The organism is Anaerococcus provencensis (assembly GCF_000312365.2).
Taxonomy (GTDB): domain Bacteria; phylum Bacillota; class Clostridia; order Tissierellales; family Peptoniphilaceae; genus Anaerococcus; species Anaerococcus provencensis.
This window is the reverse complement of the sequence record NZ_HG003686.1, coordinates 816,209-931,551: the sequence shown is the minus strand read 5'-3', so window position 1 is coordinate 931,551 and position 115,343 is coordinate 816,209. Positions and strand designations below refer to the sequence as shown.

120 protein-coding genes, 1 tRNA gene and 2 pseudogenes (2 of these 123 running past the window's edge) are annotated in these 115,343 nt (G+C 31.6%); 81 read left to right on the top strand and 42 right to left on the bottom strand.

What is annotated here, in order from left to right; translation table 11 throughout:
• The 47 genes and pseudogenes from BN38_RS07165 to BN38_RS06945 form a co-directional block, all read left to right on the top strand.
• A protein-coding gene (locus BN38_RS07165; protein ID WP_044566274.1) for a PTS fructose transporter subunit IIABC crosses the window boundary here: on the top strand, positions 1-1,606 show its 3' portion. 272 nt of this gene lie to the left of the window's left edge; 1,606 of the gene's 1,878 nt are visible here — the last part of the coding sequence; the start codon falls outside the window, past its left edge; the stop codon is at positions 1,604-1,606.
• A 333-nt stretch (positions 1,607-1,939) separates the two neighbouring features.
• Entirely contained in the window at positions 1,940-2,620 is a 681-nt protein-coding gene (locus tag BN38_RS07160) for a YtxH domain-containing protein (protein ID WP_044566273.1), read from the top strand.
• Positions 2,621-2,630: 10 nt separating this feature from the next.
• The gene (locus tag BN38_RS07155; RefSeq protein ID WP_044566271.1) at positions 2,631-3,074 is read left to right on the top strand and encodes a hypothetical protein; all 444 of its coding nucleotides are present in this window, start codon (positions 2,631-2,633) and stop codon (positions 3,072-3,074) included.
• A 51-nt stretch (positions 3,075-3,125) separates the two neighbouring features.
• Positions 3,126-4,136, top strand: coding sequence for a LacI family DNA-binding transcriptional regulator (locus BN38_RS07150; protein WP_044566270.1), 1,011 nt, complete (start codon positions 3,126-3,128; stop codon positions 4,134-4,136).
• A 60-nt stretch (positions 4,137-4,196) separates the two neighbouring features.
• A complete protein-coding gene (locus BN38_RS07145) occupies positions 4,197-4,457 on the top strand; it encodes an HPr family phosphocarrier protein (protein ID WP_044566269.1) in 261 nt (86 codons plus the stop codon).
• Positions 4,458-4,521: 64 nt separating this feature from the next.
• Positions 4,522-6,225, top strand: a complete 1,704-nt coding sequence (gene ptsP, locus BN38_RS07140; protein ID WP_044566268.1) for a phosphoenolpyruvate--protein phosphotransferase — start codon at positions 4,522-4,524, stop codon at positions 6,223-6,225.
• Between the two features lies 1 nt (position 6,226).
• Positions 6,227-7,090: a hypothetical protein gene (locus BN38_RS07135; protein ID WP_049944465.1), complete on the top strand. Its 864-nt coding sequence runs from the start codon at positions 6,227-6,229 to the stop codon at positions 7,088-7,090.
• Between the two features lie 86 nt (positions 7,091-7,176).
• The gene (locus BN38_RS07130) at positions 7,177-8,013 is read left to right on the top strand and encodes a YitT family protein (RefSeq protein ID WP_044566267.1); all 837 of its coding nucleotides are present in this window, start codon (positions 7,177-7,179) and stop codon (positions 8,011-8,013) included.
• 9 nt (positions 8,014-8,022) lie between these two features.
• Positions 8,023-8,124 (top strand): annotated as a pseudogene (locus BN38_RS11525) (RNA-binding protein); the annotation flags it as partial.
• Between the two features lie 162 nt (positions 8,125-8,286).
• On the top strand, positions 8,287-8,832 hold the full coding sequence (locus BN38_RS07125) for a S1 RNA-binding domain-containing protein (protein ID WP_044566422.1): 546 nt from the start codon (positions 8,287-8,289) through the stop codon (positions 8,830-8,832).
• Positions 8,832-9,572 (top strand): peptidylprolyl isomerase, encoded by a 741-nt coding sequence (locus BN38_RS07120; protein WP_044566266.1) that lies wholly within the window; start codon positions 8,832-8,834, stop codon positions 9,570-9,572. Before BN38_RS07125 ends, BN38_RS07120 begins: the two co-directional genes overlap by 1 nt.
• Positions 9,573-9,581: 9 nt before the next feature.
• Positions 9,582-10,949 carry a zinc-binding metallopeptidase family protein gene (locus tag BN38_RS07115; RefSeq protein ID WP_044566265.1) on the top strand — a complete coding sequence of 456 codons (1,368 nt, stop codon included), beginning with the start codon at positions 9,582-9,584 and terminating at the stop codon, positions 10,947-10,949.
• 10 nt (positions 10,950-10,959) lie between these two features.
• Positions 10,960-11,352 (top strand): DUF1292 domain-containing protein, encoded by a 393-nt coding sequence (locus BN38_RS07110; protein ID WP_044566264.1) that lies wholly within the window; start codon positions 10,960-10,962, stop codon positions 11,350-11,352.
• Entirely contained in the window at positions 11,345-12,292 is a 948-nt protein-coding gene (locus BN38_RS07105) for a TIGR01212 family radical SAM protein (RefSeq protein ID WP_044566263.1), read from the top strand. The genes BN38_RS07110 and BN38_RS07105 overlap by 8 nt, the downstream gene beginning before the upstream one ends.
• Positions 12,293-12,715 carry a hypothetical protein gene (locus BN38_RS07100; RefSeq protein WP_044566262.1) on the top strand — a complete coding sequence of 141 codons (423 nt, stop codon included), beginning with the start codon at positions 12,293-12,295 and terminating at the stop codon, positions 12,713-12,715.
• A 43-nt stretch (positions 12,716-12,758) separates the two neighbouring features.
• The gene (locus BN38_RS07095) at positions 12,759-13,301 is read left to right on the top strand and encodes a DUF6648 family protein (RefSeq protein WP_326544528.1); all 543 of its coding nucleotides are present in this window, start codon (positions 12,759-12,761) and stop codon (positions 13,299-13,301) included.
• Between the two features lies 1 nt (position 13,302).
• Entirely contained in the window at positions 13,303-14,259 is a 957-nt protein-coding gene (locus tag BN38_RS07090; RefSeq protein WP_044566261.1) for an RluA family pseudouridine synthase, read from the top strand.
• Positions 14,260-14,268: 9 nt separating this feature from the next.
• Complete coding sequence (locus BN38_RS07085) at positions 14,269-15,171, top strand: ROK family protein (RefSeq protein ID WP_044566260.1); 903 nt, start codon at positions 14,269-14,271, stop codon at positions 15,169-15,171.
• Positions 15,161-15,859, top strand: a complete 699-nt coding sequence (locus BN38_RS07080; RefSeq protein WP_044566259.1) for a response regulator — start codon at positions 15,161-15,163, stop codon at positions 15,857-15,859. Before BN38_RS07085 ends, BN38_RS07080 begins: the two co-directional genes overlap by 11 nt.
• A complete protein-coding gene (locus tag BN38_RS11580) occupies positions 15,850-16,413 on the top strand; it encodes a hypothetical protein (protein WP_326544527.1) in 564 nt (187 codons plus the stop codon). The genes BN38_RS07080 and BN38_RS11580 overlap by 10 nt, the downstream gene beginning before the upstream one ends.
• A gap of 38 nt (positions 16,414-16,451) precedes the next feature.
• The gene (locus BN38_RS11575; RefSeq protein WP_326544526.1) at positions 16,452-17,291 is read left to right on the top strand and encodes a HAMP domain-containing sensor histidine kinase; all 840 of its coding nucleotides are present in this window, start codon (positions 16,452-16,454) and stop codon (positions 17,289-17,291) included.
• A complete protein-coding gene (locus tag BN38_RS07070; protein WP_044566418.1) occupies positions 17,275-18,756 on the top strand; it encodes a hypothetical protein in 1,482 nt (493 codons plus the stop codon). The genes BN38_RS11575 and BN38_RS07070 overlap by 17 nt, the downstream gene beginning before the upstream one ends.
• A gap of 47 nt (positions 18,757-18,803) precedes the next feature.
• The gene (gene rdgB, locus BN38_RS07065; protein WP_044566258.1) at positions 18,804-19,379 is read left to right on the top strand and encodes an RdgB/HAM1 family non-canonical purine NTP pyrophosphatase; all 576 of its coding nucleotides are present in this window, start codon (positions 18,804-18,806) and stop codon (positions 19,377-19,379) included.
• A complete protein-coding gene (locus BN38_RS07060; RefSeq protein ID WP_044566257.1) occupies positions 19,376-19,846 on the top strand; it encodes a YfcE family phosphodiesterase in 471 nt (156 codons plus the stop codon). Before rdgB ends, BN38_RS07060 begins: the two co-directional genes overlap by 4 nt.
• A 10-nt stretch (positions 19,847-19,856) precedes the next feature.
• Positions 19,857-20,405, top strand: a complete 549-nt coding sequence (locus BN38_RS10765; protein WP_049944463.1) for a hypothetical protein — start codon at positions 19,857-19,859, stop codon at positions 20,403-20,405.
• A gap of 11 nt (positions 20,406-20,416) precedes the next feature.
• Entirely contained in the window at positions 20,417-21,160 is a 744-nt protein-coding gene (locus BN38_RS07050; RefSeq protein ID WP_044566256.1) for an HAD family hydrolase, read from the top strand.
• Between the two features lie 181 nt (positions 21,161-21,341).
• The gene (locus BN38_RS07045) at positions 21,342-22,061 is read left to right on the top strand and encodes a hypothetical protein (RefSeq protein WP_230197739.1); all 720 of its coding nucleotides are present in this window, start codon (positions 21,342-21,344) and stop codon (positions 22,059-22,061) included.
• Positions 22,062-22,095: 34 nt separating this feature from the next.
• The gene (gene ruvC, locus BN38_RS07040; RefSeq protein ID WP_044566255.1) at positions 22,096-22,590 is read left to right on the top strand and encodes a crossover junction endodeoxyribonuclease RuvC; all 495 of its coding nucleotides are present in this window, start codon (positions 22,096-22,098) and stop codon (positions 22,588-22,590) included.
• Positions 22,590-23,180: a Holliday junction branch migration protein RuvA gene (ruvA, locus tag BN38_RS07035; protein ID WP_044566254.1), complete on the top strand. Its 591-nt coding sequence runs from the start codon at positions 22,590-22,592 to the stop codon at positions 23,178-23,180. Before ruvC ends, ruvA begins: the two co-directional genes overlap by 1 nt.
• A 9-nt stretch (positions 23,181-23,189) precedes the next feature.
• A complete protein-coding gene (gene ruvB, locus BN38_RS07030) occupies positions 23,190-24,197 on the top strand; it encodes a Holliday junction branch migration DNA helicase RuvB (RefSeq protein ID WP_044566253.1) in 1,008 nt (335 codons plus the stop codon).
• The gene (gene queA, locus BN38_RS07025) at positions 24,198-25,220 is read left to right on the top strand and encodes a tRNA preQ1(34) S-adenosylmethionine ribosyltransferase-isomerase QueA (RefSeq protein WP_044566252.1); all 1,023 of its coding nucleotides are present in this window, start codon (positions 24,198-24,200) and stop codon (positions 25,218-25,220) included.
• Positions 25,221-25,228: 8 nt separating this feature from the next.
• Positions 25,229-26,350 carry a tRNA guanosine(34) transglycosylase Tgt gene (gene tgt, locus BN38_RS07020; protein WP_044566251.1) on the top strand — a complete coding sequence of 374 codons (1,122 nt, stop codon included), beginning with the start codon at positions 25,229-25,231 and terminating at the stop codon, positions 26,348-26,350.
• The gene (locus tag BN38_RS07015) at positions 26,347-26,607 is read left to right on the top strand and encodes a preprotein translocase subunit YajC (protein WP_049944462.1); all 261 of its coding nucleotides are present in this window, start codon (positions 26,347-26,349) and stop codon (positions 26,605-26,607) included. The genes tgt and BN38_RS07015 overlap by 4 nt, the downstream gene beginning before the upstream one ends.
• 73 nt (positions 26,608-26,680) lie before the next feature.
• Positions 26,681-28,411, top strand: a complete 1,731-nt coding sequence (gene recJ, locus BN38_RS07010) for a single-stranded-DNA-specific exonuclease RecJ (RefSeq protein WP_044566249.1) — start codon at positions 26,681-26,683, stop codon at positions 28,409-28,411.
• Positions 28,412-28,417: 6 nt separating this feature from the next.
• Positions 28,418-30,607, top strand: a complete 2,190-nt coding sequence (locus tag BN38_RS07005; protein WP_044566248.1) for a RelA/SpoT family protein — start codon at positions 28,418-28,420, stop codon at positions 30,605-30,607.
• Positions 30,607-31,056 carry a D-aminoacyl-tRNA deacylase gene (gene dtd / locus BN38_RS07000; RefSeq protein WP_044566247.1) on the top strand — a complete coding sequence of 150 codons (450 nt, stop codon included), beginning with the start codon at positions 30,607-30,609 and terminating at the stop codon, positions 31,054-31,056. The genes BN38_RS07005 and dtd overlap by 1 nt, the downstream gene beginning before the upstream one ends.
• Positions 31,057-31,659, top strand: a complete 603-nt coding sequence (locus BN38_RS06995) for an MBL fold metallo-hydrolase (protein WP_044566246.1) — start codon at positions 31,057-31,059, stop codon at positions 31,657-31,659.
• Between the two features lie 9 nt (positions 31,660-31,668).
• A complete protein-coding gene (aspS, locus tag BN38_RS06990) occupies positions 31,669-33,441 on the top strand; it encodes an aspartate--tRNA ligase (protein ID WP_044566245.1) in 1,773 nt (590 codons plus the stop codon).
• On the top strand, positions 33,425-33,841 hold the full coding sequence (locus BN38_RS06985) for a SoxR reducing system RseC family protein (RefSeq protein ID WP_044566244.1): 417 nt from the start codon (positions 33,425-33,427) through the stop codon (positions 33,839-33,841). Before aspS ends, BN38_RS06985 begins: the two co-directional genes overlap by 17 nt.
• Positions 33,841-35,076 carry a serine hydroxymethyltransferase gene (gene glyA / locus BN38_RS06980; protein ID WP_044566243.1) on the top strand — a complete coding sequence of 412 codons (1,236 nt, stop codon included), beginning with the start codon at positions 33,841-33,843 and terminating at the stop codon, positions 35,074-35,076. The genes BN38_RS06985 and glyA overlap by 1 nt, the downstream gene beginning before the upstream one ends.
• A gap of 2 nt (positions 35,077-35,078) precedes the next feature.
• Entirely contained in the window at positions 35,079-36,398 is a 1,320-nt protein-coding gene (gene der, locus BN38_RS06975; RefSeq protein WP_044566242.1) for a ribosome biogenesis GTPase Der, read from the top strand.
• A complete protein-coding gene (gene plsY / locus BN38_RS06970) occupies positions 36,395-36,970 on the top strand; it encodes a glycerol-3-phosphate 1-O-acyltransferase PlsY (RefSeq protein ID WP_044566241.1) in 576 nt (191 codons plus the stop codon). The genes der and plsY overlap by 4 nt, the downstream gene beginning before the upstream one ends.
• A 3-nt stretch (positions 36,971-36,973) precedes the next feature.
• The gene (locus BN38_RS06965) at positions 36,974-37,963 is read left to right on the top strand and encodes an NAD(P)H-dependent glycerol-3-phosphate dehydrogenase (protein ID WP_044566240.1); all 990 of its coding nucleotides are present in this window, start codon (positions 36,974-36,976) and stop codon (positions 37,961-37,963) included.
• A 66-nt stretch (positions 37,964-38,029) separates the two neighbouring features.
• The gene (locus tag BN38_RS06960) at positions 38,030-38,650 is read left to right on the top strand and encodes a cell division protein SepF (RefSeq protein WP_044566238.1); all 621 of its coding nucleotides are present in this window, start codon (positions 38,030-38,032) and stop codon (positions 38,648-38,650) included.
• Positions 38,651-38,697: 47 nt separating this feature from the next.
• A complete protein-coding gene (locus BN38_RS06955) occupies positions 38,698-39,465 on the top strand; it encodes a YlmH/Sll1252 family protein (RefSeq protein ID WP_044566237.1) in 768 nt (255 codons plus the stop codon).
• Positions 39,462-39,905 (top strand): signal peptidase II, encoded by a 444-nt coding sequence (gene lspA / locus BN38_RS06950; RefSeq protein ID WP_044566236.1) that lies wholly within the window; start codon positions 39,462-39,464, stop codon positions 39,903-39,905. The genes BN38_RS06955 and lspA overlap by 4 nt, the downstream gene beginning before the upstream one ends.
• A 1-nt stretch (position 39,906) precedes the next feature.
• On the top strand, positions 39,907-40,584 hold the full coding sequence (locus tag BN38_RS06945; protein WP_044566235.1) for a uracil-DNA glycosylase: 678 nt from the start codon (positions 39,907-39,909) through the stop codon (positions 40,582-40,584).
• On the opposite strand, the gene BN38_RS11570 is transcribed toward BN38_RS06945, so the two are convergent.
• Entirely contained in the window at positions 40,579-40,998 is a 420-nt protein-coding gene (locus BN38_RS11570) for a hypothetical protein (RefSeq protein WP_326544525.1), read from the bottom strand. The two genes, BN38_RS06945 and BN38_RS11570, sit on opposite strands and share 6 nt — an antisense overlap.
• Positions 40,999-41,084: 86 nt before the next feature.
• Positions 41,085-41,483 (bottom strand): ribonuclease H-like domain-containing protein, encoded by a 399-nt coding sequence (locus BN38_RS11565; protein ID WP_326544524.1) that lies wholly within the window; start codon positions 41,481-41,483, stop codon positions 41,085-41,087.
• A gap of 67 nt (positions 41,484-41,550) precedes the next feature.
• Between BN38_RS11565 and BN38_RS06935 the strand changes: the two genes are divergently transcribed.
• The 21 genes from BN38_RS06935 (at position 41,551) to BN38_RS06835 (ending at position 56,871) form a co-directional block, all read left to right on the top strand.
• Positions 41,551-42,669, top strand: a complete 1,119-nt coding sequence (locus tag BN38_RS06935) for a cysteine desulfurase family protein (RefSeq protein ID WP_044566234.1) — start codon at positions 41,551-41,553, stop codon at positions 42,667-42,669.
• A complete protein-coding gene (gene thiI, locus BN38_RS06930) occupies positions 42,666-43,826 on the top strand; it encodes a tRNA uracil 4-sulfurtransferase ThiI (protein WP_044566233.1) in 1,161 nt (386 codons plus the stop codon). Before BN38_RS06935 ends, thiI begins: the two co-directional genes overlap by 4 nt.
• Before the next feature lie 112 nt (positions 43,827-43,938).
• On the top strand, positions 43,939-44,250 hold the full coding sequence (gene rplU / locus BN38_RS06925; RefSeq protein WP_044566232.1) for a 50S ribosomal protein L21: 312 nt from the start codon (positions 43,939-43,941) through the stop codon (positions 44,248-44,250).
• A gap of 3 nt (positions 44,251-44,253) precedes the next feature.
• Positions 44,254-44,565: a ribosomal-processing cysteine protease Prp gene (locus BN38_RS06920; protein WP_044566231.1), complete on the top strand. Its 312-nt coding sequence runs from the start codon at positions 44,254-44,256 to the stop codon at positions 44,563-44,565.
• 1 nt (position 44,566) lies between these two features.
• Positions 44,567-44,860 (top strand): 50S ribosomal protein L27, encoded by a 294-nt coding sequence (gene rpmA, locus BN38_RS06915; protein WP_044566230.1) that lies wholly within the window; start codon positions 44,567-44,569, stop codon positions 44,858-44,860.
• Between the two features lie 54 nt (positions 44,861-44,914).
• Positions 44,915-46,195 (top strand): GTPase ObgE, encoded by a 1,281-nt coding sequence (gene obgE, locus BN38_RS06910; RefSeq protein WP_044566229.1) that lies wholly within the window; start codon positions 44,915-44,917, stop codon positions 46,193-46,195.
• A gap of 8 nt (positions 46,196-46,203) precedes the next feature.
• Positions 46,204-46,488 carry a ribosome assembly RNA-binding protein YhbY gene (gene yhbY / locus BN38_RS06905; protein ID WP_044566228.1) on the top strand — a complete coding sequence of 95 codons (285 nt, stop codon included), beginning with the start codon at positions 46,204-46,206 and terminating at the stop codon, positions 46,486-46,488.
• A 12-nt stretch (positions 46,489-46,500) separates the two neighbouring features.
• Positions 46,501-47,097 carry a nicotinate (nicotinamide) nucleotide adenylyltransferase gene (gene nadD / locus BN38_RS06900; protein ID WP_044566227.1) on the top strand — a complete coding sequence of 199 codons (597 nt, stop codon included), beginning with the start codon at positions 46,501-46,503 and terminating at the stop codon, positions 47,095-47,097.
• Positions 47,090-47,644 (top strand): bis(5'-nucleosyl)-tetraphosphatase (symmetrical) YqeK, encoded by a 555-nt coding sequence (yqeK, locus tag BN38_RS06895; protein WP_044566226.1) that lies wholly within the window; start codon positions 47,090-47,092, stop codon positions 47,642-47,644. Before nadD ends, yqeK begins: the two co-directional genes overlap by 8 nt.
• Entirely contained in the window at positions 47,637-47,945 is a 309-nt protein-coding gene (gene rsfS, locus BN38_RS06890) for a ribosome silencing factor (protein WP_044566225.1), read from the top strand. The genes yqeK and rsfS overlap by 8 nt, the downstream gene beginning before the upstream one ends.
• A gap of 28 nt (positions 47,946-47,973) precedes the next feature.
• Positions 47,974-48,594 (top strand): helix-hairpin-helix domain-containing protein, encoded by a 621-nt coding sequence (locus BN38_RS06885; protein WP_044566224.1) that lies wholly within the window; start codon positions 47,974-47,976, stop codon positions 48,592-48,594.
• An 8-nt stretch (positions 48,595-48,602) separates the two neighbouring features.
• On the top strand, positions 48,603-49,031 hold the full coding sequence (locus BN38_RS06880; RefSeq protein ID WP_044566223.1) for an RrF2 family transcriptional regulator: 429 nt from the start codon (positions 48,603-48,605) through the stop codon (positions 49,029-49,031).
• Positions 49,012-51,627: an alanine--tRNA ligase gene (gene alaS / locus BN38_RS06875; RefSeq protein WP_044566222.1), complete on the top strand. Its 2,616-nt coding sequence runs from the start codon at positions 49,012-49,014 to the stop codon at positions 51,625-51,627. Before BN38_RS06880 ends, alaS begins: the two co-directional genes overlap by 20 nt.
• 12 nt (positions 51,628-51,639) lie before the next feature.
• A complete protein-coding gene (locus tag BN38_RS06870; RefSeq protein WP_044566221.1) occupies positions 51,640-51,900 on the top strand; it encodes an IreB family regulatory phosphoprotein in 261 nt (86 codons plus the stop codon).
• Positions 51,893-52,312, top strand: coding sequence for a Holliday junction resolvase RuvX (gene ruvX, locus BN38_RS06865; protein WP_044566220.1), 420 nt, complete (start codon positions 51,893-51,895; stop codon positions 52,310-52,312). The genes BN38_RS06870 and ruvX overlap by 8 nt, the downstream gene beginning before the upstream one ends.
• The gene (locus BN38_RS06860; protein WP_044566219.1) at positions 52,305-52,547 is read left to right on the top strand and encodes a DUF1292 domain-containing protein; all 243 of its coding nucleotides are present in this window, start codon (positions 52,305-52,307) and stop codon (positions 52,545-52,547) included. The genes ruvX and BN38_RS06860 overlap by 8 nt, the downstream gene beginning before the upstream one ends.
• Complete coding sequence (locus tag BN38_RS06855; RefSeq protein ID WP_044566218.1) at positions 52,537-52,980, top strand: Fur family transcriptional regulator; 444 nt, start codon at positions 52,537-52,539, stop codon at positions 52,978-52,980. Before BN38_RS06860 ends, BN38_RS06855 begins: the two co-directional genes overlap by 11 nt.
• Positions 52,977-54,656: a ribonuclease J gene (locus BN38_RS06850; RefSeq protein WP_044566217.1), complete on the top strand. Its 1,680-nt coding sequence runs from the start codon at positions 52,977-52,979 to the stop codon at positions 54,654-54,656. Before BN38_RS06855 ends, BN38_RS06850 begins: the two co-directional genes overlap by 4 nt.
• Positions 54,643-55,275: an O-methyltransferase gene (locus tag BN38_RS06845; RefSeq protein WP_044566216.1), complete on the top strand. Its 633-nt coding sequence runs from the start codon at positions 54,643-54,645 to the stop codon at positions 55,273-55,275. The genes BN38_RS06850 and BN38_RS06845 overlap by 14 nt, the downstream gene beginning before the upstream one ends.
• A complete protein-coding gene (locus tag BN38_RS06840; protein ID WP_044566215.1) occupies positions 55,272-56,513 on the top strand; it encodes a peptidase U32 family protein in 1,242 nt (413 codons plus the stop codon). Before BN38_RS06845 ends, BN38_RS06840 begins: the two co-directional genes overlap by 4 nt.
• Before the next feature lie 79 nt (positions 56,514-56,592).
• Positions 56,593-56,871 carry a hypothetical protein gene (locus BN38_RS06835; protein ID WP_044566214.1) on the top strand — a complete coding sequence of 93 codons (279 nt, stop codon included), beginning with the start codon at positions 56,593-56,595 and terminating at the stop codon, positions 56,869-56,871.
• A gap of 115 nt (positions 56,872-56,986) precedes the next feature.
• Here BN38_RS06835 and BN38_RS06830 read toward each other — a convergent pair whose 3' ends face one another.
• Entirely contained in the window at positions 56,987-57,256 is a 270-nt protein-coding gene (locus BN38_RS06830; protein ID WP_044566213.1) for a hypothetical protein, read from the bottom strand.
• Between the two features lie 210 nt (positions 57,257-57,466).
• Between BN38_RS06830 and dut the strand changes: the two genes are divergently transcribed.
• The 6 genes from dut to BN38_RS06800 all read left to right on the top strand — a co-directional run bounded on the left by dut (position 57,467) and on the right by BN38_RS06800 (position 65,106).
• Positions 57,467-57,898: a dUTP diphosphatase gene (gene dut / locus BN38_RS06825; RefSeq protein ID WP_044566212.1), complete on the top strand. Its 432-nt coding sequence runs from the start codon at positions 57,467-57,469 to the stop codon at positions 57,896-57,898.
• The gene (locus BN38_RS06820; RefSeq protein WP_044566211.1) at positions 57,898-58,431 is read left to right on the top strand and encodes a hypothetical protein; all 534 of its coding nucleotides are present in this window, start codon (positions 57,898-57,900) and stop codon (positions 58,429-58,431) included. Before dut ends, BN38_RS06820 begins: the two co-directional genes overlap by 1 nt.
• Before the next feature lie 65 nt (positions 58,432-58,496).
• The gene (gene mutS / locus BN38_RS06815) at positions 58,497-61,109 is read left to right on the top strand and encodes a DNA mismatch repair protein MutS (RefSeq protein ID WP_044566210.1); all 2,613 of its coding nucleotides are present in this window, start codon (positions 58,497-58,499) and stop codon (positions 61,107-61,109) included.
• Positions 61,109-62,902 (top strand): DNA mismatch repair endonuclease MutL, encoded by a 1,794-nt coding sequence (mutL, locus tag BN38_RS06810; protein ID WP_044566209.1) that lies wholly within the window; start codon positions 61,109-61,111, stop codon positions 62,900-62,902. Before mutS ends, mutL begins: the two co-directional genes overlap by 1 nt.
• A complete protein-coding gene (gene miaA / locus BN38_RS06805; protein ID WP_044566208.1) occupies positions 62,892-63,839 on the top strand; it encodes a tRNA (adenosine(37)-N6)-dimethylallyltransferase MiaA in 948 nt (315 codons plus the stop codon). Before mutL ends, miaA begins: the two co-directional genes overlap by 11 nt.
• On the top strand, positions 63,829-65,106 hold the full coding sequence (locus tag BN38_RS06800) for a methionine gamma-lyase family protein (protein WP_044566207.1): 1,278 nt from the start codon (positions 63,829-63,831) through the stop codon (positions 65,104-65,106). The genes miaA and BN38_RS06800 overlap by 11 nt, the downstream gene beginning before the upstream one ends.
• Positions 65,107-65,124: 18 nt before the next feature.
• Here BN38_RS06800 and BN38_RS06795 read toward each other — a convergent pair whose 3' ends face one another.
• The 11 genes from BN38_RS06795 to gmk all read right to left on the bottom strand — a co-directional run bounded on the left by BN38_RS06795 (position 65,125) and on the right by gmk (position 78,776).
• A complete protein-coding gene (locus BN38_RS06795) occupies positions 65,125-66,105 on the bottom strand; it encodes a tyrosine recombinase XerC (RefSeq protein WP_044566206.1) in 981 nt (326 codons plus the stop codon).
• A 194-nt stretch (positions 66,106-66,299) separates the two neighbouring features.
• Positions 66,300-67,841 (bottom strand): ribonuclease Y, encoded by a 1,542-nt coding sequence (gene rny, locus BN38_RS06790; protein ID WP_044566205.1) that lies wholly within the window; start codon positions 67,839-67,841, stop codon positions 66,300-66,302.
• A gap of 100 nt (positions 67,842-67,941) precedes the next feature.
• Positions 67,942-69,690, bottom strand: coding sequence for an ABC transporter ATP-binding protein (locus BN38_RS06785; RefSeq protein WP_044566204.1), 1,749 nt, complete (start codon positions 69,688-69,690; stop codon positions 67,942-67,944).
• Positions 69,683-71,416, bottom strand: coding sequence for an ABC transporter ATP-binding protein (locus tag BN38_RS06780; RefSeq protein ID WP_044566203.1), 1,734 nt, complete (start codon positions 71,414-71,416; stop codon positions 69,683-69,685). The genes BN38_RS06785 and BN38_RS06780 overlap by 8 nt, the downstream gene beginning before the upstream one ends.
• Positions 71,417-71,497: 81 nt before the next feature.
• Positions 71,498-72,166 (bottom strand): translation elongation factor Ts, encoded by a 669-nt coding sequence (gene tsf / locus BN38_RS06775; protein ID WP_044566202.1) that lies wholly within the window; start codon positions 72,164-72,166, stop codon positions 71,498-71,500.
• Positions 72,167-72,176: 10 nt separating this feature from the next.
• Positions 72,177-72,980 carry a 30S ribosomal protein S2 gene (rpsB, locus tag BN38_RS06770; RefSeq protein ID WP_044566201.1) on the bottom strand — a complete coding sequence of 268 codons (804 nt, stop codon included), beginning with the start codon at positions 72,978-72,980 and terminating at the stop codon, positions 72,177-72,179.
• 140 nt (positions 72,981-73,120) lie between these two features.
• The gene (ftsY, locus tag BN38_RS06765) at positions 73,121-74,437 is read right to left on the bottom strand and encodes a signal recognition particle-docking protein FtsY (RefSeq protein ID WP_044566200.1); all 1,317 of its coding nucleotides are present in this window, start codon (positions 74,435-74,437) and stop codon (positions 73,121-73,123) included.
• Between the two features lie 9 nt (positions 74,438-74,446).
• Positions 74,447-76,801, bottom strand: a complete 2,355-nt coding sequence (gene priA / locus BN38_RS06760) for a primosomal protein N' (protein ID WP_326544532.1) — start codon at positions 76,799-76,801, stop codon at positions 74,447-74,449.
• A gap of 19 nt (positions 76,802-76,820) precedes the next feature.
• On the bottom strand, positions 76,821-77,993 hold the full coding sequence (gene coaBC, locus BN38_RS06755; protein WP_044566198.1) for a bifunctional phosphopantothenoylcysteine decarboxylase/phosphopantothenate--cysteine ligase CoaBC: 1,173 nt from the start codon (positions 77,991-77,993) through the stop codon (positions 76,821-76,823).
• Complete coding sequence (gene rpoZ / locus BN38_RS06750; protein WP_044566197.1) at positions 77,990-78,175, bottom strand: DNA-directed RNA polymerase subunit omega; 186 nt, start codon at positions 78,173-78,175, stop codon at positions 77,990-77,992. The genes coaBC and rpoZ overlap by 4 nt, the downstream gene beginning before the upstream one ends.
• Positions 78,168-78,776, bottom strand: coding sequence for a guanylate kinase (gene gmk, locus BN38_RS06745; protein WP_044566196.1), 609 nt, complete (start codon positions 78,774-78,776; stop codon positions 78,168-78,170). The genes rpoZ and gmk overlap by 8 nt, the downstream gene beginning before the upstream one ends.
• 85 nt (positions 78,777-78,861) lie before the next feature.
• Here gmk and BN38_RS06740 point away from each other — a divergent pair, with 85 nt between their 5' ends.
• Both BN38_RS06740 and BN38_RS11380 read left to right on the top strand, forming a co-directional pair.
• Entirely contained in the window at positions 78,862-80,274 is a 1,413-nt protein-coding gene (locus BN38_RS06740) for an Rqc2 family fibronectin-binding protein (RefSeq protein ID WP_230197738.1), read from the top strand.
• Positions 80,184-80,597, top strand: coding sequence for an NFACT RNA binding domain-containing protein (locus tag BN38_RS11380; protein ID WP_326544531.1), 414 nt, complete (start codon positions 80,184-80,186; stop codon positions 80,595-80,597). Before BN38_RS06740 ends, BN38_RS11380 begins: the two co-directional genes overlap by 91 nt.
• A gap of 44 nt (positions 80,598-80,641) precedes the next feature.
• Here BN38_RS11380 and BN38_RS06735 read toward each other — a convergent pair whose 3' ends face one another.
• The 9 genes from BN38_RS06735 to rpiB form a co-directional block, all read right to left on the bottom strand.
• Complete coding sequence (locus BN38_RS06735; protein ID WP_044566195.1) at positions 80,642-80,917, bottom strand: HU family DNA-binding protein; 276 nt, start codon at positions 80,915-80,917, stop codon at positions 80,642-80,644.
• A gap of 85 nt (positions 80,918-81,002) precedes the next feature.
• Entirely contained in the window at positions 81,003-81,920 is a 918-nt protein-coding gene (locus BN38_RS06730; protein ID WP_044566193.1) for a SurA N-terminal domain-containing protein, read from the bottom strand.
• Positions 81,883-82,968, bottom strand: a complete 1,086-nt coding sequence (locus BN38_RS06725) for a peptidylprolyl isomerase (RefSeq protein WP_044566192.1) — start codon at positions 82,966-82,968, stop codon at positions 81,883-81,885. The genes BN38_RS06730 and BN38_RS06725 overlap by 38 nt, the downstream gene beginning before the upstream one ends.
• Positions 82,952-86,440: a transcription-repair coupling factor gene (mfd, locus tag BN38_RS06720; RefSeq protein ID WP_044566191.1), complete on the bottom strand. Its 3,489-nt coding sequence runs from the start codon at positions 86,438-86,440 to the stop codon at positions 82,952-82,954. The genes BN38_RS06725 and mfd overlap by 17 nt, the downstream gene beginning before the upstream one ends.
• The gene (pth, locus tag BN38_RS06715) at positions 86,440-87,021 is read right to left on the bottom strand and encodes an aminoacyl-tRNA hydrolase (RefSeq protein WP_044566190.1); all 582 of its coding nucleotides are present in this window, start codon (positions 87,019-87,021) and stop codon (positions 86,440-86,442) included. The genes mfd and pth overlap by 1 nt, the downstream gene beginning before the upstream one ends.
• The gene (locus tag BN38_RS06710; protein WP_044566189.1) at positions 87,022-88,008 is read right to left on the bottom strand and encodes a ribose-phosphate diphosphokinase; all 987 of its coding nucleotides are present in this window, start codon (positions 88,006-88,008) and stop codon (positions 87,022-87,024) included.
• A complete protein-coding gene (gene glmU, locus BN38_RS06705) occupies positions 88,008-89,399 on the bottom strand; it encodes a bifunctional UDP-N-acetylglucosamine diphosphorylase/glucosamine-1-phosphate N-acetyltransferase GlmU (protein WP_044566188.1) in 1,392 nt (463 codons plus the stop codon). Before glmU ends, BN38_RS06710 begins: the two co-directional genes overlap by 1 nt.
• 7 nt (positions 89,400-89,406) lie before the next feature.
• Complete coding sequence (deoD, locus tag BN38_RS06700; protein ID WP_044566187.1) at positions 89,407-90,120, bottom strand: purine-nucleoside phosphorylase; 714 nt, start codon at positions 90,118-90,120, stop codon at positions 89,407-89,409.
• Positions 90,121-90,187: 67 nt separating this feature from the next.
• Positions 90,188-90,631 carry a ribose 5-phosphate isomerase B gene (rpiB, locus tag BN38_RS06695; RefSeq protein WP_044566186.1) on the bottom strand — a complete coding sequence of 148 codons (444 nt, stop codon included), beginning with the start codon at positions 90,629-90,631 and terminating at the stop codon, positions 90,188-90,190.
• Positions 90,632-90,752: 121 nt separating this feature from the next.
• On the opposite strand from rpiB, the gene murC reads away from it, so the two are divergent.
• The gene (gene murC / locus BN38_RS06690) at positions 90,753-92,156 is read left to right on the top strand and encodes a UDP-N-acetylmuramate--L-alanine ligase (RefSeq protein WP_044566185.1); all 1,404 of its coding nucleotides are present in this window, start codon (positions 90,753-90,755) and stop codon (positions 92,154-92,156) included.
• A gap of 46 nt (positions 92,157-92,202) precedes the next feature.
• On the opposite strand, the gene BN38_RS06685 is transcribed toward murC, so the two are convergent.
• From BN38_RS06685 to BN38_RS06625, 13 genes are all read right to left on the bottom strand, one after another.
• The gene (locus BN38_RS06685; RefSeq protein ID WP_044566184.1) at positions 92,203-92,556 is read right to left on the bottom strand and encodes a type II toxin-antitoxin system PemK/MazF family toxin; all 354 of its coding nucleotides are present in this window, start codon (positions 92,554-92,556) and stop codon (positions 92,203-92,205) included.
• The gene (alr, locus tag BN38_RS06680; RefSeq protein ID WP_044566183.1) at positions 92,546-93,658 is read right to left on the bottom strand and encodes an alanine racemase; all 1,113 of its coding nucleotides are present in this window, start codon (positions 93,656-93,658) and stop codon (positions 92,546-92,548) included. The genes BN38_RS06685 and alr overlap by 11 nt, the downstream gene beginning before the upstream one ends.
• A 1-nt stretch (position 93,659) precedes the next feature.
• Positions 93,660-94,838 (bottom strand): NAD(P)H-hydrate dehydratase, encoded by a 1,179-nt coding sequence (locus tag BN38_RS06675; RefSeq protein ID WP_044566182.1) that lies wholly within the window; start codon positions 94,836-94,838, stop codon positions 93,660-93,662.
• Complete coding sequence (locus BN38_RS06670; RefSeq protein ID WP_044566181.1) at positions 94,835-96,097, bottom strand: amidohydrolase; 1,263 nt, start codon at positions 96,095-96,097, stop codon at positions 94,835-94,837. The genes BN38_RS06675 and BN38_RS06670 overlap by 4 nt, the downstream gene beginning before the upstream one ends.
• 27 nt (positions 96,098-96,124) lie before the next feature.
• Positions 96,125-97,543 (bottom strand): Asp-tRNA(Asn)/Glu-tRNA(Gln) amidotransferase subunit GatB, encoded by a 1,419-nt coding sequence (gatB, locus tag BN38_RS06665; protein WP_044566180.1) that lies wholly within the window; start codon positions 97,541-97,543, stop codon positions 96,125-96,127.
• Complete coding sequence (locus BN38_RS06660; RefSeq protein WP_044566412.1) at positions 97,543-98,946, bottom strand: amidase family protein; 1,404 nt, start codon at positions 98,944-98,946, stop codon at positions 97,543-97,545. The genes gatB and BN38_RS06660 overlap by 1 nt, the downstream gene beginning before the upstream one ends.
• Before the next feature lie 8 nt (positions 98,947-98,954).
• The gene (gatC, locus tag BN38_RS06655; RefSeq protein ID WP_044566179.1) at positions 98,955-99,233 is read right to left on the bottom strand and encodes an Asp-tRNA(Asn)/Glu-tRNA(Gln) amidotransferase subunit GatC; all 279 of its coding nucleotides are present in this window, start codon (positions 99,231-99,233) and stop codon (positions 98,955-98,957) included.
• Between the two features lies 1 nt (position 99,234).
• A complete protein-coding gene (gene ligA / locus BN38_RS06650; RefSeq protein ID WP_044566178.1) occupies positions 99,235-101,235 on the bottom strand; it encodes an NAD-dependent DNA ligase LigA in 2,001 nt (666 codons plus the stop codon).
• 2 nt (positions 101,236-101,237) lie between these two features.
• Complete coding sequence (locus tag BN38_RS06645) at positions 101,238-103,433, bottom strand: ATP-dependent helicase (protein ID WP_044566177.1); 2,196 nt, start codon at positions 103,431-103,433, stop codon at positions 101,238-101,240.
• An 89-nt stretch (positions 103,434-103,522) separates the two neighbouring features.
• Complete coding sequence (locus tag BN38_RS06640; protein WP_044566176.1) at positions 103,523-103,846, bottom strand: YerC/YecD family TrpR-related protein; 324 nt, start codon at positions 103,844-103,846, stop codon at positions 103,523-103,525.
• A 117-nt stretch (positions 103,847-103,963) separates the two neighbouring features.
• On the bottom strand, positions 103,964-104,626 hold the full coding sequence (locus BN38_RS06635; RefSeq protein ID WP_044566175.1) for a type 1 glutamine amidotransferase: 663 nt from the start codon (positions 104,624-104,626) through the stop codon (positions 103,964-103,966).
• A complete protein-coding gene (locus tag BN38_RS06630) occupies positions 104,623-105,951 on the bottom strand; it encodes a MurT ligase domain-containing protein (RefSeq protein WP_044566174.1) in 1,329 nt (442 codons plus the stop codon). The genes BN38_RS06635 and BN38_RS06630 overlap by 4 nt, the downstream gene beginning before the upstream one ends.
• A 37-nt stretch (positions 105,952-105,988) precedes the next feature.
• Positions 105,989-106,258: an acylphosphatase gene (locus BN38_RS06625; protein ID WP_044566173.1), complete on the bottom strand. Its 270-nt coding sequence runs from the start codon at positions 106,256-106,258 to the stop codon at positions 105,989-105,991.
• A 95-nt stretch (positions 106,259-106,353) separates the two neighbouring features.
• On the opposite strand from BN38_RS06625, the gene BN38_RS06620 reads away from it, so the two are divergent.
• Both BN38_RS06620 and BN38_RS06615 read left to right on the top strand, forming a co-directional pair.
• Positions 106,354-108,915, top strand: coding sequence for a heavy metal translocating P-type ATPase (locus tag BN38_RS06620; protein ID WP_044566172.1), 2,562 nt, complete (start codon positions 106,354-106,356; stop codon positions 108,913-108,915).
• A complete protein-coding gene (locus BN38_RS06615; protein WP_044566171.1) occupies positions 108,915-109,190 on the top strand; it encodes a metal-sensing transcriptional repressor in 276 nt (91 codons plus the stop codon). Before BN38_RS06620 ends, BN38_RS06615 begins: the two co-directional genes overlap by 1 nt.
• A 24-nt stretch (positions 109,191-109,214) precedes the next feature.
• Here BN38_RS06615 and BN38_RS06610 read toward each other — a convergent pair whose 3' ends face one another.
• On the bottom strand, positions 109,215-109,709 hold the full coding sequence (locus tag BN38_RS06610) for a QueT transporter family protein (protein WP_044566170.1): 495 nt from the start codon (positions 109,707-109,709) through the stop codon (positions 109,215-109,217).
• A gap of 119 nt (positions 109,710-109,828) precedes the next feature.
• Between BN38_RS06610 and BN38_RS06605 the strand changes: the two genes are divergently transcribed.
• On the top strand, positions 109,829-110,722 hold the full coding sequence (locus BN38_RS06605; RefSeq protein WP_049944461.1) for a C39 family peptidase: 894 nt from the start codon (positions 109,829-109,831) through the stop codon (positions 110,720-110,722).
• A 46-nt stretch (positions 110,723-110,768) separates the two neighbouring features.
• Positions 110,769-110,844 (top strand) — tRNA-Lys (locus BN38_RS06600).
• 46 nt (positions 110,845-110,890) lie between these two features.
• Here BN38_RS06600 and BN38_RS06595 read toward each other — a convergent pair.
• The 5 genes and pseudogenes from BN38_RS06595 to BN38_RS06580 all read right to left on the bottom strand — a co-directional run.
• The gene (locus tag BN38_RS06595) at positions 110,891-111,193 is read right to left on the bottom strand and encodes a DUF4298 domain-containing protein (RefSeq protein WP_044566169.1); all 303 of its coding nucleotides are present in this window, start codon (positions 111,191-111,193) and stop codon (positions 110,891-110,893) included.
• Positions 111,194-111,195: 2 nt separating this feature from the next.
• Positions 111,196-112,131 carry a serine hydrolase domain-containing protein gene (locus tag BN38_RS06590; protein ID WP_044566168.1) on the bottom strand — a complete coding sequence of 312 codons (936 nt, stop codon included), beginning with the start codon at positions 112,129-112,131 and terminating at the stop codon, positions 111,196-111,198.
• A gap of 4 nt (positions 112,132-112,135) precedes the next feature.
• On the bottom strand, positions 112,136-113,308 hold the full coding sequence (locus BN38_RS06585) for an iron-containing alcohol dehydrogenase (protein ID WP_044566167.1): 1,173 nt from the start codon (positions 113,306-113,308) through the stop codon (positions 112,136-112,138).
• Between the two features lie 316 nt (positions 113,309-113,624).
• Positions 113,625-113,868, bottom strand: a pseudogene (locus tag BN38_RS10930) (hypothetical protein).
• 13 nt (positions 113,869-113,881) lie between these two features.
• Positions 113,882-115,343: the 3' portion of an ABC transporter permease gene (locus BN38_RS06580; RefSeq protein ID WP_044566166.1), read on the bottom strand. 1,040 nt of this gene lie beyond the right edge of the window; only the last 1,462 of its 2,502 coding nucleotides appear in the window; its start codon lies off the right edge, out of view; the stop codon is at positions 113,882-113,884.

Here is a 115,343-nt window from a genome sequence, read left to right as displayed (position 1 = left end):
CCTGGATGGAGAGGCAACTAAGTTATTTTTCTTAATATCAGTTCCAGAAAAATCTTCTGATGAGCATATAGTCCTCTTACAAAGACTATCTACTATGCTTATGGATGAAGGATTTAGAAATGACCTACTAAATGCAAAATCAAGTGGTGAATTCTTGGATATAATATCTAATAAAGAAAAAGAAAAATTTCCAGAAGATTTTGCTACAAAGGAAGTTAATAATGAAACTTATGATTTATTAGCTGTTACAGGTTGTCCTACTGGCATAGCCCATACTTTTATGGCTGCAGAAGCCCTAAAAGAAAAGGCTAAAGAAATGGGTTACACTATGAAAGTCGAAACTCATGGGTCAACTGGTATAGAAAACGCCCTAACAGAAGAAGAAATAGCAAACGCCAAAGGAATAATTATTGCTTGTGATGTAGGTGTTGAAAAAACTAGATTTTCAGGCAAGAGAGTTGTAGACACAAAAGTATCAAATGGAATAAGCAAGCCTAAAGAATTGATAGATAAAGTCTTAGATACTAATACAAGGATTTATACAGCAGAAAAAGTTTCATCTTCTGATAGCAATGTTGACGAAAAACCATCTATCGGACAAACAATTTATAAGCACTTGATGAATGGCGTATCCCATATGCTTCCATTTGTCGTTGGTGGCGGTATACTAATAGCCCTAGCTTTCCTATTAGATGACTATACAATTGATCCTGCAAACTTCGGTTCAAATACACCTGTCGCAGCTCTTTTTAAAGAAATTGGTGGGGCGGCATTTGGATTTATGCTTCCAGTACTTGCTGGTTTCATAGGAATGTCCATTGCTGATAGGCCGGGATTAACTGTTGGTTTTGTTGGAGGATATCTTGCAAATGCTGGCGGTGCTGGATTCTTGGGTGCTCTTGTAGCTGGTTTTCTTTCAGGTTATATAATCATCTTCTTAAGAAAAATTACTAAAGGTTTGCCAAAATCCATGGACGGTGTAAAGCCTATGCTAATCTTTCCATTATTTGGAATCTTATCCATTGGTGTTATCATGCTACTTTTATTAAATCCTCCTCTAGCCGCTCTTAATGAATCAATCACAAATTGGTTAGAGACAATGGGCAATGGCTCAAAGATTGCTCTAGGATTTTTACTTGGTGGCATGATGTCTGTAGATATGGGTGGACCAGTAAATAAGGCTGCATACTTATTTGGCACAGCTTCCCTTGCATCTGGTTCTTCAATGGTAATGGCTGCTGTCATGGCAGGAGGAATGGTACCACCACTAGCTCTTGCAATTTCAATGATGATTTTCAAAAATAGATACACAGAAAAAGATAAGCAAACTATTCCAACAAATATAATAATGGGTCTATCATTTATATCAGAAGGAGCAATTCCTTTTGCTGCAGCAGATCCAATTAGAGTAATACCAGCTTCTATTGTGGGTAGCGGTATAGCTGGTATGCTTTCAATGATATTTAATTGCTCTCTAAGAGCGCCACACGGTGGAATTTGGGTTATAGGAGTAGTAGAAAATCCTATCCAATACTTGCTAGCAATAGTTATTGGATCACTAGTTACAGCGATTATATTAGGTCTAATAAAAAAGAAAGTTGACTAATATTTATTGATAATTTTAAGTTTAAATACCTATTAGGAGTTTTATAAAATAAATAATTTATTGAAAAACTTTTTCCTATATATTATAATTAAGACATCCTAAGGAAGACAGGTCCGAATTTAAACCTACAACTATTATAAGGGATTGCTTTGTTCTAGTTTGGATGGAATGCCTCCAAAGAGTGGACTTCAGAAATGCTAGACGGCTTGCCCACCTTCACAGAAGCGAAGGTTATAATATAGGGCCACCTTAGGATTTTTTATGATTATTTGTTATATACTTTTGTTTGTGGGTATATATTAAATATCAAAACTTAAAAGGAGAGATTATTATATGTCAATATCAGATTATATTGAAGACAAAGCACGCGCTAAACAGAGAGAAATAAAATACGAGATTTGGAAAGCTAAAAACCACGACAGTAGAATGAGAACCCAAGGTGCTCTACTTGGAGCATTAGTTGGTGTTACAGCTGGTATATTATTAGCACCAAAATCTGGTAAAGAAACTAGAGAAGATATCAGTGATGCATTTGACGAAACAGTTAAAACTGTAAAAGAAACTACAAATGATTTGGTAGATAGTGCAGCTGATATGGTTGATAATGCTAAAGATTCTTATGAAGATATGAAATATAGAGCATATACAGACCTTGAACCAGTTAGAGAAGGTTTTGACCATGGCAAAGAAATTGCTAGACAAACTGGTAAACAATTAGCTGAAACAGCTGAAAATGTTAAAGACAATGTTGCAGAAGGAGCAGAAGAAGTAGGAAAGATTATTTCTAATACTGCTACAGATGTAGCTAGCGATGTTAAAGAAGGCGCTAAAGAAGCATCAGAAGTAACAAGCGAAAAACACGAAGAAAATGTCAAAGAAGCTAACAAAGCAAAAGAAGAAGTAAAAGATAGCGCTGATAAAACAGCAGAACTTGCAAAAGATAAGGCAGAAGAAGCTAAAAACGCTGATAAAAAAGTAAAAGTTGAGATAGACAAGAAAAATAAAAAGAACTAGGGAGTTTTAAATGGTAACTATTAATTTTAATCTTCTTGGAAATATAATACTGACTATAGTAGGTATAGTTGCGCTAGTGTTTTTGATTAAAACTTTAGCAAGTGTAAACAAGTTAGTTGGCTCAGTCCAAGAAGTTTTAGATAAGAATGCAGACAATCTTGATGATGTTATTGAAAAACTTCCTGGAGTAGTTGATCAAGCAAATTCGTTAGTAGCAAATGTTAACACAGTTGTTCAAGATCCAAATCTAAGAATGGCTATAGCAAAGGCTAACGATACTATGACAAATGTCAATAGTATAACTGATGACATCAGAGACACTGTAAACTATGTCGGAGAAACAGCTGTAGATAGTATTGATACTGTAGGAGCTGGAATTGCATCTGTTGGTGATTATTCATCATTGATTATGGATGTAATAGATATAGTAAGAAATGTAATATCTGGTAGATAATGAGTCAAGAGTCATCAAAACGATGGCTCTTTTTCTTAGGAAGGTGAAAATATGGGTCAACCAACAATAAAAGATGTAGCAAAATTGGCTGGAGTATCTATATCTACAGTATCTAGGGTAATGAATAATTCAAAACCAGTAAGTCCTGAAGCCAAACAAAAAGTACTTGATGCTATCAATAAGCTTGATTTTAAACCAAATGAACTTGCAAGATCCCTTGTAATGAGAAAATCAAATCTAATTGGTGTTATAGTTCAAGATATTGGAATAGAATACATGGCACAGCTTATAAGAGGTATTGAAGAAATAGGTAGACTCTATAAGTATGATATGCTACTAACTTCTTCTTACGGACAAGAAGAGCAAATAAATAATTCTATCGATTTTTTAGCTACTAAGCAAGTAGAAGGCTTAGTAATCATAGCAGAAGACGTAAGTGATGAGACACTTCTAAAACTTAGAGAAACAAGAATTCCATTTATACTATTAGATAAGTACCATTCATTTAAAACGCTACATACAGTAAGAATTGACTACGAAACAGAACAATATAGGCTAGTTAAACATCTATTCGAGTCAGGTCATAAAAATGTTTTGTTTTTAAACGATAGTGCTGATAACATATTAAATCATGCCAAAAAATCTGGATATGAGAAAGCTTGTAGTGAGCTTGGCAAAGATATCTACTATCTAGAGTGTAATGGCAAGACAAGTAATGATGGATACGAGATTGGCAAAGAGGCTATTGCTCTTTGCAAAGAAAATGATATCAGTGCAGTGGCTTGTTACTCTGATCAGCTAGCCATAGGTTTTATTGATTACTGTACCGACAATGCAATTCATGTACCAAATGATTTGTCTGTAGCAGGTTTTGGTGATGGATCAATAGCAAGTATATATAGGCCAAACCTAACAACTATGGCTATTCCATACTATGATATTGGTGCTATAGCTATAAGAGCATTGATAAAGAGAATTCGTCAAGAAGATGACATCTTAACTGACGATTGGATAATAGATGCAAACCTTAAATTAAGAGAATCAACCAAGTCTTTAAGTTGAAAATATAAACAATTTCAATTATAATATAAACATAGAAAAAGAATATAGGAGGCTATTATTATGGCAGAAAGAAAAGTCGTTGTAACAAACGAAACAGGTTTACACGCTAGACCAGCAGCAAGTTTAGTTCAATTTGTTAAAAACTATCCTGGTGAAGTTAAAATTATAAAAGACGGTAAAGAAGCTAATGCAAAATCAATCTTCAACGTTATGAGCCTTGGAATTGCAAAAGGTACAGAAATTACCCTAATTGCAGAAGGTGAAGACGAAGAAAAATTTGTTGACGAATTAGTAGATTTTATAGAAAACTTATCAGAATAATTTAACTAGTAAGAGGATACTGATTAAGTATCCTTTTTTTATACTTTGTTTAGAAGGGATGAATATGAATACCAAATACGAAGGAATCAAGGCTTCTAGTGGACTTGCTATAGGTACAATCTACCTTTTTAATAGGCAAGAAGTAGCTATCGACAAATCCAAGATAAGTGAGAATATGGTCGAGGAAGAAAAAACTAGAATTCAAAACGCATTAGGCTCTTATCTAGAAGAACTTAGTGATACAAATGGAGCAAATGAAGCTCAAGTTAATATTGCTAATGCACACAAAGAATTATTGCAAGACCCATATTTCTCAGATACAATTGAAAGTAAAATTGCCAATGAATTAAAGAATTCTGAGCTTGCTCTAAATGAAACCATTAATGAAATGGTAGAAATAATGAGTCAAATAGACGATGAATACCTAAAAGAGAGAGCAAGCGATTACAAAGATATAGGATATCAATTGATGTATAAATTAAAGGGTATCAAGCCAAAAGATTTATCTTTAATTGAGCCAAATTCTATAGTGATTTCCAAAGAATTAACTCCATCTGATACTTCAAATATGAATAAGGATAATGTAGTTGGATTTGCTACAGATCTAGGTGGAAAAACAAGCCATACATCAATCATAGCCCAAACTTTAGATATGCCAGCCTTGGTTGGTATGAAAGATATTTCAACAAAGATTAAAGGTGGAGAAAAGGCCATAATAGATGGAAATGAAGGTTTTATAATAATTGATCCATCTGATGAATTAATCGCCGAATACGAGTCTAAGATCAAAGAGCAAAAAGAAAAGAAAGAAAGACTTTCTTTGATAAAAGATAAGGAAGCAGTAACAAAAGATAATCGTCATGTAGAAGTATCTGCAAATATTGGCAATATTGAAGATCTTAAAATTGCCATTGATAATGGCTGTGATGGGGTAGGATTATTTAGAACAGAGTTCTTATATATGGAAAATGATCACTTCCCAACAGAAGAAGAACAATTTGCTGTATACAAAGAAGCTACAGAGATGCTAGGTGACAAACCTCTTATAATCAGAACCCTAGATATAGGCGGAGATAAAGGTTTAGATTACTTTGAATTCCCAGTAGAAGACAATCCATTCCTAGGCTACAGAGCAATAAGACTATGCTTAGATAGGGAAGATATATTTATAACCCAATTAAAGGCACTAGTTCGCGCATCTGCCTATGGTAATCTAAAAATAATGATTCCAATGGTTATTAGTGTGGCTGAAATAAAGAGAAGTTTGGAATTAATAGAGCAAATCAAAGAAGAATTTGACAAAGAGGGCATTGCCTATAACAAAGACCTTGATGTTGGAATAATGGTTGAAACACCAGCTTCTGTATTTATGGCAGATAAGCTAATAAAATATGTAGACTTCTTCTCAATAGGAACAAATGACCTATCTCAATACACCCTAGCAGTAGACAGGGGCAACGAATTTATTTCTGAGCTATATTCTAACTATAACCCAGCTGTATTAAGAGCTATTAAACATGTTATAGATACATCTCACAAGGCCGGCAAATGGACAGGCATGTGTGGACAGTTTGCATCAGATACATTTGCAACAGAGCTACTACTAGGCTTAGGCTTAGACGAATTCTCATCTGCGTCTGCAAAAGTAGCAGAGATTAAGGATATTATTATCAACTCATCTTTCAAAGAATGTGAAGACTTTGCAAATGGCCTTTTAGATTTAGAAGGTCCAGAAGAAGTGGAAGAAGAAATTAATAAATATAAATAAGATGGATAAAAGAATAATAGATACACTTAAAAAAATTGAATTTTTAGCTGATGATTTATCTGACCAAGATTTCACCTATATTTCTAAGAATACCTATGAAATAAGAGCTGATAATAGGTCTTATTTGCTAAAATTTTATGATAATTCACATAAAAATGAGAGTGAATCTATAAACAAATTTGAGAAATTTTCAAAAGCTATTAAACAAGGTTATTTGAAAGAAGTAAATCAATACTACCAAATTTATGATATTAACAATTCCATGTCATTAGGAGAATACTTAGAAAAGGCTAATGAAGAGGATCAATATGAAATGGGATCTAAATTTGGCAAAATTTTAAAAGAATTTCATAGCCTACCAGCAAGTGTAGATATTGACTGGTATAAGCTATGTAAGACAAGAGCCAACTATCTTTTTTATATGCATGGTTTAAGCGATAATATCGAAGATAATGATTATATATTGGTTGATTATATTAGCCATAATAAGCACCTAACAAAATCTGTTAATACAAGCTACTTACTTAGTGGCATTAGCCTTGATGATATTATGATTGACGATAAATTTAATTTCTTAGCTTTGGACTTTAAAGAAGTTGGTGATCCTATATTTGATTTTACAAATATAAATAGAATTGCTATAAATAATCCCGAATTTTCTAGAGGAGTTATATGTACCTATTTTGATGGGAAAAAAGCCCCCATCAAATTTTTCAGACTTCTTGCACTTTACCAAGCTTATTTAATCTTGGAAAATATGGTAAATGCTAGATCATCAAAGCCTTGCTTATTTAGTAAGGAAGAGGAAAAATTATTACTTTTAATGTATGATAATTATAATCAAGAAATTCCTCAGTGGATATGAGAGAGTCTTTGGCTCTCTTTTTTATTTTAATTTACGAAATTAAAATTTTATGATAAGCTTTTATTATAAGATAGTGGAGGTATTGGATGAAAAAGAATATATCGATTTTTGTAGGATCTTTACTCCTAGGTGTAGGCCTATATTTTTTCTTGTTAATACATGATATTTCAGCTGGTGGAGTATCTGGTCTATCACTTGTATTTTCAAACCTGTTCAATGTTGACCTAGGTATAATAAACTTTATATTAAACGCCCTTGTATTGGTTTTGGGTGGTATATTTGTAAGCGTAGATTTTGCAAAAAAATCTCTTCTATCTGCTGTAACTGTATCAATAGAGATAATTTTATTTGAAAGATTTCTACCAGATTTTAGCCTTTCTGGTGATGCACTATTAAATACCTTGTGTGGACCTATAGTTCTTGCGGCTGGTCTTGGACTTATTTTTTACAATGGAGGTTCATCAGGTGGAACAGATGTTATAGCAACTATTATTAATAAATATACAAGTATTCCTATACATATTTCTTTGTTTTTTGCTGATTTTACAGTAGTAATATTATCAGCATTTGTAATAGGCATAGAAAAATCAATGTATGCTACACTTGCAATAATTATCCAATCCATTGCCCTAGATAATGCTATACAAGGTCTTGGGAGGAAGATTGCCATTTATGTAATTAGTGATAAGTATGAAGAAATAAACGAAATACTTATTAAAAAGCACAATAGGGGAGTGACCCTACTCCATGCCGAAGGTGGTTATACAGGAAGAGAAAAGAAGCTTATCCTAACAGTTTCTACCTTTAGAAGATATCCACTAATCAAAGAAGACATATTAAAGGTTGATGACAGGGCCTTCATATTCACAAATACTATATCTGAAGTGCTTGGTGAAGGATTTACCTTAAAACAATTAAATTAGGAGTTTGTTATTAAAGAATATAAGATTAAAAGATTTACAAAAAATAAGGCATATTTACAAACGAAATTTGGAGATGCCGCAATAGATAAAAAAGAAGTAAGAGACCTACATCAAGGGGAAAAAGTTGAAGCTTATTTATATAGAGACTACGATAATATAATAAGAGCGACTAGAGATTTTCCCTATGAAGTAGATAAGATTTATGATTTGAAAGCTGTAAAAGTTGATAAGAAGGGTGTCTACTTTGAAATAGAAGGAGGAAACCATGTTTTTATGCCTTTTACAGAAAGAACTTATAGAGTTATCATGCATATGACCTATCCTGTTGCTTTTAAGTTAGATAGTAATGGTTTTATATATCTAACTAGCAAAATCCGTGATCTTCTAACAACTGATCACGGATTTCAAGAAAATGATGAAGTAACTGGCAGAATTTATTCTATAAATAAGGCAATAGGTGCTTTTGTTGCAATAGATAATAAGTACGATTCCTTGCTAAGAATGGATGAGCTAAGAGGAGTTCACGTTGAAGGCGAACTAATCGAAGCCAGGGTAAAAGAAGTCAAAGATGATGGAAAGATTGAACTTTCCCTAAGACAAAGAGCCTATCTAGAAATTAATAACGACAGTGATATGATTTTGGATTATTTGATAGATCACGATGGTGTGGTTCATCTATCAGACAAGTCAAGTCCAGATAAGATCAATGCTATATTTGGCATAAGCAAATCATCTTTCAAAAGAGCCATAGGCAGACTTTATAAAAACAACGATATTAAGATATATGATAACAAAATTGAACTAGTAAAGAGGAACTAATGAGCGAAAATAAATTATTAGCAGAAGTAAATGGTAAAAAAATATACGAAGATGATGTATTTCATCTTTTAGCTGGCATAGAAGATAAGCAAAGATTTAATTCCAAAGAAGGATTTAATATATTGACTGATGAACTTGTTAACCAAGAACTTATACTTCAAAACGCCAAAGAAAATAATTTTGACCAAGAAGACGAATTTAGGCAAAGACTCGAAGAAGTCAAAAATGATATGCTAAAAAATTATGCTATGCATAAGATTTTTAATGAAGTGACTATAAATGACGATGAAGTCCTTGATTATTACAATAAAAATAAGGATACCTTATTTAGTCCAACAACTTACACAGCTTCTCATATTTTAGTAGAAGATGAAAATAAAGCTAATAAAATACTAGAAGAGATAGAAAATGGTTTAGACTTTGCAGAGGCTGCAAAAAAACATTCCCTAGACCCATCAAAGGATAACGGTGGATCCTTAGGAACATTTCCAAAAGGAGTTATGGTTCCTGAATTCCAAGAGGGACTTGATAAACTATCAATAGGAGAAGTATCTAAACCAGTCAAATCTCAATTTGGCTACCATCTTATAAAACTTGATGATAAAAAAGTAAATGAACAAAACTTTGAAGACATTAAAGACAATGTTAGATCAACCTATGAGATGATAAAAAGACAGGAAAAATATTTAGAACTAGTAAATGATCTTTATAAAAAATCTGAGGTCAAAAAATACTATTAGGCAAAAGTTATGGATTATGCAAATACGATAAGTAATCTTCAAGAAAATTTAAGACAATTTGAATCGATAGATGCTTTAACCAGTGAAAAATCATATATAGAAGAATTTATTATTCATTCATCAAAATACGATATATCATACTTTGATGATTCCATCTATATCAAAAAAGCAGATAATCCAAAAGCTGTATTACACTTAAATATTGATTCAAATATAAAAAATTCAAAAATATCACTAAGCGAAGATGGTCTTTATCTGTATTCTAGCAATGATTTAAACTATATTAATTCTTTGTTAGCAATAAATGAGCTTTTACAAAGATCTTCTAATGACTTTGATGTTTTGATTACCAACAATAATTTTCAAAATGAGAATAGAGACTATAAGGCCTTATATTTTCTACTAAGAAATAAGAATATAATTAATCTTAATCTTAGACAATCAAGGTGTCTTGCAAATGAATTTTCTGCTTTGATTTTGTCAAAAATAAATATTCCAGTGGAAAGATTTTATCCAGACTATGACTATAAGGTATTTAGAATTAACCTTTCAAATCTTATAGGTGGTCATAGCGGATCTGACCTTGATAAGGTTAGGATAAATTCTATAAAATCTTTAGTAACTTTTATTAGAAAAATTAAGGCAAAGGTAGACCTTGATATTATAAACCTTCAAGCAGGGGATAGGTACGACAGAATACCTAGCTTTGGGCATATAGATTTTATAATCAAATCTGACTATGAAAGTGCTCTAAAGGATATTTTCAATCTAGTGAAAAATGAATATATGGAAAAAAACTTAAAACATGAGCCAAATATGGATTTTTCTATAGAAGAAATCAATTTAAGCGACTATAATCCTATAACTCAAGTATCATTTGAACACTTGGCTTCCTTTGTAGAGCTTGTTCCATCTGGCGCCTATGCTGTTGATAATTTGAACAATGAACTTATATCATCTATCAACTTGTCCATATCAAGAACTAGTGAAGAATTTTTCAATTTCATCATAGTTTATAGGTCTTTAACTAGTGAATCAATGAAAGAAATGTTAAAGACAACTAAAATGGCTGCAAAGATAAGCTCCGCTAATATAAAAAGTGGTTTAATAATACCGAGGTGGAAAAACAGTAAAGATAACTTAACTGAGGTCTTTAAACAAGCTTTCAATGATTTAACTGGAGAAGAATTTGATGTGGTAAAAACACAATATTCACTAGATTCAAGTATAATTTTTAACAATTTAGATGTTAACTTGATTTCATTAGGGGTAGAATATAAACAAGGGGAGAACGGCAAATATTTTTCTCCACTAGAAGATATAGCAGATATTGTAAAATTAGTGGACACTGCCCTAACCCATTTAGCAAAACTATAAGGAGTAGCTTATGACAGAAAAATTAGAATTGCACGGTCATGAAGTAGAATTTTTAAAAAACGAAGGCAAGGCTATCATTGAAATCGATTTAGGTGAAGCTAGCGATGAGTGTTATCTACTGGATATATTTTCAGTTGATGGAACAGATTATGTAGCTTTGATTTCTAGTGAAAGTTATGAAATTTATTTATTCTACTATGAGGATTCTTTCGAAGAAGATGAAATCGACCTAAGATTAATAGATGATGAGGAAGAATTAGAAGAAGTTTTCCATCTATTCACCCACTATTGGGATGATGAAGCCATAGATCAAGTAGTGGAAGACTATAATTCAGATTTAGAAGTTGAACTAGAAGGAATAGATGATATAGAAGAGGAAGATGTAGAAGATATTGATGAATAATCCATATTATTCTATCAGCCAGTACTACAAAGACACCTATGGTGAAAAGGTCTATAAACTTCCTGTAAAGCTATCATTGACCTGTCCAAATAGAGACGGGGCCAAATGTTATGGTGGATGTATATTTTGCGGTGAGACTGGTGGTTCTTTTGAAAATTTGCCATCATACTTAAGTGTAGATGCCCAGCTTAGCCAAAATAAAGACTACATTGGCAAAAGATACAAGGCAAATAAGTTTATTGCTTATTTTCAAAACTTTACCAATACTTATATGACTTTGGAAGAATTCAAGGAAATAATAAGAGCTTGTGAAAAAGACTATATAGTTGGTGTATCTATATCTACTAGGTCTGATTCTATTACTGAAGATAAGCTAATATTTCTTAATAATTGGAGCAAAGAGTTTGATAAGGATATTATCTTTGAGCTAGGCTTACAAACTGCAAATTATAGGACCCTGGATATACTAAATAGGGGTGAAACATTAGCTGACTTTATCGAGGCCTGTAATCTTATTAATAAATACGGTTTTCGTATTTGTACTCATGTTATCTTATCCCTACCTTGGGATGATATAAGAGATGTCAGAGAAACAGCTAGTATAATCAATGCTTTAAATGTTAAAGAAATCAAAATACATTCGCTATTTGTTATAAAGGGTACAAAATTATATGAAATGTATCAAAATAACGAATTTATAATGCCTACAAAGGAAGAATATATAGAAAATGTTATCGAGTTTCTAAGAGTCATAAAAGCTGATGTTGCAGTTCAAAGGCTAGTAGGAAGAGCTCCAGAAGAAGAAACAGCCTTTTGTAATTGGGATACATCATGGCGGTTGATTAGGGATGAGGTAATAGAAAAAATGAATAGAAACGGATTTGTCCAAGGGGACAAGTCTCAAAAAGTAGTGTTTAATAAAATTAAGGGGGATATGTAAATGCTTTATTACGTAATTGGAGAAGAAGGAACAGGAAAGACACAATATCTAGTTGATGAGGCTAACAAAGAAAAAGAAAACAATATCAACAATATAGTTTTCATAACAACAGATAAAGATAGAACTAGAATATCTGATCACAAAGTTAGAGTCATCAACGCAAGAAGTTACAATATCAACTGCCATTGTGCACTAAAAGGATTCATTGCAGGAATCTTGGCTCGTGACTATGATATTGGAAAAGTATATGTAGATGGAATTTACGATATTATAGATTTTGATAAAGAAAAACTTGAAAAACTTACAGACAGTTTAAGTGAACTATCAGAATATGCAAAAGCAGATATCTACCTTAGTCTAGACTGGTCAAAAGAAGATATTCCTGAGTCAGATAAAGCTACAATAATTGAACTTAATCAATAATATTAGCAAATGACCGTCTCTAATGAGGCGGTTTTTTATTATTATGAATGAGAAAGAAAAGCTAAAGTCATTTGAGACATTTAGAAAGGAAAGCATAGATTTATTAGAAGAATCAAAACTTGATAAAGAGTCTTTCTTAAATACAAACTTAAATTACATAAATAAACTAGATTTGAAACCTTTTTCTACAATTACTTCTATTAGCCAAGCCTTGTACAATTACCAATACTACAATCTTTTGGCAAAAAAAGTAAATATAGAGGCAAACAAAATAAGTCATTTAGACAAAAAGAAGAAGAATTATATTAGGTTAATAAATCAAAGAGAAAACTATTATTATCTCAAAGATATAGCTACAATGAGATTATTAGAAATGATTAATTATGAGAATGTAGAAAGCTATTTTATTGACTTAAAATCTAGGAGACTAAGAGGTGTAATTTTTGAGATAAATATAAAATCTATAGATAAGGTTATACTACATTCTAAATCCAAAGTTTTACTTAAAAAACTTAGAGAAAACCATGTCTTTGATGAGTCTTTAAGACCGTCACTTATTGATTCTTATGTGAATAAATCTTACTAGTATGATTGAAATAACATTAAATAAAAATCAGGGAAACCAAAGATTTGATCGTTTCTTAAGGAAATACTTTGAAAATGCTCCCTTATCTGTTATTCAAAAGAATATCAGAAAGAAAAACTTTAAAATAAATGATAAGAGGGCCAAAGCAGATGATTACGTCTACGAAAACGATAATATAAAGATGTATATATCTGATGAAAACTATAATAAATGGCTTACTAAGACTGATTTTAAGGCAAGTGATTTTAATCTAGATATAGTGTATGAAGATAAGAACATTATAATTATGGATAAAGAGCCTGGATTATTGACTCATTCTTCTACAAAGGAAGATTATGGTCATAATTTGGTAGATTATATGTTGTCATATTTGTATAAGACAAATCAAGTTGACAAGACTGACAGGACCTTTAATCCAGCAGTAGTAAATAGGCTTGATAGAAATACAGCAGGGCTTATCATTGGTGCAAAAAATGCAGATGCTTTAAGAAGTCTAAATAAAGCCATTAGAGAAAATAAAATTTCAAAATATTATCTAACCATAGTAAAAGGTGAAGTCAAAGAAGCTTTTACCATAGACACAAGAATATCAAAAAATGAAAGTAAAAATAAGATTAAATCAGCCAAAGATGGATCAAGGATAATAACAAATTTTAGACCTCTTGAAACAAATCATAAGTATACATTGCTAGAGTGTGAGCTAATCACAGGTAAAACCCATCAGATTAGATATTCTCTAAGGAAAAATGGAACTCCAATCATTGGCGATAGGAAATATGGGGATAGGAAGACTAATGAACTTCTAAGCGAGAAATTTGATATAAATAATCAAGTTTTACTAGCTTACAAAGTTAGATTTGACCATATCGACGAACTAGATTACCTTAGAGATAAAACTTTCAGGTCAAAAAGAATAGATAATATAGAAAATTTGAAGAGTACACTATTTAAAATGTAGGAGAATTTAATGGACAAAGTAATAGGAATAGACTTAGGTGGTACTAAGATTAATGCATGTCTTATAGATCAAGACGGCAATATCGTTGAGAGAAATAGCATAGAAACAGAAGCTAAAAAAGGTAGAGATGTTGTTTTATCAAATATCAGAAAGGCAATCTATGGTCTTGATTTTAAACAAGCTCAAGCTATTGGCATTGGAACTCCTGGTTTTATAGATTCAGAAAATGGAATCGTAACATTTGCTGGCAACATTGACGGCTGGACTGGACTTAACCTAAAAGAAGCAGTAGAAGCATTTGTAGATATACCAGTATTTGTAGAAAATGATGCAAATATTGCCTTAGTTGCAGAAAAGTGGATTGGAGCAGCTAAAAATGCCAAAGATATAGTAATGATTACACTTGGTACAGGTCTAGGTGGTGCAGTATATAACGAAAAAGGTGGACTATTGTCAGGTTCCCACTTCCAAGGTGCAGAGCTTGGACATATGATACTATATCCAGGCGGAGATTATTGTACATGTGGTCAACATGGATGTGCTGAGGCATATTGTGCAGGAACAGCCCTAGGAAAAACTTACAAAAAACTTACTGGAAAAGATTTGACTGGTGAAGAAATTTTATCTAGAGTTAATGAAGATCCAAAGGCTATGGAAGTTCTTGAAACTTATCAGGCTAACTTAGCTTATTATTTGACAAGTCTAAGAAATATCTTTGATCCTGAAGTTATTGTAATAGGTGGTGGAGTTATTAATTCCAAAGAAGTTTGGTGGGATGGAATGATTGAAAAATTCAATGATTTTTGTAATAACACTCTAAATATAAGTGTTATACCAGCCAAATTCTTAAATGATGCAGGAGTAATAGGAGCAGGGAAAATTGCCTTTGAAAGGATGAACAATGGAAAATAATAAGGTTTTAATCCTTGATGATGAAAGTTCAATAAGACAATTTATGAAGATAAATTTGGAGTATCAAGGATACCAAACTTGTGAGGCTGCTACAGGAGAAGAAGCTATAAAGGTTTTTGAGGAGGAAAATCCAGCTGTAGCCATACTTGATGTAATGCTTCCGGGAATATCAGGTTATGAAGTTTGCCAGGCTATAAGAGAAAAATCTCCAAAGGTTGGTATAATCATGGTTTCTGCCAAGAGTCAAGATATAGATAAAATTTTAGGGCTTGAAAGAGGAGCAGATGATTATATCATCAAACCATTTAATCCACAGGAGTTAATACTCAGGGTTAGATCTTTGATGAGAAGGGTCAACTTAACAGAAGTAGTCGAGGATAAAAAAGAACGAAACTCTATTTCTGATGGGCCTTTTACCCTAGATATATATGCAAAAACTTTCTATAAGAATGACAAAGAAATAGATGTGACACCAACAGAGTTTGCTATCCTTAAGAACTTCATAGAATCCAAAGGCAAGGCTATGACTCGTGATGAGATTATGGCTCAAACTTGGGGTGAGAATTATAGCAATGATACAAAAATAGTTGATGTAAACATAAGAAGAATAAGATCAAAAATAGAAGAAGACCCAGCAAAACCTCAATATATAGAAACCGTCTGGGGAACAGGTTATAGATGGAAATAAAAAATAATTATAATATAAATATTAATAATTCATACAGGTCAACAATTATTAGATTTATAATGTTTTTTGTACTTACTGTTGTAATTGGCTTTGAAATATTTGCCTACAATAGTATCCAAAATTACTACAAGCAAAACCTTATAGGCTCAATGCTAAACCAGGCAAAGATTAATCAACTTATATTTGACAATTACACAAATAAGTATGACTTGTCAGATATTATAATTGGAGACAAAAACGCCTTTTACAGAGGAAATGTAAGCCAAGTTCAAATACTAGACAATTCTGGCATAGTTTTGTTTGATTCTCAAGCATCTGATGAAGTAGGATCCCAGTTAATGAAAGCTGATGTCCTTTCCTCAAAAGAGGGTAAACAGGGTATTTATAAGTCCTACAATGAGAAAACTAAAGAAGAAGTACTATCTATTAGCTATCCCTTAATGGTAAATGATCAACAAGCTGGAATTCTAAGACTAACTTCATCATTAAACAAGGTAAAGAAAAAAGTTAAAGCTGATATGTTTTTTATTTTTTATTTGGAATTTTTGTCCTAATAGGAGCTTACTTCCTATCCCTTGTTGCTTCCAAAAAGTTGGTTGAACCTATATTAAAGTTAATTGATGTATCAGAAAAGTTAGCCCAGGGTGATTTTGATGCCAAGGCAGAAGTTACTGGCAAAGATGAGCTTTCGAAGTTAGGTCGAACCCTTAATTTTATGAGCGAAAATATAGTTAGAAGAGAAGATATGAAAAATGAATTTATATCTTCAGTATCTCATGAACTTAGAACTCCACTTACATCCATTAAGGGATGGGCTATCACTCTCCAATCAAAAGAAATTCAAAACGATAGCGATATGCTCAACCAAGGGCTGAGCATAATCGAAAGTGAAGGCGATAGACTTTCTATGATGGTGGAAGACTTGCTAGACTTCTCAAGACTTCAATCAAGCAAATTTAAGTATGATAAGAAAAATATAGATATAGTAGAACTTGTCAAAGAAGTACACACCCAGCTAAGTCCTAGGGCCAATAATGAGGATATAAATTTTACCTTCACCACTGTTTATAAGACACTTATGGTATATGCAGATAAAAATAGAATGAAAGAAGTCTTTATAAATATAATCGACAATGCCATCAAATTTACCGACAAGGGTGGCAACATTGATATATTAATTGAAGTTAATCAAGACAAAATATCTATTAGCATTACTGATGATGGTGAAGGAATAAAAGAAGACGAAATAGCATATGTCGCTAGTAAGTTCTATAAAGGCTCTTCTTCCAAATCCCAAACCGGTCTTGGTCTTTCTATATGTGAAGAGATTATTAAGGCACATGATGGTAATATGATTATTAAAAGCAAGTATGGATCTGGTACATCAGTTATTGTAGAAATTCCGAGGTTAAATGATGAAAAAGACAATTAAAATATTTTGTTTGTTCGTTATTGGAATAATTATATCGGCCTGCAATAAGAATTCACCAGAAGAGCTAAATGATTTGATAGTAACACCTGAACTTACGTCGCCAATTCTTGAAGGAACATGGCAAGTTACCAAAGTCGAAGAAATTACTGGTGTAAGTAATACTAAGCCTCCAGAAATTGGAGATAGGCTTTATATCAACAAAGACCTTGTTGCTATAAACAAGGAATATGCTTATCCACCATCCTTTAGCTCAAAATATGTAAACCTTAATAAGTACCTAGAAAACAAGGGGTATTCATTTGATAATATTGATATTAATGAGAATGTCGTAGTGGTAAATGCATCAGAAGGTCAGTTCTTTTCAAGGGATTTTGTCAAAAGAAGTGATGAAGAAATATTTTATATAGCTGATAATAATTTAGTTTATCTAACCAAGGTTTCTGATGATGTAAGCAATGATATAATAAATTCTTACGAAAAAATCGCCAAAGATGATAGAGAACGTGAAAGTCACGATTCAGCTGTCAAGGAGGATACCTCTTTACTCCTTGGAGTAAGGGAGAGGACAGACCTATCAAACAAGCAAGTGGAGTACAACTACTATACTTATCTTATTAAAATACCAAAGGATAAAGATATCAAATACCTAAAAGCTAATGATATATTTTTGCGTGGTCAAGATGAATTTTGGAAAGTTAGAAGCAAGAAAAGTACTCTAAGTGGTCTATATGATAATATCGAGGCCTTTCCAGTAAGATTAGAAGAAAAGATGGATGATCAGACTAATCTTGATAGATATTCTTTTAAAGACTTTGATATGAATATAAGACTAAACTTTGTAGACAAAAACTATATATCATTCTCTTATCAAAGGCAGTTGTTTGACAACACCATTAACAAATACGGTTTTGTAGCTACAAATGAGTTGGAAGATAATAGGCTTATCACTATAGATGAGTTTACTGGTGATAAGGATGCCTATGAGCAGTTTGAATATATGGTAATAAACGAAGCCACCAACCTTGATTCTAAGATAGAGCCATCTGATATTAAAATTGATAGCACAAACTTTGGCTTGGTAAGAGATTCGGGATCTTGGGTTAGCCAAACATCTATATATACTGAAAATAGCTTGCTAAAAGCAGCTACCCAGATTCCAATGAGAAATTATGTAGAAGAAGATACACAAAACAATACTAATATTACCAGGGACCAAGTAAGAAACATAAACAATCAATTTATAGATTATCATATATTAAACAATGGTAATTATATAGTAATTCAAAGTGCAGATGAGATATTAATCCATAAGATTGATAATGGAAATATAGAAAAGGAACCACTTTTCTATATACCAACACCAAATTCAACCGCGTTTATTTCAATAGATCAACAAAGTGGACAAAATGCCGATACCTTAAATCAAGCATTTGTAAACAACAACAAAATTATAGAAAGTAATTAGATTCATTGAAAGAGATAAGCTAAAATGTTATTATAAAAGGAGCAAATATGACCCTATTATTCGCAACGGGAAACATAGATAAATTAAAACAAGTAGAACTAATGATTGATAATTTGAAGTCACCAAAAGACTTTGATTTAGATGATATAGAAGTAGTGGAAGATGGGAAAAGCCTAAAAGAGAATGCCTATAAAAAAGCAAAAACTTATTTTGATTTAGCTAAGGTACCGACTATATCTGACGACACAGGACTATTTGTAGAAGCCTTGGATAATAGACCTGGCATATATGCTCATAGGTATGCAGGAGAAAATGCGACCTATAAGGATAATAGGGATAAACTTCTTTCAGAACTTAAAGATAAAGACAATAGAAATGCATATTTCAAGACCCTTGTTTGCTATATTGATGAAAATGGCAAAGATTATTACTTTGAGGGCATACTTGAAGGTACAATAACTAAGGAAGAAATAGGTCAATTTGAATTTGGCTACGATCAGATATTCTTACCAAAGGGGTCTGATAGAACCTTAGGTCAGATGACAGAAAAAGAGATTAACCAAATATCTCATAGATCAAAAGCTATTGAAAGCTTTGTTAAGTTTTATAAAGAGCACATATGAAAGTATTAGTTACGTCAGATACCCACGGAAACTATGGGCTAATTAGCGATTATATTTTGGAAAATGGAGATATTGATCTTTTAATACATGCCGGAGATGGTGTAGAAGATGTCGAGAATATCCACTATGAAACCGACATATCCTATTATGTAGTAAAAGGGAATAATGATTTTTTCTCAAATGAATCTTATGATAAAATAATTGATATAGAAAATCAGAGGATTTTTTTAAGCCATGGTCACAAGTATGGCGTTGATTATACTTATGATAAGCTTATAGAAAAAGCAAAAGAAAATAAGTGTAACATTATAATCCATGGCCATACCCATGTATATGTTAATAAGTATATAGATCATATACTAATACTAAACCCAGGAACAATCTTTTTGCCGAGAGATAATAATCCTGGATTCTTGATAATGAATATAGTAGATGACAATATAGATATAAAAAGAATAAGTGTATAAAGGAGAGTCAATGTCAGGCATAATCAATTTAATAAGTCAACACTCATCAAAACTAAATATTTTACCAATAATAGTAGTGATGAATATAATAATTACAATCCTTATACATTTTCTAAATAAGAAAAAAATTATCAAGTATATACCATCCCTGTGCTTGGGAGTAGTATCTTTAATCATACTTTTTAGTGGTTTAAGACAATTTACTTCTGCGAGGGGTTTAGATTTATCATGGATAGCTGTATTTTTGGGAACATCAGCCCTAGTAGGACTTTTTACATGCTTCATAATTGATTTGGTAATATCCATAAGAAAACAAACATCTGAGATGGAAATATCAAATCAAAAGGATAAAAAATCATCCAAAGAAGTTAAGCCAATTAGGACTAACAAAACTAACAAAACTAGAGTTGCCAAGAAAAAGAGGCCAAAAGTAAAAGGCAAAGAGCATGAAAGTAAGTATGTTACAAAAAAGATAAATACAAAAAATAATGTAAAAGCTAAAAGAATAGACAATTCCTCAAAAAGTGGAAAACAAACTTTTGAGGCTAAAGATAAATAAGAGGAGCTATTGTGAAGAGAGATAAGGCTGCGTTTTTTGATATTGATGGAACTTTGTTTAGAAATAGTTTGTTGATAGAACATTTTTTGTTATTAACAGCTGATGGTATTATTCCAGAATCTGCTTGGAGCCAAGAAATAGGTCCACTTTTTGAAAAATATCAAAATAGGCTAGGAGCCTATGAAGATTACCTTGATAAGGCGAGCTTGGTCTACCAACAAAAATTAGTTGGCATAGATAAAGATACTATCAACAAATATTCCGATATAGTTATAGAAAAGAATAAAAACAAAGTATATATGACAACAAGAAAGGCAGTGGACTTTCACAAAAACAATGGTTATAAGATTTTCTTTATATCTGGATCACCAGAATTTCTTGTAAACCAATTTGCTCATATCTATGGAGCAGATGAATCTATAGCAACCAAGTATGAATTTGATCCTGATAATAGGTTTACAGGCAAGGTTAGCCCTATGTGGGATGGCCGTAGTAAGCTTGGTGCTGTGATGAATCTAACCAAAAGATATAATTTGGACTTGGATAGTTCTTATGCTTATGGAGATACAAATGGAGATATTACAATGTTTCAATTAGTTGGCAATCCCCACGCTATAAATCCATCTTATGAACTTATTGATAAACTCTATATGGATGATGATTTAAGATCCAAGACAGTCATAGATATAGAAAGAAAAGATGTTAACTATAGTTTTCATCTTTCTGATTTGAATGTAATCTTCAAAAAGTTTTAAATTTTATAATGAATAAAATTTTATTTTAAAAATCTTATAGGCTAAATCATAAGTATTATATGCAAAAATTAGATTTTAACGTATATTATTACTAATAATTTAGCTTTATTTATTTCCGCCATAAATATATCTAAATAAATATAAGCTCATCTGTGATAAAATAGTATAACGAGGTAAAAAAATGATGAAGGCACAGTTTAGTGAACAATATCCTATAATTGAAAAACTTGAATACAATTTTTTGATAAATGAAGATGTATATTCATTAAACACTCTTATGTCTTTATTATATGATAAAAATTTCGTAAAATTTTCCAAAAATGATTACTATGTTAAAGACTATGTTATGAAAAATCTCAAAAAATACTTTTGGGATCTATCAAACATTGATCAAATCATAGACTATCTTGAAGCTTCTATCACGGCTGATATTAATAGATATGAATATCTTATATCCATCAAGGCTCAATACAGGGCCTTTAGAGATAAAAAGATGGTAGACAATTTGGAATATGAACTTATCGAATGTTTTGGTGTATCCTATATGATGCGCAATTTCTCCTACTATTCTAGCAAAAATGATCCAAAAGTTAGAGAAATTGGAGAAAACTTTAAGGACAATATCTACACTGACAAAAGACTAGTTTCAAATCTAAAGGCCAATATGGGTAAATTTTGCGATTTAAAAATTAGGTCAAGTATATTAAATATTGACCAAAGCACTCACAAGCAGTTAAGGTTCGATACAAGTAATTTTATATATACTGAAGATATTACCTTAAATCAGACGAGAAAGATTTACGATAAGTCCCTATCATATTTGTATAAATCAATAGTAGACGTTTATGCAGAGTATTATTTTAGGGGACTTATTAGAGAAGTATTAGAAAGATATCAATAGAGCTTATATAAGCTCTTTTTTACTTATTAGAATTATGAAAATATTAGGTATAGATCCAGGGATTGCAATCATGGGTTATGGCGTGGTTGAATTTGATGGAAATAAGGTTAAAGTAATAGAAAATGGTGTAGTTACAACATCTAGCAAAACAAAAACTCCAGAAAGGCTTAGTATTTTGTATAACAATTTAAATGAAATTATACTAGAGCATAAGCCAGATGAGTTTGCAATTGAAGAATTATTCTTCAACCAAAATGTAAAGACTGCCATAACAGTTGGTCACGCTAGAGGTATACAAATATTATGTGCTCAGGAAAATAGTCTTCCTATTTTTGAGTACACACCGCTGCAAATCAAACAAGCCATAACGGGCTATGGAAGGGCCAGCAAAATGCAAATGCAAAAGACAGTAACTACTCTCTTAAATTTGAAAGAAATACCGAAGCCAGACGATGCAGCAGATGCCCTATCTGTTGCTCTTTGTCATGCTTTAAGCCAGAGATTTAAAGAAAACTTTAGGATGAACTGATGATAGCATATATAATTGGAGATGTGAGAAGTATAAGCGAAGAAGATTTTGTTTTAGAAAATAATCAAATGGGTTATCTTATCAAATCTTCCTTATCAACACTTGCACTACTAGAATTAAATAATGAATATAAGATATATACGTCATTACAAGTAAGAGAAGATGATATGAGTTTGTATGGTTTTTATTCCAAGGATGAACTAGAAATGTTTTTACTATTAACATCAGTTTCTTCAATAGGACCGAAAAATGCTATTGGCATCCTCTCATCTATGGGAGTAAATGACATTAAGTTAGCCATAGTAAATAGCGATATAGATAAGCTTACCATAGCCAAAGGTATAGGTAAGAAAACAGCCAGTAGGATAATACTAGAGCTTATGGATAAGGTTAAAAAGATGCCTATTGAAGATAATACAAATCCATCAAAAGTAATAACTTACACTAATGAAGACTTTGATGTCGCTAAAGAAGCTTTAGTAAACCTAGGATATGCACAAAATGACATCAATAATGTACTGTTAGAACTTAAGGATATGGATTTATCATTGGAAGAACTTGTAAAAGAGAGTCTAAAAAGACTTATATAGGGGAATTTAATGTACGATGAAAACGAAAGAATAGTTGGATCAAACGAGCTAAAGGAAGATCTAACTAACGAAAACTCTATCAGACCAAAATGGCTAAGTGAATACATAGGTCAAGATAAAGCCAAGGAAAAACTAGAAATTTTCATAGAGTCGTCCTTATCAAGGAAGGAACCACTTGACCACGTTCTTTTGCAAGGACCACCAGGTTTGGGAAAAACTACACTTTCAACCATTATAGCTAATGAATTAGGTGTAAATATAAGGGTAACAAGTGGACCAGCTATAGAAAGACCATCAGATCTTGCAAGTATACTTACCAACCTATCCTATGGTGATGTCTTATTCATAGATGAAATTCATAGGATCAATAGGTCTGTTGAAGAAATCTTATATTCCGCTATGGAAGATTTTGTACTAGATATTATTGTAGGCAAGGGTCCAAATGCCCAATCTATTAGAATTGACTTGGAAAAATTTACACTAATAGGAGCGACTACTAGATCTGGTATGCTTTCTGCACCACTTAGAGATAGATTTGGGGTAATGCTCTCATTAAATCTTTACACAGCTGAAGATCTTACAACGATTATTAAAAGGTCGGCAAATATTTTAGATATAGAAATAGATGATGAGGGAGCTTATGAGATTGCAAAAAGGTCTAGGGGCACGCCTAGAATTGCAAATAGATTATTAAAAAGAGTAAGAGACTACGCTATTGTTAAAAAGGATCACATAATTGACCATGAAACCAGTATGGAAGGATTGAAACTTCTTGAGATAGATGAAATGGGATTAGACCCTATGGATAAGAAGATAGTTCTTATCATGTATAGCAATTTTAATGGTGGTCCCGTTGGTATAGATACAATAGCAGCCTCAACAGGAATAGAAAATGTTACTATAGAAGATGTTTACGAACCATATTTGCTTCAAATTGGATTTTTAACTAGGACTCCAAGAGGAAGAGTCTTAACTAGAAAAGCTTATGAACATTATGGACTAAGATACGAGGAATAGATGAAAACAGACGATTTTGATTACTACTTACCAGAAGAACTAATAGCCCAACACCCAGCAGAAAAAAGAGACCACGCAAGACTTCTGGTTTTGGATAGAGAAACTGGAGAGATTGAAGATAAGTACTTCTATGATATTATTGATTATTTAAACCCAGGTGACGTTCTAGTAATGAATGATACTAGGGTTATACCTGCTAGGCTTTTTGGTCATAGAAAAGACAAAGAAGAGTCTATAGAGGTGTTTTTACTCCGTAATACAGAGGGTAAAACTTGGGAATGCCTGGTTCGTCCTGGTAAGAAAATGAAGATTAGTACAAAAATTATATTTTCAGAAGATTTATCTGGTCAGGTCAAAGATATAAAAGAAGACGGTAATAGGATTATTGAGTTCTCTTACGAAGGAATCTTTAATGAAATCTTGGATAAACTTGGAAATGTTCCTTTGCCTCCATACATTAAAGAGGAGTTAAAAGAACCTGAAGAATATCAAACTGTATATTCAAAAAATCCTGGTTCTGTAGCAGCCCCAACAGCTGGTCTTCACTTTACAAAGGATTTATTAAAGCAGATTGAAGAAAAAGGCATCAAGCTTGCCTATCTTACACTTGATGTAGGACTGGGAACTTTTAGACCAGTAAGTGTAGAAGATGTAAGTGAACATAAAATGCACAGCGAATTTTACACTTTATCTAAAGAAACTGCAGATATTATAAATGAGGCACGCGAATCTGGTCACAGAGTTATAGCAACTGGAACAACAAGTATTAGAACCCTAGAATCAGTTTATAAAAAATGTGGCAAGATTACTGAAGATTCTGGCTGGACAGATATATTTATCTATCCAGGCTTTGAATATAAGGTGGTAGATGCTTTTATTACTAATTTTCACTTGCCAAAATCAACCCTAGTTATGCTAGTGGCTGCATTTACATCAAGAGAAATGATTTTGGATACCTATAAATACGCTGTGGATCATGAGTACAGATTCTTTAGCTTTGGCGATGCGATGTTTATTCACTAAGGAGTAATATGGCTTTAAAATATGAATTAATAAAAAAAGACAAATATTCCAATGCGAGAGTAGGAGTTATCCACACTGAACATGGAGACATACCTACTCCAATCTTTATGCCGGTAGGAACTCTTGGCACAGTGAAGACTATGACTGTGGAAGAATTAAAGGAAATGGATGCAAAAATCATCCTTGGCAATACCTATCACCTTTATCTAAAACCTGGCATGGAAATTATGAGACAAGCTGGTGGCCTACATAAGTTTATGAACTGGGATAGGCCAATACTTACAGATTCTGGTGGATTTCAAGTTTTCTCACTATCTGACATGAGAAAGATAAATGAAAATGGAGTGGAATTTAGGAGTCATATTGATGGGTCCAAGCACTTTTTTACCCCGGAAAAGTCTATAGAAATACAAAATGACATTCATTCTGATATTATGATGAGTTTTGATGAATGTGTAGATGCAAGGGCAGATTATGACTATGTTAAGCAATCTATGGAAAGAACCATAAGGTGGGCTAAGAGAGGCTTAGATTATCATAAAGAACATTCTCACAAAGACCAATCTCTTTTTGGCATAGTCCAAGGTGGTTTGTTTAAGGATCTAAGAGAAAAATCTGTAATTGAAACTACAGCTATGGATTTTGATGGATTTTCAATAGGTGGCCTATCAGTAGGTGAAACAAAGGAAGAAATGATAGATATCCTAAACTTTACTACACCACTTTTACCAGAAGATAAGCCTAGATACAATATGGGAGTAGGAACTCCAGACTATCTCTTTGAATCCTACCAAGCAGGAATAGATATGGCCGATTGTGTTCTTCCTACAAGGATGGCAAGACATGGTACAGCTCTAACATCAGAAGGCAGATTAGTTGTGAAAAATGCATCTTTCAAGGATGACTTCACACCACTTGACCATGAGTGTGATTGCTATACTTGCAAAAACTACAGCAGGGCTTATCTAAGACATTTGGTTAATGTAAATGAAATTCTAGGAGCAAGGCTACTAAGCTATCATAACTTATATTTCTTATTAAAACTTTGCGAAAATATTAGACAAGCAATAATGGAAGATAGGTTTTTGGAATACAAAGAAGAGTTTTACAAAAAATACGGATACCTATGAGATTAGAATACTTAATACTTGCCATCCTTGCTTTGGGATTTTATGAGACAAGTATAAAATCTTACATTAAAGAAAAGAAAAATAGAGAATTTATAGAAAATAATCTAGAAATAGGTTCAAAAGTAACTACAGATAAAGGTATAGTTGGAGAAGTTGTCAAAATAGATGGTGAAGATGTGATTTTAATTTCAGGATCAGTTGATAATCATTCATATATAAAGCTTCTAAAAAAAGAAATATCAAATATTATAAGCTAAGGCCATTATGGCCTTATTTCTTTATATATCTAAGCAAAAAGGTATAGTTTTTATAGTACGGAAGGGTGATGCAATGGCAAATTGGTTTATTTATAACAAAAAAGCAAATTATTTAGAAAATTTAAAAAATAAGGATATTACAAAACTACAAGCCTTAATTTTAGCTAATAGAGATATTACAAACAAAGAAACGGTAGAAATGTTTGTAGATCCCAATTTAGAAAAATTGCACGACCCATTTTTACTGGCCGATATGGATAAGGCAGTAGAGCTTATTATAGAAACAATGAAAAATGGTGGAGAGATTCGTATATTTGGTGACTACGACCAAGATGGGATTGCATCCGTGATGACATTGTTAGATGGATTTTTATATTTTTATGATAATTTATCATACGACATTCCTCATAGGGTAGCTGATGGATATGGTATGAGCGACGGTATGGTTGATAAAGCTGTATCTGATGGTGTTTCTTTGATAATCACTTGTGATAATGGCATAACAGGCTTTGATCAGGTTGATAGTCTCAAAAAAGCAGGAATTAACGTTATAGTTACTGACCACCACGAGATAGAAACATCTACAGATGGGGAATGGCAAGCCCAAAAACTTCCAGAAGCTGATGCAGTTATAAATCCTAAGAGAATTGATAGCTCCTATCCCTTTAAGGACTTATGTGGAGCTGGTGTATGCTTTAAGCTAATTCAGGCCCTGTACCAAAAAATCGGCGGTGATTTTGAATATCTGGCAAGCATACTAGAATATGTCGCAATGGGAACTGTCTGCGATATTGTTTCTCTTACTGATGAAAATCGTATATTTGTCATAGAGGGACTAAAGAGATTAAATTACACCGAAAAAATTGGCATAAAGGCTATATTAGATGAGATGAATTGGCATAAGCCAATTGATGAATACACCCTTGGATTTATAATAGGGCCGACTATGAATGCTACAGGGAGACTTGCTTCAGCTAAACTTGCTATAGAATTATTGATGGAAGAAGATATAGACAGGATATATGAAATAGCAAAAGAGCTAATTTCTTTAAATGTCGAGAGAAAAAAATTAACTGAAGAAGGCCTTGATAAATGTATTGAGATTATAGAAAAAAATAACTATAAAGATAATGACATAATAGTAGTATATGAACCATCTATTAACGAATCCATATGTGGCATTGTTGCAGGCAGGATTAAGGAAAAATATTATAGGCCTACTATTGTACTAACAAATTCACTTAAAGAAAATATAGCAAAAGGATCTGGTAGGTCAATTGAAAGCTTTGATATTCACGAAGCTTGCTACCAATATAAGGATAATTTAGAGTCTTTTGGAGGACACAAGATGGCTTGCGGACTATCAATTGAAGTTTCTAGAATTGATGATTTTAGAAAATTTCTAAATGATAATTCCAAAATGACCCAAAAAGATAAAGAAAAAGTTATTAATATTGACACTGCCATTTCTATAGATAAGCTATCATTAGAATTTGCAGAATCTTTAAATAATTTAAAACCCTTTGGCAAAGATTTTGAGAAACCTATATTTGCCGACAAGGCTGTTATTATTGAAAGTATTGCCATGATTGGTAAAAATAAAAATACATTGAAATTATCCTTAAGGAAAAATGATATTATAATAAATGCTATTAAGTTTAATGCTATAGATACAGCAAATTACTTAGTTAATAAATTTGGAAAGAATATTACTGGCAACAAGATTGATATAGTTTACTACCCTGATATTAATGAATTTAGGGGCAACAGAACTCTACAACTTAGACTTGTTGATATTAGGTGAGCTGATATGACAACTGATTTTGATAAAGAATATGAAATTTTTGAAAAATTAATACTAGAAAATAATCCCAATGCTGATATAGCTTTGATAAAAAAAGCCTATTATTTTGGTGAAGTAAATCATAGGGGACAAAAGAGAAATTCTGGTGAAGATTATTTTATCCATCCAATTGCCGTAGCTAAGACTATTTCTAATATGAAACTTGATGACCAGACTATATGCGCTGGGCTAATGCACGATGTCTTAGAAGATACTCCTATAACCTATGATCAGATGAAAGAAGAATTTGGTGAAGAGATTACTTTCTTAGTAGAAGGTGTTACCAAACTTAAAAATCTAAATTATTCATCAAGGGAAGAAAAACAAGCAGAAAACATTAGGAAAATGGTAATGGCCATGAGTAATGATGTTAGGGTTGTACTCATAAAACTAGCAGATAGACTTCACAATATGAGAACTTTGGAATATAAGACTCGTGAAAAACAAATTCAAACTGCTACAGAGACTATTGAAATATATGTTCCACTTGCTCATAGACTTGGTATTTATTCTATCAAATGGGAATTAGAAGATTTATGTTTCAGATACCAAGAACCAGAGAAATATTATGAACTTGCAGAGATGGTAGCAAGTAAGAGAAGAGAGAGGGAAGCCTACATAAATGAAATAATCGAAACTCTTACCGATAGTCTCAAAGATAGTAAGATTAATTATGAAATATCTGGTAGACCTAAATCTCTTTACTCCATTTATAAAAAAATGAAGCGCAATAACATAGTTTTTGAGGAGATATACGATCTTACCGCAGTAAGAGTTTTAGTTGATACAATTGCTGAATGTTATGAGGTTTTAGGTAAGGTTCATTCACTATGGAGGCCTATTCCTAATAGGATAAAGGATTATATTGGTCAACCTAAGCCAAATGGTTATAGGTCCTTACACACTACAGTTTTTGGAGAAGATTCCAAACCATTTGAAGTCCAAATTAGAACCCGTCAAATGCACAAAGAATGTGAATACGGGGTAGCTGCTCACTGGAGATATAAGGAAAATAACAAAAAAGAAACTGAGTTTGACTCTGCTATGGAATTTCTAAGAAGAATCATGGAGTGGCAAAGAGAAGGAGCAGCAGATATTGACAGCCAGCAATTTATGGAAACCCTCAAAACAGACTTTTTCTCTAGGGAAATTTATGTTTATTCACCAGCTGGAGAAATATATTCTCTACCATTAGGATCTTGTACCATAGACTTTGCCTATAAGGTTCATACAGAAGTTGGGAATAAATGTATAGGTGCTAAGGTAAATGGTTCCATTGTACCAGTAGCTCATAAACTTAAAACTGGTGATGTTGTCGAGATATTAACATCTAAAAACTCAGCTGGACCAAGTAGAGACTGGCTAAATATTGTTAAAAGTTCCCAAGCCAAAAGCAAAATCAAACAATTCTTCAAAAGAAATGATAAAGAAGAAAACATTGAAACTGGCAGAAACCAAATAATAAGAGATATCAAAAAGAATAGAAGTGGATATAAGTCATTATTAAAAGATGAGTGGATAGATGAAATCTCAAGTGAATTAGGTTTTCCTGGCGAAGATGAAATGTATGCAGCAGTTGGTTATGGTAGAATTACTAGTGAACAGGTAATTCAAAAACTTATTAAAAAGGAAAAAGAAAGTGAAAAGAAAGAAACTAATTTAAACGAATCCTTAAATATTAACAAAGGTGCAAATCCTAGCAAAACATTTAAGGGTGAAGTTAAAGTTTCTGACTTAGAAGATGATATTGAAGTCAAGTTTGCAAAATGTTGTACTCCAGTTCCTGGGGATCCAATCATTGGTTTTATAACTATGGGAAATGGCATATCTGTCCATACAAAATCATGTCCAAATATCATAAACAATCGTCATCCAGAAAGATTGATTGATGTGTATTGGCAAAATGATGAAACAGATAAGTTCCCAGTAAAAATCCAACTTATATCAAATAATTCTCCTTCGGTGATTTTTGATGTAAGTAAGATTTTGTCAGCATTAAATGTCAATATTGTTGGCATGAATGCTAGAGTAAACGACAATAACGAAGGAGTTATTGACTTGTCAGTAGAAGTAAATAGCATTGACCAACTTGATGAAGTAATGGGTAAACTAAAGTCGATTTCGGCTTTGTATAGTGTATACAGGGTGAATAATTAATGAGAGCAGTAATTCAAAAAGTTAAAAATTCAAATGTGACAGTTGATAATGAATTAATAGGAGAGATTAAAGAAGGATATTTAGTATTTTTAGCAGTAAAAGATACTGATAATAATGATGATTTAGCCTATATTAAGAGAAAAATTGAAAATTTAAGAGTATTTGAAGATGAAGAAGGTAAGATGAATCTTTCTATCAAAGATGTCGGTGGAGAAATTTTGCTGGTTTCCCAATTTACACTTTATGGAGATGTTAGAAAGGGTAACAGACCTAGCTTTACACAATCTGCAGGACCTGACAAGGCTAATCAATACTATCAGCTTCTAAAAGATGAGCTTATAGCTGATGGTTTTAAGGTAGAGACAGGAAAGTTCCAAGCTCATATGGAAGTATCTCTCATTAACGATGGTCCTGTAACAATCCTGCTTGATAGTGAGAGGACATTTTAAATGGAGATTAGAAGATTTATCTTAGGACCTGTCATGACCAACTTATATGTTGTTAGTGAAAATGGTCACGGATTTATAGTAGATGCTGTTGCTCAAAGCAAGGATGTTTGTGATTATATATCAGAAAATAACATTCAAATTGATTTTATTTTGCAAACTCATACCCACTTTGACCATGTCTTGGGCTTAGAATTTTATAAGAATAAGTATGATGCCAAAGTCTATGCGGCTAGTGAGGCTAAAGAGATTGCAAATGATAAGATGTATAATCTAGGCTTTGACTATCCAAATCTTCATGTGCCAATAGATTATTATTTGGAAGATGGTGAGATAATAAGTGACTTTGAAATAAAAGTTTTAAAAACACCAGGCCACTCTTTAGATTCAACTAGCTATAAATTGGGCAATGTTCTTTTTTCTGGAGATACCTTATTTAATATGTCCATAGGTAGGACAGATTTTCCAGGAGGAGATTATCAAACTATTATAGAATCTATAAGAAACAAATATAGTAATTTAGACAAAAATACAATTGTATATTCAGGACATGGAAACGAAACAACACTAGAATTTGAATTTATGAATAATCCGTTTTTAATATAAGGAGTAATAATGGAATTTAAAAGAAGCCACATGTGTGGACAATTAAGAGAAGAAAATATTGGTCAAGAAGTTGTTCTAATGGGATGGGTCGCAAAAAAAAGAAACCTAGGTTCTCTTGTATTTTTTGACCTAAGAGATAAGACAGGCATCAGCCAAGTGGTTGTAAGAGAAGATGATGAAGTAAACCATGATATTGCAAGCCACTTAGGCAGTGAATATGTTGTAGAAGTAAAGGGAAATGTTCGTGAACGTGAGAGCAAAAACCCTGATATTCCAACAGGCAATATAGAAATTGTAGCAAGTAAAATTAATATCTTAGATAAGGCAAACACACCACCAATATATATAAAAGATGACGATGATGTAGCAGAGAATCTTAGATTAAAATATAGATACTTGGATATGAGAAAACCTTCTGTTCAAAAAAATCTTAAATTAAGATCAGATATCATTAGAACTATAAGAGAATACATGTATAACAACGACTTTACTGAAGTTGAGACTCCATTTTTAACTAAACCTACTCCAGAAGGAGCAAGAGACTACATAGTTCCATCTCGTCTAGAACCGGGTGAGTTTTATGCCCTACCACAATCCCCACAATTATTTAAGCAAATATTGATGATTGGATCTCTTGATAGGTATTTCCAAGTTGTAAAATGTTTCAGGGACGAAGACCTAAGGGCAAATAGGCAACCAGAATTTACCCAAGTAGATATGGAACTATCATTTGCTAACCAAGATGATGTAATAGCAGTAAATGAAGGTCTATTAAAGGAATTGTTTGATAAATATACTGATTATGATCTAAAGCTTCCTATCCCTAGAATGGATTACAGCGAAGCAATGAATTCATATGGTTCAGACAAACCAGATTTAAGATTTGATTATAAGATTAATGATATATCCGAAATTTGGAAAGATAGCGACTTTAAAGTATTTGCAAATAATACAAGCGATGGAAAATCTGTTAGAGCAATTAACTTTAAAAAGATTGCCGATAAATATTCTAGAAAACAACTAGATAAGCTTACTGATTTTGTAAAAGATTATGGTTTAGGTGGTCTTTCTTATATCAAATACGGAGAAGAAATAAACTCTTCTATTTCTAAATTTTTAACTGACGATATCTTAAATAAAATGGTTGAAAAACTAGAGATGGAAGATAATGATTTAGTTTTGATTGCAGCTGATAAAGATAAAACAGTTCTTGAAGGTCTTGGTGCCTTGAGAAATAAGGTTGCTAAGGACAATGATCTTTATGAAAAAGATTATGCCTTAACTTGGGTAGTAAACTTCCCAATGTTTGAATACAGTGAAGAAGAAGATAGGTATGTTGCTCAACACCATCCATTTACCATGCCAAATGAAGAAGATATACCACTACTCAAAACTCATCCAGAAAAGGTAAGAACTCAAGCATATGATATTGTTATAAATGGTGATGAGATGGGCGGAGGATCAGTAAGAATTAACAATTCTGATTTACAAAAAGAAGTATTTGAAGCTCTTAAACTTACGGATGAAGATATCAAAAAGAAATTCGGATTCTTTATCGAAGCTCTAAAATACGGTACTCCACCTCATGCTGGACTTGCTTATGGACTTGACAGATTATTGATGTTATTTGCGAAAACAGATAATATCAAAGATGTTATTGCATTTCCAAAAACTCAATCAGCAGCTTGTCCACTAAGCGAAGCTCCAACAAAGGTTGATGAGTCCGCCCTAGATGTATTACAAATTTCTATAAGAGGTGAATCTAATGACTACAATGATTAAAGAAGGCACGGTCCTTGAAAATAACAATGGCAACCTTACTGTAAGTATCGCCAGAAATGAAGCCTGTGGTGCATGTGCTGCCAAAGACTCATGTGGCCAAAAATCTGAAACTATAATAGAGATATTTTCTGCTGATGATATCAAAAAAGGAGATAGAATTCTTCTTGAAAGTAAGTCATCTGATATCACAAAGTATTCTATGTATGTTTATATTCTGCCAGTTATTTTGATGATATTAGGAGCAACTTTGCCAAATCTATTATTGAAAAATAAAGGATTGGATTTAAACTTATTGACACTGTTATCAATTGTCATATTTATGGCATTATCATTTTTCATAGTTAAGGGCATTGATAGAAAAATAAAAGACGATAATGTTATGAAGGTGAGGAAAATATAATGGACTACGAACTTATAAAAAAATTCGATCCTAAGGCCCATCAAGTACTGACAAAGGAAGTTCAAAGGCAAGAAGAAAACATAGAACTAATTGCCTCAGAAAACTATGTTAGCAAGGAAATTCTTGAAGCTTGTGGCTCAGTCCTTACAAACAAATATGCAGAAGGTCTACCAGATAAAAGATACTATGGTGGTTGTGAAAATATCGATGTTATCGAACAACTAGCTATAGATCGAGCTAAAGAATTATTTGGGGCAGACCATGCCAATGTACAAGCTCACTCTGGTGCAAATGCTAATATGGCAGCATATTTTGCACTTATAAAGCCTGGGGATAAGGTTTTGGCTATGGATTTGACAGAAGGTGGACACTTAACTCATGGTTCATCTGTCAATTTCTCTGGTAAACTATATGACTTCCATCACTATGGAGTAGACCATCAAACAGGAAGAATAGATTACGATAAAGTTTTAGAAAAAGCAAAAGAAGTTAAGCCAAAACTTATAGTATGTGGTGCAAGTGCCTATCCACGCGAAATTGACTTTAAAAAGTTTAGGGACATAGCGGATGAAGTTGGGGCCTTATTAATGGCTGACGTGGCTCATATAGCTGGACTCGTAGTAGCTGGAGAGCATATGGACCCAATTCCATATTGTGATGTGGTTACTTCTACTACTCACAAGACACTTAGAGGACCAAGATCTGGCATTATCCTATGCAAAAAAGAATATGCCAAGGCAATTGATAAGGCAGTTTTCCCTGGCCTTCAAGGTGGACCTCTTGAGCACATAATCTTGGCAAAAGCACTAGGATTTAAGCAAAATCTAGATCCATCTTGGAAAACCTATGCTAAGCAAATAAAGCTTAATGCAAAAGCTATGGAGGAAGCCTTTAGAGACCATGATTTTAAAATGATTTCTGACGGTACTGATAATCACTTATTGCTTTTAGATTTGACAAATAAAGATATTACAGGAAAAGATGCACAAAATCTTCTTGACAAAGTTTGTATAACTACAAATAAGAATACTATACCAAATGAGAAACTTTCACCTATGGTAACAAGCGGACTAAGAGTAGGTACAGCTGCCATAACTACTAGGGGAATGAAAGAAGATCAAGCAAGGACAATTGTAGATTTAATTGCAAAAACGATAGAAAGAAAAGATAGTGTCGAAAATATAAGGAAAGAAGTTCTCGATTTAACAGCACAATTTCCTGTTTATAGGAGTTAATTATGGCTATGCCAATAGTAACATTAGTTGGAAGAACTAATGTAGGAAAAAGTACACTTTTTAATAGGCTTGTCGGCAAAAGAAAGTCCATTACTGAAGATGTTAGTGGTGTGACTAGAGACCGTATTGTAGATAGGGTTGAATGGCAAGGAAATGAATTTACTCTAGTAGATACTGGTGGGCTTGATATTTCAAATAAAGAAATGATGAATCAAGAGATTAAATCACAAGTTGAAAAAGCCCTACTTGAAACTGATTTAATATTGTTCGTAGTTGATGGTAGATTTGGCCTAAGTCCATATGATAAAGAAATAGCTAATGTTATTAGAAGATATAATAAACCAATCATAATTGTTGCAAACAAAATAGATGGTCAAAAAGTTCCTGATGATATTTATGATTTCTATACATTTGGTTTTGACGATTTGGCTATTATTTCTGCAGAACAATCAAAAGGTCTTGGTGATTTGTTAGATATAATAGTTGACCATATTGACTTTTCATCTTTTGAAGCAATAGAAGATGAAACAAGGATAGCTATTATTGGTAAACCAAATGCTGGTAAATCTTCATTGGTTAATCTTTTGCTTGATGAAGACAGGATGATTGTAACTGATGTAGCTGGTACTACAAGAGATGCTGTTGATTCCTATTGGTCTTACAATGATCACAACTATGTATTAATCGATACGGCAGGTCTGAGAAAAAAAAGCAAAGTCAGGGAAAACATAGAGTTTTATGCTAATCAGAGAACTTTTGATGCGGTTGATAGCGCTGATATATGTATTTTTCTGATAGATGCAACTGTAGGTGTTACAGAACAAGATACAAAAATAGCTGGCTACGCTCACAACAACAGAAAAGCTATGATTATTGTTGTTAATAAATGGGATCTAGTAGATAAAGAAACCAATACCATGAGGCAAATGGAAGCAGATATTAGAAAATCATTGTCATTTGCTTCATATGCACCAGTAGTCTTTGTATCAGTACTCAAAAATCAAAGAATAGATAACCTGTTGGATATGATTGAAGTAGTTGACAACAACTACAATACTAGAATAAGCACCGGCGTCTTAAATACAATTTTGCAAGATGCAATAATGTTAAACCAACCACCTCAAGATAAGGGTAAGAGATTGAAAATATTTTATATGTCTCAAGTAGATGTGGCACCTCCTAAATTTATGTTATCTATAAACGATAGAGACTTGATGCATTTTTCTTATATGAGATATTTAGAAAATCAAATAAGAAGTAATTATAATCTGACAGGGGTACCATTTAGCTTCATATTAAAAGAGAGAGGATCTGACAAATGATTTTCCTAGTTGGCTTAATAGCATATCTTTTGGGATCTATACCAAATGGTTATATAATAGGTAAGTATTTTCACAAATCAGACATTAGAACCCTAGGTTCAGGCAATGTAGGATCGACAAATGTTTTAAGGAACTATGGCAAGAAACCAGCAATAATCACACTAATACTTGATATGTTAAAGGGCTATTTAGCTGTATTTATTGGCCAAAAATTAGCTGGTTATGATGGTATGTGTGTTGGATTTCTTTTAGTAGTTATAGGCCATATGTACAGTGTATTTCTCAAATTTAAAGCTGGCAAAGGCGTTGCTACATCTGCAGGCGCCATGTTATTTGTAAACCCAATGATTCTACTAATCGGTTTACTTGTATTTATATTAGCTGTTGCAATAAGTAAGATGGTTTCGCTTGGATCAATACTTGGAGCCATTAGCGTTATGGTACTAGCCTACATCAACTATTATCCAAGTAAGCTTTTCTGGACTTTAATTGTCATATGTTTATTAATTATTTATAAACATAGGTCAAATATTAAGAGAATAATTAATAGAGAGGAATCAAAGATAAGGTAGATTATGGAAATTTCAATCTTGGGTGCAGGATCTTGGGCTACTGCTATAGCTCATGTACTCTCAACAAAATATGATGTCCTTCTATATGCTAGAAACATGGACGATGTTGAAAGCATCAATAAAAACCATGTAAACAGAAAATACTTAAGTGAATTTAAACTAGCAGAAAATATTAGAGCTACAAATAATTTTAAAGATTTATTTGCCAATAAATATGTTGTAAATGCAATACCTACACAAAGCACTAGAAGTGTTCTAGAAAAGCTAAAGCAATATGTAAGTGAAGACCATATATTTATTAATTTATCCAAAGGACTAGAGCTTAAGACTCATTTCCGCCTATCTGAGATATTTTATGATATCCTAGGTGAAAATATTACTTATGCTGTCTTAAGTGGCCCAACTCATGCTGAAGAAGTCATATTAGAAATGCCTACAGCTATAGTTTGTGCTTGCGAAGATGAAAATGTAGCTAAAGAAATCCAAGAAATTTTCAATACAGATTTCTTTAGAGTATACAGATCAACAGATGTCATAGGAGTTGAACTAGGTGGAGCTATTAAAAATACTCTTGCTCTAGGCATAGGTATGGTCACAGGCCTTGGATATGGGGATAATACTAAGGCTGCAATAATGACTAGGGGAATCCATGAGATGAGTAGATTTACTGAATCTTTTGGTGCACATCAGCAAACTATAAACGGTCTAGCGGGTATTGGAGATCTCATTGTAACTGCAACAAGTATGCATTCCAGAAACAATAGGGCAGGTATTCTATTAGGTAAGGGTCTTAGCATAGAAGAAGTTAATAATGAAATAAATATGGTAGTTGAAGGTATTCCTACTACTAGGGCAATCTATGAATTGGCAAGTGAGAAAAATATTGAACTACCAATAACAAAAGAAATTTATGAAATTCTTTACAAAAATAAATCAGCTGATGAATCAATTAGCGATTTAATGGGTAGAAATTTAAAAAGTGAATTCATATAATTATGTTTCATTTTGAATAATTTGAGTTATAATAATATGTAGAAGAAAAAAAGTAAAGGAATTTATATGTTTGACAAGTTTAAAGAATTTATTGGTATAGACGATAACTATGATGATTACGATGAGGAGCAAGCTTATTACGAAGATGAGGAAAAAGAAGATTTAACAAGTAGGGAAAGCTATGCAAGCTTATTAGATGATAATCAATCATCTTTTGAAAGCAACACTAAGACCTATGAAAGTGAATATAGTGGATCATCAAATGATTCATATAATTATTCTTCAGATTATCTTGATAGTAACTATTCATCAAATGATTACAAGCCAACAAGTAGCCGTTACCAAAGACCATCAAAAAGAGGAGATAGAGTAGGAAGTATGACAGACAATAATTTTACTAGCAGATCATCTTTAAGAATTAGTATCCAAGAACCACTTGATTATGAACAAGATGCTCCAAGTGTAATAAATGACATTATTAACAAGAAAGTAGTTGTTCTAAATCTGGAAATGGTAGATGCAGATATGAGAAGAAGAATCTTTGACTTTGTATCTGGAGCTGTATATGCCCTAGATGGAACTGTAGAAAAAGTAACCAAAGGAATATTTGTAATAACACCAAATGGTGTTGAGATAGACAACACAGTCACAGAACAAATATCTGAAGGAAACTACAACCAATTATAGGTAAAGGATAAGGAGCTGTTTGATTAATAACAGCCCTTTTATTTTTTATGAGCTTAGAATTTAATTTAGACTTTATAACAGACAAAGCAAAGAAAAGTAACATAAAAAAAGCCTTAGCAATCCTTGAAAGATCCTATTATAAGAACATAGAAGAATCAAGTTTTTTCTTAGATCCATATGAGCAAGATATCATAAGATCAATCGCCATAAAAAATGGAATAGATATAAGTTTTATTGGCGGTAATGACCTTGCCGAAAGAAAAATATTTGTAGCAAATTATTACTATTTGCCATTAGTAGAAGAAAACTACATATCTATACTAAGTTTCAAGCAAAACTCCCTGAGCCATCCTGATGTTCTAGGAGCCTTGATGAGTCTTGATATAGATAGGACTAAAGTTGGCGATATAGTAATTGCTGATGACTTTTGTGAGTTTGCTATCTTAAAAGATGAGGCAAATTTTGTAAAATATAATCTCACGAAAATAAAAAGAGAAGGAATAGATATAGAAATAAAAAATCAAGCACACCTAGATATTATAGAAGATGAGTTTGATCAATTTAGTGGTTTTGTATCTTCTCTTAGACTAGATAATCTTATTTCCTTGTTTTTAAATAGGTCAAGGTCAAAGGCTAAAGATATAATAAATAATAAAAATGTAAAAGTTAATTATGAACTTATCGATGATCCTGGTAAAACTATCGATGAAGGAGCTATGATTTCTATAAGAAAAGAAGGAAGATTCATCTTTGATGAGATTACTGGATCAAGCAAAAAAGGTAACTTACATATTAACTATAGGAAGTTGAAATGATATATATTTTAATTATAATTGTTGGAATAGTACTAGATAGAGTAAGCAAAAATTATGCTATAAATAATTTTATAGATAACCCTCACCAAGGCAAGCTTTTAAACCTTACATACTTGGAAAATAGGGGAGCTGCTTTTGGTATATTACAGGATAATAGAATATTTTTTATTCTATTAACTATTGTTATTGTAGCCGGATTAATTTTTTATTTTATAAAAAATTATAAAACAAATCCTCAAATTCTAAATATAGCTCTTGCCTTTGTAATATCAGGAGCCATAGGTAATTTTTATGACAGACTCATCCAAGGATATGTTGTCGATTTCTTAGAATTTGCCTTTGTTAAATTCCCTGTATTTAATGTAGCGGATATATTTGTTACTGTTGGAAGTTTTTTAATTATTATCTACCTATTGTTTTTTGAAGAAAGTAAGAACTAAAATGAGTGTATTTATTGGCAATGATTGGGACCTGCTATTAGCGGCTGAATGGGAAAAAACTTACTATCAAAATTTGAGAAAAGAACTTATAAAAGAGTACAGAAAGTATAAAGTTTACCCAGATATGTATGACATATTTAATGCTTTAAAATCTGTAGCTTATGAGGACTGTAAGGTGTTAATTCTAGGTCAAGATCCCTACCACGGCAAAGGGCAAGCCCATGGCTATGCTTTTTCCGTCAAAAAAGGCGTAAGGACTCCACCATCTCTTTTAAATATTTATAAAGAAATGCACGAAGACATAGGAACTTACATTCCTGATAATGGTTACCTTAAAAAATGGGCAGACCAAGGAGTTCTACTACTAAATACATCTTTAACAGTAAGAGCAGGTGAGCCTAATTCACACGAAAAACTAGGCTGGGAAATACTTACAGATAGGATAATCAAATTATTAAATGATAGGCAAAAACCAATTGTCTTTATTCTTTGGGGACGTAATGCTCAAAGCAAAGAACCATTTATTACTAATCCCAAGCATTTAATAATAAAATCACCTCACCCATCACCATTTTCGGCATCAAGGGGATTTTTTGGATCAAAGCCATTTTCAAGAACAAATGATTTCTTAAAATCTGTGGGTCAAGAACCTATAGATTGGCAAATAGAGAACCTATAAATGGGTCTCTATTATTTTTTTGCTCAAATTTAGTATGTTCTTGTAATTAAAAATATAGTTCTCCTTAATGATATAAAGCTTTGGATCGACATCTACCGTACTAAAATTTTCTAGATTGAAAGTATTTAATGCCACAAACCCTCTTGTGTTTTCATCAAACATACCGTAAAGAACTTGTAAGTTTATATCAATCTTATCGTCTTCAATTCTCAGCTCATAGTTTGGACCGTTAAAATAAGAATTTGCAAAAGATTTTTCTGAAGTGAGTACAAATTTGGCAATATCATTATTAATCCAGGAAGAATTTAAGGTGATTTTATTATTTTCTAAGTTTGTAGAAAGTTCATCATTAAAGTAATCTTTTATATTAGCAAGTTTTTCAGTTGCAATTAGATCATTTTCATTGTGGATCATTATAGGTTTTGGTTTATCTCTTTTTATTATGTCATCTGTAAGTTTACTTATAACCTTATACCTACTTGGATCATCTCTAAATATGCCTATTTTTTTTCTAAATCTATTAGCTTCATAGATTCAAACACAAAGAATTTTCGCTTTGATGAGATTTCTTTTAGTATGTCGTAAGAATCTGGAAATACTGGGAATAGATCATTTGCTATGAGTCTATTGTTTAAAAATGGAATATCGAAGATATCTCCATTAAAATTAATTATAGTCTTATCAATTATTAAATTAGTATAGATTTCTAATAATCTTTTTTCTTCTTGATCGTCCTCAGCAAAGTATTGTTTTATGTAACACTTTTCATTTTCATAGGCAATAGTACCCAAGACTACTAGTTGATCACAAGAAGAATCCAATCCAGTTGTCTCTATATCCAAAATTATTTCATTTTCTTTAAGATTATCTGGCTGATATAGTTTTTTATAAGTTATCATATTTTTATTATACTTGATTTGTATATATTAAAGTTAGTAATATAATTATATACTTAAAGGAGATGCTATGATATATTTAGATAATGCAGCTACTACACAAATATCAAAAAAAAGCCAGGAAGCACGAGATTTTGCAGAGAATACATATTTTTCAAATTCTTCATCTCTGCATTCTTTTGGCATGAAATCTGAAGAATTGATTGATGAATCAAAGAAAATAATCGGAAAAGTTATTAATGCCAATCCTAACGATATTTATTTCACCAAGGGAGCCACTGAAGCCAATAATATAGTTATAAGTTCCTTTAGTGGTGATAATTCAAAGGCAATTACAACTTCTATTGAACATTCATCTGTTTTTGATAGCTTTAATTCATATCCTTACAAAGAAGTAATTTATTTAAAAACGGATAGGCATGGCTACATAGATTTGGCAGAATTAAAGGAAAAGATAGATGATAAAGATGTAAAACTGGTTTCAATAATCTATGTAAACAACGAAATTGGAACAATCCAAGATATTACTTCCATTAGTAAAATTCTTAAGGGTAAAAATATCATCCTACACATAGACGCAACCCAAGCCTTGGGGAAAATAAATTGTGATGTAAAAAAACTCGGAGTTGACTTAATGAGTTTTTCTGCCCACAAATTCCATGGTCCAAAGGGAGTAGGAGGTCTCTATGTTAAGAAAAATATCTTACCAAAATTAAAACCAGTTTTATTTGGAGGTCGTCAACAAGTTATATCTAGTGGGACAGATAATCACCCAGCTATATATGCCATGGGAGTAGCTCTAAAAGAGCATATGGAAAATTTTGATAGAGAATCTATCAAAAATTTAAATCTCTATATGAGAAATGAGATTTTAGATAATATCGAAGATATAGAAATTAATTCACCAGATGATAATTTTGCTCCTCACATACTATCAGTAGCCTTTAAAAATATTAAATCTGAAGTTTTGCTCCATATGTTAGAGCAAGAAGAGATATATGTATCAAGTGGATCAGCTTGTTCTAAGGGAAACAATAATAGGATTCTGGAAGCTCTAGGTGTTGATGATGCTTACAAAGATGGTGTAATTAGATTTTCTTTTACAGATACAACTAGCAAGGAAGATATTGACAAGACTATTAAGGTTTTAAAAAACAGTATTAGTGAAATTAGAAAGGTTATGATATGAAAGCTCTAATATCAGTAAGTTTTGGAGAGCTATTTCTCAAGGGAGCAAATAGGAAGCAATTTTATAACAACGCCCTATCCCATATATTTAAAAATATAAAATCTATCGGCTACGATAAGTACTATACAGAAAGTGCCAAGTTATATATAGAAGCTTGCGAAGATAATTTTGACGCTATTATTGAACAATTACAAAAAGTATTTGGTATAGCATATATAGATATAGTGTATAGGACAGAAAAAAATGAAGAAGATATATTTGAGGCAATCAAAAAATCTATAATAGATGCTTACGGAGAAGATGAGTTAACTTTCAAAGTTCAAACAAAGAGAGTTGATAAGTCCTTTAAATATCAATCACCTGAATTTAATATGTTGATGGGTGATAAGATTTTGGATGAGTTCCCAAATCTAAAGGTTGATATTCACAATCCTGATTTTAAGGTTTTTATAGATATTAAGAACAATGCCTATATATATTCAAAAAGATATGCTGGTCTTGGAGGACTTCCTATAGGATCTAGTGGTAATGGACTATTGATGCTATCAGGAGGAATAGATTCGCCTGTTGCTGGATACTTGATGGCAAAACGTGGCATGAAAGTCAATGCATTACATTTCCATTCCTATCCTTACACATCTCTTAAAGCTAAGCAAAAAGCAATTGATTTAGCAGAAATTATGAGCGATTATACTGGACCAATGAACTTATTTATGGTAAACTTATCTGAAATTTACAAGGCTATTGCAACAAACTGTGATAGGCGTGAAACAACCATTTTATCTAGAAGATTTATGGTTAGAATTGCAGAAAAGCTTTCAGAAAAATATGAATATAAGGCATTAATTACTGGAGATAGTCTAGGTCAAGTAGCTAGTCAAACCCTAGAATCCCTATCTGTAGTAGAAGAAGCAACAAGCTTACCATTACTAAGACCACTAATAGCAATGGATAAAAAAGACATAGTTGATTTATCAAAGGACATTGGATCTTATGAAAAGTCAATTGAACCATTTGATGATTGTTGTTCAATATTTGCCCCAGATAATCCACTAACAAAACCTAAACTTCACTATATAAAAATGAGCGAAGAAAAACTTGATATAGACAAATTAGTAGATGAGGCTCTAGATACAATAGAAATTATAAGAATATAAGATAAAATATTTGACAAAATACTATTATATTAGTATTATTATAAGGTAAACCGCTCAGTTTGGGTACTGATCACCTACGCTGGCGAGAATTTAAGAAGTTAGGAGGACACCTATGTACGCAATTATTAAAACAGGTGGAAAACAATATAAAGTATCAGAAGGCGACCTAGTTAGAGTTGAAAAACTACCATACGAAGTAGGCGAAACTGTTGAATTTGATGAAGTACTTTTAGTTGGTGGAGATAGTGATGTAAAAGTTGGAGCTCCAACAGTAGAAAATGCAAAAGTTTCTGCAACTATCGAAGACCAAGCAAAAGATAAGAAAATCGTCGTTTTCAAATATAAACCTAAGAAAATGTATAGAAAAAAACAAGGTCACAGACAACCATATACTTTAGTTAAAATTAACAGTATTTCTTTATAATAAATGATTAATGTTAATCTTTTATTAAAAAAAGAAAACATTGTAGGATTTGAAATAAGTGGCCATGCCGATTATGATGAGTATGGCAAGGACATAGTTTGTTCAGCAGTAAGCATACTTGCTTACACCTGTGTAAATACTCTTGAGTTATACATTGATGAATTTTCATTTAAGGATGACGATGAAATTATGAAACTAATGGCCTATCAAACAAATGAAAAGGCAGAAGTGGTATTTACAAGTTTTAAGACAGGAATATGGACCTTAGAGCAAAGTTATAATAACTTTGTAAAATTAAATTATAAGGAGATATAATATGATTTTAAATATTAACTTACAAAGATTTTCAAGTAAAAAAGGGGTATCTTCTTCTAAAAACGGTAGAGATTCAGAAAGTAAGAGACTAGGCACAAAAAGAGCTGATGGTCAATTCGTAAACGCTGGAACAATCATCGTTAGACAAAGAGGAACAAAAATCCACCCAGGCAACAATGTAAAAAAAGGTGGAGATGATACTCTATACGCATCATGCGAAGGAATTGTAAAATTTGAAAGAAAAGGACGCGACAGAAAACAAGTTTCTGTTTATCCAAAACAAGATATTGCCTAAGAAAAACTTAGCCTGCCTTTTCGGCAGGTTTTTTTCATATGAAAGGAAATTTTTATGATAGATTTTGCAAAAATTAGTCTAAAAGCTGGAGATGGCGGAAATGGAGCTGTAGCTTGGCGTAGGGAAAAATACGAGCCGACAGGTGGACCAGCTGGTGGTGACGGTGGCAATGGTGGTAGTATCATTATTAAAGCTACAAGAAACCTATCTACCCTAGATGAATTCAGATACAAAAGTAAATATAAGGCGCAAAATGGTCAACCAGGTGGTAAAAACAAGAAATTTGGCAAAAAAGGTGATGATTTAATCATCAAAGTTCCAGTTGGAACAATACTAAGGGAGGCAAACTCTAATACCATTATCAAAGATTTTAAACTAGATGGAGAAGAGTTTCTAATAGCAAAAGGGGGAAAAGGCGGTAGAGGAAATGTTCATTTCAAAAATTCCATTCGTCAAGCACCTCGTTTTGCAGAAAATGGTAAAAAGGGACAAGAGATAGATTTGCTTCTTGAACTAAAAGTCTTAGCTGATGTTGGACTTGTCGGTCTACCAAATGTTGGTAAATCAACCTTGATTTCTGTAATCTCTTCTGCCAAGCCAAAGATTGCAAACTATCATTTTACAACCATAGATCCAAACCTAGGTGTAGTAAATATAGATAATGAAAGATCTTTTATAGTCGCAGATATTCCAGGCCTCATAGAAGGAGCTAACGAAGGTCAAGGTTTAGGACATGACTTTTTAAGGCATATAGAAAGATGTAGAGTTCTTATCCACCTAGTTGATATTTCAGGAATTGAAGGAAGAGATCCAATAGAAGATTTTAAACTTATCAACGAGGAATTAAAATTATACAATGAAAATTTAGCCGACAAACCAATGATTGTTGCCTTAAATAAAAGTGATCTAGATACTAATAATAACGCAGAGAACTTTATTAAAACTTTTGGTGATACTTATGATATTTATCAAATATCCGCAGCAACAACTAATGGCATTAAGAAACTTTTAGATGCAAGCTATGACATTCTTTTACAAAGTGAAGATAAGAAATTTGACCTTATGGAAGATGTTGATGAGAACTTCCTAGAAGAATATTATAACAGGGAAATAGACTACGACTTACAATTTGCAAAAGATAATGAAATCTTTGTTGTATTTGGCAAAAGAATTGATAACCTTTTAGAAAAAGTAAATCTTGAGGACTATGATTCTCGTATGTTCTTTGAAAAAACACTTAGAGAAATGGAAGTTTTTGATAAATTAAAGGAAATGGGAATTGAGCAAGGAGATAGTGTTGCAGTTGGCGATATTGTCTTTGAGTATTATGAATAGGAGGAACAATGATTAGTGGTAAACAAAGAGCAAAATTAAAGGCAGAAAGCCATGATTTTAAGCCAGTTATAAATATAGGCAAAAACTCACTTACTAAAGAAACTATAGGAGCCATAGACGAGGCGTTAGAGGCTCGTGAACTTATAAAAATTAAAGTATTAAATAACAACCTAGATGACCAAGATGAGATAGTAAAAACACTATTAGAAGAATTGAATGCTGAGTTTGTCAATCATTTAGGAAGTATTATTACTATCTATAGACAAAATGACGAAAATAAATACGATATTTAGTCAGGATATATTATGAAAATAGGTTTATATGGAGGAACATTTGATCCAATCCATATTGGACATCTAATAGTCATGGAAAATGTGTTCAATTTCCTAGACATAGATAAGATTATAATTCTTCCAAGTTCCAATCCACCACACAAAGTAAACAAACAAAAAACCAAGGCCGACCTTAGGATTGAAATGGTAAAAAGAGCAATAGCTGACAATCCAAGGGTAGAGCTTTCCACCTATGAAGCTAGAAATGATGACGTAGTTTATACTCATGAAACTTTAGAATATTTCAAAAACACTTATCCAGAAGATGAGTTCTATTATATCATGGGGGAAGACTCATTTATGACAATCGATACTTGGAAAAATTATGAAAAAATTTTAAATGATAAGTTAATTGTCTTTACAAGATCAAATACCGATAGTGACAGTGATCTTGTGAAAAAAGTTGATCAAATAAAAAAGGATAACCAAGAAATCTATCTTATAAACAACTTAAACATTAACATATCTTCTACCCTAATAAGAGGATTGGTAAAAGAGGGTAAGAGTATAAAATACCTTGTGACTGATGAAGTTATAGATTTTATAGGAGCACACAATCTATATGTATGATTTAAAAAAATGGGAAAATAACTTGGTAGAAGATATTGGATCAAAAAGATTCAAGCACTCAAAAAGGGTAATGGAAACTGCCCTAAAACTTAACAAAAACGTTGATGATGATTTAGTTAAAACTGCAGCAATACTTCACGATTGCGCAAAGTACAATGAAGATAAGTATCTAAAATTATTTGCTGCTAATATAAGCTCTGAGACTATCAATTATAAATCTGTTTTGCATTCTTTTTTAGGAGCAGAAGTAGCTAAAAAAGTGTATAATATAGATAATGACCAAGTACTTGATGCTATAAGATATCACACTACGGGCAAAGAAAATATGAGTGAATTAGAAAAAATAATTTACCTAGCAGATGCCATAGAACCTGAAAGATCTTATCCGGGCGTAGATGAATTAAGGGATTTGGCAAAAAAAGATATTGACAAAGCAATTCTATATAGCTTAAGTCACAATATTATCTATTTGACCAATAAGCAGGTTTTGATTCATCCACTTACTATCAGTGCTTACAACTATTTGATTAAGGAGAAAAATGAATAAATTAGATATTATTTTAAAAGTTTTAGATGATAGAAAAGCTGAAGATATTAATGTTTTAGAACTAAGCGATTCTTCTATTGCAGATACCTTTGTGATTGCAACAGGTACTTCAGTTATTCAAACAAAAGCTCTAGCAGACTATATTGAAGAAGAGCTTAATAAAAACGGATATGAATTGCTATCTAAAGAAGGTTTGCGTGAAGGTGAATGGATACTAATGGATGCTGATGATATTATAGTTCATATCTTCACACAAAGACAAAGAGAATTTTATGGAATAGACGATTTATGGGAAGAATAATCTTCTCATAAATTGCTAGGTTTTCAAAATGGATGATAAGAGAAAAGATAAAATTATAATGGGTCTAATCATAGTTGTTGTGGCTTTATTTGCTAATAACTATGTCAAGAATAACGAAGATGATTTATTAGGATCAGAAATTTCTTTACTTGATACATCCTCTGATGCATTATCACCTGCAGATAAAGACGACAATGTTGAAATAAATGAAATGAAAGTCTACATTTCTGGTGAGATTGGTAAAGAAGGTGTCTACGAATTTGAAGATGGTGACAGGCTTGATGATTTGATTAAAAAAGCTGGTGGTTTGACAGAAAATGCAAACGCAAAAGATTTAAACCTTGCCATGAAGCTTGAAGATGAGATGAAAATATACATACCTAGTATCTATGAAATAAGTTCAGTAGATACTGCTGATACAATACCAATCATATCATCTGATAGCAAAGACTCTAGTAAGGATAAAATAAATATCAATAAGGCCAGCAAGGAAGAATTGATGACCTTGCCAAATATTGGAGACAAGAGAGCTGATTCAATCTTAGAATATAGAGAATCTAACACATTTGAAACTATAGAAGATATAAAAAATGTAAATGGAATTGGAGAGAAATTTTATCAATCTCTTAAAGATTTGATAACTGTATAGGAGATATAATGAAATTATCAACTAGAAGTAAATATGGGCTAAGAGCTATATGCTACTTGGCAGAAAATGAAGATAGAGGATATATACCTGTTTCTGAAATATCAGAAAATCTTGATTTATCTGATAACTACCTTGAACAACTCATAAGGTTACTTAAAAATGCTAATATAGTTGAATCCACTAGAGGTCCAAAAGGCGGATACAAGCTAGTAAAAAAACTTGATCAAATAACAGTTGGTGAAGTTTTAAGAGTTCTTGAGGGTACTTTTAATGTAACAGGTTGCCTTGAAGATGGTAGTCATTGTGACAATGAATGTAGGGCATATTTCGCCTTTAATAAATTAGATGAAGCTATAAATGATACTATTGATTCCATAACATTAGATACTATGGTAAATCAAAATAATAGGAGAGTCGATGAAAAACTTAGGAGTTAATGAACTTAGAAAATCTTATATAGATTTTTTTGGAAATGAGAAAAATCACACAATTTTAAAATCTTTTTCTCTAATACCAAAAGATGATGAATCTTTACTTTTAATAAACGCAGGTATGGCACCACTTAAGAAGTATTTTACTGGTGAAGAGAGCATGAAAAATAATAGAGCAACATCTTCACAAAGATGTGTTCGTACTGGAGATATTGAAAGAGTTGGAAAAACTGAACGCCATGGAACATATTTTGAAATGTTGGGTAACTTTTCTTTTGGAGATTATTTTAAGAAAGAGGCCATTACTTGGGCATATGAATATTTGACTGAGCACCTAGAGATTTCTAAGGACTTGTTATGGGTTACTGTTTACAAAGATGATGACGAAGCATATAACATTTGGAAAGATGAAGTAGGCATGCCAAAAGAACGTATCCTACGTCAAGATAAGGATGAAAACTTTTGGGAGCTAGAAGTTGGTCCATGTGGACCATGTTCAGAAATATTCGTAGACAGAGGTCCTAGCAAGGCAGTTGATGAAAATGACAATGCTCCTGGTAATGACAATTCTGATAGATTTCTAGAGATATGGAATCTAGTATTTACTCAATTTAATAAAGATAGTGAAGGAAACTATACACCTCTAGCTCATCCAAATATTGATACTGGTATGGGTCTTGAAAGAATTGCCATGATTCTTCAACAAAAAGATAATATCTTTGAAGTTGATATAGCTCAAGATATTATAAGAGAAATAGAAAAAGTATCAGGCAAAACATATAAAGAAAATCCAAAAGATGACGTTTCAATCAGAGTTATCACTGACCACGTAAAGGCCATGACATTCCTTGTTTCAGATGGAGTAGTTCCATCAAATGAAAAACGTGGATATGTCCTTAGAAGACTTATAAGACGTGCCTATAGACACGGCAAGCTTCTTGGTATAGACGGCGAATTTTTAACTAAGATTGTAAATAAAGTTATTGACTCCTATGAAGATGAATACAAAGAATTATCTGAAAATAAAGATCATATACTTGAAGTTATCATCGAAGAAGAAGATAGGTTCCAAAAGACTATAGACCAGGGCTTGGATAGATTAAATACTCTAATAGATGAAATGGAAAAAGATGGCAAAAAAATCTTAGATGGATCTGAAGCCTTCAAATTGTATGATACCTATGGATTCCCTCTTGATTTGACTAAAGAAATATTAAATGAACAAGACTACGATGTAGATGAAGATAAATTTAATCAAGAGATGGAAGATCAAAGAGAAAAAGCTCGTAATGCAAGGAAAAAAGACGCTGGTTGGTCACTTGATAATATAGTTACTGATGGAATCAACCCAACAGACTTTATTGGTTATGATAATTTATCAGTTAATGCAAAAATTACTAATTTATTTGACGAAAATGGCCAAGTAAAATCGCTAAAAGAGGGCCAAGAAGGTATAGTAGTAAGTGATAAGACTTCATTTTATGCTGAAGGCGGTGGTGAAGTAGCTGATATAGGTTATATATATAGTGATAATGCTAAGGCAAAAGTTACTGATGTTCAAAAGAAAAATGATATTTATTTCCACTACGTAGATATTATAGATGGTGAAATTAATTCTAATGAAGAATATACTTTTGAAGTTTGTAAAACTCGTCGCTTAGATATAACGAGAAATCACTCAGCAACTCACTTATTAGACCAAGCCCTCAGAGATGTATTAGGTGATAGTATAAACCAAGCAGGATCTCTAGTAGATGATGAGAAACTCAGATTTGATTTTACCTATAATGGATCACTTACAGCTAGCCAAAAAAGAGAAATTGAAGATATAGTTAACGAAAAAATCAGAGAACAGTTAGATGTAACAAAAGAAATTCTCCCATTCAAAAAATCCCAAGAAATGGGAGCTATAGGACTATTTGAGGACAAGTACAAAGACGAAGTTAGGGTCGTTTCCATCGGAGATTATTCTAAAGAATTGTGTGGTGGATGCCATGTTAACAATTCATCTGAAATCTTAATGTTTAAAATAATAAGCGAATCATCAGTTTCTGCTGGCGTTCGCAGAATAGAAGCTATAAGCGGTAAAAAAGTTTATGAGCTTTTACAAAAACAAAAAACTGACTTAGAAAATATAGCTTCTGATTTAGGAACTAGAGAAGATTTAATTGAAAATAGAATCAAATCTATTAAAGAAGAAATCGCAAATCAAAAAGAAGAAATAAAAAGATTAAAATCATCTTCAAACAAAGATACTTTTGATCAATTAAAAAAAGCAGTAGAGAAGAAAGATGATATAAATCTACTTATTTATAAATTTGAAGATGCGACTACAGATCAGATGCGTGATTATGAAAATAGATTAAAACAAACATTTGATAATTTAGTCATAGTTTTTGCAAGTCTAAGTAATAATAAGTTGATATTTACGGTGTCTGTTGATGATAGTTTAACTAATAGATATGATGCAGGAAAAATAGTAAGAGAGATAAGTCAGTTAACTGGTGGAAACGGCGGAGGAAGAAAGAACTTCGCACAAGCTGGAGGAAAAGATATTTCTAAAGTAGATGTTGCTTTAGAGAGAGCTCATCAAATTATATAGAGGAGTTTTAAAATGACTGAAAATAATAATTTTAACGAAACTATCGCTTTTAAGCCTGAAAGAGATGACCAAAAGGATATAAGAGAGATTTTAACAACTGTTTATAATGCCCTAGAAGAAAAAGGTTATAAGCCAACAGGGCAGATTGTTGGATACTTGTTATCTGGAGATCCTACCTATATTACAGCTCATAATGGTGCACGTAAACTTATTAGAGTTGTAGATAGAGATGAAATACTTGAAGAATTATTAAATAGCTATATCAATGACTAGGATAATGGGTCTGGATGTAGGTGATAAAACTATTGGGGTTGCTCTTAGCGACCCTATGTTTTTGATGGCTCATCCCATAGAAACAATAAAAAGAAAAAAAGCAAGCCTAGACATTCAAAGGCTAGTTGAAATTATAGAAAAAGAAGATGTAGAAACAATTGTGATAGGTCTTCCTAAAAATATGAATAATTCCATAGGCCCTCAATCTATGAAAGTAATGAGTTTTGTAGATTTGCTAAAAAAGCAAACTGACAAAGAGTTTATTTATGAAGATGAAAGAATGACTACTCTTCAATCAGAAAGAGTACTTATTGATATGGATGTAAGACGAGAAAATAGGAAGAAATATATAGACAAAATTGCAGCTACATTTATCTTGCAAAGCTATTTAGACAGGAGAAACAATGGATAGTATTGTTTTATATGATGAAGATAATAATGAAGTCAAATTTAATATAATAGATACTTTCGGAGTAGATGACAATAATTACTGTGCCCTTCAACAAGACGATGATGATTTAATTCTTATTGCAGAAGTGATAAATAATGACGATGAAGTTATATTTAAAGCTATAGATGATCAGGAAGAATTAGATGAAATTATCAAATTGTATGAAGAAATGAAGGAAGAAGACAATGGAAACTAAAGAAGTTAGAAAAATTTTTGAAGATCATAATCAAAAGTTTACAAAGCAAAGAGAGATTATTTTTAATGTTTTAAAAGATAGCTCTCCTAAGCATGTCACACCAGAAGAACTATTTTCCATTGTTCATGAGGATAATAAGCAAGTAGGAATTGCAACAATATATAGAACTTTAAATATTTTTGAAGAATTAGGTATTGTTAACAAACAAGAATTTACTGACAATGCCTATACTTATGAGCTTATAGATTCATTAAATGACCATCACGATCATATTATTTGTACTAGTTGTGGGAAAATAATTGAAGATGAATGTATAGATAAAAATGAATTAACAAAATCATTAAAAGATATGTATGATTTTGATATGAAATATTGTTCTCTTAGAATTTATGGCACATGCTCCGAATGTCAAAAACTTAAGGAGTATAAATGAGACATGAGAAGAAATTAAAGCTAATTCCCATAGGGGGATTGCAAGAAATTGGTAAGAACTGTACTATAGTTGAATACGGAAATGACATGGTTATGATAGACTGTGGACTTACATTTCCTGACCAAGATATGCTTGGAGTAGATATAGTAATACCAGATTTTACCTATGTAGAAGAAAACAAAGATAAACTAAGAGGTATATTTGTAACCCACGGTCACGAAGACCATATTGGCGCTATACCATACTTTTTAAAGAGTGTAGATACAAATGTATATTGTTCAAAATTAACAAAAGGTCTTTTAGAAAACAAATTTAAAGAACATGGCTTAAATCCAAATAGAATCAAAATGGTAAATGTCAACAACAAGGTTAATGTTGGCGAATTAAGTGTAGAATTTATTAGAGTAAGCCACTCTATTCCAGATTCTTGTTCTATAGCAGTTAAATCACCTGTAGGAACAATTCTATTCACAGGCGACTTTAAAATGGACTTTACACCAATTGATGGTGATCCAACAGATATACAAAGGCTAGCAGAACTAGGTAAAAAAGGCTTACTAGCAGTTTATGCAGATAGTACAAACGTTGAAAGACCTGGCCACTCACTTAGTGAAAAAGAAGTTGGAGATACTTTTATAAGGATTTTCGGTCAAGTAAGTGGCAGGATAATTGTTGCTACCTTTGCAAGTAACCTTCATAGAGTTCAACAAGTAATATATGCGGCCGAAAAATATAACAGAAAAGTGGCACTTTCTGGCCGTTCAATGTTAAATAACGTTAAGATTGCTAGCGATTTGGGATATTTAAAAGTTAAGAGCAATACACTAATTGACATGAAAAATATCAAATCTTATGCTGATGATGAGATAGTTGTTCTTTCAACAGGTACTCAAGGTGAGCCGCTATCAGCACTTACAAGAATGGCTAATGGAGAACACAAACAAATTCACCTAAATGAAACAGATACAGTAATACTTTCTTCATCAGCAATTCCAGGTAACGAGATAGCTATCAATAATACCATTAACAAACTTACAAAGATTGGTGTAAATATAATATATGCTTCTCTTGCAAAAGTCCATGCATCTGGACACGCTTGCCAAGAAGAAATAAAATTAATGTATCAACTAACCACACCAAAATATTTATTACCTGCCCATGGTGAGGCACGTCAATTACAAACTCACCAAAAAATAGCTGAAGATATGGGCATGGATAAGGATAAAATATTTGTTCTAGAAAATGGAGATGTACTTGAGTTTACTAAGAAAACAGCAAAAGTTGCTGGAAAAGTAACTGCTGGAAAAGTTTTAGTAGATGGCTCTGGTATTGGTGATGTAGGAAATATTGTTCTAAAAGATAGAAAACACCTATCAGAAGATGGTCTTATGGTTGTATCTATAACATTTGACAGAAATACCCAAGCCTTACTAGCAGGTCCAGAGATAGTATCTCGTGGTTTTGTATACGTCAAAGAAAACCAAGATATTATAGAAAATGCAAAGGAAGTTGTTTTAAGGTCAGTTGAAAAATGTCAAAAAGAAGAAATAAGAGCATTAAGTCAAATAAAATATCAGATTAGAGAAGACTTAAAATCTTATTTATACAACGAACTAGGCCGTGATCCTATGATATTACCAATAATATCAGAAGTAGAAAATAATGAGATATATTAATTACCAACATACTAGTGATTATTTAGAAAACATTATTGAAGATAGGGACTTTTTAGACCTAAGATCATATGCTTTAAAGAATGATGTCCCTATAATGAATGTAGAGAGCAAAGAATTTATCAAAAGTATATTGGCTATACAAAGGCCAAAAACCATCCTAGAATTAGGAACGGCTATAGGATATTCATCCTTAGTTTTTTATAAATATACTAAAGCTGATATTACTACCATAGAGCTTGATGAGCCTACATCAAAAATAGCCCAAAATAATTTTGATAAATACAATGCTCCTATAAATTTAATAAATGATGATGCAATGAAAGCCTTGAATAATATAAGTCAAGGCTTTGATTTTGTTTTTATTGATGCCAATAAGGCTCACTATGAAGACTATTTTAAAATTTGTGCTAATTTATTAAATGACGGTGGAATAATAATAGCTGATAATGTTCTGTTCAAAGGCATGGTCTTAAATGATGATTTGGTAAATAAGAGAATGATCACTATTGTAAAAAGATTAAGAAATTATCTATCCTATGTAAGCGATAGGAAAGACTTTAAAACTTCTATCATACCATTATGTGATGGTTTAACTTTAAGTGTTAAGGAGAATAAATGAATAAGGAAAAAGTAGAATTACTTGCCCCCGCAGGTGATATGGAAAGGTTAGAAGCAGCTGTAAAATTTGGAGCAGATGCAGTATTTATGGCTGGAGATAGCTTTGGTCTTAGGGCCAATGCCAAAAATTTTGATAGAGAAGCTATGATTGCAGCTGTAAAATTTGCCCATGACAACGGAGTTAGAGTTCATATAACAATGAATATAGTACCTCACGATGAAGATATGAACGGTATTGAAGATTACTTAAAATTTCTTGATGAGATAGGTGTTGATGCACTTATAATTTCTGATCCTGGTATCTTTTCACTTGCTAAGGAACTAACCAATATAGACCTTCATATCTCTACACAAGCTTCTGTTACAAACACAGCAACTGTGAATTTTTGGTATAAGATGGGAGCAAAAAGAGTTATACTCGCTCGTGAACTGTCATTGGAAGAAATCATCGAGATTAGGAACAATACTCCAAAAGATTTGGAAATAGAAGTATTTGTTCATGGAGCTATGTGTATATCCTACTCTGGTAGATGTCTACTATCTAACTATATGACAGGACGTGATGCCAACAGAGGAGATTGTGCCCAAGCTTGTAGGTGGAAATACAGTATTCAAGAAGAAAATAGGCCGGGAGAGTATTATCCAATAGAAGAAGATGGATCAGGGACCTATATAATGAACTCTAAAGACCTATGTTTGATAGATGAACTTGATAAGCTTATAGAAGCTGGTATTGATAGCTTTAAAATCGAAGGAAGAATGAAGACAGAGTTTTATGTTGCTACTGTTATAAGAAGCTATAGACAGGCTATAGATGCTTATTATGAAGGTAATTATAATAAAGAAACTATCCAAAAGTATTTCAATGAAGTTGAAAAAGCAAGTCACAGACACTACACAAAGGGATTCTTTTATAACAAACCTGATGGAGATGGTCAAATCTATGAGACTTCATCATATATTAGAAAATATGACTTTATAGGCAAGGTATTAGATTACATTCCAGATACAAAAGAAGCTATTATTGAACAAAGAAATAGGTTTTTCCTAGGAGAAGATATAGAAATATTTGGAAATAAAAAAGATTTTTACGAATTTAAAATTGATAATATGAGAAATTCCAAGGGTGAGGATTTAGAAGTTGCTAACAAAGCTAAGGAAAAGATCTATATGACAATTGATTATCCACTAGAAAAGGGAGATCTACTAAGAAGAGCCATTAGCGAAGACAATGACTGATATTTTAGAAAAAAAATAATAAATTTTAAATTACCTTTATTTGGGTATAAAATATAGTGGAATAGAAAAGGAGTTAAAAATGACAGATAAAAAAGAAAATGAAAAAATTATCAATCCTGAAACTGGAAAAGAAGAAGAAACTAGTCAATTTGAAGGCGATGTATCTTTAGAAAATAAAGTTAAATCAAGTGATCAAAGCCTAAATTTCGAAGATCCTGATGTCAAATATACTACTGATACAGAGTATAGAAACACTACAATCGATGAAGCAGGACAAGTATCTGGTCCAAGTGCTGAAGGAAGAAGAACAAGAGTTGATGAACTTTCAGAAAATCCATCAGAAGAAAGTGATAATTAATAAACCAATATAAGTTAAATATCTACCAAGCCTTGTAAAAATCGCAATGCTTGGTTTTTTGTTATAAAAAACCTCCAAATCATAAGTGAAATGGAGGCTATGTAAGTATTATAAACTATTTATCTTTAGAAGGATTTTCTGACAAATCATCTTCACGAGTTCTTCTGCTTTCTACACCAACGTTTGAGATTTGATCTGCTTCATCAACTTCTGTTTTAAGTTCTTCTTGATCTGGAGAATATTTTTTATCTATATCATCTCCGCCTTTTGTTGTTTCTGATGCACGAGTTTTTTTGTCAAGCTCATCGTTACCTTCGTATTGGCTAGAACAGCAAACTTCGCCTGTTTTTGGATCAATTACTTTATCTTTTTTCTTATCTGTCATAATTTACTCCCTTTTTTTATGTACATTATTATCTTAAATATAATTATAATACACTTAGATTTTTATTGCAATATCTTTAACAATTTATACAAATTTAATTAAGATTTTACCTATTAATATATTACAAATAGTATCATTTAAAATATTTTTATATTCCTTTGTAATTATAGGTAAAAATTGGTATATTATTGTGTAGTGAAGGTGATAAAAATGAATAAAATATTAAAAATTATGACAGATGGACAAATCCCATCTTATCAAACATCGGGTTCTTGTGGCATAGACTTATATTGTTCAAATGATGAAGATATAATAATTGAGCCAGGAGATATGAAAAAAATTAATACAGATCTTAGAGTACAGATTCCTCAAGGCTTTTTTGGAGCAGTGTATCCCAGATCTTCAACTGGTGTTAAAAGGCAGCTAATGCTAGCAAATACTGTTGGAGTTATAGATTCAGACTATAGAGGGGAAATTATGATCTTTATGTATAATTATGGTAAAGATACCCAAGTTATTAAAAATGGAGATAGGATAGCTCAATTAGTAATTCAACCTTATGAGAGATGTGAATTAGTTCAAGTAGAAAGTTTAGATGAAACGGATAGAGGTGAAAGTGGTTTTGGTTCCACTGGCAATTAATGAATAATAATTTTTCAAAAGTTTTTAAAAAGAATAAGTATCGTATATTTCTAATATTAGCCATAATTTTTATTCTTAGCATAGCGTTTATTGTCTTTAAAAAAGTAAGTAGTGAAAACGAAATAGCAAAATATGATAATGAGATATTGATAGTTAAAGGCAATGGAGACCAGCTTGATTCTTTAACCTTAAAAGAATTAAGATCAATGGGGAGCCAAAAGCTTGATATAAGCATTAATAATGGACTCGAGACTACTCCAGTGGAAGGTATCTCTATAGAACAAATTATTGGAAAACTTGACTACAATCTAAAAGATAGTGGTGTTATGGTAATAGAAGATGATGAAGGAAACTCAACAAGGGTAGCTATGTCTGATGTATTAGAGCCAGGAAGAATATATCTGGTATATAGGATTGATGGCAAACCAATTTATGATATAAATCCAGGCTATGGTAAAATGATAATAATAGATACAGCAACAAATTCATCAGCAAAATGGATAACAAATGTTAAGACTCTAGATATAAAGTAATAAGACATAGCTTTATAGTGAGTCTTTTTATTATGGTATAATATGAGTAAAGATAGGGGATAGCTATGAGGGATAATTTTAAATATGAAAAACTAACACCAATGTTGAAACATTACGTAGATGTAAAAAATTCTTTTAAAGATGCATTGCTCTTATATAGGGTAGGAGATTTTTTTGAGTCTTTTTTTGACGATGCCATTATTATTAGCAAAACATTGGGGCTTACCCTAACAGGCAAAGAATGTGGACATGAAAATAAAGCTCCTATGTGTGGAGTTCCCCACCATGTAATTGATAACTATGTGGGTAAACTTGTAAAAAAAGGCTACAAAGTTGCTTTATGTGATCAGGTAGAAGATCCTAAAGAGGCCAAGGGACTCGTTAAAAGAGCTATAACTAGAGTTGTAACTCCAGGAACAATTACAGATATAGATGCTCTTGATAATAGAGAAAATAATTATTTACTATCAATTTTCCAAAATGATTTCGGCTTAGGACTTACATATTGTGACATATCTACAGGTCAACTAACGAGTTTTGAAATAAAAGGTTCAAAAGATTTAATAGCAAAAAGAACAATTGATCAAATAGAAAAAATCAATCCTTCAGAAATAATAATAAATAGTAATTTTAATTTAAAAGATGTTTTAATATATTTAAAACAAGATTCAGATGTATTTTTAAACTATATAGACGATGATAATAATTACAGCAAGATTAGCGAAAAGATTATCGAATATTTATCTATAGATAACTTTAATAAAATTGAGAATATGCGTCTTAGCCTTGTTTCTACAGCAAACTTACTTGACTATATTTATAAATTTTATGACGATAAACTCATCCATATCAATAATATAGAAATTTTAGAAATAAATGATTTTCTAGAACTAGAGGCAAATACAAGGAAAAACCTAGAATTACACAGAAATCTTAATAATAATGGCAAAGAAGATACTGTACTAAATATTATTGATAAGTGTGATACAGTTATGGGCTCTAGGCTCATAAATCAATGGTTAGAAAGGCCTCTAATTGATAAGGAAAAGATAGACAGAAGACTTGATATAGTTGAATATTTTACCAATAATCCAATAGAGTCGCAAAATATTTCTAACTTTCTAAAAAATGTTATGGATTTAGAACGATTAATTGGGAAAATATCTTACAAGAGAGCCAATGCTAGAGATTTTATATCACTTAAAAACTCTATCGAGGATATTCCTAGATTAAAATCTTATCTAGAAGATTCAGATGATGAAATGATTAGAAATCTTGGTATTAACCTACCTGATGTATTAGACATATATAAATTATTGGAAAAATCTATAGTGAATGATCCTCCTATTTCTATAACAGAAGGTGGAATAATAAAAGAAGGATATTCTAATGAACTTGATGATTTAAAAATATCCTCAGAAGAAGCACTAACAAAACTTACAAAATATGAAAGTGAAGAGCGAGGAAAAACTGGCATTAAAAATTATAAAATAATTTTTAACAAAAATAACGGTTACTCTATAGAAATTACAAAAAGTAATTTAGACAAAGTTCCAGAAACTTATATAAGAAAACAAACTTTAAAGAATCAGGAACGCTATACAACTGAAAAACTTGAAGAACTAAGCAGCTTAATTTTAAATGGCAAGGACCAAGTTAATGACATTGAATACCAATTATTTAACGAAATAAGGGATATCTTATTAGAAAAAACTTTAATGCTACAAGCTTTGGCAAAAATGATAGCTAATATCGATTGTCTTAACACCCTAGCTAGAGTTGCTAATTTCAATAATTATATAAGGCCAGTACTTAATAATGCCAACAAAATCATAATTAAGGATGGTAGACACCCTGTAATAGAAAGCAAACTTAAAGAAAATGAATTTATTGCTAATGATACAGATATAGGTGAAGATGATAATCTGATTCAAATAATCACTGGCCCTAACATGGCAGGCAAGTCTACTTATATGAGGCAGATGGCCATTATAATAATACTTGCTCAAATGGGATCCTTTGTACCTGCGAGCTATGCAGATATAGGCATTTGTGATAAGGTATTTTCTAGGATTGGAGCAAGCGATAATATATCCAAAGGCGAATCTACCTTTATGTTAGAAATGAATGAAGTTTCCAATATTTTGAAAAATGCAACTCCTAAGTCTTTTGTTATCTTAGATGAAGTTGGCAGAGGAACATCATCAGATGATGGATTAAGTATTGCTATGGCTCTAGTAAAATATATATCAAAAGTCAAGAAGTTTAAGACTGTATTTGCTACACACTTTCATGAGCTTACAATCCTTGAAAATGAGCTTGATAACGTTAAAAATCTAAAGATAGAAATATTAAATGAAAATGACAATCTGATATTCCTAAGAAAAATTTCACCAGGAAAATCCGACAGGTCTTATGGTATTGAAGTAGCAAAACTAAGTGGTCTTCCTGAAGAAATAATCGAAGATGCCAAAGTCTTTATGGATAAAATTTCTGATGATGATTATTTTGAAGTAAATAAAACTAAGAATATTGTAGATACCATAGATGATATAAATACTAAAAATATGGATGAAATTATTTCTATTACTAAAGATATTAATGTAAACGACCTAACACCTCTAGAAGCAATTAATAAGCTTAATTCCTTAGTAGAAAGGATAAATGGATTAGCGTAATGCCTATTAGAAAATTAGACCAATATACAATAGAACAAATAGCAGCAGGAGAGGTGATTGAATCACCTTTTTCTGTTGTAAAAGAACTAGTAGAGAATTCAATAGATGCTAAGGCAAAAAATATTACAGTTGAAATAAAAAATGGCGGAAAAACCTATATACGTGTTACTGATGACGGAAGTGGCATAGCTAAAGATGACCTAAAACTTGCCTTTGAAAAACATACCACTTCAAAAATTGTACATTTTGAAGATTTATATTATATTTACTCTCTAGGTTTTAGGGGTGAAGCCTTATCCACTATAGTCAGTGTCGCAAATGTGAGAGCCATTACAAAAACTTCTGATGCTAATATTGGTAGCAAAATAGAGTTTACAAATAACAAGATTAATGAATCTTCAATTGCGACAAATACTGGTACAAGTATAGAAGTATTAAATATATTTGCTAATCTACCTGCTAGATATAAATTTTTGAAATCTGATCTAGCCGAGTCAAACGCCATTACTAAATTGATGTATTCTTTGGCCTTAGGTTATAATAGCATAGGATTTAAGTATATAAAAGATGATAGATTAGAATTTAAAACATCAGCTAACGAATCACTTGAACTTAGAATTTATAATTTACTAGATGATAATCTAAAGGATGAACTGATAGAAATAGATGCAAGCAATGAAATCTATAGCATAAAAGGATTTATCTCAAGCTCAAACTATTACAGAGCATCTAGGTCACTCCAATATCTATATGTTAATAATAGACTTGTTGATAGTCCTTTAATCATTAATACAATTGAGAATGAATATAGAACTTATATTCCTAACGGGAGATTTCCGGCTTTATTTTTATTTATTAGCACCAATCCAAAGAATCTAGATATAAATGTTCATCCTAACAAAAGGACCATAAAGTTTATTTATGAAGATGACTTATTATCCTTGCTTAGGGAATGTACTTATAAATCTCTATCAGAAAATATGTATCCAAATAAGATTACTATTGATGAAAATAAGGATAATTCTTTATTAGATTTTAGTGATTATGCTAGTGTCTTAGAAAAATATCAAAATTCTTCTGTTGTAAAGGAAAATAAGTCTTCCTATGAAGAAAATAATTTTTTTGAAAATAAAGATAAAAAACTATACGAAGTTGATGAGAAAAAACTTGAGAGTCACGATAATTACAAACTGCCATCTAAGGATTTTGACGCCATCTCCTTTACTGAGGAAAAATCATATTCATATCTTACAAGCATGTTTTCAAGATATTCCTTATTTGCTTGCTCTAATGGCAATATTATTCTTGTAGATAATAGGAGGGCTGATGAAGCAATACTTTACAATAATTTTATAAAAGAGTTAGAAGATGGTGCTGTTAGTCAACAATTATTATTAGAGCCGATTGTAATTAATCTAAAAGCTAATGATAAATTGAAATTTATTGACAAAAGAGATGATCTATTGAGCTTGGGTTTTGATATTGACTTAATTGCCGAAGATAAAGTGCTAATTAGATCTATTCCTCAATTGTTTGATAATGATACTTATGGTAATTTCTTTTATGATTTGTTAGATCTGGATTTACAAGATAGGGGAGATATATTCTATAAAAATATAAGGAAATATATCAAGTCTAAATCATTTAGAAAAGGTAACAAGCTTGGGGAAATCGAAGCTAGAAAATATCTTGATGACCTATTAAATCTTGACAATCCATACAAAACTTATGATGGGAAAGCAATTATTATAGAATTGACTGACAAAGATTTGGAGAGATATTTTGAAAGATAAACTAATTATAATAACAGGACCTACTGCTAGTGGTAAAAGTGATATAGCAATAAATGTTGCCAAGGCTTTTAGTGGGCAAATAATATCTGCCGATAGCCAGCAAATTTATAAAGATATGAACATAGGAACAAATAAAATAGATCAAACTTACGGCATAAATCATCATTTAATTGATGTGATTGATCCAAATGAAAACTTCACTGTGGAAGATTTCTCATCAAAGGCAAGATTGTTGATTCATCAAATTAATGACGATGGACATATTCCAATACTTACCGGAGGTACTGGATTTTATATAGATTCTATTTTATTTGATATGAATTATGGGGCAACTCCTAGAGATTCTGATCTAAGAAATGAACTAGAATCAATCGCTGATAATAAAGGGAACTCATATTTATATGATAAACTTAAGAATATTGATCCCATAACAGCAGATAAATACCACGAAAACGAAAGAAATAGGATAATTAGGTCCCTTGAAATCTATGAACTAACAGGCAAAAAGCCTTCTGATGTAAGAAGCGGTGAAAAAGTATTAAATGAAAAAGTTGATCCAATTTTATTCTTCTTAAATTTTAAAGACAGATCTGAGCTTTATGAAAATATTAATAATAGAGTTATAGAAATGATTTCAGAAGGTTTAATAGAAGAATTTGTAAACGTAGTTAAAACCTATAAGCTAGATGAAAACTCCCAATCCATGGCAGCAATTGGTTATAAGGAAATCTTTCCTTTTATAAAAGAAGAAATAGATATTGATGAACTTATAGATTTGATACAAAAAAATACAAGACACTACGCAAAAAGACAAGTAACATGGATGAAAAGATACCTAAATTATAATTTTGCTCATGAAATTATTATGGATAATCTAAGTAAAAATGATGCTAGCGATATAATTATTAGTACAATTAAGGATACTTATGAATTTTAACGAAATATATAGTCATTATAATATAGATGACTCATTTGATGATATGATTGCCAAAGCCCAAATAAGCTTAAGTGAAGATTTTAATAAACTAGAAGAAATAGCCGAATTTAACCAACTTAAGGTATTGAAAGCATTCAATAAAAATAATCTTAATACTCAAGATTTTATAAGTGCAACTGGATACGGTTACGCTGATACTGGTAGGGAAAAGTTAGAAGAGATATATGCTGATATTTTTAAAGCTGAAGACGCTTTAGTAAGACCAAGCATTGTTGCAGGGACCCACGCCTTATCTTTGGTTCTATTTGCTTTATTAAACTACGGGGATAAAATGGTAGCAATAACTGATGATCCTTACGATACTATGCAACAAGTTATAGGGATTGTAGGTAATAAGAAAGGTAATTTAATCTCAAAAGGAATTTCTTATGAAAAACTGAGCCTAGATGAAAATAATCAAATTGATTATCAAAATATTCACAAAATTGTCGATAAAAATACTAAATTAGCACTAATTCAAAGATCTACTGGATATACTCAAAGACGCGCCTTTACAATAGAAGAAATTGAAAAAGCTATAATAGAAATTAGAAAAGCAAATCCTGAAACTATTATTTTTGTGGATAATTGTTATGGCGAGTTTACTGAAGATAAAGAGCCAATAGAGGTTGGTGCAGATATATTAGCTGGATCCTTGATTAAAAATCTTGGTGGCGGCATAGCTATAACTGGCGGTTATATTGTGGGTAAAAAAGATTTGATAGAGTACTGCTCAAATACCTTAACAGCACCAGGAATTGGCAAGGACGAAGGCTTAAGTTTTGGTACAACTAGATATGTCTTACAGGGCTTATATTTTGCGCCACAAATTGTTAAAGAAGCCATAAAAGTAGGAATGTTATTCGGAAAAGTATTTAACGAACTAGGTTATGAAGTTATCCCTAAAATCGGAGATCCTCAAAGCGATGTAGTTCAAGCGATAAAATTTGGAGATCCAGATAAGGTCATCACATTTTGTAAGGCTATACAAGAAGCTTCTACAGTTGATTCAAATTTAATTCCAGAACCATTTCCAATGCCAGGATATGAAGATCCTGTGATTATGGCTGCTGGTGGTTTTGTAGAAGGATCAACATCAGAACTTTCTGCAGATGGTCCACTAAGAAGTCCATATATTGCATATCTACAAGGTGGATTAAATTATTACCATGGAAAGCTCGCTCTAAAACTCGTTTTAAGCCGTTTTAAAAATCAAGGATACATATAGGTACCCTTGATTTTTTATCTAAAGGTCTAATTTTGAAAGCGGATTCTTATTTACAGCATCCTTAAGGTCTTCATCATCTAAGTGGGTGTAAATTTGAGTTGTTGAAATATTTGTATGTCCTAGTATATCTTTTAGAGCCCTTATATCTACATTGCCATACTTATACATCAAAGTTGCAGCTGTGTGCCTTAATTTGTGGGTAGAGTACAAGGAGGTATCAAATCCAGCCTTATTAAGGTATTTTTCTATGGTAGATTGGACAGCTCTATTAGAAATTCTTTTTTTTCTTGTAGATATGAAGAGAGCTTCTATATACATACCATCCAAATATTCATTTCTAATTTTTAAATAATGGTGAATTAATTTTAGAGCGTTTTCAGTTAAATAGATTGTCCTTTCTTTATTTCCTTTTCCAATTATTTTGAAATGATCATTTTCTATATCTGACACATTTATTGATACTAACTCAGATAATCGCATTCCAGTTGTAAGAAAAGTGAATATAATGGCTAAATCACGCGCCCTTAAAAAGTCATTTTTCTCAGTGTTAACTACAGATAATAATCTTTCTGTCTCATCTAAAGTGAGGTAGACGGGTTGTCTTTGGCTGATTTTGGGATTTCTAAGCTTTTCAGTTATATTCTCATCAATAACTTCAATCTCTTGGTATAGATACTTATAAAAAGACTTTATAGCTGAAATCTTCCTAGATCTAGTAGTAGGGTTGTCGTTTTTTTCATTATCTAGATATGATAGATAAGCATAAAAATCAGCTATAGTAAGACTAGATAAGAATTTGGCATCAATTATTTTTTTCATATCTTTATCTTTAAATTCTTTTTCAAATGAGCTTTGATCTCCATAATAAACTTTTCTTAGAATTTGATATTTGAAAAACACTTCTAAATCATATCCGTATTCTTTAATTGTATTGGGAGATAGACCTCGAATTGATTTTAAGAAATTTAAATAGTCTATAAGTAGTATTGGTTGATTCATAAATTGCTCCAAATAGCATAAATTATAGTTTTCATAATATTATTGTACTGATATTTTATATATTTACAATTATTGCACAAAATTATTATTTTGTGCAATAATTTATATTTACAAGCCTCTCTCTTTTTTTCACTTTTATAGCAATTAAAAACTGCCACCAAATAATGGCAGTTTGTCATAATTACTTTTAATAATTATCTTGCATATTCTATCGCATTTGATTCTCTAAGAACATTTACTTTTATTTCTCCTGGATATTCTAATTCATCTTCAATTCTTTTTGCAATCTCTCTAGCAACTACAATCATTTCATCATCTGTTATTTTTTCTGGTTTAACCATTATTCTAAGTTCTCTACCAGCTTGTAAAGCAAATGATTTTTCAATTCCTTGATATGAATTAGCTATCTCTTCAAGAGATTCTAATCTTCTAATATAATTTTCTAAGCATTCTCGTCTAGCACCAGGTCTGGCAGCAGATATCGTATCCGCCGTTTGAACTAATATAGATTCTACACAATTTGGCTCAACTTCACCATGGTGTGATTGGATAGCATTTATAACATACTTGTTTTCACCATATCTGGTTGCTGCATCTACACCTAGTTCTATATGAGTTCCTGCTACTTCTTGATCTATAGATTTACCTATGTCATGTAGAAGTCCGCCACGTCTTGCTGTTTGCGCGTCTGCACCAATTTCTTCAGCAAGCATTCCTGCAAGATTAGCTACTTCAACTGAGTGCTTCATAACATTTTGACCATAGCTGGTTCTAAACTTCATCTTACCAACCATTCTAATAAGTTGTGGATGTAGGTTATGAACTCCTGCAGCTTCAGCAGCTTCTTCACCATCTTCTATGATTCTTTGTTCAACTTCTTCTTCAGCTTTTTGAAGTGTTTCTTCAATTCTTGACGGGTTTATACGGCCATCTTGAATCAATCTTTCTAGTGCTACTTTTGCAATTTCACGTCTAACTGGTTCAAAGGATGATATAACTACCGCTTCAGGTGTATCATCTATTATTAAGTCAACTCCTGATAATTGTTCGAAGGCCCTAATATTTCTACCTTCACGTCCGATAATTCTACCTTTCATCTCATCATTGGGAAGAGACACTACTGATACAGTATTTTCAGCTACTTGTTCTGCAGCATATCTTTGTATAGTAGTCGCAAGTATTTCTGTTGCAATTTTTTTGCTTTCAGATTTTATTCGTTCTTCACTTTCTTTGATTAGTTTTGCTGTTTCGTGAATTGTTTCGTTTTTGACATTTTCTAGTATAATTTCTTTAGCTTCGTTGTTTGTGAGACCTGCGATATTTTGCAATTCTAACTGTTGTTGTTCAATCAGTTTATCAATGCTGTCTTCTTTTTGTTTTAACCTCTTCTGATCGCTAGAGATCTGATCAGCCTTTTTGTCAATCAATAAAGCTCTATTGTCAAGACTTTCCTCTTTTTTAAACAAACGTGATTCTTTTTTATCTAATTCATTAGAACGTTTGTTTAACTTCCTATCATTTTCTAATTTGATTTTAGATATTTCATCTTTTGCTTCTTTAAGAGTTTCACGTCTTAAAGTTTCTGCTTGTTTATTAGCATCTTCGATGATTTGGCGACTTAAGGCATCTGCAGCGCCTATCTTTTTTTCACTAGTTACTTTATGATATATGAAGCCTAAAATAAAAGCTAACAATACGAAGGCGACAGTAATGATTATAACAACTGGATTATCCATTTATTATCACCTCCTATAAAATTTTACTTGGAATTTACATTCCTTTATAATTATACCATAAAATGATTTTTATTAGCAAAATAAATAGCCTCTAATAAAATTAGAGACTATAATTTTCTTTCATTTGCTTGTTATACATTTCTTTATAATAGCCAGAAGATGTCATAAGTTTGTTGTGATCTCCCATTTCTACGATTCTTCCATGAGATAATACAATTATATTATCTACATCCTTAATAGTAGAAAGTCTATGAGCTATTATAAAAGTTGTTCTATTTTCTTTTAACTTTTCAATACCTTGCTGAATTATAGCTTCTGTCTCAGTATCTATATTACTAGTAGCTTCATCAAGAATTAATATTTTAGGATTTCTTATATAGGCTCTTGCAAAACTTATAAGTTGTTTCTCTCCTTGGGATAAGTTTGATCCACCTTCCATAACTTGAGTGTGGATTCCTTTATTTATTAACCTATCTCCCCCTACTGCCCTAAGGGCACCTTTAATTTCTTTGTCGCTATATTCATATCCTAAAGATATATTTTCGCTAATATCCCCTTTAAATAGGAAGGCATCTTGAAGTACTACAGCCATATCACGTCTTAGATCATCTCTATTGACCTTTGATATATCCTTATCCCCTATTGTGATTTTACCAGATTGGGGAGAGTAGAAATTTAATAATAGGTTAATTAATGTCGATTTACCAGAACCAGTTTGACCAACAAAAGCTACTGATTCACCTGCATTGACATCAAATGAGATTCCTTTTATAACTTCTTCGCCTTCTGTGTAAGAGAATCTCACATCATCAAATGTTATTTTTTGGTTGATATCGTCAATTGTATCAAATAATTCTTCCTGGCTTTCCAACTTTAATATTTCAAAAATATGGCTGGCACTAGCCATTGATTCATTCACTTCTCCAACTCTCATTATTATAAATCTTATTTCATTAAACAATCTAGATGTGTATTCAAAAATCACATATAAACCACCAATGCTTACTGAGTAATAATCAGTGATTTGACCTAAACCAAAATAAACCAAAATTATTAATGATGCCAAGTAAGAAACTATATCCATTGCTCTATAACCTGAATAGGACCTTATTTTGGCAAGTTCACTAGATAATGAGAATATATGATTATTAGTCTCATCGAATTTATCTTTTATATAATCCTCCTTATTAAATACTTGGATAACTTCCATATTTTGTATATACTCATTAATCTGAGCATTAATTTCAGATGTATTTTTCCTAATCTCTCCAGTATATTTTCGCGTGTAAGAAGTGTAGGACTTATAGATTATATATATGATAGGAGCTAAAGGTATTAACATTAAACCAGCAATTGGGTTTGTAATAAATATTGTAATCCCAAGCCCCACAGCAAGAATCATAGATGTTGTAATATCTGTTATTATTAGCTTAAAAAGCATTTTTACTTTATTAGTATCATTAGTAATTCTAGATGATATTTTTCCTGCTGGTAGGTTATCAAAATAGGCTATTGGAAAAGAATTGACCTTATTATATACATCATTTTGCATTTGATAAGCTATATCATTTGATGCAATTTGAAAAGTAATAAAAGCTCTATTTAAAAATAGGCTAGCAATCATATTAACTAAAAAATACAGTATCAAATATTTGATTATATTTGCAAAATCAGCACTTGTTATACCTTTTTTCAAAAGATTATTTATAATGTAACCTATAATTAGTGGTGATAGTAGTTGCAATATTGTATTTAAAAGCGAAAGCACGAAACCTTTGATAAAGGACGTTTTTTCATTTAAGGCATAATTTTTAAGCAAATTTCTTACTTGTTTATCTGTATTAGTCATTATTACCTCCACTTATCTGTTTAATATATTGGTCTTTATACCAAGTCTCTCTACTCATCAATTCATCGTGATTTCCAGAATCAACTATTTTACCATCTTCTAGAATAATTATATTATCACAATGTTGAACCTGGCTTATCCTGTGGGCAATAATTATTGTCGTTTTATCTTTCCTACTAGTTGATAGGTTTTTTATGATATTCTGTTCTGTATTTGCGTCTACTGCGCTCATAGCATCATCAAGTATCAATATATCTGGATCTTTCAAAACAGCTCTTGCTATAGCAAGTCTTTGTTTTTGACCGCCAGATAGGGATACACCTTTCTCGCCAGTTAGTGTATCTAGACCATCAGAAAACTCTTTTATATCTTTTGTAAAGTCAGCAATAGCAATAGCTTCATCTATTTCTTCATCACTAGCATCGAGCTTGGAAAATCTGATATTATTTTTCAAAGTGTCAGAAAATATCATATGTTCTTGTGGAACATATCCTATTTTATCTTTGAAAGATTTTGATGAAATCTCACTAAAACTTTCATCTGAAATAATAATAGATTCTTTATCAACCTTATATATATCAAGTAGTTGCCTAATCAGAGTGGTTTTCCCAGATCCAGTTTTACCTATAATACCTAAAGAACTTCCTTGGTCAATCATTAAATTTATATCTTTTAAGACTTTCTCATTATTTGATGGGTAAGTAAAATTATGGTCTATAAAACTAATTGAAGGATTGTTATCTACATTTTCTAAACTTTCAGAATTAGGTATTTCTTCCTTATAATTTAATACTTCCATTATCCTATCCATTGCTGCATTTGCCTGCTGGTTTAAATTCATAAATTCACCAAAGGCAAACATTGGCCAGATAAGCATGTTTAGATAATAAGTGAAAGATACTACTTGACCCACACTTAAATCTCCTTTAGAAATCAATACTGATCCATAACCAATCGAAATTATATAAGCTAAGGTAACAGTAAGTCTTTCTGATGGCTCCATCCATGATTGAAGCCTAGCTAAGTCAATACTTTTATCAGCTAGTTCCCTTGCAGACTCCTTAAAATTATTGTATCTAGCATCGCCAATATTAAAAACTCTAACAATTCTTATGCCTTCAACATCTTCTAAAACTCTATTAGTTAAGTCATCAAAGCTTTCGTTAACAGCTTTTGATCTTATATACCACTTACCTACAAGTTTTGAATAAGCAATCAAAAAAACAAGCATAGGTAGTATTGATAAAATTGTCAATCTAAAGTCAATAGTAGTTACCATCATGAGTAAAATAAATATAGGAAAAACTAAAGCGTCAAAAAAGGCCAATATTCCAAAACCAGCAAACATTGCCACCTGGCCTACATCTTGGGTAGATTTACTCATTAATGATCCAGTAGAATTTTGTTCAAAAAATCTTTGAGATTGTTTCAAAAACTTACTCATAAGTTTATCTCTAGTAACATATTCCATCAACGACGATGATTTAAAAATATTATAAGACCATGCAATAGCTGTTACATATTTTAAAATAACCATTATTAATGCTATTACTATCATTTTTATGAAGGTGTCCATTGTAAGTGTTCCTAGATAAACCATATCTATTAACTTACCTGTTAAATAAGGTAAAAATAGAGAAATTATATCAGTAATAATAAGAGAAATTGATCCTATAATATAATTTCTTTTAGAGTATTTCAGGAACCATTTGAAATTTTTAAACATATATACTCCATATTTAAATAAGCTTTTATTTAAAAAGTGCCACCTAAAAATATAGGTGACACTTTAATAATTTTAAAATTATTATGCGTTCATTTGTGAAGCTACTTCAGCTGCAAAATCTTCTTCTTTCTTTTCAAGACCTTCGCCTACTTCAAATCTAGCGAATCTTCTAATTTTGATGTTTTCACCAACCTTGCTAGCTGTATCTCTTAGATATTGTTCAACTGTTTGGTCAGGATTTTTGATATAAGCTTGGTCTAATAGGCAAACTTCTGAGAAGTATTTTTTAAGTCTTCCTTCAACCTTCTTCTCAGCAATCATTTTCTTTTTATCTTCTGGCATATTTTCATTTGCTTCATTGATTGCTTGGTTTGTTAGGATTTCTCTTTGTTCAGCTATATCTTTCTCATCTGCATCTGCCTCTGAAATGTATAGTGGATTTGATGCTGCAACGTGCATTGCAATATCACGAGCAAAGTCTTTAACTGTATCTGTATTAGCTGAGAAATCAGTTTCTGTGTTGATTTCTACAATAACACCTATTTTATTATTGTGAATATATGAACCGATAACACCTTCAGCTGCAATACGTCCAGCTTTTTTATCAAGTGTAGCTTGTCCTTTTTCCTTTAATAGTTTAACTGCTGCGTCGATATCACCATCAGTCTCTTGTAGAGCTTTTTTGCAGTCCATCATTCCTGCACCAGTCATTTCTCTTAATTCTTTTACTAAGCTTGCACTTATAGCCATCTTATACTCCTTAATTTTCTTCGCTTTCTTCTTCGTTTTGGTCAACAACTTCTAAATCTTCATCAGAATTTTCTTCTGTTAGATCTTCATCTACTTGGTCTTCAACATCTTCTTCTTGTGGAGCAAATTCACTTCCTTGGTTTGCTTCGATAACTGCATCTGCCATTACTGATGTGATAAGTTTTACAGCACGAATTGCATCATCATTTCCAGGGATAGGTAAATCAACTTCATCTGGGTCACAGTTTGTATCAACAATTGCTACAACTGGGATACCAAGTATTCTTGCTTCATGAACAGCTATTGCTTCTTCACCTGGGTCAACTACAAATAGAACATCTGGTAGTTTTGTCATTTCTTTGATACCGCCAAGGTTCTTTTCTAGTTTGTCCATTTCTTTTTGGTATTGTAGTACTTCTTTTTTTGGTAGAAGATCGAATGTTCCGTCTTCTTCCATTTGTTCATATCTTTTTAGTTTGTCAATGCTTTTTCTAATTGTTTTAAAGTTGGTTAACATACCACCTAACCATCTGTTAGATACGTAATATTGACCAGATCTTTTTGCTTCTTGCTCAATAGCATCTTGTGCTTGTTTTTTTGTTCCTACAAATAAAACTTCACCATCGTCAGCAACAATATCTCTAATCATTGCATATGCTTCATCAAGTTGAGTAGAAGTTTTTTGTAAATCTACTATATAGATTCCATTTCTTTCTGTGAAGATGAATCTAGACATTTTAGGATTCCATCTTCTAGTTTGGTGTCCAAAGTGTACACCAGCTTCTAGTAATTTTTTCATTGAAACTACTGCCATATATTTTTCCTCCGTTTTCTTCTTCCATCCCCTTCTTATAGATACTTAACCATTATCTGGCAACGAAGTACCTATCCAGGAATGTGTATATTTTTGTAGTACTGTAATATTTTACTATAGACTTGTTAAAATTTCAATAGCTAAAACAAAGCATCGACAAAAGTTTTTGAATCAAATTTTTCTAGGTTATCAATGCCCTCACCAAGGCCAATATATTTTACTGGTACGTTGAGTTCATATTGTAATGGGAATATAATTCCACCCTTTGCAGTTCCATCTAGTTTGGTCAATATTAGTCCTGTAATATCTGTAACATTTTTGAATTCTCTTAATTGGCTTACAGCATTTTGTCCAGTTGTGGCATCTAATACTAGGATATTTTCCCTAGTTGCTTTTCCTGCGTGGCTATCAATAGTTTTATTAATTTTCTCAAGCTCTTTCATCAAGTTTTTCTTGTTGTGAAGTCTACCAGCTGTGTCACAAATTAATACATCAACATTTTTATTTTTTGCCGATTGTATAGCGTCAAATATAACTGCAGAAGGGTCTGCACCTTCCTGGTGAGCAATCATTTCTACATCTGCCCTATCTGCCCACTCCCCAAGTTGTTCAATGGCAGCTGCCCTAAAGGTATCGGCAGCTGCTAGCATAACAGCCTTGCCTTCGTTTTTGAGATTATAGGCAAGCTTACCAATAGTAGTAGTTTTACCGACACCATTTACTCCAATCACTAATATTATAGCTAGGTCATTATCATTCATATTTAAATCATTGTTTAGATTATCTCTATCCAAGTGTCTGACCATTATTTCTTCAAGCAGTGGATATATTTGGTCTGAATCTTTAATCTTTCTTTCTTTTATTTCATAGCGAAGACTATCAACTATAGCAAGAGTTGTGTCCATACCTATATCGGCTGAAATAAGTATCTCTTCTAATTCTTCAAATAATTCATCGTCAATCTTTACATTTGCAGTAAATAGATTTTTAACTTGAGATGAAAACTGGTCTCGAGTTTTTACTAATCCATTCCTAATGCGGTCAAAAAAACCTACTTTTTTAACTTTGCTATCATTATTCTCAAATTCTGGATTAGCTTCGTCAATTTCTTCTTCTAACAATACATGAGTTTCTTCTTCATTTGATGTTTCTTGGTTATCTATTTCATCAAAATTATTATAAAAATGATTTTCGCTAGTATTTTCACTTAGTTTTTCTTCATCAAAAGACTTGATATCATCATTATCAACGTTATTAGTTTCCATATCAGTTGATATAGATCCAGCTTCAAATACTAATGTCTCATTATCTTCATGACTATCTAGCTTAAACTCTTTGTTAGAATCATCATCTATATCATTTTCTTCAATTTCATTTTCTAAGGCTAAATTCTCGCCTTCTTTTTTTAGCTCATCAGTCTTCTCTTTATCTTTTTTTCTTCTAAAAAAATCAAACATATACACTCCTTAATTAATAATGCTAGGGTTTAGGGCTGGGATAAAACTTGTATCCTTATAGTTATTTATAAATTTATTTCGCAAATGATTAATTGCATCTATAGTTACTTTGAGATCATCATCAAAGACTTTTACAATGATATTATACCTATGTTTGTTGTTAATTCTTGAAATCTTACAAGGGTTGGGTCCTATAATTTCAATAGATTCATTAGCAAATAATTTCTTTTTTAAGCATTCAACAAATTCTTTAGAAATATTAGCACACTTAGATCTTGATACATTTATAATTTTTACGGTAATAATATTTTTGAAAGGTGGATATGAAAAAGCTTCTCTTTCAATAATTTCGTTTTTATAAAAACTCTCATAATCATTGTTTTTTACAGCTTGAATGACAAAATTATCTGGTCTGTATGTTTGAATTATAACTCTTCCATCTTTTTTGTCTCTCCCTGCCCTGCCAGCAACTTGAGTTAATAGTTGAAAGGTATTTTCTTGAGCCTTAAAATCTCCAACATTTAAAGACAAGTCTGCAGATATTATGCCAACTAGGGTGACATTTTTAAAGTCCAATCCTTTGGCAATCATCTGAGTCCCGAGCAATATGTCAATCTGATTATTTTTCATAGCTGAATACATCATATCATAAGAATTCTTCTGATTGGCAACCATACTATCCATCCTAAGAACTCTTGCTTGTGGAAATAACTCTCTTACCTCTTCCTCTAGTTTTTCGGTTCCTGCACCAAATTCTTTAATTTTTTTGGAATGACAAACAGGACAAACCTTTGGTTGATTTGCAGTTCGTCCACAATAGTGGCAAACAAGTTTATCAACCTTTTTATGATAAGTCATAGCTACATCACAAGCTTCACATTTTACAACATAACCACAAGACCTACAAAATGTAAAAGAATCGTGTCCTATTTTATTTAAAAACAAAATGGTTTGTTCTTTATTCTTTAAGTTTCTCTCAATCTCTTCTCTAAGCCTTATGCTAATAATTGAGTAATTTGATCTTTTTAATTCTTCTTTCAAATCTACTATTTCGATAGAAGGAGGCCTATTGTTGACTCTGTTTTTTAAGTGTATCAACTTGTATGTGCCTTCGTCCACCTTATTCATTGTTTTTATTGACGGTGTTGCTGTTGCTAAGATAAGATTACAATTATTGTAAGATGACCTAAACCTAGCTATCTCATCTGTATGATATTTTGGGTCTTTAGATGATATATACGACTGATCATGTTCTTCATCGATTATTATTACCCCTAAGTTTTTGAAAGGAGCAAATATTGCCGATCTTGCTCCTATTGCTATTTTAACCTCTCCATTATTAATCATTCTCCATTGGTCAAATCTTTCCTTAGGAGTTAATTTAGAGTGAATAATAGCAATTTTTTCATCAAATCTACCCTTAAATCTTTCAATGGTTTGGGGAGTAAGTGAAATTTCAGGAACTAAAATTATTGCTTCTTTGCCATCTTTTATTACTTTCTCTACAACTTGGAGGAAAATTTCTGTCTTACCAGATCCTGTAACTCCATACAATAAAAAGTCAGATGAAGGATTATCAACTATATTATCATAAGCTCTTTGTTGTTCATCATTTAAGATAAATTTGTCATATTTTTTATATTCTTTTGTTAGTTCTTTTTTTGATTCGATATAATAATATTCGACAACATTTTTTTCCACCAATGAATTTAAACTAGATTTACTAGACTTTGTTTTCATCAGTATTTCTTTAACACTTGATGATCCATTTTCTTTCAAAAATTCTATTATTTCCTTTTGCTTAATCGCATTGCCACTAATATTAATATTTGAATTGTCTACTAATTTAACATACTGGTCATATGATATCTTTTGAGTTTTTTTAATATCATAGGAAACTAAAATCTTCTCATCATCAAGTAAAGAGATAATATCATCTTTTACATCCCCAAATTCCCCTACTATCTCTTCCATTGTTTTTGGTTTTCTTAAAAACTTTGAAAATTCTCCAATATCTTCGCCCTTAGATTGATAAAAGGTCTTAATATTCTTAATTTCAGTAGGTGGCATCACCTGACTTAATGAAGCTTGTATGGGTGACATATATTTTTGGGACATAAAAAAAGCTAAATCAATTAGCTCTTTTGATATAAGAGGTTTTTGGTCAATAATTTCTAATATATCTTTAGTCTCAAAATCTAGCTTTACATCATTTAAAATTTCATAAACAAAAGCAACGCTAGTTTTATTCCCTTTACCAAAAGGAACTAAAACTCTCATTGCTATGTCTATTTTTTTATTAAATTTTTCTGGGATACGATAAGTAAAAGGTCTGTTTAAAAACCTACTTTTACTATCGATTATAACTTTAGCGTAAATAATCTCACCTAACTAAATCTAATATTTTATTTGCTAATTCTACCTTAGTCATTATATCGAGGTTTATGACATTATCTTTTGAAATAATACTTGCAATATTGGTATCGGTGTTAAAACCTGCTCCATCTTTCTTCAAATCGTTGGCTATAATGTAATCAGCATTTTTGGATATAAGTTTTTTATTTGCATTATCAATCAAATCATCCGTTTCAGCAGCAAAACCAATAATGGTTTGCTTAGTTTTTACTGATCCAAAATATTTAAGTATATCAGTATTTTCGATAAATTCCATGTTTAAATTGGATCCTGATTTTTTGATTTTCTTATCGCTAACTTCACTTGCCTTATAATCTACAGGCGCTGCAGCCATTATTAGTGCATCTGCATCACTAAAATTGCTTTCTATAGCATCCTTTAACTGATCATTTGTTTTTATCTCTATTCGATTAATACCAGCTATTTCGAAAGGTTTAACAGGCCCTGATATAAGAGTAACATTAGCTCCTCTTTTTTTTGCTTCATTTGCTATATTATAGCCCATTTTACCTGATGAATGATTGGTAATATATCTTACAAAATCTATAGGCTCTATGGTTGGTCCAGCAGTCACTATTATGTTTTTGCCAAGCAAATCTTTTTTTGTGAAGTAGTCTTCCAAGTATTCTACAATTTGTTCAGGTTCTTCCATTCTACCATCACCAATTGTATCACAAGCAAGGATTCCTGATTCTGGAGCTATGACCTTAACGCCATAAGACTTTAAAGTTTCAATGTTTTTTTGAGTAGCAGGATTGTGTAGCATTTGGGTGTTCATAGATGGTGCTATGATAACATCCTTGGCACAAGCCAAGTAAGCGGCTGTTAGGAAATTGTCTGAGATTCCATGTGCCATCTTGCCAATAGTTGAAGCTGAAGCCGGTGCTATAAGCATTACATCAGCCCATTTAGGTAAATCAATATGATGAACTATATCATGGTGACCTTCCCACATATCTGAGTAAACTTCTGACCTTGCCATGGTTTCAAAAGCTAAGGGTCTTACAAATTCTGTCGCACTAGGAGTCATAATCACCTTTATATTGGCACCTTTTTTTATTAGTCTTGAGCATAGCTCAAGATCTTTATAACAAGCTATGCCTCCAGTAACCCCTAGTAAAATATTTTTTCCTTTAATCATTTCTTACAAACTTTACCTTCAACTACTTCGTTTAGGGCTTGTGTGACTGGTTTTGCTTCAACTTTTTTAGTTAGTGGAGCAGAACCACTTACAATTCTTCTTGCTCTTTTTGATACCATCATACAAATGTCGTATCTACTTGGGCTAATTTCTGATAGCTTCTTAAAAGATGGGTTATTCATCTAAAATCTCCTTTATGTCAAAATCTTCTTCTCTAAAGACCTTATGCTTTTCAGCATTAATAATCTCGTTTACTGAGTTAATAGCTGAGTTAATGTGGTCGTTTATAACAAGGTAATCGTAGTACTTGATGTACTCAAGCTCTTTTCTAGCATTTTTCATTCTAACATTGATGTCTTGTTCTGTTTCGGTACCTCGACCTACTATCCTATTTTTAAGTTCTGATAGGCTCGGTGGAGCAAGGAAGATGAAAACAGCATTTTCAGTGTTTTGTTTGACATTTACTGCACCTTGGACATCTATTTCAAGAACTACAATTTTACCTTCATTAATTTTTCTTTCTACGAATTCTTTTGGAGTTCCGTAATAATTGTTATGTACCTTGGCATATTCAAGAAATTCATCTTCATCAATCATTTGCTTAAATTCATCATGAGTCTTATAAAAATAACTTACTCCTTCAATCTCGCCATCTCTCTTATTTCTTGTCGTTGCTGAAACGGAATAAACAAGATTCTTTTGTGTATTCATAAGATCATGAAGGACAGTACCTTTTCCAACTCCTGAAGGACCAGATACTACTAGTAAAAAACCTTTCTTCATTACGCCTCCTTATTATAATTATTTTACTTTTAGCCTTTCTTATTACAAGTTAGAAAATAAAGTATAATAGCAAGGAGGTGACGAAATGAGCTATGATGGAATAGTTACTAGAAAAATAGTAAATGAACTAAGAAAAACACTTTTAGGAGGTAAGATTCAAAAAATAACTCAACCTTCTAAAAATGATATAGTATTTAATGTTTATTCAATGGGTAAGGCTTATAAATTGTTGCTTAGTGCAAATAACAATGAAGCTAGAATCCATTTGACTAATAAAAAATATGAAAACCCTGATGTACCACCAAATTTTACTATGGTACTTAGAAAACATATAAATCAGGGCAAGATTGTTGATATAACACAAAAAGGCTTGGACAGAGTAGTTATCTTCTCTATTAGTTCAATTGATGAAATGGGCTTTGATACATCCAAAAAATTAATTGTTGAAATTATGGGTAAACACTCAAATATCATTTTAACTGACGATGACTATAGGATAATTGATTCAATAAAAAGAGTTAACCTTTCTATGAGTCAGGTAAGACAATTATTGCCAGGTTTAAAATATGAATTCATAGAAGATAGCAAACACGATATTAGTGTAGAAGATTATGATATTAAAACTTTGGATCAAAGATTAGCGGATACTGCCGTTCCCTATAAAATTTTCTATCAAAATTACCAAGGCTTCTCCCCTATTATAGGAAAAGAATTAATCTATAGGGCTGATATAGACCCAAATATTAAATGGGGATTAGTAAGTGAGGATGAGAAAGCTAGACTAAATGACCTATTATATGATTTAAAAGATAGAATTATCAATGATGACCTAGGCTCTTATTCTTATGAAGAAGACGGAAAAGTAAAAGAATTTCACACAATAAAATTAAACCACATTGCCTACCAAGAAATTCAATACGATTTGATGAGCGAAGCCATAGAACATTTTTATGAATATAACAAAACCAACGATAGGTTAAATCAGCTTAAAACAGACTATATTAAAAAAGTTGATTCTCATATAAAACAAACTGAAAAGAAAATCGACATATTGAATACGAATATATTAAACGAAGAAAAACTCGCTGATTTAAGGAAGAATGGAGATCTTCTATCTGCAAATGTTCATAGAATAAAAAAAGGTGATAAGAAAATAATCGTTTCTGACTTCTACGATGCTAATAAAGAAATCACAATCAACATAGATCCTCTAAAAACACCTTGGGAAAATGCTGAGAGTTTCTATAATAGAGCTAAAAAGATTAAAAATTCAGTTGACTACGCTAAAAAAGACTTACCTAAGCAAATAAGTCATTTAGAATATCTACGACAATTAAAATACTTTATATCAAGGACTAAAAGTATTGAAGATATTAATGATCTTAGAGAAGAGATGGTAGAAAATGGATTGATAAAAAAATCTACAAAGAAAAAATTAAAAATTCAAAATCCAAACCATATCATTATAAGACTAACAATGGCTCAGATATATATGTAGGTAAAAATTCTAAACAAAATGATTATATCACACTGAAACTAGCTAACAAAAATGATCTTTGGTTCCACGTGAAAGATGTTCCTGGTAGCCATGTAATATTAAGATCAGATAATATAAATCAAGAAGATATAGAAATTGCTTCCTATCTTGCAGCTATAAACTCATCAATATCAAATGATAACAAAATAGATATAGATTATACTGAAAAGAAAAATGTCAACAAAGCCAAAGGAGCTGCCCCTGGCATGGTATATTATGAAGATTTTAAAACCATTACTGTCGACTCAAATATTAATATGGAAGATAGATATAAAGAAATATAAAAACCGGACCTTTATTTCAAGTTCCGGTTTGTTTTTTTATATTTTTAGTTTACAGCTTCTTTTAATGTTTTACCTGCTTTGAAAACTGGTGCTTTAGAAGCTGGAATTTTAATAACTTCGTCAGGTTTTCTTGGGTTTCTACCTTCACGAGCTTTTCTATCTCTTGTTTCAAATGTTCCAAAACCAACTAACTGAACTTTTTCGCCACTTGCTAATGTTTCAGTAATTGTTTCTATCAATGCGTTTAAAGCTTTTTCAGATTCACTTTTTTTAAGTCCACTTTTTTCTGAAATGCTTACTAATAATTCTGATTTATTCATATTTCCTCCTATAAATCAAATATATGATTCTGTTTAACTCTATACTTGATTATACAAAACAATTTGCCTTTTTTCAAGACTTATATTAGACAAAAAGCCTAATTTTAGTCTTTTTCGTCAAATTATTTAGATATTTTTCGTAACTTTCTTTCAAATATATTTCCTTAAGCTTGATTAATAATTCATTCTCGTTTTCATTATAAGAATTAATCATCAAAATCATAAACTTATCATCAAATTCAAATACATCACTTAGCTCATCTTTTTTGCTAACATTTGCTTTTTCTATTTTTGGATCATCTAAATACACAAAATCCGATCTTATGACATCATAATTTTTAATGGGACTTTTGACATATTGGTAAAAATCATCAGAAGATTTAATCTTCTCCCTAAATCTTTTTGCCTCATTCTCGTTATCAAAAACTAGGACATCATACTTATACATCCTATGGTATTTATCGTTTTTTTTGTAGTAGCTTAAGATTTCGCTGTCTTTGATTTTATTATGATTTATGAAATAATCATAGTGTTGTTTTCTTATAGAGTCTCTATATAAAACATCACTAAAGTCATTTTCACTTAAGTCTATGGCAGTAATATTAGCTTTTAATGAATCTTTTCCACCTAGCTGATCTTCTAGATTATTTCTTAATTCTGCTGCCTTTGAATCATCTACTTTAATATTATTTGCCTTTAGGTCATTTAGCATAAGTTGATCTTTTACCAAAGAATCAGTCAACTCTTCTTGTAGGACATCATTATTAGTCTTACCTTTGGCAACTTCAATATCCAAATAATCTTCGCCGTATTTTTTGGTATAAAATTTTTGATAATACTCAAGCTCTTTGGTAAATAATTCCTGACTAATAGGAACATCTCCAACTAAGGCTATAGAATTTTTGTATTCCTTTTTATTATTACAAGAGCTTAAGCTTATTATAACAAGTAAAGCTAATAATAGCTTAGTTGTTTTTGTCTTCTTTATCTTTGTCTGTTTCATCAGATTCTTCAGTTTCTGCTTCTTCTTTAGAATCAGCATCTTCTTTAGTTTCAACTTCTGTTGTTGATTCTTTTTCTTCACTGTCAGCATTTTCTTCTTCTGTGCTGTTAGAATCTTCAGTAACTACATCTGCACCATCTCTTAATTCTTGTAGGTAATTTTTGTATTTTTCATTAGCTAATAAAGTCTTGATTTGTTCTTTTGAATCTTCTGCAGATTCTTTAATATCATTAACTTTTATAATATGCCAACCAAATTGAGTTTGAACTGGATCACTTATTTCATCTTTTTTCATTGCAAAAGCTTTTTCTTCAAATTCTGCAACCATTTGTCCTTTTGCAAATTCTCCTAATTCTCCACCCTTGTCCTTGTTGGCAGTATCTTTAGAGTATTCGCTAGCTAATTTTGCAAAGTCTTCACCATCGTCCAATTTTTGTTTTACTTCTTTAGCTGTTTCTTCATCTTCTACTAATATGTGAGATGCATCAACTTTCTTAAATTGGTCTTTGTTTTCTTCATAGTATTTGTTGATTTCATCTTCAGTTACTTCATGATTTTTGTCAAACCATTCTTTGTGTTTTTTATACATCAAATCTTTTTTGATGGTTTCCTTAAACATTTCTACATCCATGTTGTAGTCATCTAACATTTTGTCGAATGTTTCTTTGCCACCAAGTCTATCAACTTGTTGTAAAAATGCGTCTGAAACTTCTTTATCATCTACTTTTAAATCATTTTTTGCAGAATCATCAGCAATAAGTTTATCCTGGATCATCATTTGGATAACTGAATTTTTAAGTTGTTGTTGGCTTGCAAGAGTTGCTCCATAGAAAGAAATTTCTTTTTTATAGTCATCCTTGGTCAACTTTTCACCATTTACCATAGCAACGGTTTTATCATCTAATTGAGAATTAGTATCTTTTGTTGCTTTTTCTGTTGATTCTACTTTTGTGTCTTCTTTTGTATTTGCATCTTGATTGTTATTGCAAGCTGCTAAAAACATTGAACTTGTCAATAAAAGTGCTACTAATTTACTTGTTTTTTTCATCATTACTCCTTATATTATCAATTACTTCTAAAAGATTATAGGTATCAATTAATTTTGTTTTCGAAATTGGAATCTTAAAAGATGGCCTATCTGATAGGTTCATTTGCATTTCACCTTTAAATGATGTGCTTATTTCCTTTAGTTCTTCCAAAGAAAAATCTTCTCTATTTTCAAAATATAAATTAACAAAACCTTTCAATTCTCTTATTTCCTTAAAACCTATTTTTTCAGCTAAGGATTTAATAAGGGATACATACATTATATTATCCACCATTATTGGGATATCGCCATAAATATCAATCAAATCTTCGACCAAAACATTATAGTCATCGCTATCGCTGATGCTTGCAATCCTTGTATACATCTCAATTTTTTGAGCTTCATCACTTATATATGAGTTTGGAATATAAGCATCAACCTTAATATCTATATATACATCAGATTTCTTTTTGATATCTATTTCTTTGCCCGAAGCTTTTTCTACCGCTTCTTGTAAGAACTTAACATAGAGATCATAACCAACTGCTTCAACGTGGCCGCTTTGGCTTTCACCTAAGAGATTTCCAGCTCCTCTTAGTTCTAAGTCTTTCATAGCAATTTTGTAGCCGCTGCCAAAATCAGAAAAATCTCTAATAGATTTTAGTCTCTTTTCACTAATTTCGGATAAGACTTTTCCCCTCCTATATGTAAAATAAGCATAGGAGGACCTATTACCTCTACCTATCCTACCCTTTAGCTGGTAAAGTTGGGAGAGCCCCATCATATCCGAATCATAAACTATAAGGGTATTCACATTTGAAATATCCATCCCAGTTTCTATTATGGTTGTAGAAAGCAAAATATCAATATCTCCAATCACAAAATCATTCATAATATTTTCAATTTGTTTGGGACTTAATTTACCATGGATTATCTCTATCCTTGCATGAGGAACTAGTTCAGATAGGTGATTATACAATAAAGTTATATTATGGACTCTGTTATATACAAAATATACTTGACCATTTCTGTTTAGTTCTTTTTCTATAGCAGATTTAATAATATTTTCATCGTATTCAATGACATAAGTATTAACAGGAAGTCTTTCCTCTGGTGGTTCATCAAGTGTTGATAAGTCTCTAATACCCGCCAGAGACATTTGTAAGGTTCTTGGTATTGGTGTTGCTGAAAGGGTTAGGACATCTAAATTGGTTTTTAGCCCTTTTAACTTTTCTTTATCTTTAACGCCAAATCTTTGCTCCTCATCAATTATTAATAAACCCAATTTTTTGAATGATACATCTTTTGATAAAATCCTATGAGTACCTATTACAAAGTCAACTTTGCCATTCTTTAGGTCCTTAACCGTCTGATCTTGTTCCTTCTTGCTATTAAACCTAGACAATAATCTTATATCCATAGGAAAATCTTTGAATCTATCCCTCGCTGTCTCATAATGTTGACTAGCTAGTATTGTTGTTGGAACCAGAAAAGCTACTTGATAACCATCTACAATAGCTTTAAAGGCAGCTCTTAAGGCAACTTCTGTTTTACCATAGCCAACATCACCTGTCAAAAGTCTATCCATAGGTTTGTCAGTTTCCATATCATCTTTTATCTCACGAATACTTCGAATTTGACTATAGGTTTCTTCGTAAGGAAAAGATTCTTCAAACTCATTTTGCCAAGGTGTGTCTGATCCAAAGGCATGACCACGGATCTTTGATCTTTGTGCATAGAGTTTTACCAAGTCATCAGCTATTTCATCTACTGCTTTTTTGGCTCTTTGCTTAGCCTTTGTCCAAGTAGGTGAGCCAAGTGTGGATAATTTAGGCTTTTCTCCCTTGTTACCAATATATTTGGATACGAGATTCATCTGATCAATTGGGACATATACCTTGTCATTGCCCTTATAATTTATGACAATAAAGTCTTTTTGAATATTGTTAACTTCGATTTTTTCAAGGCCGCTATAAATTCCAATACCATTGTTCTCATGTACAACATAATCACCAATATCTAAATCAGAATAGTTTATGATATCTGACGAAGATAATTTATTTTTAATCTTCTTGTGAGTCTTATTTTTACCATGACCATATAGCTCTTTTTGAGTAAATACATAGAGCTTTTCACTTGGTATATAATATCCTTCTTTGGCATATATATCAGATATACTTACTTGACTTGTGTCTTCATAAGAAGCATTGCTTATATTATTGTACTTGAAGACATCGTAGAGTTTTTCTTTATTATCTTCATTTGAAGTAAGAACATAAACTTTAGCCTTACTTTCTAAATTTTGTGTGAATTCAACAAAAGCATCAATATTCTTATTGAAGATTTCTGCTTCCATTGTCTTTAAATCAACTAAAAACCTAGGGTTAAATAGTTTGGATCTTTTTAATAAAGATGTAAGGTTCACTATAGAAAAACTTTCGATTTTTTTGTATAGGTCATCACCTGTTAGCAGTAAATCTTTAAAACTATTAAATACTTCACCCCTATCCCTTTGATAGGTAATATTTTCTATAAAACTAGTTTCATTGCTTTCCTCTGCTTGAGCTATTCTGGAAATATCATCAAATACAAAAACTGTATCTTCTGCTAAGTAATCTGTAAAGTCTTCATAGTTACTTTTTCTGTAAGGATTTATCAAATCCCAATTTGATACATAGTGACTATTTGTAAGATAATCTATTATTTGATTGTATTTATCAATTAACTTCTGGTCATTGCTATTATCTTGGCTAATATTATGAATTTCTTTTTTGATTTCAATAATTGCTGCATTAAAATCATCCTCATTATATATAAGCTCATTTAAGGGAGAAATCGTGACCTCATCAATATTTTCAATAGTCCTTTGATTCTTTTCATTAAAAATTCTAATTGAATCAATCTCATCATCAAACAATTCCAGACGTATTGGATGGTCATAATCTACTGGCCAAAAATCTATTATAGATCCACGTCTAGAAAATTCACCCTTATTTTCGACTAAAGATGTAATTGTATAATTTAAATCTGATAAAGTCTTAATTAGCTTTTCATCATCAATCACATCCTCGCTTGTTATATTAACAAAACTCTCATTAAATTTGTGTAAAGGAGTCAATTTATTTTTTATGGCATCAAGAGTCGTAACTGTAATGAATTTTTCTTTTTTTGCTTGTTTTATCAAAATTTGCATACGATCAGAGGTGATTTGATCATCAATTGATTTTATATTATAAAAATTAATATCATAGGCTGGATAATATAATCCAATATCTTCCAAGCTATTGATATCGGCTAAATATTCTTTAGCTCTTTTTTCATTCTCGGCTATTAAAACAATATTCTTATCTAAACTTGCAAAAAGAGATAAAACCAAATGTGCTTTTATCCCTTCTGTAAGTCCATGCATATATATTGGAGAGCTATTTCCTATATTTTCATTTACAGTTTTTATTTGTTCAAGATTAACTAATCTATTAATTAATGGATTCATTACAACTCTTCCAACAAGTTTATAGAATTAAACTTGTTCATTGCTTTATCAATTCCACTTTCAAGCAATGTTTCAATAGATTGAGAAGCTAGCTTTATTTCTTCTCTTATTATCTCGACTTCCTTTTCGCTAAAACCACTTAATACAAAGTTAGCAAGGTCCATATAATCTGGTTTTTTGCCTACTGCAACTTTTATCCTTGGAAAAGTATCATATTGCAGTTGATAAATGATTGACTTCATTCCATTGTGAGTTCCAGCAGAACCTTTTTGTTTAATCCTTATTTTTCCAAAATCAATATCTATATCATCTACAATAACAATAAGCTTATCTTCCTCAAATTTATAAAAATTTCTAAAATCCCTTACTGCTTCACCTGAATTGTTCATATAAGTTTGTGGCTTTATGAGCATGACTTTTTGGCCAGAAATTTCTCCCTGGCCATATAAGGCTTTAAATTTTGATTTTTTAACGTCAATGTTGTGTTTATTGGCAAGGTAATCAATAGTTAAAAACCCAACATTATGCCTGGTATTTTCGTATTGCCTACCTGGATTGCCAAGTCCTACTATAAAATACATTTATTCTCCATCATCAAAAAGACCACTTATTGATTCATAGGTATTGATTCTATGAATTGCTTCGGCAAGTAATGGTCCAACTTCCAATTGCTTTATCTTATCAAGTTGTTTTTCTTTTGGAAGTTCGATTGTATTTGTTATAATAACTTCTTTTACACTAGAATCAGAAAGTCTTTCAATTGCTTTTCCTGACAATACACCATGAGTTGCAGCTATATATACGTCTTTTGCTCCATTTTCAATCAAATAGTTTGCTGCATTTGTAATGGTTCCTGCTGTATCAACCATGTCATCTACTAGAATTGCATGTTTGCCTTTGAAATCGCCTATAACACTCATTACCTCAGATACATTTGGCATTGGACGTCTTTTTTCAATAATAGCTATTGGAAGTTTTAAATAATCTGAAAATTCACGAGCCCTTCTTACTCCACCCAAGTCAGGGCTTACTACAACAAAGTCATCTGGTTTATCAAAAGCCATGTCTGTAAAGTAGCTTGATAGAAGTCTTATAGCTGAAAAGTGGTCTACTGGTATATCAAAATAACCTTGAATTTGTCCAGCATGCAAGTCCATTGTGATAATTCTATCAACTCCAGCTATTGTCAATAGATTAGCAACAAGTTTTGCAGTTATTGGTTCACGGCCTCTAGTTTTTCTGTCTTGTCTAGCGTATCCATAATATGGAATTATAGCATTGATATAACCTGCTGAAGCTCTTCTGCAAGCATCCACCATAATTAGTAGTTCCATAAGATTATCATTAGTTGGATAAGATGTAGGTTGAACAATATATACATCTTTTCCCCTAATAGATTCGTTGATTTTGATTTTTATTTCACCATCACTAAACTTTTCAATCTCGGATTCTCCAAGCTCAACTCCTAATGCTTTAGCTATAGATGCAGAAAGCTTATGATTGGCATTTCCGCTTAGTAGTTTTAGTTCTCCTCTTTGGATAAATGATTGTGAATTTTTAGATGACATTATTTCTCCTTTGATTTTTCTATATCTCTTTTACGTTTTTTATAAGTGTAACCAGCAATATTTTTTTGCTCAGCCCTCTCTATTGATAACATACCCTCATTAACATCTTTTGTAATTGTTGAACCAGCTGCTATATAGGCATCTTTTTTAATATTAACTGGGGCTACTATGTTTGAATTTGATCCTATGAAGGCATCATCTTCAACTATTGATCTATGTTTAAATTTCCCATCATAATTTACGAAAATAACTCCACATCCTATATTTATGCCACTACCAAGATCGCTATCTCCAATGTATGCTAAGTGTCCTGCTTTTGTATTATCTCCAACATTTGAGTTTTTGACCTCAACAAAGTTACCAATGTGAACATTCTTGCCCAGATTAGCCTTTGGTCTTAAATGAGAGTAAGGGCCTATATCAGTTCCTTCGGCAACACTTGAAGATTCTATAACTGAATTGTCAATTTTTACATCATTACTGATTTTTGAGTCTTCAATTCTTGTTGATCCTTCTATTATACAGTTTTCTCCAATAACTGTTTGGCCCAATAGTTTTACTGGACCAGAAATTACTGTATCTTGTCCAATTTTTACTAATGGATCTATGATAACCATATCTGGATTTTCAATTATAACTCCATTTATCATATGATTATCATTTACTCGTTTTTGTAGTATTTTACTTGCTTCAGCAAGCTCTTTTTTATTATTTATTCCATAAAATTCACTAGGATCATGAGCTGTAAATGCCATAACCTTTTCGCCTTGGTTATATAATATATCTATACAATCTGTAAGATATAGTTCATTTTGTTCATTATTTGATTCTAGACATGTCACAGAGTTTTTGAAGCATTTACCATTAAAAGCATATATTCCTGTATTTATTTCATCAATTGAATTTTGAGATAGGTCAAGATCTTTATGCTCAACTATGCCTATAAATTCCCCTTTTTCATCTCTGATGATTCTTCCATAGCCAATAGGATTAATTACTCTAGTAGATAATACAGAAGCGCAAGAATTTGCTTCTATGTGATTGTCCACAAATTCCTTTATGGAAGCTTTTGTAATTAGAGGTATGTCCCCGTTTAATACTAAAACTGTATCATCATCTTCGATTTCACTTACTGCAAGTGATGCTGCATAGCCAGTACCATAAGGATAGGCTTCTCCTATTTTTTGTTCAACAATTATTTCATCTGTAAAAATTTCTTCTAAGGCATTTTTATTTTTGCCAGCAATTATTATAGTTTGAGATTCGTCTAATTTTGAAGAATCCACAACATATCTAATCATTTCTCTATTGAGTAATTTGTGTAAAACTTTAGATTTTTGGGACTTCATTCTAGTCCCTTCACCTGCTGCTAATATTATTGTTTTTATCATAAATTTCCTAAGCGATTTCTAATGCTAACTTCATCATATCTGTATATGATTTTTCTCTATTTTCTGCACTATCTGCTACATTTTCTACTAAGGAATCACTAATAGTAAATATACCTAGTGCCTTCTTGCCATATTTTCTTGCGGTCATATATAGGCCATATGATTCCATTTCAACGCATAAAACCCCGTATTTTTTTAGATTTTCAAATACACCTTCAGGTAGTTCATTATAGAATTGGTCTGAACTATGAACCTGTCCACAGTGGGTTGTGTAATTTAAATCTACTGACTTATTATAAGCTTCTAGCATTAAGTCAAAATCTGGGGTTGGTGAAAAGTTTATATTTGCAAATAGATTATCATTTATTGAGCTTTCTGAACAAGCACTTGTAGCTATTACTATATCGTGTAGCTTTATATTTTCTTGCATGGAACCAGCTGTACCAATTCTTATAATTGTGTCAACATCATATCCATCAAACAATTCATTGTAATAAATCATTGATGATGGAATTCCCATTCCAGAACCCATTACAGAAACTCTCTTTCCTTCATAATATCCAGTAAAACCAAGCATTCCACGGGTATTGTTGAATTGAGTGACATCTTCTAAGAAGTTTTCTGCAATATATTTTGCCCTGAGTGGATCTCCTGGCATTAATACTGTACTAGCAATTTCATCTGGACTTTTAGCCGAGATATGTGGTGTAGGTATATTCATTTAACTCTCCTTTTATAAACTTCATTAATTATATGATATCATTTTTGGATGATTTTTTAAATCTAACTTATTTATTAGATTCTAAATTAATTATTTTGTCAACCCTTTTTTGGTGACGCCCACCTTCAAAATCTGTTTTAGCAAATTCCTCTACTATCATTTTTGCTGTTTCACTACCAATAACCCTTGCGCCTATGCATAGACAGTTTGCATTGTTGTGGGCCCTGCTCATCCTTGCTGAATAGCATTCAGATACTGCTGCTGCTCTTATTCCACAAATTTTGTTAGCTGATATACTCATTCCTATACCAGTTCCACAGATTAATATAGCAAAATCAGCTTCTTTTTCTAGAACTTTTTGACAGGCAAGGTTTGCAAAATCTGGATAATCAACACTTTCATTCTCAGTAGTTCCCACGTGAATAACTTCATGTCCAAGCGACTCTAATGTTTCTTTTACTACATCAACTAGATCAAGACCACCATGATCATTTCCAATTACATACTTCATTTAATCCTCCGTCATAATTTTCTAATTTTATGTTAACACAGGTCAAAGTACTTTACAAGTAAATTAAAAAAGCATATGATATATGATATAAACCCAAAAGATAAACTAATTAGGAGATATAATGTTTGAATTTAATTTAAATGAACATGATTTTAAAAAGGTTCATTTTATTGGAATAGGCGGTATTTCGATGAGCGGTATCGCTTCTTTGTTGTTAAATAAAGGATATGAAGTGTCTGGTTCTGACAGGTCACTTACAGAAATTACTAAACATCTAAAAGATGAGGGCGCAGAGATTTTTATAGGCCAAAGTAAGGATAACATCAAAAATCCAGATTTAGTCGTTTATACTGATGCTATTTTAGATGATAATGAAGAAATTATTGCTGCTAGAAAACTAGATGTTCCAGTTGTTAGTAGAGGAGTTTTTCTAGGTGCTTTGATGAGAAACTACGAAAATTCAATAGCTGTTTCAGGTTCTCATGGCAAATCCACAGCAACTAGTATGATTTCAAAAATCCTACTAAATTCTAAAGAAGATGCTACGATCCTACTTGGTGGGGAACTTGAAGAAATGAAGGGTAATGTTCACGTTGGTGAGCAAAAATATCTAGTAACAGAAGCTTGTGAATACAAGGGCAATATTAGATATTATTACCCACAAACTGTCATAGTCCTAAATATCGACGAAGATCATCTAGACTATTATAAAAATTTAGAGGATATAGTTGATACTTTTAAATGTTATTTGCAAAATCAAGACGAAAATTCCAAAACAATCCTAAATTTAAATGAGCCTAACAATAGATTAATAATTGATTCTGTTAAAGGTGAGCTTATAACCTATGCTCAAGAAAATTATGGTGCAGACTATGTAGCACATAATATTAAATTTGATGAAATTGGTAGACCTAACTTTGACTTAAAAATGAAAAACGGCATGGTTGAACATTTTGAACTTGGAGTAATCGGTAGACATAATATAAATAATGCTATGGCTGCTATTATTGCAACATTTGAAAATGGTATAGATCTAGAAACTATAAAAGAAAATATCAAAGAATATTCTGGACTAAAAAGAAGAATGGAAATAATAGGACACTTTAATGAGGCAACTATTATGACTGATTATGGTCACCACCCATCAGAGATAGAAGTAACTTTAGAAGCCTTAAAAGAACATACAGAGGGTAGACTCGTTTGCGTTTGGCAACCACATACTTATAGTAGAACCAAGACATTGTTCAATGATTTCTTAAATTGTTTTGATGCTTGTGATGAAGTTATAATAACGGATATATACGCGGCAAGAGAAAAGTTCGACCCATCAATCCATTCAAAAGATGTAGTTGATGCCTTGGTAAAAAAAGGTATTAACGCTAAATATATTGGAACTTTTGAAAAAGCAAGAGATTATATATACGATATAGTTTCTGATAAAGACTTAGTAATTACTACAGGCTGTGGTAACCCAGATGTACTAGCTCACATGATTGTAGATGATCAAGTAAAAATTGGCGCATAAAAATAAAGGTGTTGTTGCATTTACATATTTGCAACAGCACCTCTTTTTAATAATCGCTTGTAAGATCTAAGGATACAGCCATGGCTTCATTAATCTTTACCATGACATTGTTATCAAATGAACCTATTTTTTCACGTAATCTTCTCTTATCTATTGTTCTTAATTGTTCAAGAAGTGCTACACTATTTTTGGGCAAGCCAAATTCGTTGCCCTTAATCTTCACATGAGTGGGAAGTTTAGCTTTATTTAGTTGACTAGTTATTGGAGCCACTATAATAGTTGGCGAATATTTATTGCCGACATCATTTTGTACGACAATTACAGGTCTTACTCCCCCCTGCTCGCTGCCAACCACGGGAGATAAATCTGCATAGAATAAATCTCCTCTTTTAATTTTCATAGATTTCTCCTAAATAATTAATCATATCTATTACTTTACCGTTTTTTATGTAGACACGTGGAATTCTCATGCCTATGTCTGTCATTAATTCATAGCTTATGGTATTAATTTTATTAGCTTCTTCATAGATATCAGAATATACTATAACCTCATCATCAATACTTACGTCAAGATCTGTTACATCAACCATTATTTGGTCCATACATACTCTACCTAGTACTCTGCAAAGCTTTCCCTTGATTAGAACTTCCCCTACATTGGAAAAAGCTCTCAAAAAACCATCAGCATATCCTATAGGAATTGTAGCAATTTGCATATTTTTTTCTGTTATATATGTACGACCATATGAAATTGGCATTCCTTTTTCTATATTCTTTACAAATGAAATATGTGTTTTGAATTCAAATGACTGATATAGTTTAACATTATTTTGCATTTCGATAGATGGATATAAGCCATATAAAGCCAACCCTACTCTCATCATATTACTTTGGCTTTTAATCTTTAAAGCTCCAGCACTATTTTCTATATGTATGTACTTAAAATCAAAATATTTACTGGTATTTGTTAAGATCCTTTCAAATCTTTCATTTTGTAATTTAGTAAATGTAAGATCTATTTCATCAGCTGTCGAATAATGGCTAAAAATGCCTATAATATTTAAGTTGTGTAGATTTTTCAAAGCTAAAATATCGTCAATCTGATTTTCTCTAAAACCCAATCTCCCGTGGCCACTATCAATAGATATATGTACATTCACTTTATTATTTATATTATCATTAATCTTTTTAGCATATGAAAGGTCGTATATTGGGATGTCTACATCATATTTTATGCATTCATCAACCTCATTGTAGGCTATATAACCTAAAAGCATAATTGGTTTTTTTATACCACTCTTTCTAAGGCAAATTGCCTCTTCCAATCTTGCCACTGCAAAATAGTCAACCTTGTCTTCAATTGATTGAGCTATAGGAACAAGTCCTAGACCATATGCATTAGCTTTGAGTACTGCACAAAATAGTTTGTTGGGTTTTAATGCTCTTATATTTTCTATATTTCTATCAATGTAATCTAAATTTACATTAAGATATGATTCCATACTAATTCCTTAATAATTTAAATGCATCAGGTAAATAATTTATAATATCGCTTGCAATAATAGATTCTTCTCCAAGATCTTCAGAAGCTAAATCTCCAGCTAAAGAATGGATATAGACTCCCAAAACTGCTGCCTCATAGGCATCTAGTCTTTTAAAAAGTGAAGATATTATTCCTGTCAAGACATCTCCACTACCAGCTGTTGCCATACCAGGATTACCAATTTTATTTATGTATAGTTTATCACCATCTGTTATAATTGTTTGGTTACTTTTTAGTACCAAAACTACATTATAAGTTTTTGCAAAATTTTTAGCTAGATTTATTTTATCTTTTTTTATTTCATCAACCGAAAGTTTACTTAGTCTGGCAAATTCTCCCAGATGTGGTGTTAGTATCATTTCCCTGTTTGCGTTTAATATATTTAAATCTTTGCTAATGGCATTGATACCATCAGCATCAATAACAAATTTCATCTCGGTATTTTTGATGATTTCATCAATTAATATTTGTAAATCTTTGCCCTGCCCAATACCAGGGCCAATGGCTAAAACATCCAAATTCTCACAAGCTGATAATATTTGACTTTTAATATTCTCATCGTAGCAAAAACTATAGCAGCCTATTTGTTTTATTATCTGTTCATTGGATTTTATTGCAAGAATGTCTGCAATAGATTCTGGGGAAAAAATATAAGTTAAACCTGCACCAGATCTTAAGGCAGCAAGGCTAGCCATGTAGATAGACCCTGCCATACCAGGACTTCCACCTAATAATCCAATTCTACCATATGTTCCTTTATGACTATCAGATTCTCTATTTGGCAAAATATTCTTAACTTCTTGATTTATTGAATAAATACTTTGCATGTTAGTCGAACATACACCGATGGCATATGAACCATCATGGCTTATGGAGATATCCGCCATAGATTTTTGTCCGTTTATATAAGCAAAAGGTTTAGATTTATCATAAATAATCTCAATTTTTTTTCTTAAGATATAGTGTAGATTAAAGCCAAATGCCTTAATAACAGCTTCTTTTGCAGCAAATATGCCAGCTAAAGATTCGTTTGTATTAACTTTACTTTCTGCATGAGAAATTTCATTTTCAGTGAAAATCTTTCGAATGTTGTTCTTTGTCGAAAACTTTACTATATCAACTAAATCTATGCCTATCATATTAATTCCTTAGATAGACTATTTGCTTTTGCTTTTATATGTCCCTCATCAAGATATACCAGGTTACCATTATCTAAAACTAAGTCTCCATCAATAAATACGTATTTGATATCATCTTCATAAGTTGAGTAGCAAACGGAGCTAAGTATATCATTATTTGGTAAGTGATTAATATTATCTAGATTAATCAAAATTAAATCAGCCTTCTTACCTTTTTCTATACTAGCTATTTGGTCAAAAAGTCCCAAGGCTTTTCCACCATTAACAGTAGCCATCTTTAATATATCGAATGCTTTCAAAGCATCTGGAGAATGGTATTTTGCTAAAAGAGCAGCCATTTCTATTTCTCTAAGCATTGATTGCTTGTTATTACTTGCTGCTGAATCAGTTCCTAAACATACATTTATTCCAGCATCCATCAATCTCTTAACATCTAGTATACCTGATGATAATTTTAGATTGCTTGTAGGGTTATGAACAATAGAAACATTTTTTTCGCTCAAGATTTTTAGATCATCATCACTTAAATATACTCCGTGAGCTGCTATAGTTCTATTATCGAAAATCCCACATTCATCAAATACTTCTGTTGGACTTTGACCATATTTTTTAATGCATTGGTCATTTTCAAATTTAGTTTCTGATAAGTGTATGTGAATAGGCATTTTATATTCTTTTGAAGTTGCAGCAATCTTTCTTAAAAACTCTTTATCAGTTGTATAAACGGCATGAGGTCCAAGAGCAATATCTATTTTGCCATCCTTACCATTAAATTTCTTATACAAGTTTATATTTTCATTAATTCTATAATCGCCAGGATCTGGAGAAGATAGACCTCTTGAAATTTGCGCCCTCAATTTGCCTTTGTCCAAAGCTTTTATAGTTGCCTGTTCAAAAAAGTACATATCAGCAAAACTTGTTGTACCAGATTTAATCATTTCAGCAAAAGATAAAAGCGATGCATTGTATACAATCTCATCATTTAACTTCTCTTCAACAGGAAATATATAATCATTTAGCCAAGTCATCAAGTCGGTATCATTGCCATAATTTCTAAAATAACTCATGGCAACATGGGTATGGCAGTTGACAAAGCCTGGCATGGTTAGAAAATTTGTACCATCAATGACTTTATCAGCTTTAAATTTTTCTAAAGATCCCACTTCTATTATTTTGTCATCTTCAATATAAATATCTCCCTTTATAATATCGGGACTAAGCATATCAAGGATTGATGTATTTTTGATAAGTGTTTTCATATTCCAAAAAAGGAGTGTAACCCACTCCTATTCTCCTATTTTTTCTTTAAGCAATTCATTTATTTCGACAGGATTTCCCTTACCCTTAGTTTTCTTCATAGCTTGGCCTACTAAGAAACCAAAGGCTCTATCTTTTCCATTTTTTATATCTTCAATAGATTCTGGATTTTCAGCTAAAACTTCATCTACAATTTCTTCTAAGAAATTACTATCAGAAATTTGTAGTAGATTTCTGTCTTCAGCTAATTTTTCAGGGTCCTCGTTTGATTCGAAAATTTCTCTTAGAAGTTTTTTAGCAACATTATTGTTTACCTTATTATCCTTAGCAAGGTTAATTAGCTTAGCGAAGTTTTCAATTGATAGGTTCATTTGATCTGCTGATATTTCATTTTCGTTAAGTCTTCTAGATAATTCTGTAAGTATCCAATTTGCTACTATTTTTGGATCTTTTATTATTTTATTAGTTTCTTCAAATAAATTAGCAAGGTTTCTATCATTTGCTAAAAGGTTAGCATCGTATTCACTTAAAGAGTATTCTTTAATGTATCTTCTTTCTTTTTTGTTTGGAAGTTCTGGTAGATTATTTTTTAAATTTTCAATGAAGCTGTCTTCAATTTTTATTTCAGGTATATCTCCATCTACTGAAAATCTATAATCATTTTCAAGAAGTTTATCACGCATGTGGATTGTTTGAAGCTTTTCATCATCCCAACGTCTAGTTTCTTTTATTCCACTTTCTCCAATTGCTAAAAGTCCCCTATGACGTTTTTCTTCAAATGCTAGGGCATTTTCTATAGCCTTTATAGAGTTCATGTTCTTGATTTCAGAGATAGCTGTCTTATTACCAGTTTCTTCGTCAACCATATTTATATTGACATCCACACGCATAGAACCTTGAGCCATTATACAATCAGAAATCCCTAAAAATTTTAAAGTTGATGCTAATGTTTCTACAAATTCACGAGCCTCATCTGGTGAATTTATGTCAGGTTTTGTTACTATTTCAATCAATGGAACTCCTGCTCTGTTATAGTCCATAAGAGCTCTATTTTCCTCATCATGGTTAGACTTACCAGTATCTTCTTCCATATGAATTTCTATAAGACCGATTTTTTTACCATTTTTAAGTTCTATATATCCATTAGTCGCAAATGGTTTGTCAAATTGTGTGATTTGATATCCTTTTGTTAAGTCTGGGTAGAAATATTTTTTTCTATCCATTTTTTGATCTTTAGCTATATCGCAATTAAAAGCAAGACCTGCGGTAATAGCAAGTTCAACTGCCTTTTTATTTACTACAGGAAGTGCACCAGGATGACCTAAACATACTGGGCATACATGAGTATTTGGTACTGCTCCAAATTCATTTTTACAGGAGCAAAACATTTTTGTTTTTGTAGATAATTCTACGTGGATTTCAAGTCCTATTATTGTTTTTGTAGTCATTATTCCTCCTCTAAAAATCCTTGTGCAGCATTGATAATGCTATTATCATCAAATCTATCTCCTATGAATTGGATAGATCCTGAAATTCCATCTCTTACTGGAACGGAAATACCACACATTCCAGCTAAGTTTACAATTACGTTAAAACCATCAGCTCTGAAATCGCTTAGTGGATCATCGTTATTTTCGCTGATTTTTGGTGGTAGATTAGTTGTTGTTGGAGTAACAATCAAATCTAATTCTTTGAAATACTCTTCAAGTTCTTCTTTTATCAATGTTCTAAGTTGTAGACCTTTTTTATAGATTTTTTGACCATCGTTGGCAGATAGATACATAGTACCTAGGGCAATTCTTCTTTGGACCTCTTCTCCCAAACCTTCCGATCTTGATTTTACAAAAAGTTCATTTACATCCTTATAATCTTTAGTTTGATGGCCAAATCTCACACCATCAAATCTGCTCATATTGGAAGAAACTTCACAACTCATTACAACATTGTAAACAGGATTGGCAAATTTAGCATATTTTAATTCTATTTCAATTAATTCTGCTCCAAGTTTTTTGAGTCTATCTAGGGCATTATGGTAGTCATTTTTTACTGTATCATCAATACCATTGTATAAGTGACTCTCTGTGGAGATATATCCAATTTTTTTGCCTTTAAAATCATAGCTTTCTTTTTGGTAATCATATAGCTCTAGTATAGAGGTCATATCATGTTTATCAGCAGATGAAGATACACTAGCCAAAGTCCTTAAATCATCGATATTTTTTGCAAACAATGAAACTTGATCTAGAGTATTTGACATAGAGACTACACCATACCTACTCATTAAAGAGTAAGTTGGTTTGTAACCAATTATATTTGTATATGATGCTGGACCCCTAACTGATCCACCTGTATCTGTTCCAACTGATACTAGAACATCATCACTTGATACGGATACGGCTGATCCTGATGAAGATCCACCTGGGATTCTTTCAGTGTCCAAATTATTTTTTACTATACCAAAATATGATGTTTTTGAACTTGCTCCCATAGCAAATTCATCCATATTAGTTTTTGCTATTATAATAGCATCTTCTTTCAAAAGATTTTCTATGACTGTGGCATTATATATTGGTGTGAAATCTTCAAGCATTTTTGATCCACAGGTCATTTTCATATTTTTATATGAAATATTATCTTTAATAGTGATTGGTAGACCAAATAGCTTGCCAAGTTCTTCACCGTTTTTTAGTTTTTCTTCTAAATACTCAGCTCTTTTTATGCTATCTTCCTCATCATAAGAAATATATGCGTTATATTTGTTTTCTTTTATTTTTTCTAAAGTTTCTTTTGTATATTGGCTTACTGAGATTTCACCAGATTTAAACTTATTTACTAAATTTTCTATATTCATCATTTCCACTATAACTTCCAATCCAATCTAAAATATCCAAATTCTTTATCACCAGCATTTTTAAGAGCTTCATCTCTTGAAATTTCTTCAAAAATCTCATCCTCTCTAAATACTGCTTTGTGATTATAAATACTTTCTGTCATAGGAACACCTTCAGTATCCACATCAAAAATTCCCTCAATAAAATCTAATACCTGATTGAATTTTTCAGTCATAAGCTCCAAATCCTTACCTTCTAGGCTCAGATTGGAAAGATTATAAATCTTTTCAACTTCCTTTGTATCCATACTACTTCCCTTCTAGTTCGTTTAAAAATTCCTTTAGTTCATTGCCATCAATTACTTTAATATCTAAACTTTTTGCTTTATCAAGCTTGGAACCTGCGTTTTCTCCACAGATTAAAGCATCAGTGTTTTTTGAAACAGAGCCTGTGACTTTGCCCCCATTTTTCTCAATTAAGTCTTTAATCTCATCTCTTTTATAGTTGTCAATGGTTCCAGTTATTACATAGGTTAAGCCTTCTAATATACTTGTTGAAGCCTCATTTATATCTTCATTTATATTTATTCCCTTTGATAGGAGCAAGTCAATTGCTTCATTGATATTTGCATCCGCAAAAAATTCCATAATGTTTTCTGCAGTTATATCTCCAATGTCTGGGATTTGTGTTAATTCACTAGCTTTTGCTTTTCTTAGACTAGCAAAATTTTTAAACTGACTTGCTAAATCTCTAGCTGTTCTCTCCCCTACATTTGGTATACCAATTGCATATATAAATCTATTTAAATCTACATCTTTACTAGCTTCAATTGCATCTAAGAGATTGTTTGTTTTTTTAGGACCAAAACGATCTAAATCAATAAGATCATCATAGCTAAGATCGTAGAGATCATAAACTTCTTTTATTCCAAGCTCATCCATTAATTGGCCAATGGTTTTTTCAGAAAGCCCCTCAATATCCATGGCATTTCTAGATGCAAAATGCTCAATCCTTGCTAGTAGTTGTGGAGTACAAGATAAAGAGTTAGGGCAAATAATATGAACATTCCCCTCTATTAATTCACTGCCACAATACGGACAATGACTAGGTTTGTCTATTATTTTTGTCCCATCTTGATTTTCATCAACAACTCCCAGTATTTCTGGAATAACATCATTTGACCTTCTTATAAATACTCTTGACCCAAGTTTAACTTTTTTTCTTAATATATCATCATAATTATTTAATGTTGCACGAGATACTGTGACTCCAGAAAAATCAACCGGTTCAAGAATAGCAGATGGTGTAACTTTTCCGGTTCTTCCTACATTCCATACCACATCTAAAAGCGTTGTTGTGTATTCTTCTGCTTCAAACTTATAAGCTAGTGACCATCTTGGAAATTTGTTTGTATAACCCAAAGCTTGTTGAGTCTTCTTATCATTAATCTTGATTACAACCCCATCTGTTAAGATGTCCAAAGTTTTTCGTTCTACCTCTATTTTATCTAATTCTTTGATTATTTCATCATAAGTTTTAACTTTTTTATGGTAAGGATGAACTACAAAACCTTGATCTTTTAAAAAATCTAACATTTCTTCTTCAGTATCAAATTCTAGATTTGTTGTTGAAATGTTGTATATATAGGCTGTTAAATTTCTTTTTCTTGTTTCATTAGTATCTAAATTCCTAAGAGCTCCAGCTGCTGCATTTCTAGCGTTTTTTAGCTGCAATTCATTTTCCTTATTATATCTTTCTAGTTCAGATAATGGCATCAAAGCTTCACCTTGAATTTCTAAAAGTGATTGCTCTTTAATAGTTCTAGGCACTGATTTTATAGTATGTACCTGGGCGGATATCTCTTCTCCCACGCTACCATTGCCCCTAGTAGCAGCATTTCTCAATTTGCCATCTTCATAAGTTAGGTTAATTGTTAGTCCATCAAATTTATATTCTAAGATATATTCTATATCATCAAGCTTATCTTCGTGGCTTTCATTATAAGAATCGAGAAGCCTATTTACTCTTCCTATCCAATTTGCTAAATCTTCAAATGATTGGGCCTTATCTTGGGAATATAGCCTTGTAATATGGAAGTGTTTCTCAAACTTTTCAAGTACTTGTCCACCAACTTTTTTGCTAGGCGAATTTTCTGGAGAAAATCCGGTTTCTTCTTCAAGTTCTTTTAACCTATCGTATAGTTTGTCATATTCACCATCTGAAACCAAGGGCGCATCGAGGGTGTAATAATGATAGTTTAATTCTTCTATTTTTTCTATTAGTTCATTAATCTCTTCAATTTTTCCCATAATCACACCTTTGTTATTGGAGCATAGTCCTGGTTAAGTTTTTTTAAACCTTTTTTATCAAAAGCAACAACCAACTCATTTCCATCTTCATTTTCTTTTATCTGAACAATCATGCCCTGGCCCCATTTCGAATGTATTATTTTATCTCCGATTTTATAGCTTTCATCATCTTTTTTACGTGCTTTTAACTTTGTATCAAGTACTGATTGTCTTGTCTTTTCTCTCATATAATCTTCATTTGATGCTCTTTCAAAAGATTTAGAGGTGAATTGTCCAATTGATGAATTTTCTAATTCATTTATATTTTCTCTGATTTCGTCTATAAAACGAGATGGCTTATAATATATAGGTTTCCCATAGGCTCTTCGAACTTGACTACTAGTTAAATATAACTTTTCCCTAGCTCTTGTAATTCCTACATAAAACAGTCTACGTTCTTCCTCGATATTCCCTTCATCAATGGACCTTTTACCTGGAAACAACCCTTCATCCATGCCAACCACAAAAACAACCGGGAATTCTAGTCCCTTTGCCGCATGCATGGTCATTAGGTAAACTGATTGGTCACTGTCTTCAGTTTTTTCCAAGTCAGATATCAAGCTTAAATTTTCTAGATAATCATATATTGTATCTTCTGGATTATTTTCTTCGTATTCGCTAGCAGCTGATATAAACTCATTTATATTATCAATTCTAGACCTATCTTCAACAGAATAGCTAGATTCAAGGGCCTTTAGGTAGCCAGATTTTTCTAAAGTTTCATTTATTAAATCTGTGATTTTATACTTTTCTATATTGTCAAAAATGTTACTTAGCGGAGTGTAAAACTTTTTTGCTAAATTTTTTAACCTATCTGATAGTAGATAGTCATAAAGAGGATTTCTTATAAGATCTAAGATGGATATTTCGTTATTAGCAGCGACTTTCTCCATTTGTTCAATACTCTTATTTCCTATACCTCTTTTCGGCTCATTAATTATTCTTTTTAAAGCTAAATCATCCTTTGGATTGACAATAATTTTTAGATAAGAAATCAAATCCTTGATTTCTTTCCTATCATAGAATTTAAGTCCACCAACTACCTTGTAGTCAATCAGATTTTTCATAAGAGCTTCTTCAAATGACCTAGACTGGTCATTAGTTCTATATAAAATCGCAATATCCTCTAAGCCATAACCTTGATTTTGTAGACTTTTAATCTCATCAACTACAAATTTACTTTCTTCGCTTTCAACAGAGTTGCTCTTATATATAACTTCATCACCGTTATCATTATCTGTCCACAATTTTTTATCCTTACGATTTAAATTATTTACAATCAAAGAATTTGCAGTATTTAGTATATTTGAAGTTGACCTATAATTTTGCTCAAGCTTTATTAGCTTAGCATCTTCAAAGTCTTTTTCAAAGTTAAGGATATTATTAATATTGGCTCCTCTAAAAGAATATATTGATTGGTCAGCATCTCCTACGACTACAACATTATTATGGTAGCCAGCAAAGTACTTTATTAGTTCATATTGGGACTTATTTGTATCTTGGTATTCATCCACATATACATAAGAAAATTTGTATTGGTAATACTTTAAAGTTTCTTTATCTTTAGCAAATAAATCCAGTACTTTTTCAATCAAATCGTCAAAATCTAGAGCATTGTATTCAAACTTTCTTTTTTCATATAGCTTATATATTTCGTAATACTCATTCTTATTCTGATAGTAACCATCTATAATTAGAAATTCTTTTGGGCTAATAGATTTATTTTTTAGAGAAGAAATTAAATTTTGGGCACTTCTAGGACTAATTGTGTCTTTATAACCTAATTCATTTATTATATCTTTAATTAAGGTTTTCTGATCATTAGTATCATATATAGTAAAATTTGATGTATATCCTATTTTTTCAATGTTCATCCTCAAAATTCTTGCGCAAATTGAATGGAAAGTTCCTATCCATAAATGACTTACGTCCATATTTAATAGATTTGAAATCCTATACTTCATTTCATTTGCTGCTTTATTTGTGAAAGTTATTGCTAAAATATTTCTTGGATATACATTTTCATTTTCGATTAAATTTGCTATGCTAGTAGTCAATACACGAGTCTTACCACTTCCTGCTCCTGCCAATACCAGCAAGGGGCCATTTTTATGTAATACGGCTTGTTTTTGCTTATCATTTAATCCTTCAAATTCCATAATTAAATCCTTCCTACCTATTAATTATACTACAAAAAAAGAGTGGCATAAGCCAACTCTTATATTGTATCTTAGAAATCTATTATTTTCTATTTATTATTTTCTCTTTGTTTCTTTAAATCTTTTTCTATAAGCTTATCCAAAACAAGGTCATAACCACTTAGACCATAATTTAATGATCTATTAACTCTAGAGATAGTTGCAGTAGAAGCCCCCGTTTCTTCTTCAATTACATTATATGTTTTTCTTATTTTTAATAGCTTAGCTACGTGTAATCTTTGAGCTATTGATTGAATTTCTCTAGCTGTACATATATCTGTAAAAAAACTATAACATTCATCAACATCTTTTAACATCAAGATTGCTTCAAAAAGTTCATCGGTTTGTTCATTTCGTAATTTTGAATCTGTCATACTTCCCCCTAAAAGGTATTTTCTTTTCTATATTAGTATACTACATTATTGTTAAATTGGTATAAAATTTTAAAAATTTTTAACTAATAAATTTATACTTATTTTGCACTAAAGTAATTACTTGGATAAATTAGCATTTTTTTCGATCAATTTAAATACATTCTCGCATAAAACTTCATTCCTAGCGAGTAATGGTCCGTGTAGGTAGGTGCCAATAGTATTTTTGTATCTAAAGCCTTCTGTCTTGTCTAATCCGTTGTTTCCATTTCCATCCAATACAATGGCAAAGGGGTTTTGATCTTCTGATAAAAATGTAACACCACCGTGATTTTCAAAACCTTCGTAAATATCTCCTGTTAAACTGTCCTTTATTTTTATAGGTCCTGTGAATCTTTTACTATTTTCTTGATTCTTAGTATAGTGAGGGAATATTGATAAGCCATCTATCTTGTTGTTGTAAGCATCATAATAATACTTTCCTAACAACTGATAGCCACCGCAGATAGCAAGTAATACTCCATCATTTTCAATAAATTCTTTAAGTTTGTTAGCCTTATCTCCTAGATCTTTTTGAACTATTGATTGTTCGTAGTCTTGACCCCCGCCAAAAAATACAAAGTCATAATCATTAGGATTAAAATCATCACCTACAGTAACTATCTTGGTATTTACTTCATAGCCATTTTTGTGGGCTTCGTGGCTAATAGCCATAACATTTCCAATATCTCCATAGGTATTTAGTAAATTACCATAGAGGTGGCATATATTTATTCTTTTCATAAACCTAATACCTCCCTTAGTTTTAACATAGCTGTGTAGGTTGATAATACATAGATGTTTCGTGTCTTAGAATTTTTAATTACAGCATTAATTTCTTTTTCGTAATCAAATTCAGAAATTTCACCATCAAATATTTCTGCTATTTCTAAACGCCTTTTCATGTCTTTTTTTCTAATACCTGAAACGAAAATATCTTTGATATCTAGGTCTTTTAATTTTTCATAATATGAATCATAAATCCAACTAATATCAGTTCCATCGGCATATTTGTCATTCAATAGGCAAATTAGAGATATTTCCTCTTTTTCTAACATCATAAGATCTATTATTTGATTTAGACCAGTAGGATTTTTCACTAGATTTATAGTTAAATTTTTACCATCAATAACTACATTTTCCTGCCTACCAAATACATTTTTTTGACTTTTTAAGCCATCATAAATTTCTTTATCACTTAGTCCTAGTTCTTTTGCAACACTAAGAGCAGCCAAGGCATTGTATACATTATATAAGCCACCAACATTAACTTCGTATTTGCTACCATCTACTAGAAATTCAGAATAATTAGCATCTAGCTTTATAAGCTCATCTATGCTATATGTGATCTCAGGTGTATGGAAATCGCAATTTGGGCAAGCATAATCACCCAAAGAAGCATAATTATTTAATCTGTATTTAAGTACGCTATGGCAGTTTGGACACAATATCCCATCTGAATTAAGTTCTGCGTCAAGCTCATAGTAATCACTAGCCTTTGAATAATCTCTTATTGCAAAGTAAGACTTGTTAAAATCTTTCATTTCTTTATAATTAAATATAGGCAGATCTCCATTGGCAATTATTTTTGCATCTGGCATAACTTTCATTCCATCAATAAGCTTTGCGTATATATTATATATTTCGCCAAACCTATCCATTTGGTCTCTAAAGATATTTGTGAATACAACATAATCAGCCTTTATATTTTTGCCAATTTTAACTAGATTAGCCTCGTCAACTTCTAATACTGCTATTGTCTCTTCATTGGCTGGGTTATCTAATAAGGTTGTAATGATTCCTTGAATCATATTTGATCCTGATTCATTTGTATAGACCTTGTCATACCTTTGTTTAAGTATGCTTACCAAAAAATGAGTTGTCATAGTCTTTCCGTTTGTTCCTGTTACGAAAATAAACTTAGTGTTTTTTGATAACTCATCTAGTATATCTTTATCTAATTTATAAGCTACATATCCAGGCAGGCTTGTGGCATTATGTTTTGTTATCCTTAGTCCAGCCCTAACAATTTTTGCTATTACTTTTGAAAATTTATTTTTAAAACTCATAGTTTTAATATATCTTATAATAAAAGTTAATCAATAGTTAGCCAACTATATCAAAAGATTTTTCATAATCAATTAGATCAACTTCAGTTTTGTCAATAGATTCTATTCTTATAAATCTTTGATTTTGTAACTCATAAATAAAACGGTCTATATTTTCTTCTTCACCTTGTACATAGGACTCCACATCATAGCTATATAGATTCTTAACATTGCCTGTTAGATTTAATCTATCTGCAATCATTTTTGCTGTAAATCTAAAACCAACGCCTTGAACTCTACCTTTGAATAATAGTTTATATCTTTTCATAATTCCTCCGTTTACAAATTAATACCCAGCTTGACAAATAATATATTTTCTTGTTAAATAATACTAACACCCCCAGGGGGTGGTTAGGAGGTTATATGAAAGAACGTTTCGACATCACAGGAATGACTTGTGCATCTTGCCAGGCCAATGTTACAAGGGCTGTCGAAAAATTAGGAGTAAATGAAGTTAATGTAAATTTAATAAGTGAATCAATGAGTGTTGATTACGACCCAAATAAATTATCTAGCCAAGATATAATAGATTCAGTTGAAAAAATAGGTTATGGAGCTTCTTTAAAGGATAAGACAAATAAATCAACTAATAGCGAAAGCACAGTTGATAGAGATCACAATAAGGAAGAAGAAAATACTAAGTTTAGACTAAGATTTTCTATGGCTATGCTTATACCCTTGATGTATGTATCGATGGGCTCAATGCTAGGACTACCTATACCAAAAGTTCTAACAGGAATGAATGGATCTTTGCTAAACGCTTTAGTTCAATTTTTGTTCACCATTCCAGTTCTTATAGTCAATAAGAAGTTTTTTATAAGTGGTTTTAAAGGCCTTGCTAACAAAGCTCCAAATATGGATAGCTTGGTTGCCCTAGGTTCTAGTGCAGCAACCATATATGGTATCTTTGCAATAATGAGAATGGCCTATGGTTTTTCCTATGGAGATTTGGACATTGTGCACCAATACATGCACAATCTATATTTTGAATCTGCTGCAATGATTCTAACACTTATTACTCTTGGTAAATATTTTGAAGCAAAATCAAAGGGTAAAACCAAGGCATCCCTTGAAAGTCTAATCAATCTTGCACCCAAAAAAGCTATAGTGATAAGAGATAGCCAAGAAGTGACTATAGATGTTTCAGATATTAATCAGGGTGATATAGTTTTTATCAAGCCAGGTGATTCTATACCAGTTGATGGCAAAATCATAGAAGGATCTTCTTTAGTTGATGAATCAGCTATCACTGGAGAGTCTATACCTGTTAGCAAAACTGTAGGAGATCAAGTTATCTCAGCAACTATTAACAAGGAAGGTTCTTTTAAATTTCAAGCTACCCATGTTGGTGAAGATACAACCCTTGCACAAATTATAAATTTAGTAAATGATGCTAATGAAACTAAGGCTCCGATTGCCAAGATGGCTGATAAAATATCAGCTGTTTTCGTTCCAGCAGTTATTGTCATTTCTATACTTACCTTTATAATTTGGATGATATTGGGAGCTGATTTTGAATTTGCACTAAACTTAATGATTTCAGTCTTGGTAATTTCCTGCCCATGTGCCCTAGGTCTTGCAACCCCTATGGCAATTATGGTAGCTACTGGAAAATCTGCAGAATTGGGATTATTATTTAAAAATGCAGAAGCATTAGAAAATTTGCACAAAGTTGATACAATATTGCTTGATAAGACAGGTACCATAACTGAAGGCAAACCAAAAGTAACTGATGTAATAAGTGATATAGATAAAAGCGAATTCATGAGTCTAGCATCTTCATTAGAAAAATCGTCAGAGCACCCACTATCCAATGCTATTGTAGATTATGGCAAGGAAAATGGATCAGAGATTTTAAATGTAGATGGTTTTAACGCTATATCTGGATTTGGTATTGAAGGATTAATCGATAATAAAAAATATTATGCTGGAAACATCAGACTAATGGAAGAAAAATCTATTAATCTGAAAGATTATGAAGAAAAATCTAATAAACTTTCCCAAGAAGGCAAAACTTCCATGTATTTTGCCAATGAGGATGAAGTAATTGGACTAATTGCAGTAAAGGATCTACCAAAAGCAACTTCAAAAATCGCCATTGATGAGCTTAAACATCTAGGTTATGAAGTAACCATGGTTACTGGAGATAATGAAAAAACCGCCGAAGCTATTAAAAATGACCTAGGCATAGACAAGAAATTTGCTGAGGTACTTCCTAAGGATAAGGATAAAGTTGTAAAGGAACTTCAAAACTTGGGTAAAAAAGTATCAATGGTAGGTGACGGTATAAATGACGCTCCTGCCCTTGCTAGAAGTGATATCGGTATAGCCATAGGAAATGGTACAGATGTAGCTATAGAATCAGCTGATGTTGTATTGATGAAAAATTCACTATTAGATATAGTAAGTTCTATTGAATTATCAAAGGCTACTATTAAAACTATTAAAGAAAATCTATTTTGGGCATTTTTCTACAATATTATCCTAATTCCACTAGCAGCGGGATTGCTCTACCCTATCAAAGGAATAACACTCAACCCAATGTTTGCAGCATTTGCAATGAGTATGTCTTCAGTCTTTGTTTGTCTTAACTCACTAAGACTAAAAGGATTTAAGGCGAACTATAAAAACGAAGATGAGATTCAAAAACTAATTACAAGAGAAGAAAATAAACTAAATAATAAAGGAGAAGAAAAAATGGCACAAACAAATAAATTACTAGTAAATGTAAATGGAATGACTTGCAACCACTGTAAAGCTAACGTAGAAAAAGCTCTACAAGAACTAAGCTTTGTAGAAAATGCAGAAGTTAACTTAGAAAATAAAAATGCTGAAGTGACATATTTTGGAGCTGCTGACGAGAAAGCTATTGAAGAAGCTATAAATGAAGCAGGATATGAATATAAGGGTATCGAATATAAATAATGCATGCTGATAAAGCAAAAACCATAAGAAAATTAAAAACTGTCGGTGGGCAAATCGATGGATTAATAAAGATGGTTGAAGATGATAGATATTGTATAGATATAAGTAATCAATTGATGGCATCAATTTCTATATTAAAAAATGTAAATAAAGATGTTCTAAGAGGACACCTAGAGCATTGTGTATACGATGCTATTAGCAATGAAGATAAGGAAGATGGCCTAAAGAAAATAGAAGAAATTGAAGCTATAATTGACAAACTAAATAAAATCTAGAAAAGCTCCCAAGCGGGAGCTTTTTTAAAAATCAGTAATAATATTCATAAATCCAGTATTCTTTTCTAGTATTTTAAATATAATAACAGCAATGATAGAAACCATTACAAATTCGCTTGCCATAAATGAGAAAAGCATAGTGATAAATGCTCCTGTATTATCTAGCAATAGATAAGTTCCTATTGCAGGTACAGAGACCATTAGTACTGGAAATAAAGATGCTATAAATAACTTATCTGTTTTCTCCATCAATCTAAATGCTATATATGAAGATAAAGTACCAAATATAACATCAAACCATGCCATTGGGCTAAATAGATTTGCTATAGCACATCCTAATACTAGCCCTGGTATGTACTTTCTATTATAGAAAACTAAGAGTACTAAAATTTCTGAAAACCTGAATTGTATAGGTCCGTACTGTGGCATAGGTACAACTAAAGTTAATACTGCGTAAAGTGCAGCAACGACTGCAGATCTAACCAAAAAGTTAGTATCCTTTGTAAAATTCTTATTCATTTTTCTCTCCTTGATATTTTTTATAATGGGTGCCAAGAAACATTACCGGAATATTATATCATAAATTTTATAATTATCACAAGTATTGAAGCATATCTTTATAATAGTAAAGTAATCTTATGAAAAAATATCTTTTAATTGCTCTTCTCATTCCCCTATTAACATCTTGTTCTAAAGATGATATTAGAGAAAATGAAGGCATAGTTAATGAAGAAAATTTAAATATTCTTACAAGTATAAACGAACTTGCAATAGATACATTTATACCTAAAAAGGGACTTGCTCTATCTAATGAAGAAGATATCGACAAAGATACAAATCCTAAACTTAAGTCCGATAACAAGGATGAGCTTAAGAAAAACATAGGATCATGGATTGGTGAAAATCCAAAAGCCAAGTGGGTTTATGATAACTTCGATGATTTGGATAATATAGATGCATATTTGGCAGGAAATGATGAGGACACAATCGAATTTGTTTATAATATGAATAACGGTTTAACCAATTTCCCATACACTCCTGGCCAATCAGTTGATTTAGAAAGAAAAACCCCTTATTATATTCAATGGGACAATAGATGGGCCTACAACAAGCTAGGTAATAGAAATATTGGTATTAGTGGTTGTGGACCTACTTCTATGGCTATGATTTTATCTAGGTTAAAGAAAGATAATTCTATCACACCAGATAAAATAGCCAAAGATGCACAAAATTACATGGGTAACGAGGGTATCTCATGGAACTTCTTTTACGATGGAGCAAAAAAATATGACTATGAAATTGAGGACGTTGCCTTAAACGAAGAAGCTATGAAAAAGGCATTGGAAAAAGGTCCACTATTAGTTTCAGTAAATAGAGGATATTTTACCCTTTTTGGTCATATATTTGTGATAGACTCATATAAAGATGGTAAATTTATAATAAATGATCCAAATAGTCTTAGAAATTCTAAGATAGAATGGACTTTCGATCAGATAAGTAATCAAATTGTAAAAATTTGGTCTATATATTAACTTGACAAAACTATAATGGTGCTATATAATAGAAAAGTATTCTTCAGTGCCATTAGCTCAGTTGGTAGAGCACCTGACTCTTAATCAGGGTGTCCAGAGTTCGAGCCTCTGATGGCGCACCAATTTAAAAAATAGACCTTAGCCAAATCGCTAAGGTCTATTTTTTATTTATTTGTCTTGGATAATATCATTAGCAAGATCCAATAAATCTTTTGCCATAAAATAATTGTCACCTAGTAAATCGTAAATTGCATCTTCGGTAAGAATACCTTGTATAATGTCATCAGGTATCTCTCCCTTATTTGATGCTTCATAGTCTTTCATAAATTCTTCAGAATAATAATATTTTTCAAGTTTATTTAATTCTTCTTGATGATCTTTAAATTCTTCCAAAGCTTTACTTAGATTATCTAGTAATATTTTGTGGTCTTCATAAATTTTAGTGTATTCGTTAATATGTTTATAATCCATTTCTATCTCCTATCTTCGTATATAATATCAACTAATTTGTCAATATCTGATTTTATTTTGTAACTTTTGCTGTCTGATCCTGAATTTGTAGTTACAATGATCAAATCCATATCATTTAATATTACTATAAGCTGACCACCAGTTCCTGAGGCAAATACAACTCCTCTTTTAGATATCCATATACCATAACCATAGTAGTCTTCAGAGATATACTTTCTTTTGACCTCGTACATAGATTCATTGTATGGTTTTTGTATCAAGTCTATATAATTGCTATCTACTATTTGCAAATCATCATAGTAGCCATTGTTAATGATAAGCTTACCTATTTTTAACATATCATAGGCATTTAAGTTTATTTTTGTGGCGCCTGCAATATAGTTTCCAAATTTATCCCAAGATCTATTTTCTATTCCTAAAGGTTTTAATAATCTATCTTGAACAAAGTCAAATAGATCGTACTTTAAATACTCCTCCATAGTAATAGCTAATAGATAGTAGCCAGCATTTGAATATAGAAAGTGGGTCCCAGGCCTGTGATACAAAGGGTAATTTATGACATAATCAAATAGATCGTCATAATCACTTTCTCTTATATCTTTGCTGTATAAAATCAAGTCCCTGTATCCAGTTGTATGAGTGAGTAGGTGTTTAACTTTAATTTCCTTAAGATAAGCTAAATTCTTTTTATTTTCTAAATTCATCTTATTTTTAATAATAGGATATATATAACTTTCTAAGTTAAATTCTCCCCTACTTTCATTAATTAAAATACCACAAGCTAAGGATAAGACTGTCTTCGAGATTGATCTAACATCAAAAACTTTAACATTTACAAATTCTATAGTCTTATTATTTATATTGTCAAAAATTATTATGCTTTCTGCAGAATTACCCTTATTTACAATATCTCGGGCTAATTTTTCAATATCTATCATATAATTATAGGGCCATCTTATATATATTTAAAATGTCTTCTTCTTTAAGAAGTTTAAATCCATCTATTTGAGGTTTTGGCCTATTATTTACACAATTTTTAGCCATTATAGGGAGATCTTCTTCGCTAAATCCCTCAGATCTTAAGTTTTCTGGTATACCAATGGAAGTGAAGAATTCTCTTAGTGCCTCTATGGCTTTTTTTCCATCATCCAATGTAGAGCCTGTTTTTTCTATATTAAATACATTGTAACCAAATGTGGCGATTTTATCGCTTGTTTCATCATCCAAGCAATATTCTAGCCAATAAGGAGTAAGTATTGCAAGACCGACACCGTGAGTGATATCCCTTAGAGCAGAAAGTTCGTGTTCAATTGGGTGAACTGACCAAGCTGTTGATTTACCGGCATTTAATAGGCCATTAATAGCCCAGGTATTTGCCCAAATCAGGTTAGATCTAGCTTCATAATTTTCTGGTTCTTTAAGTGCTATTGGTCCATATTTAATACAAGTTTTTAAAATTGCTTCTGCAAATCTATCATCTATATATGCCCCATCATTTAAAGTAAAATAATTTTCCAAAGTATGGCTTATAATATCACAAGTACCTGCAGCAGTATGGTATTGGTTTACACTGTAAGTATATTCTGGATTTATTAGAGCAAATTTTGGTCTCGCATATTCAGAGCCCCAACCTAGTTTTTGTCCTGTTTCTTCGTTAGTGATTACGGAACTTGTATTCATTTCTGATCCAGTGGCTGCTAGGGTCAATATACTTCCTAGAGCTATACCATCGCTAGGTTTTTCTTTGCCAATAACTATATCCCAAGGATCAGCTGATGATTTTGCACCTACTGCTACAAGCTTGGCAGTATCAATAGTAGATCCACCACCGACAGCAAGGATAAAGTCAACATCATTGTCTTTGGCAATCTTAACACCTTCGCGAACTTTATCAATTCTAGGATTTGGAACTATGCCAGAAAGTTCAAAAACTTCTATTGAATTCTCATTAAATAGCTTAATAATATCATCATAAAGACCAATCTTTTTTATACTATTTCTTCCATAAACCAAAAGAACTCTACTTCCATATTTTTTAATTTCTTCTGGCAAATTTTTTAGTTGATCTTTGCCAAATAAAACTTTAGTTGGTATGTTAAAAATAAAATCGTACATAAAATCTCCTTTGCACATTATTCTTAGTTAATGTTTACCCAATATTTAGATTTATCTTTGATAAATTCAATATATTTTAAACATTTTTTATATAAATTTACTATAAGATACTTTTAATCTCTGATTATTAAACAAATTGCCTCCACAAGGCTTGAGTGGTCAATATCGATAAAATTTCATACTTCTCAAAAAACTCGTAAGTGCTATTATGTCAATCAATAAACATCTTATAAGTATTATATCATTTTAAATCTAAGAAAAAACAGCCCATAAAAGAGCTGTTTAAATTATTATTTTCTTGTTCTAGTCGCATTATTTATATTAGATGACCTACAAGACGTAATAAGATTAACAGAATGTTTAAAACTGCAAACAACCTGTCCTTTTCCTTTAGTCCAAATATTAAACCTATTGTCCAATAATTGGGCAGACAAACATGGATGTGGGTCCAGTTGGTCTTGGCTTGTATAGCCTTGAAATATGTCTAATGGAAGCAGATAAGAAATCACAAATATTACAAGATCAAGTAGAAATATATTTTTGCTTGAATTCGCTTTCATAAAGTCTCATCCATTATTCTAAGCTCCTAATCCTATCTACAAGGCCGTTTTGGCTATGCTTTTCATAAAACCTACCTGTAAATATTATCCCAATAATTATATTTACTAAGTTTACAAGTATAAGTGGCAGAATTATAAATTTATAGGAAGTCCACTTAGTTTGTTCCATAAAATCTATCAAGATGTATTTATCTACAAGAAGCATAATGATGAAAGAAAATACTAAACCACATAAAGAATAAATCAAATTCTTTTTCACCAAATATTTTTTGATATTCTTCTTTGTCATGCCAATTGCTTCAAGGATTGATAAGTTAACCATATTTCTCAAAATTTCAGTAGCAATAACATTTATAAAATTCAGTACAGAAATTAAAAACAATACAATAGATAAACTATAACCCACAAACTCTATAAGATTTTTAAAATCTATAAAGGACTTTATTTGAATATCTCTTGAATCATAGGAAAAGCCTGGATCATTTTCAAAAGATTTTAATAACTTATCAAAATTTTCCTTTTCACTATCTTCTACATCAAATCCATAGGACATTATACTTTTATCTCCTATGAGTTCTTTGTACTCATTTGGATTCATATAAATATATTCCAAACCTAAAGTAGGACTTAACTCATTGTTTTTATCTTCCTTAACAACAGGAAAGTATCTAAGACCATTTGAAAAATTATGCTCAACTTTGCCCATAACTTGGACTTCTTTAATTTTATTATTTACATTTATCCTTATCTTATCACCGATTTTATAGTCAGAATCATTTCTTATTTTTTCGCCTATAATAACATAATTTCCAGTTTGCCATTTATCTTTATCAAAATCTCCATCTGTAATCTTGTATTTGTTTATTAGATAGTCATCTATTCCAAATAGAATTGGGGCAAATTTATTGTCTTCTATTTTTATATCTGGATATGTGTACTCATAACCGTATGAATATAAGGCTCCTCCACTTTTAAATCCTTTATGGTTTTCTATTTCATCAATATACTTTTCATTAATACCGTCTTCACTTCCTGAGTACATATATCTGAAATATTTTGGGCTTGCTATATTATAATCCGTTACGATTATATCAGAAATCCCTTTTTCAAGATCAATATTACCAGTATAAGTTAAAACACTGTTCAAAATAACAGCAGATAAACTCATAGAAAGAATTATCGATATAAATCTAAATTTATTGGAAAATACTTGCCTTCTAGCGAGCTTACCTAAAGAAATATCCTCGCTTTTATATTTCTTTTTTATCTGGATTTCGTTGTATCTGCTGGCATCTATTGGAGAAACTTTTGCTGCATGCCTTGCGGGCTTCATAACTGATAGAAATACTGTAAGCAAAGTAAATGCTGTTGAAAATAAGATAATTAAAATTATTACTGTGGGTGATAATTTTACATCCGTTAACATCTCATTATTTGCAAATATTTTATTTAAAATAATTTTTCCGATAGAAATT

What these genes read in the sequence shown, in the direction of transcription:
- BN38_RS07160 (WP_044566273.1), top strand. Translation starts at nt 1,940, where the DNA reads ATGTCAATATCAGATTATATTGAAGACAAAGCACGCGCTAAACAGAGA.
- BN38_RS07155 (WP_044566271.1), top strand. Translation starts at nt 2,631, where the DNA reads ATGGTAACTATTAATTTTAATCTTCTTGGAAATATAATACTGACTATA.
- BN38_RS07150 (WP_044566270.1), top strand. Translation starts at nt 3,126, where the DNA reads ATGGGTCAACCAACAATAAAAGATGTAGCAAAATTGGCTGGAGTATCT.
- BN38_RS07145 (WP_044566269.1), top strand. Translation starts at nt 4,197, where the DNA reads ATGGCAGAAAGAAAAGTCGTTGTAACAAACGAAACAGGTTTACACGCT.
- ptsP (WP_044566268.1), top strand. Translation starts at nt 4,522, where the DNA reads ATGAATACCAAATACGAAGGAATCAAGGCTTCTAGTGGACTTGCTATA.
- BN38_RS07135 (WP_049944465.1), top strand. Translation starts at nt 6,227, where the DNA reads ATGGATAAAAGAATAATAGATACACTTAAAAAAATTGAATTTTTAGCT.
- BN38_RS07130 (WP_044566267.1), top strand. Translation starts at nt 7,177, where the DNA reads ATGAAAAAGAATATATCGATTTTTGTAGGATCTTTACTCCTAGGTGTA.
- BN38_RS07125 (WP_044566422.1), top strand. Translation starts at nt 8,287, where the DNA reads ATGCCTTTTACAGAAAGAACTTATAGAGTTATCATGCATATGACCTAT.
- BN38_RS07120 (WP_044566266.1), top strand. Translation starts at nt 8,832, where the DNA reads ATGAGCGAAAATAAATTATTAGCAGAAGTAAATGGTAAAAAAATATAC.
- BN38_RS07115 (WP_044566265.1), top strand. Translation starts at nt 9,582, where the DNA reads ATGGATTATGCAAATACGATAAGTAATCTTCAAGAAAATTTAAGACAA.
- BN38_RS07110 (WP_044566264.1), top strand. Translation starts at nt 10,960, where the DNA reads ATGACAGAAAAATTAGAATTGCACGGTCATGAAGTAGAATTTTTAAAA.
- BN38_RS07105 (WP_044566263.1), top strand. Translation starts at nt 11,345, where the DNA reads ATGAATAATCCATATTATTCTATCAGCCAGTACTACAAAGACACCTAT.
- BN38_RS07100 (WP_044566262.1), top strand. Translation starts at nt 12,293, where the DNA reads ATGCTTTATTACGTAATTGGAGAAGAAGGAACAGGAAAGACACAATAT.
- BN38_RS07095 (WP_326544528.1), top strand. Translation starts at nt 12,759, where the DNA reads ATGAATGAGAAAGAAAAGCTAAAGTCATTTGAGACATTTAGAAAGGAA.
- BN38_RS07090 (WP_044566261.1), top strand. Translation starts at nt 13,303, where the DNA reads ATGATTGAAATAACATTAAATAAAAATCAGGGAAACCAAAGATTTGAT.
- BN38_RS07085 (WP_044566260.1), top strand. Translation starts at nt 14,269, where the DNA reads ATGGACAAAGTAATAGGAATAGACTTAGGTGGTACTAAGATTAATGCA.
- BN38_RS07080 (WP_044566259.1), top strand. Translation starts at nt 15,161, where the DNA reads ATGGAAAATAATAAGGTTTTAATCCTTGATGATGAAAGTTCAATAAGA.
- BN38_RS11580 (WP_326544527.1), top strand. Translation starts at nt 15,850, where the DNA reads ATGGAAATAAAAAATAATTATAATATAAATATTAATAATTCATACAGG.
- BN38_RS07070 (WP_044566418.1), top strand. Translation starts at nt 17,275, where the DNA reads ATGAAAAAGACAATTAAAATATTTTGTTTGTTCGTTATTGGAATAATT.
- rdgB (WP_044566258.1), top strand. Translation starts at nt 18,804, where the DNA reads ATGACCCTATTATTCGCAACGGGAAACATAGATAAATTAAAACAAGTA.
- BN38_RS07060 (WP_044566257.1), top strand. Translation starts at nt 19,376, where the DNA reads ATGAAAGTATTAGTTACGTCAGATACCCACGGAAACTATGGGCTAATT.
- BN38_RS10765 (WP_049944463.1), top strand. Translation starts at nt 19,857, where the DNA reads ATGTCAGGCATAATCAATTTAATAAGTCAACACTCATCAAAACTAAAT.
- BN38_RS07045 (WP_230197739.1), top strand. Translation starts at nt 21,342, where the DNA reads ATGATGAAGGCACAGTTTAGTGAACAATATCCTATAATTGAAAAACTT.
- ruvC (WP_044566255.1), top strand. Translation starts at nt 22,096, where the DNA reads ATGAAAATATTAGGTATAGATCCAGGGATTGCAATCATGGGTTATGGC.
- ruvA (WP_044566254.1), top strand. Translation starts at nt 22,590, where the DNA reads ATGATAGCATATATAATTGGAGATGTGAGAAGTATAAGCGAAGAAGAT.
- ruvB (WP_044566253.1), top strand. Translation starts at nt 23,190, where the DNA reads ATGTACGATGAAAACGAAAGAATAGTTGGATCAAACGAGCTAAAGGAA.
- queA (WP_044566252.1), top strand. Translation starts at nt 24,198, where the DNA reads ATGAAAACAGACGATTTTGATTACTACTTACCAGAAGAACTAATAGCC.
- tgt (WP_044566251.1), top strand. Translation starts at nt 25,229, where the DNA reads ATGGCTTTAAAATATGAATTAATAAAAAAAGACAAATATTCCAATGCG.
- BN38_RS07015 (WP_049944462.1), top strand. Translation starts at nt 26,347, where the DNA reads ATGAGATTAGAATACTTAATACTTGCCATCCTTGCTTTGGGATTTTAT.
- recJ (WP_044566249.1), top strand. Translation starts at nt 26,681, where the DNA reads ATGGCAAATTGGTTTATTTATAACAAAAAAGCAAATTATTTAGAAAAT.
- BN38_RS07005 (WP_044566248.1), top strand. Translation starts at nt 28,418, where the DNA reads ATGACAACTGATTTTGATAAAGAATATGAAATTTTTGAAAAATTAATA.
- dtd (WP_044566247.1), top strand. Translation starts at nt 30,607, where the DNA reads ATGAGAGCAGTAATTCAAAAAGTTAAAAATTCAAATGTGACAGTTGAT.
- BN38_RS06995 (WP_044566246.1), top strand. Translation starts at nt 31,057, where the DNA reads ATGGAGATTAGAAGATTTATCTTAGGACCTGTCATGACCAACTTATAT.
- aspS (WP_044566245.1), top strand. Translation starts at nt 31,669, where the DNA reads ATGGAATTTAAAAGAAGCCACATGTGTGGACAATTAAGAGAAGAAAAT.
- BN38_RS06985 (WP_044566244.1), top strand. Translation starts at nt 33,425, where the DNA reads ATGACTACAATGATTAAAGAAGGCACGGTCCTTGAAAATAACAATGGC.
- glyA (WP_044566243.1), top strand. Translation starts at nt 33,841, where the DNA reads ATGGACTACGAACTTATAAAAAAATTCGATCCTAAGGCCCATCAAGTA.
- der (WP_044566242.1), top strand. Translation starts at nt 35,079, where the DNA reads ATGGCTATGCCAATAGTAACATTAGTTGGAAGAACTAATGTAGGAAAA.
- plsY (WP_044566241.1), top strand. Translation starts at nt 36,395, where the DNA reads ATGATTTTCCTAGTTGGCTTAATAGCATATCTTTTGGGATCTATACCA.
- BN38_RS06965 (WP_044566240.1), top strand. Translation starts at nt 36,974, where the DNA reads ATGGAAATTTCAATCTTGGGTGCAGGATCTTGGGCTACTGCTATAGCT.
- BN38_RS06960 (WP_044566238.1), top strand. Translation starts at nt 38,030, where the DNA reads ATGTTTGACAAGTTTAAAGAATTTATTGGTATAGACGATAACTATGAT.
- BN38_RS06955 (WP_044566237.1), top strand. Translation starts at nt 38,698, where the DNA reads ATGAGCTTAGAATTTAATTTAGACTTTATAACAGACAAAGCAAAGAAA.
- lspA (WP_044566236.1), top strand. Translation starts at nt 39,462, where the DNA reads ATGATATATATTTTAATTATAATTGTTGGAATAGTACTAGATAGAGTA.
- BN38_RS06945 (WP_044566235.1), top strand. Translation starts at nt 39,907, where the DNA reads ATGAGTGTATTTATTGGCAATGATTGGGACCTGCTATTAGCGGCTGAA.
- BN38_RS11570 (WP_326544525.1), bottom strand. Translation starts at nt 40,998, where the DNA reads ATGATCCACAATGAAAATGATCTAATTGCAACTGAAAAACTTGCTAAT.
- BN38_RS11565 (WP_326544524.1), bottom strand. Translation starts at nt 41,483, where the DNA reads ATGATAACTTATAAAAAACTATATCAGCCAGATAATCTTAAAGAAAAT.
- BN38_RS06935 (WP_044566234.1), top strand. Translation starts at nt 41,551, where the DNA reads ATGATATATTTAGATAATGCAGCTACTACACAAATATCAAAAAAAAGC.
- thiI (WP_044566233.1), top strand. Translation starts at nt 42,666, where the DNA reads ATGAAAGCTCTAATATCAGTAAGTTTTGGAGAGCTATTTCTCAAGGGA.
- rplU (WP_044566232.1), top strand. Translation starts at nt 43,939, where the DNA reads ATGTACGCAATTATTAAAACAGGTGGAAAACAATATAAAGTATCAGAA.
- BN38_RS06920 (WP_044566231.1), top strand. Translation starts at nt 44,254, where the DNA reads ATGATTAATGTTAATCTTTTATTAAAAAAAGAAAACATTGTAGGATTT.
- rpmA (WP_044566230.1), top strand. Translation starts at nt 44,567, where the DNA reads ATGATTTTAAATATTAACTTACAAAGATTTTCAAGTAAAAAAGGGGTA.
- obgE (WP_044566229.1), top strand. Translation starts at nt 44,915, where the DNA reads ATGATAGATTTTGCAAAAATTAGTCTAAAAGCTGGAGATGGCGGAAAT.
- yhbY (WP_044566228.1), top strand. Translation starts at nt 46,204, where the DNA reads ATGATTAGTGGTAAACAAAGAGCAAAATTAAAGGCAGAAAGCCATGAT.
- nadD (WP_044566227.1), top strand. Translation starts at nt 46,501, where the DNA reads ATGAAAATAGGTTTATATGGAGGAACATTTGATCCAATCCATATTGGA.
- yqeK (WP_044566226.1), top strand. Translation starts at nt 47,090, where the DNA reads ATGTATGATTTAAAAAAATGGGAAAATAACTTGGTAGAAGATATTGGA.
- rsfS (WP_044566225.1), top strand. Translation starts at nt 47,637, where the DNA reads ATGAATAAATTAGATATTATTTTAAAAGTTTTAGATGATAGAAAAGCT.
- BN38_RS06885 (WP_044566224.1), top strand. Translation starts at nt 47,974, where the DNA reads ATGGATGATAAGAGAAAAGATAAAATTATAATGGGTCTAATCATAGTT.
- BN38_RS06880 (WP_044566223.1), top strand. Translation starts at nt 48,603, where the DNA reads ATGAAATTATCAACTAGAAGTAAATATGGGCTAAGAGCTATATGCTAC.
- alaS (WP_044566222.1), top strand. Translation starts at nt 49,012, where the DNA reads ATGAAAAACTTAGGAGTTAATGAACTTAGAAAATCTTATATAGATTTT.
- BN38_RS06870 (WP_044566221.1), top strand. Translation starts at nt 51,640, where the DNA reads ATGACTGAAAATAATAATTTTAACGAAACTATCGCTTTTAAGCCTGAA.
- ruvX (WP_044566220.1), top strand. Translation starts at nt 51,893, where the DNA reads ATGACTAGGATAATGGGTCTGGATGTAGGTGATAAAACTATTGGGGTT.
- BN38_RS06860 (WP_044566219.1), top strand. Translation starts at nt 52,305, where the DNA reads ATGGATAGTATTGTTTTATATGATGAAGATAATAATGAAGTCAAATTT.
- BN38_RS06855 (WP_044566218.1), top strand. Translation starts at nt 52,537, where the DNA reads ATGGAAACTAAAGAAGTTAGAAAAATTTTTGAAGATCATAATCAAAAG.
- BN38_RS06850 (WP_044566217.1), top strand. Translation starts at nt 52,977, where the DNA reads ATGAGACATGAGAAGAAATTAAAGCTAATTCCCATAGGGGGATTGCAA.
- BN38_RS06845 (WP_044566216.1), top strand. Translation starts at nt 54,643, where the DNA reads ATGAGATATATTAATTACCAACATACTAGTGATTATTTAGAAAACATT.
- BN38_RS06840 (WP_044566215.1), top strand. Translation starts at nt 55,272, where the DNA reads ATGAATAAGGAAAAAGTAGAATTACTTGCCCCCGCAGGTGATATGGAA.
- BN38_RS06835 (WP_044566214.1), top strand. Translation starts at nt 56,593, where the DNA reads ATGACAGATAAAAAAGAAAATGAAAAAATTATCAATCCTGAAACTGGA.
- BN38_RS06830 (WP_044566213.1), bottom strand. Translation starts at nt 57,256, where the DNA reads ATGACAGATAAGAAAAAAGATAAAGTAATTGATCCAAAAACAGGCGAA.
- dut (WP_044566212.1), top strand. Translation starts at nt 57,467, where the DNA reads ATGAATAAAATATTAAAAATTATGACAGATGGACAAATCCCATCTTAT.
- BN38_RS06820 (WP_044566211.1), top strand. Translation starts at nt 57,898, where the DNA reads ATGAATAATAATTTTTCAAAAGTTTTTAAAAAGAATAAGTATCGTATA.
- mutS (WP_044566210.1), top strand. Translation starts at nt 58,497, where the DNA reads ATGAGGGATAATTTTAAATATGAAAAACTAACACCAATGTTGAAACAT.
- mutL (WP_044566209.1), top strand. Translation starts at nt 61,109, where the DNA reads ATGCCTATTAGAAAATTAGACCAATATACAATAGAACAAATAGCAGCA.
- BN38_RS06800 (WP_044566207.1), top strand. Translation starts at nt 63,829, where the DNA reads ATGAATTTTAACGAAATATATAGTCATTATAATATAGATGACTCATTT.
- BN38_RS06795 (WP_044566206.1), bottom strand. Translation starts at nt 66,105, where the DNA reads ATGAATCAACCAATACTACTTATAGACTATTTAAATTTCTTAAAATCA.
- rny (WP_044566205.1), bottom strand. Translation starts at nt 67,841, where the DNA reads ATGGATAATCCAGTTGTTATAATCATTACTGTCGCCTTCGTATTGTTA.
- BN38_RS06785 (WP_044566204.1), bottom strand. Translation starts at nt 69,690, where the DNA reads ATGACTAATACAGATAAACAAGTAAGAAATTTGCTTAAAAATTATGCC.
- BN38_RS06780 (WP_044566203.1), bottom strand. Translation starts at nt 71,416, where the DNA reads ATGTTTAAAAATTTCAAATGGTTCCTGAAATACTCTAAAAGAAATTAT.
- tsf (WP_044566202.1), bottom strand. Translation starts at nt 72,166, where the DNA reads ATGGCTATAAGTGCAAGCTTAGTAAAAGAATTAAGAGAAATGACTGGT.
- rpsB (WP_044566201.1), bottom strand. Translation starts at nt 72,980, where the DNA reads ATGGCAGTAGTTTCAATGAAAAAATTACTAGAAGCTGGTGTACACTTT.
- ftsY (WP_044566200.1), bottom strand. Translation starts at nt 74,437, where the DNA reads ATGTTTGATTTTTTTAGAAGAAAAAAAGATAAAGAGAAGACTGATGAG.
- coaBC (WP_044566198.1), bottom strand. Translation starts at nt 77,993, where the DNA reads ATGATTAAAGGAAAAAATATTTTACTAGGGGTTACTGGAGGCATAGCT.
- rpoZ (WP_044566197.1), bottom strand. Translation starts at nt 78,175, where the DNA reads ATGAATAACCCATCTTTTAAGAAGCTATCAGAAATTAGCCCAAGTAGA.
- gmk (WP_044566196.1), bottom strand. Translation starts at nt 78,776, where the DNA reads ATGAAGAAAGGTTTTTTACTAGTAGTATCTGGTCCTTCAGGAGTTGGA.
- BN38_RS06740 (WP_230197738.1), top strand. Translation starts at nt 78,862, where the DNA reads ATGAGCTATGATGGAATAGTTACTAGAAAAATAGTAAATGAACTAAGA.
- BN38_RS06735 (WP_044566195.1), bottom strand. Translation starts at nt 80,917, where the DNA reads ATGAATAAATCAGAATTATTAGTAAGCATTTCAGAAAAAAGTGGACTT.
- BN38_RS06730 (WP_044566193.1), bottom strand. Translation starts at nt 81,920, where the DNA reads ATGAAACAGACAAAGATAAAGAAGACAAAAACAACTAAGCTATTATTA.
- BN38_RS06725 (WP_044566192.1), bottom strand. Translation starts at nt 82,968, where the DNA reads ATGAAAAAAACAAGTAAATTAGTAGCACTTTTATTGACAAGTTCAATG.
- mfd (WP_044566191.1), bottom strand. Translation starts at nt 86,440, where the DNA reads ATGAATCCATTAATTAATAGATTAGTTAATCTTGAACAAATAAAAACT.
- pth (WP_044566190.1), bottom strand. Translation starts at nt 87,021, where the DNA reads ATGTATTTTATAGTAGGACTTGGCAATCCAGGTAGGCAATACGAAAAT.
- BN38_RS06710 (WP_044566189.1), bottom strand. Translation starts at nt 88,008, where the DNA reads ATGTCATCTAAAAATTCACAATCATTTATCCAAAGAGGAGAACTAAAA.
- glmU (WP_044566188.1), bottom strand. Translation starts at nt 89,399, where the DNA reads ATGATAAAAACAATAATATTAGCAGCAGGTGAAGGGACTAGAATGAAG.
- deoD (WP_044566187.1), bottom strand. Translation starts at nt 90,120, where the DNA reads ATGAATATACCTACACCACATATCTCGGCTAAAAGTCCAGATGAAATT.
- rpiB (WP_044566186.1), bottom strand. Translation starts at nt 90,631, where the DNA reads ATGAAGTATGTAATTGGAAATGATCATGGTGGTCTTGATCTAGTTGAT.
- murC (WP_044566185.1), top strand. Translation starts at nt 90,753, where the DNA reads ATGTTTGAATTTAATTTAAATGAACATGATTTTAAAAAGGTTCATTTT.
- BN38_RS06685 (WP_044566184.1), bottom strand. Translation starts at nt 92,556, where the DNA reads ATGAAAATTAAAAGAGGAGATTTATTCTATGCAGATTTATCTCCCGTG.
- alr (WP_044566183.1), bottom strand. Translation starts at nt 93,658, where the DNA reads ATGGAATCATATCTTAATGTAAATTTAGATTACATTGATAGAAATATA.
- BN38_RS06675 (WP_044566182.1), bottom strand. Translation starts at nt 94,838, where the DNA reads ATGATAGGCATAGATTTAGTTGATATAGTAAAGTTTTCGACAAAGAAC.
- BN38_RS06670 (WP_044566181.1), bottom strand. Translation starts at nt 96,097, where the DNA reads ATGAAAACACTTATCAAAAATACATCAATCCTTGATATGCTTAGTCCC.
- gatB (WP_044566180.1), bottom strand. Translation starts at nt 97,543, where the DNA reads ATGACTACAAAAACAATAATAGGACTTGAAATCCACGTAGAATTATCT.
- BN38_RS06660 (WP_044566412.1), bottom strand. Translation starts at nt 98,946, where the DNA reads ATGAATATAGAAAATTTAGTAAATAAGTTTAAATCTGGTGAAATCTCA.
- gatC (WP_044566179.1), bottom strand. Translation starts at nt 99,233, where the DNA reads ATGGATACAAAGGAAGTTGAAAAGATTTATAATCTTTCCAATCTGAGC.
- ligA (WP_044566178.1), bottom strand. Translation starts at nt 101,235, where the DNA reads ATGGGAAAAATTGAAGAGATTAATGAACTAATAGAAAAAATAGAAGAA.
- BN38_RS06645 (WP_044566177.1), bottom strand. Translation starts at nt 103,433, where the DNA reads ATGGAATTTGAAGGATTAAATGATAAGCAAAAACAAGCCGTATTACAT.
- BN38_RS06640 (WP_044566176.1), bottom strand. Translation starts at nt 103,846, where the DNA reads ATGACAGATTCAAAATTACGAAATGAACAAACCGATGAACTTTTTGAA.
- BN38_RS06635 (WP_044566175.1), bottom strand. Translation starts at nt 104,626, where the DNA reads ATGAAAAGAATAAATATATGCCACCTCTATGGTAATTTACTAAATACC.
- BN38_RS06630 (WP_044566174.1), bottom strand. Translation starts at nt 105,951, where the DNA reads ATGAGTTTTAAAAATAAATTTTCAAAAGTAATAGCAAAAATTGTTAGG.
- BN38_RS06625 (WP_044566173.1), bottom strand. Translation starts at nt 106,258, where the DNA reads ATGAAAAGATATAAACTATTATTCAAAGGTAGAGTTCAAGGCGTTGGT.
- BN38_RS06620 (WP_044566172.1), top strand. Translation starts at nt 106,354, where the DNA reads ATGAAAGAACGTTTCGACATCACAGGAATGACTTGTGCATCTTGCCAG.
- BN38_RS06615 (WP_044566171.1), top strand. Translation starts at nt 108,915, where the DNA reads ATGCATGCTGATAAAGCAAAAACCATAAGAAAATTAAAAACTGTCGGT.
- BN38_RS06610 (WP_044566170.1), bottom strand. Translation starts at nt 109,709, where the DNA reads ATGAATAAGAATTTTACAAAGGATACTAACTTTTTGGTTAGATCTGCA.
- BN38_RS06605 (WP_049944461.1), top strand. Translation starts at nt 109,829, where the DNA reads ATGAAAAAATATCTTTTAATTGCTCTTCTCATTCCCCTATTAACATCT.
- BN38_RS06595 (WP_044566169.1), bottom strand. Translation starts at nt 111,193, where the DNA reads ATGGATTATAAACATATTAACGAATACACTAAAATTTATGAAGACCAC.
- BN38_RS06590 (WP_044566168.1), bottom strand. Translation starts at nt 112,131, where the DNA reads ATGATAGATATTGAAAAATTAGCCCGAGATATTGTAAATAAGGGTAAT.
- BN38_RS06585 (WP_044566167.1), bottom strand. Translation starts at nt 113,308, where the DNA reads ATGTACGATTTTATTTTTAACATACCAACTAAAGTTTTATTTGGCAAA.